At 69.8% G+C, this 111,167-nt stretch carries 107 protein-coding genes and 8 pseudogenes (2 of these 115 cut by a window edge); 71 read left to right on the forward strand and 44 right to left on the reverse strand.

All coding sequences use genetic code 11. The features are described from left to right. Both EHO50_RS28540 and EHO50_RS45285 read right to left on the reverse strand, forming a co-directional pair. Positions 1-194, reverse strand: the 5' portion of a protein-coding gene (locus tag EHO50_RS28540; RefSeq protein ID WP_128434095.1) for a hypothetical protein. 178 nt of this gene lie to the left of the window's left edge; only the first 194 of its 372 coding nucleotides appear in the window; the start codon lies at positions 192-194; its stop codon lies beyond the left edge, outside the window. Between the two features lie 336 nt (positions 195-530). Continuing rightward, a complete protein-coding gene (locus EHO50_RS45285) occupies positions 531-929 on the reverse strand; it encodes a hypothetical protein (protein WP_246101584.1) in 399 nt (132 codons plus the stop codon). 63 nt (positions 930-992) lie between these two features. Here EHO50_RS45285 and EHO50_RS45290 point away from each other — a divergent pair. Next, positions 993-1,058, forward strand: a pseudogene (locus EHO50_RS45290) (hypothetical protein); the annotation flags it as partial. 43 nt (positions 1,059-1,101) lie between these two features. Beyond that, positions 1,102-1,305, forward strand: coding sequence for a hypothetical protein (locus EHO50_RS45295; RefSeq protein WP_246101586.1), 204 nt, complete (start codon positions 1,102-1,104; stop codon positions 1,303-1,305). 848 nt (positions 1,306-2,153) lie between these two features. On the opposite strand, the gene EHO50_RS28550 is transcribed toward EHO50_RS45295, so the two are convergent. Together EHO50_RS28550 and EHO50_RS28555 are read right to left on the reverse strand one after the other, a co-directional pair. Then, positions 2,154-2,843 carry a haloacid dehalogenase type II gene (locus EHO50_RS28550; protein WP_128434096.1) on the reverse strand — a complete coding sequence of 230 codons (690 nt, stop codon included), beginning with the start codon at positions 2,841-2,843 and terminating at the stop codon, positions 2,154-2,156. A 48-nt stretch (positions 2,844-2,891) separates the two neighbouring features. Further along, positions 2,892-4,349, reverse strand: coding sequence for an NB-ARC domain-containing protein (locus tag EHO50_RS28555; protein ID WP_164904969.1), 1,458 nt, complete (start codon positions 4,347-4,349; stop codon positions 2,892-2,894). 294 nt (positions 4,350-4,643) lie between these two features. Here EHO50_RS28555 and EHO50_RS28560 point away from each other — a divergent pair, with 294 nt between their 5' ends. The 5 genes from EHO50_RS28560 to mctP all read left to right on the forward strand — a co-directional run bounded on the left by EHO50_RS28560 (position 4,644) and on the right by mctP (position 11,872). After that, positions 4,644-5,054: an OsmC family protein gene (locus EHO50_RS28560; RefSeq protein ID WP_128434098.1), complete on the forward strand. Its 411-nt coding sequence runs from the start codon at positions 4,644-4,646 to the stop codon at positions 5,052-5,054. A 29-nt stretch (positions 5,055-5,083) separates the two neighbouring features. Next, positions 5,084-7,132: an FAD/NAD(P)-binding protein gene (locus EHO50_RS28565; protein ID WP_128434099.1), complete on the forward strand. Its 2,049-nt coding sequence runs from the start codon at positions 5,084-5,086 to the stop codon at positions 7,130-7,132. Then, the gene (locus EHO50_RS28570) at positions 7,132-8,784 is read left to right on the forward strand and encodes a histidine phosphatase family protein (RefSeq protein ID WP_128434100.1); all 1,653 of its coding nucleotides are present in this window, start codon (positions 7,132-7,134) and stop codon (positions 8,782-8,784) included. The genes EHO50_RS28565 and EHO50_RS28570 overlap by 1 nt, the downstream gene beginning before the upstream one ends. A gap of 17 nt (positions 8,785-8,801) precedes the next feature. After that, complete coding sequence (locus tag EHO50_RS28575; protein ID WP_164904970.1) at positions 8,802-10,160, forward strand: cation:proton antiporter; 1,359 nt, start codon at positions 8,802-8,804, stop codon at positions 10,158-10,160. Between the two features lie 89 nt (positions 10,161-10,249). Next, complete coding sequence (mctP, locus tag EHO50_RS28580; RefSeq protein WP_128434102.1) at positions 10,250-11,872, forward strand: monocarboxylate uptake permease MctP; 1,623 nt, start codon at positions 10,250-10,252, stop codon at positions 11,870-11,872. Between the two features lie 19 nt (positions 11,873-11,891). Here mctP and EHO50_RS28585 read toward each other — a convergent pair whose 3' ends face one another. Continuing rightward, the gene (locus EHO50_RS28585) at positions 11,892-12,491 is read right to left on the reverse strand and encodes a TetR/AcrR family transcriptional regulator (RefSeq protein ID WP_128434103.1); all 600 of its coding nucleotides are present in this window, start codon (positions 12,489-12,491) and stop codon (positions 11,892-11,894) included. A gap of 166 nt (positions 12,492-12,657) precedes the next feature. On the opposite strand from EHO50_RS28585, the gene EHO50_RS44185 reads away from it, so the two are divergent. Both EHO50_RS44185 and EHO50_RS28590 read left to right on the forward strand, forming a co-directional pair. Beyond that, positions 12,658-12,804 (forward strand): hypothetical protein, encoded by a 147-nt coding sequence (locus EHO50_RS44185; RefSeq protein ID WP_164904971.1) that lies wholly within the window; start codon positions 12,658-12,660, stop codon positions 12,802-12,804. A gap of 144 nt (positions 12,805-12,948) precedes the next feature. Continuing rightward, a complete protein-coding gene (locus EHO50_RS28590; protein ID WP_128434104.1) occupies positions 12,949-13,590 on the forward strand; it encodes a peroxiredoxin-like family protein in 642 nt (213 codons plus the stop codon). Positions 13,591-13,619: 29 nt separating this feature from the next. On the opposite strand, the gene EHO50_RS28595 is transcribed toward EHO50_RS28590, so the two are convergent. After that, positions 13,620-14,216, reverse strand: coding sequence for a DM13 domain-containing protein (locus EHO50_RS28595; RefSeq protein ID WP_128434105.1), 597 nt, complete (start codon positions 14,214-14,216; stop codon positions 13,620-13,622). A gap of 572 nt (positions 14,217-14,788) precedes the next feature. Between EHO50_RS28595 and EHO50_RS28600 the strand changes: the two genes are divergently transcribed. Both EHO50_RS28600 and EHO50_RS28605 read left to right on the forward strand, forming a co-directional pair. Then, positions 14,789-15,193 carry a hypothetical protein gene (locus EHO50_RS28600; protein ID WP_128434106.1) on the forward strand — a complete coding sequence of 135 codons (405 nt, stop codon included), beginning with the start codon at positions 14,789-14,791 and terminating at the stop codon, positions 15,191-15,193. Positions 15,194-15,195: 2 nt separating this feature from the next. Further along, positions 15,196-15,717: pseudogene (locus EHO50_RS28605) on the forward strand (integrase core domain-containing protein); the annotation flags it as partial. A gap of 202 nt (positions 15,718-15,919) precedes the next feature. Here EHO50_RS28605 and EHO50_RS28610 read toward each other — a convergent pair. Then, complete coding sequence (locus EHO50_RS28610; RefSeq protein ID WP_128434107.1) at positions 15,920-17,002, reverse strand: DUF4236 domain-containing protein; 1,083 nt, start codon at positions 17,000-17,002, stop codon at positions 15,920-15,922. Between the two features lie 22 nt (positions 17,003-17,024). Then, the gene (locus tag EHO50_RS28615; protein ID WP_246101522.1) at positions 17,025-17,912 is read right to left on the reverse strand and encodes a thermonuclease family protein; all 888 of its coding nucleotides are present in this window, start codon (positions 17,910-17,912) and stop codon (positions 17,025-17,027) included. A gap of 906 nt (positions 17,913-18,818) precedes the next feature. Between EHO50_RS28615 and EHO50_RS28620 the strand changes: the two genes are divergently transcribed. After that, entirely contained in the window at positions 18,819-19,028 is a 210-nt protein-coding gene (locus EHO50_RS28620; RefSeq protein WP_128434108.1) for a hypothetical protein, read from the forward strand. Between the two features lie 493 nt (positions 19,029-19,521). Beyond that, positions 19,522-19,683 (forward strand): hypothetical protein, encoded by a 162-nt coding sequence (locus EHO50_RS28625; protein ID WP_425472276.1) that lies wholly within the window; start codon positions 19,522-19,524, stop codon positions 19,681-19,683. A gap of 117 nt (positions 19,684-19,800) precedes the next feature. Here the strand turns inward: EHO50_RS28625 and EHO50_RS46250 are convergent, their stop codons facing one another. Both EHO50_RS46250 and EHO50_RS28630 read right to left on the reverse strand, forming a co-directional pair. Then, positions 19,801-20,148 (reverse strand): Rv1352/Rv1906c domain-containing protein, encoded by a 348-nt coding sequence (locus EHO50_RS46250; protein ID WP_484422070.1) that lies wholly within the window; start codon positions 20,146-20,148, stop codon positions 19,801-19,803. Further along, the gene (locus tag EHO50_RS28630) at positions 20,129-22,240 is read right to left on the reverse strand and encodes a SpoIIE family protein phosphatase (RefSeq protein ID WP_128434109.1); all 2,112 of its coding nucleotides are present in this window, start codon (positions 22,238-22,240) and stop codon (positions 20,129-20,131) included. Before EHO50_RS28630 ends, EHO50_RS46250 begins: the two co-directional genes overlap by 20 nt. Before the next feature lie 274 nt (positions 22,241-22,514). On the opposite strand from EHO50_RS28630, the pseudogene EHO50_RS28635 reads away from it, so the two are divergent. Further along, a pseudogene (locus EHO50_RS28635) lies at positions 22,515-22,952 on the forward strand (superoxide dismutase); the annotation flags it as partial. A gap of 205 nt (positions 22,953-23,157) precedes the next feature. Further along, positions 23,158-24,273 (forward strand): substrate-binding domain-containing protein, encoded by a 1,116-nt coding sequence (locus EHO50_RS28640; RefSeq protein WP_128434110.1) that lies wholly within the window; start codon positions 23,158-23,160, stop codon positions 24,271-24,273. Here EHO50_RS28640 and EHO50_RS28645 read toward each other — a convergent pair. Next, positions 24,230-24,706, reverse strand: coding sequence for a MarR family winged helix-turn-helix transcriptional regulator (locus EHO50_RS28645; RefSeq protein ID WP_128434111.1), 477 nt, complete (start codon positions 24,704-24,706; stop codon positions 24,230-24,232). The two genes, EHO50_RS28640 and EHO50_RS28645, sit on opposite strands and share 44 nt — an antisense overlap. 420 nt (positions 24,707-25,126) lie before the next feature. Here EHO50_RS28645 and urtA point away from each other — a divergent pair, with 420 nt between their 5' ends. From urtA to urtE, 5 genes are all read left to right on the forward strand, one after another. Beyond that, the gene (gene urtA / locus EHO50_RS28650; RefSeq protein WP_128434112.1) at positions 25,127-26,380 is read left to right on the forward strand and encodes an urea ABC transporter substrate-binding protein; all 1,254 of its coding nucleotides are present in this window, start codon (positions 25,127-25,129) and stop codon (positions 26,378-26,380) included. Between the two features lie 90 nt (positions 26,381-26,470). After that, the gene (gene urtB, locus EHO50_RS28655) at positions 26,471-27,358 is read left to right on the forward strand and encodes an urea ABC transporter permease subunit UrtB (RefSeq protein WP_128434113.1); all 888 of its coding nucleotides are present in this window, start codon (positions 26,471-26,473) and stop codon (positions 27,356-27,358) included. Next, entirely contained in the window at positions 27,355-28,473 is a 1,119-nt protein-coding gene (gene urtC / locus EHO50_RS28660; protein ID WP_128434114.1) for an urea ABC transporter permease subunit UrtC, read from the forward strand. Before urtB ends, urtC begins: the two co-directional genes overlap by 4 nt. Continuing rightward, the gene (gene urtD, locus EHO50_RS28665; RefSeq protein ID WP_128434115.1) at positions 28,470-29,261 is read left to right on the forward strand and encodes an urea ABC transporter ATP-binding protein UrtD; all 792 of its coding nucleotides are present in this window, start codon (positions 28,470-28,472) and stop codon (positions 29,259-29,261) included. The genes urtC and urtD overlap by 4 nt, the downstream gene beginning before the upstream one ends. A gap of 5 nt (positions 29,262-29,266) precedes the next feature. Further along, positions 29,267-29,959 (forward strand): urea ABC transporter ATP-binding subunit UrtE, encoded by a 693-nt coding sequence (gene urtE, locus EHO50_RS28670; RefSeq protein WP_128434116.1) that lies wholly within the window; start codon positions 29,267-29,269, stop codon positions 29,957-29,959. Positions 29,960-30,012: 53 nt separating this feature from the next. Here urtE and EHO50_RS28675 read toward each other — a convergent pair whose 3' ends face one another. Then, on the reverse strand, positions 30,013-30,690 hold the full coding sequence (locus EHO50_RS28675; RefSeq protein WP_128434117.1) for a metallophosphoesterase: 678 nt from the start codon (positions 30,688-30,690) through the stop codon (positions 30,013-30,015). 352 nt (positions 30,691-31,042) lie between these two features. On the opposite strand from EHO50_RS28675, the gene EHO50_RS45305 reads away from it, so the two are divergent. Beyond that, positions 31,043-31,171: an ATP-dependent DNA ligase gene (locus tag EHO50_RS45305; RefSeq protein WP_128434118.1), complete on the forward strand. Its 129-nt coding sequence runs from the start codon at positions 31,043-31,045 to the stop codon at positions 31,169-31,171. Between the two features lie 209 nt (positions 31,172-31,380). Here the strand turns inward: EHO50_RS45305 and EHO50_RS28685 are convergent, their stop codons facing one another. After that, the gene (locus EHO50_RS28685; protein ID WP_128434119.1) at positions 31,381-31,989 is read right to left on the reverse strand and encodes a hypothetical protein; all 609 of its coding nucleotides are present in this window, start codon (positions 31,987-31,989) and stop codon (positions 31,381-31,383) included. Then, positions 31,986-32,555, reverse strand: a complete 570-nt coding sequence (locus EHO50_RS28690; RefSeq protein ID WP_167517979.1) for a sigma-70 family RNA polymerase sigma factor — start codon at positions 32,553-32,555, stop codon at positions 31,986-31,988. The genes EHO50_RS28685 and EHO50_RS28690 overlap by 4 nt, the downstream gene beginning before the upstream one ends. 490 nt (positions 32,556-33,045) lie before the next feature. On the opposite strand from EHO50_RS28690, the gene EHO50_RS28695 reads away from it, so the two are divergent. From EHO50_RS28695 to EHO50_RS28710, 4 genes are all read left to right on the forward strand, one after another. Beyond that, the gene (locus EHO50_RS28695; RefSeq protein WP_128434121.1) at positions 33,046-33,615 is read left to right on the forward strand and encodes a TetR/AcrR family transcriptional regulator; all 570 of its coding nucleotides are present in this window, start codon (positions 33,046-33,048) and stop codon (positions 33,613-33,615) included. A 535-nt stretch (positions 33,616-34,150) separates the two neighbouring features. Then, positions 34,151-35,029: an alpha/beta fold hydrolase gene (locus EHO50_RS28700; RefSeq protein ID WP_128434122.1), complete on the forward strand. Its 879-nt coding sequence runs from the start codon at positions 34,151-34,153 to the stop codon at positions 35,027-35,029. A gap of 205 nt (positions 35,030-35,234) precedes the next feature. Continuing rightward, complete coding sequence (locus EHO50_RS28705) at positions 35,235-36,809, forward strand: CocE/NonD family hydrolase (protein WP_246101524.1); 1,575 nt, start codon at positions 35,235-35,237, stop codon at positions 36,807-36,809. A 506-nt stretch (positions 36,810-37,315) separates the two neighbouring features. Continuing rightward, complete coding sequence (locus EHO50_RS28710) at positions 37,316-37,648, forward strand: enoyl-CoA hydratase/isomerase family protein (protein WP_220096473.1); 333 nt, start codon at positions 37,316-37,318, stop codon at positions 37,646-37,648. Positions 37,649-37,827: 179 nt separating this feature from the next. Here EHO50_RS28710 and EHO50_RS45310 read toward each other — a convergent pair whose 3' ends face one another. Then, positions 37,828-38,085, reverse strand: a complete 258-nt coding sequence (locus EHO50_RS45310; RefSeq protein WP_246101526.1) for a hypothetical protein — start codon at positions 38,083-38,085, stop codon at positions 37,828-37,830. Between the two features lie 43 nt (positions 38,086-38,128). Here EHO50_RS45310 and EHO50_RS28720 point away from each other — a divergent pair. Continuing rightward, positions 38,129-38,521: pseudogene (locus EHO50_RS28720) on the forward strand (transposase); the annotation flags it as partial. A gap of 131 nt (positions 38,522-38,652) precedes the next feature. On the opposite strand, the gene EHO50_RS44695 reads toward EHO50_RS28720, so the two are convergent. Together EHO50_RS44695 and EHO50_RS28730 are read right to left on the reverse strand one after the other, a co-directional pair. After that, positions 38,653-38,817, reverse strand: a complete 165-nt coding sequence (locus EHO50_RS44695) for a hypothetical protein (protein WP_220096479.1) — start codon at positions 38,815-38,817, stop codon at positions 38,653-38,655. 35 nt (positions 38,818-38,852) lie between these two features. Next, entirely contained in the window at positions 38,853-39,245 is a 393-nt protein-coding gene (locus EHO50_RS28730; protein ID WP_128434123.1) for a nuclear transport factor 2 family protein, read from the reverse strand. Positions 39,246-39,376: 131 nt separating this feature from the next. Between EHO50_RS28730 and EHO50_RS28735 the strand changes: the two genes are divergently transcribed. Next, positions 39,377-39,952, forward strand: a complete 576-nt coding sequence (locus EHO50_RS28735; RefSeq protein ID WP_128434124.1) for a PadR family transcriptional regulator — start codon at positions 39,377-39,379, stop codon at positions 39,950-39,952. A gap of 84 nt (positions 39,953-40,036) precedes the next feature. Here the strand turns inward: EHO50_RS28735 and EHO50_RS28740 are convergent, their stop codons facing one another. The 4 genes and pseudogenes from EHO50_RS28740 to EHO50_RS28755 all read right to left on the reverse strand — a co-directional run bounded on the left by EHO50_RS28740 (position 40,037) and on the right by EHO50_RS28755 (position 43,775). Beyond that, positions 40,037-41,335, reverse strand: coding sequence for a DUF3533 domain-containing protein (locus EHO50_RS28740; protein WP_128434125.1), 1,299 nt, complete (start codon positions 41,333-41,335; stop codon positions 40,037-40,039). Between the two features lie 69 nt (positions 41,336-41,404). Further along, positions 41,405-42,211, reverse strand: a complete 807-nt coding sequence (locus tag EHO50_RS28745; RefSeq protein ID WP_128434126.1) for an SGNH/GDSL hydrolase family protein — start codon at positions 42,209-42,211, stop codon at positions 41,405-41,407. 377 nt (positions 42,212-42,588) lie between these two features. After that, a pseudogene (locus EHO50_RS28750) lies at positions 42,589-43,172 on the reverse strand (aldehyde dehydrogenase family protein); the annotation flags it as partial. A gap of 27 nt (positions 43,173-43,199) precedes the next feature. Next, positions 43,200-43,775 (reverse strand): TetR/AcrR family transcriptional regulator, encoded by a 576-nt coding sequence (locus tag EHO50_RS28755; RefSeq protein ID WP_128434127.1) that lies wholly within the window; start codon positions 43,773-43,775, stop codon positions 43,200-43,202. Between the two features lie 106 nt (positions 43,776-43,881). Between EHO50_RS28755 and EHO50_RS28760 the strand changes: the two genes are divergently transcribed. The 5 genes from EHO50_RS28760 to EHO50_RS28780 all read left to right on the forward strand — a co-directional run bounded on the left by EHO50_RS28760 (position 43,882) and on the right by EHO50_RS28780 (position 48,443). Further along, the gene (locus tag EHO50_RS28760) at positions 43,882-44,847 is read left to right on the forward strand and encodes an SDR family NAD(P)-dependent oxidoreductase (protein ID WP_128434128.1); all 966 of its coding nucleotides are present in this window, start codon (positions 43,882-43,884) and stop codon (positions 44,845-44,847) included. A gap of 42 nt (positions 44,848-44,889) precedes the next feature. Beyond that, positions 44,890-45,705, forward strand: coding sequence for an SDR family oxidoreductase (locus EHO50_RS28765; RefSeq protein WP_128434129.1), 816 nt, complete (start codon positions 44,890-44,892; stop codon positions 45,703-45,705). A 91-nt stretch (positions 45,706-45,796) separates the two neighbouring features. After that, the gene (locus EHO50_RS28770) at positions 45,797-46,516 is read left to right on the forward strand and encodes a YceI family protein (RefSeq protein WP_128434130.1); all 720 of its coding nucleotides are present in this window, start codon (positions 45,797-45,799) and stop codon (positions 46,514-46,516) included. Positions 46,517-46,579: 63 nt separating this feature from the next. Next, positions 46,580-47,527: a nuclear transport factor 2 family protein gene (locus EHO50_RS28775; RefSeq protein ID WP_128434131.1), complete on the forward strand. Its 948-nt coding sequence runs from the start codon at positions 46,580-46,582 to the stop codon at positions 47,525-47,527. Between the two features lie 202 nt (positions 47,528-47,729). Beyond that, positions 47,730-48,443 carry a hypothetical protein gene (locus EHO50_RS28780; RefSeq protein WP_128434132.1) on the forward strand — a complete coding sequence of 238 codons (714 nt, stop codon included), beginning with the start codon at positions 47,730-47,732 and terminating at the stop codon, positions 48,441-48,443. An 11-nt stretch (positions 48,444-48,454) separates the two neighbouring features. On the opposite strand, the pseudogene EHO50_RS28785 reads toward EHO50_RS28780, so the two are convergent. From EHO50_RS28785 to EHO50_RS28805, 6 genes and pseudogenes are all read right to left on the reverse strand, one after another. Beyond that, positions 48,455-48,763 (reverse strand): annotated as a pseudogene (locus EHO50_RS28785) (transposase); the annotation flags it as partial. Between the two features lie 329 nt (positions 48,764-49,092). Then, a complete protein-coding gene (locus EHO50_RS45315) occupies positions 49,093-49,536 on the reverse strand; it encodes a PucR family transcriptional regulator (RefSeq protein ID WP_342787003.1) in 444 nt (147 codons plus the stop codon). Next, positions 49,522-49,752 (reverse strand): annotated as a pseudogene (locus EHO50_RS45320) (PucR family transcriptional regulator); the annotation flags it as partial. The pseudogene EHO50_RS45320 and the gene EHO50_RS45315, both read right to left, overlap by 15 nt. Then, a complete protein-coding gene (locus EHO50_RS45325; RefSeq protein ID WP_425472278.1) occupies positions 49,644-50,237 on the reverse strand; it encodes a VanZ family protein in 594 nt (197 codons plus the stop codon). The pseudogene EHO50_RS45320 and the gene EHO50_RS45325, both read right to left, overlap by 109 nt. A 96-nt stretch (positions 50,238-50,333) precedes the next feature. Beyond that, on the reverse strand, positions 50,334-50,570 hold the full coding sequence (locus tag EHO50_RS28800; protein ID WP_128434134.1) for an XRE family transcriptional regulator: 237 nt from the start codon (positions 50,568-50,570) through the stop codon (positions 50,334-50,336). 427 nt (positions 50,571-50,997) lie between these two features. Next, positions 50,998-51,897, reverse strand: coding sequence for an RNA polymerase sigma factor SigF (locus EHO50_RS28805; RefSeq protein ID WP_128434135.1), 900 nt, complete (start codon positions 51,895-51,897; stop codon positions 50,998-51,000). Positions 51,898-52,454: 557 nt separating this feature from the next. Here EHO50_RS28805 and EHO50_RS28810 point away from each other — a divergent pair. Continuing rightward, positions 52,455-53,069, forward strand: coding sequence for a GAF and ANTAR domain-containing protein (locus EHO50_RS28810; RefSeq protein ID WP_164904972.1), 615 nt, complete (start codon positions 52,455-52,457; stop codon positions 53,067-53,069). A gap of 33 nt (positions 53,070-53,102) precedes the next feature. On the opposite strand, the gene EHO50_RS28815 is transcribed toward EHO50_RS28810, so the two are convergent. Beyond that, positions 53,103-53,483 carry an ATP-binding protein gene (locus EHO50_RS28815; RefSeq protein ID WP_128434137.1) on the reverse strand — a complete coding sequence of 127 codons (381 nt, stop codon included), beginning with the start codon at positions 53,481-53,483 and terminating at the stop codon, positions 53,103-53,105. A gap of 347 nt (positions 53,484-53,830) precedes the next feature. Here EHO50_RS28815 and EHO50_RS28820 point away from each other — a divergent pair, with 347 nt between their 5' ends. Both EHO50_RS28820 and EHO50_RS28825 read left to right on the forward strand, forming a co-directional pair. Then, positions 53,831-54,301 carry a hemerythrin domain-containing protein gene (locus EHO50_RS28820; RefSeq protein WP_246101527.1) on the forward strand — a complete coding sequence of 157 codons (471 nt, stop codon included), beginning with the start codon at positions 53,831-53,833 and terminating at the stop codon, positions 54,299-54,301. A 78-nt stretch (positions 54,302-54,379) separates the two neighbouring features. After that, entirely contained in the window at positions 54,380-54,772 is a 393-nt protein-coding gene (locus EHO50_RS28825) for a DUF2267 domain-containing protein (RefSeq protein WP_128434139.1), read from the forward strand. A 44-nt stretch (positions 54,773-54,816) separates the two neighbouring features. Here EHO50_RS28825 and EHO50_RS28830 read toward each other — a convergent pair whose 3' ends face one another. Further along, a complete protein-coding gene (locus tag EHO50_RS28830) occupies positions 54,817-55,293 on the reverse strand; it encodes an STAS domain-containing protein (protein ID WP_128434140.1) in 477 nt (158 codons plus the stop codon). Between the two features lie 418 nt (positions 55,294-55,711). Between EHO50_RS28830 and EHO50_RS28835 the strand changes: the two genes are divergently transcribed. Then, positions 55,712-56,092, forward strand: coding sequence for a DUF3662 domain-containing protein (locus EHO50_RS28835; protein ID WP_128434141.1), 381 nt, complete (start codon positions 55,712-55,714; stop codon positions 56,090-56,092). A 713-nt stretch (positions 56,093-56,805) separates the two neighbouring features. Here EHO50_RS28835 and EHO50_RS28840 read toward each other — a convergent pair. Continuing rightward, positions 56,806-57,642: a pentapeptide repeat-containing protein gene (locus tag EHO50_RS28840; RefSeq protein WP_128434142.1), complete on the reverse strand. Its 837-nt coding sequence runs from the start codon at positions 57,640-57,642 to the stop codon at positions 56,806-56,808. Between the two features lie 159 nt (positions 57,643-57,801). On the opposite strand from EHO50_RS28840, the gene EHO50_RS28845 reads away from it, so the two are divergent. Continuing rightward, on the forward strand, positions 57,802-58,278 hold the full coding sequence (locus EHO50_RS28845) for a hypothetical protein (RefSeq protein ID WP_128434143.1): 477 nt from the start codon (positions 57,802-57,804) through the stop codon (positions 58,276-58,278). 829 nt (positions 58,279-59,107) lie between these two features. On the opposite strand, the gene EHO50_RS28850 is transcribed toward EHO50_RS28845, so the two are convergent. Continuing rightward, a complete protein-coding gene (locus EHO50_RS28850) occupies positions 59,108-59,971 on the reverse strand; it encodes a YhjD/YihY/BrkB family envelope integrity protein (protein WP_128434144.1) in 864 nt (287 codons plus the stop codon). A 139-nt stretch (positions 59,972-60,110) separates the two neighbouring features. Between EHO50_RS28850 and EHO50_RS28855 the strand changes: the two genes are divergently transcribed. The 8 genes and pseudogenes from EHO50_RS28855 to EHO50_RS28890 all read left to right on the forward strand — a co-directional run bounded on the left by EHO50_RS28855 (position 60,111) and on the right by EHO50_RS28890 (position 65,398). Continuing rightward, positions 60,111-60,455 (forward strand): phosphatase PAP2 family protein, encoded by a 345-nt coding sequence (locus EHO50_RS28855; RefSeq protein ID WP_246101529.1) that lies wholly within the window; start codon positions 60,111-60,113, stop codon positions 60,453-60,455. A gap of 74 nt (positions 60,456-60,529) precedes the next feature. After that, entirely contained in the window at positions 60,530-60,949 is a 420-nt protein-coding gene (locus tag EHO50_RS28860; protein ID WP_128434146.1) for a phage holin family protein, read from the forward strand. After that, positions 60,946-61,416 carry a DUF3618 domain-containing protein gene (locus EHO50_RS28865; protein ID WP_128434147.1) on the forward strand — a complete coding sequence of 157 codons (471 nt, stop codon included), beginning with the start codon at positions 60,946-60,948 and terminating at the stop codon, positions 61,414-61,416. Before EHO50_RS28860 ends, EHO50_RS28865 begins: the two co-directional genes overlap by 4 nt. Further along, a complete protein-coding gene (locus tag EHO50_RS28870) occupies positions 61,413-61,679 on the forward strand; it encodes a DUF4235 domain-containing protein (protein ID WP_128434148.1) in 267 nt (88 codons plus the stop codon). The genes EHO50_RS28865 and EHO50_RS28870 overlap by 4 nt, the downstream gene beginning before the upstream one ends. Positions 61,680-62,204: 525 nt before the next feature. Further along, positions 62,205-62,504 (forward strand): annotated as a pseudogene (locus EHO50_RS28875) (transposase); the annotation flags it as partial. 32 nt (positions 62,505-62,536) lie between these two features. Next, positions 62,537-63,835 (forward strand): bifunctional 3-oxoadipate enol-lactonase/4-carboxymuconolactone decarboxylase PcaDC, encoded by a 1,299-nt coding sequence (gene pcaDC, locus EHO50_RS28880; RefSeq protein ID WP_128434149.1) that lies wholly within the window; start codon positions 62,537-62,539, stop codon positions 63,833-63,835. 91 nt (positions 63,836-63,926) lie between these two features. After that, positions 63,927-64,562 (forward strand): MBL fold metallo-hydrolase, encoded by a 636-nt coding sequence (locus tag EHO50_RS28885; RefSeq protein WP_128434150.1) that lies wholly within the window; start codon positions 63,927-63,929, stop codon positions 64,560-64,562. 56 nt (positions 64,563-64,618) lie between these two features. Next, positions 64,619-65,398, forward strand: coding sequence for an exodeoxyribonuclease III (locus EHO50_RS28890; protein WP_128434151.1), 780 nt, complete (start codon positions 64,619-64,621; stop codon positions 65,396-65,398). A 37-nt stretch (positions 65,399-65,435) separates the two neighbouring features. Here EHO50_RS28890 and EHO50_RS28895 read toward each other — a convergent pair whose 3' ends face one another. After that, positions 65,436-67,205 (reverse strand): SGNH/GDSL hydrolase family protein, encoded by a 1,770-nt coding sequence (locus tag EHO50_RS28895; RefSeq protein ID WP_128434152.1) that lies wholly within the window; start codon positions 67,203-67,205, stop codon positions 65,436-65,438. 243 nt (positions 67,206-67,448) lie between these two features. On the opposite strand from EHO50_RS28895, the gene EHO50_RS28900 reads away from it, so the two are divergent. Together EHO50_RS28900 and EHO50_RS28905 are read left to right on the forward strand one after the other, a co-directional pair. Beyond that, positions 67,449-67,856 (forward strand): DUF6278 family protein, encoded by a 408-nt coding sequence (locus EHO50_RS28900; RefSeq protein ID WP_128434153.1) that lies wholly within the window; start codon positions 67,449-67,451, stop codon positions 67,854-67,856. A 137-nt stretch (positions 67,857-67,993) separates the two neighbouring features. After that, positions 67,994-68,737 (forward strand): amino acid ABC transporter ATP-binding protein, encoded by a 744-nt coding sequence (locus tag EHO50_RS28905; protein WP_128434154.1) that lies wholly within the window; start codon positions 67,994-67,996, stop codon positions 68,735-68,737. A 225-nt stretch (positions 68,738-68,962) separates the two neighbouring features. Here the strand turns inward: EHO50_RS28905 and EHO50_RS28910 are convergent, their stop codons facing one another. Both EHO50_RS28910 and EHO50_RS28915 read right to left on the reverse strand, forming a co-directional pair. Further along, positions 68,963-70,531: a CocE/NonD family hydrolase gene (locus EHO50_RS28910; RefSeq protein ID WP_128434155.1), complete on the reverse strand. Its 1,569-nt coding sequence runs from the start codon at positions 70,529-70,531 to the stop codon at positions 68,963-68,965. Between the two features lie 116 nt (positions 70,532-70,647). Beyond that, the gene (locus EHO50_RS28915) at positions 70,648-71,406 is read right to left on the reverse strand and encodes a hypothetical protein (RefSeq protein ID WP_181449710.1); all 759 of its coding nucleotides are present in this window, start codon (positions 71,404-71,406) and stop codon (positions 70,648-70,650) included. A gap of 117 nt (positions 71,407-71,523) precedes the next feature. Between EHO50_RS28915 and ggt the strand changes: the two genes are divergently transcribed. After that, positions 71,524-73,323 carry a gamma-glutamyltransferase gene (gene ggt, locus EHO50_RS28920; RefSeq protein WP_181449711.1) on the forward strand — a complete coding sequence of 600 codons (1,800 nt, stop codon included), beginning with the start codon at positions 71,524-71,526 and terminating at the stop codon, positions 73,321-73,323. 21 nt (positions 73,324-73,344) lie between these two features. On the opposite strand, the gene EHO50_RS28925 is transcribed toward ggt, so the two are convergent. From EHO50_RS28925 to map, 7 genes are all read right to left on the reverse strand, one after another. Beyond that, positions 73,345-75,900, reverse strand: a complete 2,556-nt coding sequence (locus EHO50_RS28925; RefSeq protein ID WP_128434156.1) for an ATP-dependent Clp protease ATP-binding subunit — start codon at positions 75,898-75,900, stop codon at positions 73,345-73,347. Positions 75,901-76,134: 234 nt separating this feature from the next. Further along, positions 76,135-77,910, reverse strand: coding sequence for an ABC transporter ATP-binding protein (locus EHO50_RS28930; RefSeq protein ID WP_246101576.1), 1,776 nt, complete (start codon positions 77,908-77,910; stop codon positions 76,135-76,137). Between the two features lie 101 nt (positions 77,911-78,011). Then, entirely contained in the window at positions 78,012-78,437 is a 426-nt protein-coding gene (locus tag EHO50_RS28935; RefSeq protein ID WP_128434158.1) for a lasso peptide biosynthesis B2 protein, read from the reverse strand. Then, positions 78,434-78,688, reverse strand: coding sequence for a lasso peptide biosynthesis PqqD family chaperone (locus EHO50_RS28940; protein ID WP_128434159.1), 255 nt, complete (start codon positions 78,686-78,688; stop codon positions 78,434-78,436). The genes EHO50_RS28935 and EHO50_RS28940 overlap by 4 nt, the downstream gene beginning before the upstream one ends. 24 nt (positions 78,689-78,712) lie before the next feature. Next, positions 78,713-80,557, reverse strand: coding sequence for a lasso peptide isopeptide bond-forming cyclase (locus EHO50_RS28945; protein ID WP_128434160.1), 1,845 nt, complete (start codon positions 80,555-80,557; stop codon positions 78,713-78,715). Between the two features lie 25 nt (positions 80,558-80,582). After that, entirely contained in the window at positions 80,583-80,693 is a 111-nt protein-coding gene (locus EHO50_RS28955; RefSeq protein ID WP_128434161.1) for a keywimysin-related RiPP, read from the reverse strand. 340 nt (positions 80,694-81,033) lie between these two features. Next, the gene (gene map / locus EHO50_RS28960; RefSeq protein WP_128434162.1) at positions 81,034-81,810 is read right to left on the reverse strand and encodes a type I methionyl aminopeptidase; all 777 of its coding nucleotides are present in this window, start codon (positions 81,808-81,810) and stop codon (positions 81,034-81,036) included. 64 nt (positions 81,811-81,874) lie between these two features. On the opposite strand from map, the gene EHO50_RS28965 reads away from it, so the two are divergent. The 9 genes from EHO50_RS28965 (at position 81,875) to EHO50_RS29005 (ending at position 93,450) form a co-directional block, all read left to right on the forward strand. After that, complete coding sequence (locus EHO50_RS28965) at positions 81,875-82,135, forward strand: helix-turn-helix domain-containing protein (RefSeq protein ID WP_128434163.1); 261 nt, start codon at positions 81,875-81,877, stop codon at positions 82,133-82,135. A gap of 132 nt (positions 82,136-82,267) precedes the next feature. Next, a complete protein-coding gene (locus tag EHO50_RS28970) occupies positions 82,268-84,340 on the forward strand; it encodes a hypothetical protein (RefSeq protein WP_128434164.1) in 2,073 nt (690 codons plus the stop codon). Between the two features lie 180 nt (positions 84,341-84,520). Beyond that, positions 84,521-85,363: a nitrilase-related carbon-nitrogen hydrolase gene (locus EHO50_RS28975; RefSeq protein ID WP_128434165.1), complete on the forward strand. Its 843-nt coding sequence runs from the start codon at positions 84,521-84,523 to the stop codon at positions 85,361-85,363. Then, positions 85,360-86,643 (forward strand): aspartate aminotransferase family protein, encoded by a 1,284-nt coding sequence (locus EHO50_RS28980; protein WP_128434166.1) that lies wholly within the window; start codon positions 85,360-85,362, stop codon positions 86,641-86,643. The genes EHO50_RS28975 and EHO50_RS28980 overlap by 4 nt, the downstream gene beginning before the upstream one ends. A 22-nt stretch (positions 86,644-86,665) precedes the next feature. Continuing rightward, a complete protein-coding gene (locus EHO50_RS28985) occupies positions 86,666-88,249 on the forward strand; it encodes a PucR family transcriptional regulator (RefSeq protein WP_128434167.1) in 1,584 nt (527 codons plus the stop codon). 180 nt (positions 88,250-88,429) lie between these two features. Continuing rightward, on the forward strand, positions 88,430-89,272 hold the full coding sequence (locus EHO50_RS28990) for a nitrilase-related carbon-nitrogen hydrolase (protein ID WP_128434168.1): 843 nt from the start codon (positions 88,430-88,432) through the stop codon (positions 89,270-89,272). A 31-nt stretch (positions 89,273-89,303) separates the two neighbouring features. Further along, a complete protein-coding gene (gene hydA / locus EHO50_RS28995; protein ID WP_128434169.1) occupies positions 89,304-90,707 on the forward strand; it encodes a dihydropyrimidinase in 1,404 nt (467 codons plus the stop codon). A gap of 11 nt (positions 90,708-90,718) precedes the next feature. Next, a complete protein-coding gene (locus tag EHO50_RS29000; protein ID WP_062703033.1) occupies positions 90,719-91,741 on the forward strand; it encodes a TIGR03842 family LLM class F420-dependent oxidoreductase in 1,023 nt (340 codons plus the stop codon). Positions 91,742-91,902: 161 nt separating this feature from the next. After that, positions 91,903-93,450 carry an NCS1 family nucleobase:cation symporter-1 gene (locus EHO50_RS29005; RefSeq protein ID WP_128434170.1) on the forward strand — a complete coding sequence of 516 codons (1,548 nt, stop codon included), beginning with the start codon at positions 91,903-91,905 and terminating at the stop codon, positions 93,448-93,450. Between the two features lie 25 nt (positions 93,451-93,475). Here EHO50_RS29005 and EHO50_RS29010 read toward each other — a convergent pair whose 3' ends face one another. Further along, positions 93,476-94,141, reverse strand: a complete 666-nt coding sequence (locus EHO50_RS29010; RefSeq protein ID WP_128434171.1) for a hypothetical protein — start codon at positions 94,139-94,141, stop codon at positions 93,476-93,478. A gap of 199 nt (positions 94,142-94,340) precedes the next feature. Continuing rightward, positions 94,341-95,339: a carboxymuconolactone decarboxylase family protein gene (locus tag EHO50_RS29015; RefSeq protein ID WP_128434172.1), complete on the reverse strand. Its 999-nt coding sequence runs from the start codon at positions 95,337-95,339 to the stop codon at positions 94,341-94,343. Positions 95,340-95,506: 167 nt separating this feature from the next. Between EHO50_RS29015 and EHO50_RS29020 the strand changes: the two genes are divergently transcribed. The 5 genes from EHO50_RS29020 (at position 95,507) to EHO50_RS29040 (ending at position 100,963) form a co-directional block, all read left to right on the forward strand. After that, positions 95,507-96,610 carry a sensor histidine kinase gene (locus EHO50_RS29020; protein ID WP_128434173.1) on the forward strand — a complete coding sequence of 368 codons (1,104 nt, stop codon included), beginning with the start codon at positions 95,507-95,509 and terminating at the stop codon, positions 96,608-96,610. 53 nt (positions 96,611-96,663) lie between these two features. Beyond that, positions 96,664-97,353: a response regulator gene (locus EHO50_RS29025; protein WP_128434174.1), complete on the forward strand. Its 690-nt coding sequence runs from the start codon at positions 96,664-96,666 to the stop codon at positions 97,351-97,353. A 91-nt stretch (positions 97,354-97,444) separates the two neighbouring features. Beyond that, positions 97,445-97,999, forward strand: a complete 555-nt coding sequence (locus EHO50_RS29030) for a Uma2 family endonuclease (RefSeq protein ID WP_128434175.1) — start codon at positions 97,445-97,447, stop codon at positions 97,997-97,999. A gap of 165 nt (positions 98,000-98,164) precedes the next feature. Beyond that, positions 98,165-99,991, forward strand: a complete 1,827-nt coding sequence (locus EHO50_RS29035) for a gamma-glutamyltransferase family protein (protein WP_128434176.1) — start codon at positions 98,165-98,167, stop codon at positions 99,989-99,991. 126 nt (positions 99,992-100,117) lie between these two features. Further along, the gene (locus EHO50_RS29040) at positions 100,118-100,963 is read left to right on the forward strand and encodes an inositol monophosphatase family protein (RefSeq protein WP_128434177.1); all 846 of its coding nucleotides are present in this window, start codon (positions 100,118-100,120) and stop codon (positions 100,961-100,963) included. On the opposite strand, the gene EHO50_RS29045 is transcribed toward EHO50_RS29040, so the two are convergent. Beyond that, complete coding sequence (locus EHO50_RS29045; protein WP_128434178.1) at positions 100,899-101,501, reverse strand: hypothetical protein; 603 nt, start codon at positions 101,499-101,501, stop codon at positions 100,899-100,901. The two genes, EHO50_RS29040 and EHO50_RS29045, sit on opposite strands and share 65 nt — an antisense overlap. A 96-nt stretch (positions 101,502-101,597) precedes the next feature. On the opposite strand from EHO50_RS29045, the gene EHO50_RS29050 reads away from it, so the two are divergent. The 9 genes from EHO50_RS29050 to EHO50_RS29090 all read left to right on the forward strand — a co-directional run. After that, positions 101,598-103,010, forward strand: coding sequence for a phytoene desaturase family protein (locus EHO50_RS29050; RefSeq protein WP_128434179.1), 1,413 nt, complete (start codon positions 101,598-101,600; stop codon positions 103,008-103,010). Positions 103,011-103,173: 163 nt separating this feature from the next. After that, entirely contained in the window at positions 103,174-104,430 is a 1,257-nt protein-coding gene (locus tag EHO50_RS29055; protein ID WP_128434180.1) for a UbiA family prenyltransferase, read from the forward strand. A 35-nt stretch (positions 104,431-104,465) separates the two neighbouring features. Beyond that, the gene (locus EHO50_RS29060) at positions 104,466-105,326 is read left to right on the forward strand and encodes a sugar phosphate isomerase/epimerase family protein (protein ID WP_128434181.1); all 861 of its coding nucleotides are present in this window, start codon (positions 104,466-104,468) and stop codon (positions 105,324-105,326) included. A 60-nt stretch (positions 105,327-105,386) separates the two neighbouring features. Next, a complete protein-coding gene (locus tag EHO50_RS29065; protein WP_181449712.1) occupies positions 105,387-106,064 on the forward strand; it encodes an EboA domain-containing protein in 678 nt (225 codons plus the stop codon). Between the two features lie 2 nt (positions 106,065-106,066). Further along, a complete protein-coding gene (locus tag EHO50_RS29070) occupies positions 106,067-106,921 on the forward strand; it encodes a TatD family hydrolase (RefSeq protein ID WP_128434182.1) in 855 nt (284 codons plus the stop codon). 7 nt (positions 106,922-106,928) lie between these two features. Further along, the gene (gene eboE, locus EHO50_RS29075; protein ID WP_128434183.1) at positions 106,929-108,086 is read left to right on the forward strand and encodes a metabolite traffic protein EboE; all 1,158 of its coding nucleotides are present in this window, start codon (positions 106,929-106,931) and stop codon (positions 108,084-108,086) included. Next, positions 108,083-109,549 carry an alkaline phosphatase family protein gene (locus EHO50_RS29080; protein ID WP_128434184.1) on the forward strand — a complete coding sequence of 489 codons (1,467 nt, stop codon included), beginning with the start codon at positions 108,083-108,085 and terminating at the stop codon, positions 109,547-109,549. Before eboE ends, EHO50_RS29080 begins: the two co-directional genes overlap by 4 nt. After that, positions 109,546-110,730 carry a cytochrome P450 gene (locus tag EHO50_RS29085; protein ID WP_128434185.1) on the forward strand — a complete coding sequence of 395 codons (1,185 nt, stop codon included), beginning with the start codon at positions 109,546-109,548 and terminating at the stop codon, positions 110,728-110,730. The genes EHO50_RS29080 and EHO50_RS29085 overlap by 4 nt, the downstream gene beginning before the upstream one ends. A 41-nt stretch (positions 110,731-110,771) precedes the next feature. Next, on the forward strand, positions 110,772-111,167 hold the 5' portion of the coding sequence (locus tag EHO50_RS29090; protein ID WP_128434186.1) for an O-acetyl-ADP-ribose deacetylase. It continues 114 nt past the right edge of the window; only the first 396 of its 510 coding nucleotides appear in the window; the start codon lies at positions 110,772-110,774; its stop codon lies off the right edge, out of view.

Here is a 111,167-nt window from a genome sequence, read left to right on the forward strand (position 1 = left end):
CCAGAGTTCGTGACCTTGATGTTGAGGTCTGAGCAGCGGCTCGTAGCCGTGATCCAGGCGCGATTATCGGGCGGAAAGTTCCGCTCGTGGTCCAACTTGGTAAAGGGTGTTGCCCCGTCGTAGCAGGTCACTGCCTGCGCCTCGCCGCTGCTGACGATTCCGCCGGCCACCAGTGCTGCGGTAGCGGTCAGCACAGCCAGTCCTCGTGACTTCCTCATCCCAATCCCCCTTTGTGCATGCATCAGCACCACCCACCATGACGAGAGGTGCCCCGATAGGGAACCTGCAACGTTTCAGGGTTACCGGCCAGTTCTTCGAGCGGGGCAGGGCCATCGCGTCCTCTCCGCGTGAGTGAACTGCACTGTCAACAACGGGAGTTAGGTGGTGGCCCGTCCCAGGATCAGAGAGTGGCGCTCACCAGCTGAAGCGCGCCCCGGGCAGATACCCGCGCACTCCCACTCGTAGATCGCTTACACCACGACAAGGGACACGATCGGATGGACCGGGCAGATCGCCGTCAGCGCGGCAAATCAGATCCGCTCGATGCCCAGAACGCGGCGCGAGCCGTATTGAGCGGCCGGGCCCGCGCCAGGGGCAAAGCGGGTGACGGGCCGGTGCAGATCGCGGGAATGTACAAACTCACGAAGGCGTCGGCCGTCAAAGCCCGCACCCAGGCCATCAACCAGCTCAAGTCCGTCCTCATTACTGCTGACCCCGCCTTGCGGGAAGAACTGGCCGGACTGGGCGATGCCGAACTCTTCCGCACCTGTGCGCGGTTCACCGACGCGAGCAGTCAGGAAGAGGGCGGTGAAGCGGGGGTGCTGCAGGCCACTCGGGTCACGCTGGGTCTGCTGGCTCACCGGATCGGACAGCTCTCCGAGCAGATCCGGGATGTGGACGCTCGTCTGGCCCGGCTCCTGGAATGTCATGCCCCGCAGCTGCTGGACGTGGTGGGGGTCGGTCCGGACACGGCCGTCACTTTGCTGATCACGGTGGGGGACAATCCGGAACGCCTGGACAGTGAGGCGTCCTTCGCTGCGCTGTGCGGGGTCAGTCCTGTCGAGCGTTCCTCGGGACGCCGGCAGTTCCGTCGTCTCAACCGTGGTGGCGACCCGTCAGGCCAACGCCGCGCTTCACCGCATCGTATTCACTCGTCTGCGGGTCGACCCGCGCACTCAGGGCTACTACGAGCGCCGGATCAAGGAGGGCAAGACGCGGCGCGAAATCGTCCGTTGCCTCAAAGGCTATGCGGCCCGGGAGGTCTTCCACCTGGTCAAACAGCTGCAGCCAGGACCCCGCTCGTAGGGGCTGTCGTGACAGATGAGAGGCTCAGGCGGGTGAGTGAGACACCGTCGAACACCCTGCAATACCGCTTTGACGGGCCAGAAGAGGCTCCCGTCCTGATCTTGGGTCCCTCCTTGGGTACCACATGGCACATGTCGTAGAAACCGTCCACGGGCGTCCAGTTGATCCATAACGGGGGCGTAAGTCCAGGTCAGAACCCTGCGACGCGTGAGCGTCCATGGGGCTCGTGACAGGGAAGTGACAGAAGGCGCGCTGCGGGACCCCCGCGAGCTAGCCCGGCCGAGGGTCCGGTCGCGTACAGCGGTCTGCTACGCATTCCTTGCGACCGTGGCACCGGGTGTGGCCGTAGAACCGCGATGACCTGCTCCCTGAGCAGGGTGCGAAGGCCCTCGTGGATGGCCTGGTTCTTCTGCTCGGCCTGCAGGGACCATCGATGGTGCGGAGAGTCGGCCGTTTCCCCAACGGCGAGGGTCGATGCTGGAGGGGTACTTCCGAGGCCGAGGTTTAGCCGTCCGCATCGGCGGTGTACGGCGCCAGCCTGGTCACGACGTGAGGCCGAAGAACGGTCAAGAGGGGCAACCAGCCGCATTGAGCGGGAAAGACACCCGAGGGTAGGGCGAATTCTCGGCACACATGGACTCCTGTCCAGGCCACGAATTAGCCGCAGGGGGAGGCATGTTGAGCAGTGCGTCACGCCTGCGCGCGCTCTATCCCTCACTTAGGACGATCACACGCTGGTTCAGGGCGCGCGGGTTTTCCTCAAGGGCTGTTTCTTCTCGGAGCCGGTGGTCGCGCAGCCCTGGAACTCAGATCACGGGCCGTGAGTCCCGCGAGGGCACATGAGTACGTCATGGACGTGCGGCGGCCAGGGTGTCTGCAAGCTCCTGTAGGTCCTCCGCTGCGTGATTGGGTGGAGTCATCGCCCGCGGGTACACCGATGCTCCGCGCCGCAGCCACGTACCGTCCAGTCCCGCTCGCTGGGCTCCGTCGATGTCCCAGGGGTGCGCGGCGACCATCAGTGCCTGGTCGGGCCGTACGCCGACCCGCTCGACGGCGTAGTGGTAGGCGGCCGGCGCGGGTTTCCAGCAGCGTGGGCCGCTCACGTCCGACAGAGCCTCGAAGCGGTGCAGCACTCCGGCCTTGTCCAGTAGCCTCTCGGTCATAGCGACGCTGCCGTTGGTCATCGCCGTCAGGCGATACCCCGCCTCGCTCAACTTCACTACGCCGTCCGGCACATCGGGGTGTACATCCAGGTGGGCGAAGCCATCGAGAATGTGCCGGGCTGCCGCTTCTCCATCTCCGGCCCAGCCCGTCAGCCTGGAGAGCATCGCCTGAAGTCCGTCGTGGGCAATGGACGTGAAGTCCGCGTACCCGCCGGCTGCCGTCAGCGCGAATCCGTCGCGCAGTACCCCGGCGAACCAGGTCGCCAGCAGATGCCCCGGGGCACCGATGTCCTCGAAGCGGGCGCGCAGCGGCGTGAGGTCGCTGAGCGTCTCGTTGACGTCGAAGACGAGGACCTGGGGCCGGTCGGCTGGCATGCTCTCCTCCTCTTGGTGTCCGAACGCCCGATGCCGGATGGGAGCCCATCAGGCTGCGAGTACCCGCCCTGCGCGCAAGTGCTGCGGCAGCCTGGTTCCTCCGTCGGCTTCGGAGTGCTGCCGGGGCATGGGCAGACGGAATCCGCGGAGCGTCCGGGTCTCCAGTTGTATGGCGGCATCGCGGCTGCGGCCATGTTCCAGCAGGCGGCCCAGGGCTTGTCGTATGCGGGTAGCCGGTTCGTCGATGCAGATACGTTCCTCCGCGTAGGCGTGGACGAGGGGGTGGAGCCGGAAGCGGCCGGGCGCGGTGCGCTCTATCAGGTGTGCTGCCGCCAGGGCGGCGAGGTGATGCTCGGCCGCAGAGGGCGGTTCGCCCAGGAGCGCGGCGGCCGTGGCGGCGTCGGTCTCCTGCAGCGGCTGGACGGCCAGCAGGCGCAGTAGCCGTCGCGCGCCCGTCGGCAAGCTCGCGTCGGAACCGGCCAGTGCGGTCCGTACGCCGTCCTCCAGGGCCAGGGTGATCAGGGGCTCGCGGTAGTAGTCGCCGAGCACCCAGGCAGGGTGGTCCCGCATGTGGCGGCCGATGACCGACAGTGCCAGCGGGAGGTGGCCCAGCAGGCCCGCGATCTCGTGGACGGCCGTGATGTCCGGGATGATGCGGTCGGCTCCCGCTGTCGCCCGCAGCAATTCGACAGAGTCGTCCGGGTCGAGCGGCCGCACCGGCAGACGGGCGGGGTCACCGAGGCCGGAAAGGGCGCGCCGGCTGGTGATCACAGTGCGGCATCCTCGGGTGCCGGGCAGCAGGCGACGTAGCTGTTCCGCGTCCGCCGCGTCGTCCAGGACGACCAGCGCGCCGGTTCCCGCCAGCAGTTGCCGGTAGAGGGCGGCGCGTGCGTCGAGGTCGTACGGGATGCGGTCGCCGGTGGCGCCGAGCAGGCGAAGGAAGGTCTCGAGTACGGCTGCCGGGTCGGCGGGCGGGCCCTGCGGGGCGGAGCCGCGGAGGTTTGCGAACAGGACGGGCACGCCGGTGCGTTCCTCGGCGAGCAGCCGGTGAGCGATGTGCAGGGCCAGTGACGTCTTGCCCACCCCCGGCATGCCCTCCAGCACCAGTGTCGTGACGTCCTGGTCGCGGGCGAGTAAGAACTCCGCCTGGGCCACCAGGTCAGTCCTGCCGACGAACACGGAGAGCCCTGCGGGCAGCCGGTCGTAGGCGCTGACCCGTGCGGCGGCCTCGGCCTCGCCGAGCACGGCCCGAAGCGACTGCCGCCACACGGAGAGGATGGCTTCGTCGGCGCCGACGAGGGCCTGCACCACGGCCAGTAGCAGGTCGGCGTTGGGGCGGCGGCGGCCGACCTGGAAGCAGTTGCCCACGGTCGAGCGGGCCGGCCACTCGCCGCGCGGGCGTCCAACCCGCTGCCAGTCCCGGTGGATGCGCCGTGTGATCTCGGTGATCGACGGGTTGCCCGCCCACGCTTTCAGCAGTCTCAGTTCCGCGATGAATTCGTTCATTGTGCGGGCTTTTCCCGGATCCAGCACCTGCGGCACGAACATCCTCCCCCATGGGACACCTGGGCCACGATCAACTTGGAACGGTCGTTTCAAGTTAGCCGTCATGGGGCTGTACCTGTCAACTGGTTTCCATCTGTTGAGCTTCGGCCACGGAGCGCATCCAGGATCATCCACGATCCGTCCGGAAGCCCGTATTCCGTCCTGATGCTGAGGCCGGTTCCCGCTCACCGGCACCCCGGGAAGTCCCGCCAAGCCCCGCGTGCCCCGTTCCAGGACAGGAGTCCGTGCATCGCCATGCCCGAAATCGCCGTGTCCCTACGCCCGGTCGGCGGCAGCGTCGTCGTGGGCCAGGCCAGAGACCACACGGTCACCATCGACCGGCCCACGGAGAAGGAGGGGACCGACGCCGGCCCCATGGGCGGTGAGCTGCTGCTTCTGGCTCTCGGCGGTTGCTACGTAAGCACCTTCCTCGCGGCCCTGAAGGCCGAGGACTCGGAGGCCGACACCTCTGAGATCAGCTTCCAGGTCGACGGAACCCTCGTGAGCGCGCCGACCCGCTTCTCCGAGATCACCGTGCAGGTGTCGGCGCCGACCGTCCTCCAGGACCTGATCTCCAAACCCCTGCTCAAGGCCGAGCGGGGCTGCATCGTCCACAACTCGATCCGTGACGCCGTGACAGTCCGCTTCACCCACGAGTGGCGCTGACTCTTCCCCCCACTGAAGGAGACAAGACCGTGGAAACGCAGCACAGCACGATGCGGGACAGCCACAGCCAGGACCGCGGCATGACGGACATGGTGATGCACGCGAGCAGCATGCAGCAGGGCTCCATGGGCGGTGCGGCTCCCGTCACCCGGCGCGTCACGATCGTCGGCGCCGGGTTCTCCGGCACGCTCACCGCCATCCGGCTGCTCCACTTCGCCGATACAGCCCTGGAGATATGCCTGATAGAGCGGGAGGAGGGCTACCGCTACGGCGGTATCGCCTTCGGCTGGGCGTCCACCAACTGGGAGCACATGCTCAACATCCAGGCCGGCCGCATCACCCTGCGCCGCGAGCGCCCGGAGGACTTCCTGGAGTGGGCCAACGAGGAGGCGGACCGCTCTGAGTGGCCGCAGAAGTGGCAGTACCACAACTTCGGCGTGGCCTGCGTCGTACCGCGGCGGATCTTCCGGCAGTATCTGGCCGAGCGGCTGCGCGGCGCGGTCGCCGACGCCCACGCCGAGGTGACGCTGCGGGAGCTGACCGGTGAGGTCATCGACGTACGCGGCGAGGGCGGCGGCTATGTCGTCAAGTACGCCGACGCCGGGGAACAGGGCAGTGTGCACGAGCTGCCGTCGGACCAGGTGATCCTCGCGACCGGTCACCTCTCGCCGGTCCAGGCGCCCTTCTACCACCGCATCAAGGACTCCGACCGTTTCATCGCCGACCCCTACGCCCCCGGAGCTCAGGAGCGGTTCCAGGAGGTCGGCCCCGAGGAGACCGTCCTCGTCACGGGCTCCGCGCTGTCGGCCTTCGACACGGTGATCTCCCTCGTGAACGCCGGCCACCGGGGGCAGATCCAGATCTGCTCGCGGGGCGGCCACATGCACGGCACCTACCCCGTCGACCACGAGCACGACATCTGGCAGTCCCGCCGACCGCCGTTCCTCGACGCGGAGGAGCTCACTCCCGAGTCGGTGGTCGAGGGGATCAAGGCGGAGTACGCGCACTTGCGGGACGAGCAGGGCGTGGAGCCGGGCAGCGCGCTCGACGCCGTCTTCCCCGAGCGCGTCATGAAGGCGTGGGAGCCGTACGTCATCGAGCTGATCTCCCGCATGGAAGCCCGCGACGTGCGCATGCTGCTCGACCGGTACAAGAGCCTGATCGTCACCAACCGCACCAGCACCGTGCGGGAGATCGGCGGAGTCGTACGCAGCCGGATGCGCGGATTCAACGGCGCGCCGAAGACCGTCGACGTCCTGTCCGCCGGCATCCAGGACATGCGCCTTGTCGAGGACGGCACGAAGATCCGGGTGGTCTTCGCCGACCAGCCGGACATCGTCGTCGACCGCGTCGTCAACTGCCTGGGCAACAAGACCGACTACGAGCACACCGACCACCCTCTGTGGAACGGCCTGGTCAACGGCCACGGATACGCACGACCGCAGACCAAGACCCACCGGGGCATCGAGGTCGGCCCGCACGGACAACTCATCGCCGCAGACGGCGAGGCGGCACCGGGCCTGTTCAGTGTCGGCCCGATGCGCCAGGGCGACGAGACCACCCGCCGGGGCCGGCTCGGCGCGTTCGTGTTCAGCATCGGCACCCTGCGCAATCAGTGCTTCGACACGGCGATGGAGGTGCTGCGCCGCCTGAAGTCCGCGAGCGACGAGGAGCAGATGGACATCCCCGACGGCATCCACCACTGCCTGATCCGCAGCAGCGACTGGATCGCCGCCGACCTCACCGCCGAGGAGCCGCAGGCCACCCGCCTGGGGGAGCGCCTGCAGAGCTACGCCCGCGAGAGCGCCTACCCCAACGCCGTCAACTACCTGCAGGCCCAGGACCGCACCGAGCGCCGCAAGTACCGCGGCATCCTGGATGACGACCTGGCGGACTTCGGCGCCGCCCTGGCCCGCGAGTTCGACCTCACCACGCAGCAGGCCCGGCGGACCGTTTCCCTGCTGGCGACGCTCGTGGAGAAGCACGCGGTCCACAACCTGTGCGACATCACCAAGCTGGCGGGCTGGGACTCCCAGTACGGCGACCAGGTCGAGCACGCCCCGAAGAAGGCCATGTGATGGCAGGCCACGACGAGCAGGAGCTGCTCAGCCGCCTGTTCATGGTCCGGCACGGCGAATCGACCTGCAATTCCGTCCACCGCATCGCCGGTCAGCGCGACGCCCCCCTGACCTTCCTCGGCCGGATCCAGGCCGAGAAGGTCGCCAAGGGCCACCGCGACCAGCACTTCGACCGCGTCTACGTCTCCCCGCTGACCCGCGCCTACGAGACCGCCGACACCGTCTTCGGCATCGATCACCCTGGCACGGACACCCCCGAGGTCGTGGTCGACGAGCGCCTGATGGAACGCGACTTCGGCAGCTACACGCTGGAGAGCAAGTCCATCCTCCAGCGCCGCCACGGCATCGCCGAGTACGAGCGGGCGATGAACGCCGACAGCCCGACCATGCACGGTGGCGAGACCTTCCAGCAGTTCAACGACCGCGTCTACGCCTTCTACGAGGAGGAGCTGTTGCCCGCTCTGCGGCGCGGCGAGGTGGTCTGCGTGGTCTCCCACAAGTACGTCGTCGAGCTGATCTGTCGGTTCATCCTGGCCCGTCCGGCCGACGAGTCGTACGACCTGCGCCTGCCCAACTCCCAGATGCTGCAGGGCGATCGGATCCACAGCTATGTGAAGAACGAGAACAAGACCATGAACATGGTCTACGACTGGATGGTCGTCAACCATCCCGTGGTCTTCTGCGGGGGACTGGCGGCGGGTCTCCTCGCCAATGTCGCGGGGCTGCGGCTCTCGACCTCGCCGTACGTGCTGCTCCTGCTCCTGGTGCTGGCCAGCGTCATCACCATGTGCCGCATCGAACTGGAGAACGCGCGAGCGTTCGTGACCGACCGCGGCACCCTTCGGTCCGTTGCCCTCCGCTACCTCGCCCTGCCGATCGCCTTCGCGGCACTGGTGCACTGGTGGGACGTGGGCAGTTCGAGTACGGCGGCGATCGCTGCGGTGTTCCTCGCGACCCCCAGTTCCGTGGTGGCGATGACGGTCAGCCGCTGCCTCGGCGGCATGATCATGCCGACGTTCGCGCAGGTCCTGCTCTCCTCACTGGCGGCGACGCTGTCGTTCTCGGCCGTCCTCGCCCTGACCCTGCACGAGGACGTAGCACCGGCCGTCGCCATCAGCGCCGCCACCTCGACCGGTGTTGTCACGGCGGCCTACGTCCTGGTCAAACGCCTGCGGGAGCGCTCTCCCATCCGTACGGCCAAGTACGGCGAACGCAACGGATACGTGGCCGTGCTGCTGCTCACCGCGTTCATCGTGCTCGTCTGCCTCAAGCTCGACCTGGACGGCTTCTCCACGTACGCGCCGACTGCCGTAGGCATCGCTGTCGGCCTGCGACTGATCGCCGCCCTGCTCAAGCGGCGCCGCCACGTCCAGACGCTCGACGACTACACCGCGATGACCTACCCGAACGTGTTCGTGGTGGTCATCATCGCCGCGCTCACCGGCAACGGGCCGCTGGAGCAGGTGGCGATCTGGACGCTGCTGCCGATGTTCGTCCTGTCGTTCTTCGACAGCTGGTACGCCCGCTTCCTCGTCGTCGCCCCCGACGACGCGCGCTGGCCGGCCGTCCTCGGACTTCCCGCGCACCGTCCCGTGCACGGCCGTCCGGCCACCGAGGACCCGCGCGAGCCCTCCGTTCCCGCCCGTTCCTGATGACCAGGGGAGTCGATGTGCATCCCACGCACCCCACGGCCTATCTGGCCGCTACCACCGACAAGAATCTCGAACTCGTCCTGCACGTCCTGCCCGCGATCGTGGTCATCCTGGTCGCCTCGGCCCTCTGCGGACGCCTCGCCCTCCTGGTGAAGCAGCCGCGGGTGCTGGGAGAGATGGTCGCCGGCGTGCTGCTCGGCCCCACCCTGTTCGGCGCCCTGTTCCCCGAGGCGCAGAAGGCGATCTTCACCGCCGATGTGAAGCCGATCCTCTACGTCCTGAGCACCATCGGCCTGACCGTCTTCATGTTCCTGGTCGGCGCCGGCCTCGACCATGGTGGCGGCACCGGCGGGAAGGACACCAAGAACGCCGCCGTCCTGGCCATATCCGGCATCATCCCCTCCCTGCTGCTCGGCGCCGGCGCCGGCTACCTCCTCTACGACCGGCTCTCCCGCCCCGACGTGACGTCCTTCGAGTTCGCCCTCTTCATGGGCGGCGCCCTGTCGATCACTGCCTTCCCGATGCTGGCCCGCATCCTCTATGAGCGCCGGCTGGAGAACACCCCGCTCGGCCGGATGACCCTCCTGGGCGCCTCCATCGACGACGCGGCGGCCTGGTGCTTCCTCGCCGTGCTGTCGGCCATGCACTCCGGGGGCGGACCCATGCAGGTCCTGCGCATGATCGGCTTCACCGCCCTGTTCGCACTGGTCATGCTGACCGTCGTGGCCCGGATGCTGCGCCCGATGGGCGCCAAGGTCGAACGCACCGGCCACTTCGGTTTCGACCAGATGTACATCGTCCTGGGCATCGTCCTGTTGTCGGGACTGTTCACTGACTACATCGGCATCTACTCCGTCTTCGGCGGCTTCATCGCCGGACTCGCCATGCCGCGCAACCCCGCCTTCCGCGCGGCCCTGCACAACCGCATGATGGACGTCGTCTGCGTCCTCCTTCTGCCGATCTTCTTCGCCTTCTCCGGCCTCAACACCGAGCTCGGCGGCGTCACCGGATGGGCCATGATCGGCCCGTTCCTGCTGATCCTGGCGGCGGGCTTCGTCGGCAAGTACGCGGGCTGCGCCCTCGCCATGCGCGGTGTCGGATTCTCCTGGCGCGAGTCCTGGGCGGTCGGCGGCCTGATGAACGCCCGCGGCCTGATGATCCTCATCTTTATCAACATCGGCCTCGCCCAGGGAATGATCAGCAAGGACGTCTTCTCCATGCTGGTACTGGTCGCGGTCATCACCACCGCCGGCGCCGTACCCCTGTACCGCTGGGCACTGCCCGAGCGGCTCGAACAGCGGATGTCCCCACCGGCACCACAGCCCGAGGCGGCCTCCGGACCAACCCCGGCCGAGGCAGAGCCCGTACACGCCTGACCCACCGGCCGGCCGGACGCGTAGGCGCCCGGCCGGCCCTCACGTCATCACCCGCTTGAAATCCTTCGTTTCCCCGCACGGGAGCAGCCATGCCCAACAGCGTGAACGGCGTCGCACTCGCCGTCTTCATCTTCTTCTTCCTGGCCGTCACGGTCATGGGCTTCCTCGCCTCGCGCTGGCGCAAGGCCGACAACGAGCACAGCCTCGACGAATGGGGCCTGGGCGGCCGGTCGTTCGGCACCTGGATCACCTGGTTCCTGCTCGGCGGCGACGTCTACACGGCCTATACGTTCGTGGCGGTCCCGGCGGCGATCTACGCGGCGGGCGCGGCCGGCTTCTTCGCGGTCCCGTACACGATCCTCGTCTACCCGCTGATCTTCACGTTCCTCCCCAGGCTGTGGTCGGTGTGCCACCGCCACGGGTACGTCACCACAGCGGACTTCGTCCGCGGCCGGTTCGGCTCGAAGGGCCTGTCGCTCGCCGTGGCCTTCACGGGCATCCTGGCGACCATGCCGTACATCGCGCTCCAACTCGTCGGCATCCAGGCAGTGTTGGACGTGATGGGCGTCGGTGGCGGCGAGAACACGAACTGGTTCGTCAAGGACCTGCCGCTGCTGCTCGCGTTCGGCGTGCTGGCGGCGTACACCTACTCCTCGGGGCTGCGCGCTCCCGCCATGATCGCCTTCGTGAAGGACACGCTGATCTATGTCGTCATCGTCGTCGCGATTATCTACATCCCGATCAAGCTGGGCGGGTTCGACGAGATCTTCGCCGCGGCGGACAAGAAGTACACGGACGCCGGTGTGGGCGGACTGCTCCCGGCTGCGGAGGGCCAATGGACTTACGCCACACTGGCGTTGGGCTCCGCCATGGCCATGTTCATGTACCCGCACTCGATCACGGCGACGCTGTCGTCCCGCAGCCGTGAGGTGATCCGGCGCAGTACGACGGTGATGCCCCTCTACACCCTGATGCTCGGCCTGCTGGCGTTGCTGGGCTTCATGGCGATCGCTGCCGGAATCAAGGTCACCAACGGTCAGCTGGCGATCCCACAGCTGTTCGAGACGATGTTCCCGGACTGGTTCGCGGGCGTGGCCTTCGCGGCGATCGGCATCGGCGCGCTGGTCCCCGCGGCCATCATGTCCATCGCGGCGGCCAATCTCTTCACCCGCAACATCTACAAGGACTTCATCAGGCCGGACGCCACGCCTGCCCAGGAGACGAAGGTCTCCAAGCTGGTCTCGCTGCTGGTGAAGGTCGGTGCGCTGGTCTTCGTCCTGACGATGGACAAGACGGTGGCGATCAACTTCCAGCTGCTGGGCGGCATCTGGATCCTGCAGACCTTCCCGGCCCTGGTCGGCGGCCTGTTCACCCGCTGGTTCCACCGCTGGGCCCTGCTGGCCGGCTGGGGGGTCGGCATGATCTACGGCACTGTCGCCGCGTACGGCGTCGCCTCGCCGACGCAGAAGCACTTCGGCGGCTCGGCGAAGGAGATCCCGGGCATCGGTGAGATCGGCTACATCGGCCTCACGGCATTCCTCCTGAATGTGGTTGTGACGGTCGTCCTCACCTTCGTCCTGAAGGCAGCCAAGGCCCCCGAGGGCATCGACGTCACGTCCCCCGGGGACTACACGGCGGATGCGGCAGAAGCGGAAGCGAAGGCGGCGCCCACCCTCCGTCCGGGCACTTCACCTGCCCCCAACCCCAGTTGAGAGCCAGCCCCGCGCACGTCTATGCCGCCGCCCGGACGCCGATCGAGTCCAGGGCGGCGGTCACCGTCTTGTCCAGCGTCGCGGCATCCCCACCGGCACGGGAGCGCAGGTTGACGCCATAGGCGAGCAGCGCCAGCAGATCCGCGGAAGCTCCGGGGTCGGCGCCGGGGGCGAGCTGCCCCTCGCGGTCAGCGGTGACGAGGGCGGCATACAGTGCCTCGCGCAGCCCTCGGTGGTGCTGGTCCAGGACAGCCCGTACCTCAGGATCGCTGTTCTCAGCCCCGGCGTGCGCGTTGGAGACCATGCAGCCCCAGCGGGCGTACTCACCCGAGCAACGCGCCTCGATCAGGCCGCCGAAGAACTCGGAGATCGCGGGCAGGCCCCGCTGGTCCTCGGCCAGGCGCCGGAACATCGGCTGGGACCGCTGCTCCATGTAACGGCGCAGCGCGGCGAGGTAGAGCTCCTGCTTGCCGCCGAACGTGGCGTACAGGCTGGAACGGTTGAGCCCGGTCGCGGTCACCACGTCCTGGATCCCGGTCGAGGCCACGCCCTGCCGCCAGAACAGCCGCACCACGGTCTCCAAGGTGGCATCCGGATCGAAGTGCTTGATGTCCGGCATGTTTCACCCCGCCATCTTGAAATAGGGATTCCAAGATACTCCCCGTTCAGCACGCCGCAAAGGTGCTGACAGATACAGAGCGGGGCAGGTCGCCCCCCAGCGCGAAGGCGTCCAGCTTCGTCCACGATCCGCCCGGTGGGTGCCCGCGCGCCGCGACCATGCCCCCATGAATCGCATACCAGCCCTCTGGACGGCCGCGTACGGGTCGCAATCACCCCGCCTCCGCCGCCTCGTCGCCCGCCGTGTGGTCCACCTCGGCGCTTTCATCCGGGCTCTCGCCCTGGCCGACCATCGCCCCTTCACCAGCCTCTGACACATCGACACCTCCGCACGGCTGGCGCGGGACTACGCATACCCTTATCTTGGAACGACCGTTTCAAGATTTGTTCGCGGGTACCGCTCGGACGCTTCGTCGTGGCCGGTCCCGCTCCAGTCGCCAACCGGAGGAACGAGCACCATGACCACCCTCAACACTGAACTTCGCACCTTCTACGAAGCACGTCAGCAGCAGATCCCCGCCGAGATCCGGGAAATCATGCGGCGGGCCGGCCAGGAACTCGCCGACTCCGGTCAGTCCGACCGAGCCTTGACCGTGGGCGACAAGGCCCCACGCTTCAGCCTCCCCTCCGCGACCGGGCAGACCTTGACGCTGGACGCCCTGCTCGCCGACGGCCCGGTCGTCCTGACCTTCTACCGCGGCGCCTGGTGCCCGTACTGCAACATCGCCCTGCGCTCCCTCCAGCAGCACCACGAGGCCATCACCGCTCGCGGCGCCCGCCTGGTGGCCGTCTCCCCGCAGATCCCCGACGAGTCCCTCACCCTGACCGAGAAGCACGACCTCGCCTTCGACGTCCTCAGCGACATCGGCTCCGACACCGCCAAACAGTACGGCCTCGCCTTCGACCTCCCCGACGACCTCGCCGCCGTCTACGACAAGCTCGGCTTCGACCTCCAGCGCGTCAACGACGGCCACCCGCGCACCCTGCCGCTGCCCGCCACGTACGTCATCGACCGCGACGGCGTGATCCGCTGGGCCTTCGTCAACACCGACTACACCACCCGTGCCGAACCGGCCGACATCGTCGACGCGCTGGCCTGAAGCAGGCAGCCTGACCAGCATCAGTGCTGTCAGGCACGGGCGAGTTCGGCAGCGCCGAAGGAGACGTTGAACCGGTCGCACCAGATGCTGACACTGCTGAACCGGGCCGGATCGACGTCTTTGGGCACGACGTAGTTCTGGCTGCCCTTGTTGCCCTTCAGCTTGCCGAGGCTGACGTACTCGCCGTCGTCGAAGACCCCCCAGCCGGCCCGGCCATCCTTCACCGGCGCGTCCGTCAGCCACACGCGCAGATCCGGCCCATTGCTGGTGTCGAGGTCCTCCAACCGCACGACATGGGAGCCGTCGGCCAGCCGCACGAGCCTGACCGTGCCCGCCGTCGCATGCGCATGACTGATGAGGTCACCGCTCGCCAGCGTCACGGGTCCGGTCGGGGCCGACGCGGAGGGCTCACCGGGAGGCGCCTGAGCAGGTTCCTTCGAAGCGTTCACGGTTTCGGGCAGTGCCTCCTGGACCGTCTCGTCCTGCCACAGCTTCCAGGGCTGGAACCAGTACAGCCCGAAGCCGACCCCCGCAACGGCCAGCACCAGCACCCCGATCCCCCACGGCTTGACCAGCACGGTCCGCACCCGCCCATCCTGTCCCTCCTCCTGAGAGCCATCCGTCATCGCCCGATTGAACGGAACGAACGGCGCTCCCGACGCCGGCAGCTGATTACGGAACACTTACGTCGTGGTCCTACCTTCACGCAGCCGGCTTCGCCGACCAGGCCATCAGCCGCATGCTTGCGGCACGCTGGGGCCGGGAGGGACGAATCCGAGTGCCCCAGAGCATGGGCCTGACCAAGGCCAATGGCCGCGACAGCATCCGGCAGATGCGCTCTTCCAGGAGCGTTCCGAGACCCCGAGGCCAGCAGGAGGCCGACCAGGATCAGGACCGCAGTGATCCAGGGTGTTTCAGGCGCCTGGGGCGCCCTGGGCGCGTGTGCTGTGACCGGCGACGCCAGGCGTGCGGATCAGGGGGAGGCGAGGGGCACATGGCGCCCTCCCAGGGCGGAAAGATTCTGCCTTCTCAGTACAGCACCGCCCCCGATCGACCGCCCGATGGTGGCCGCCCCGTGCTCCGTCCCGGGCACACGCCGATCCGTGCCCGTTCGGCCTAACAGCAGGCGCGGGGCCTGGGGCACCTCCATAGGGTCGCGGTGACGATCGTGCAGGCCACCGGTCGAAAGGAATGACCCATGCGGATACGCACCGCGTTCACCGCCGCAGTGGCGGTTGCCCTCGCCACCGGCCCCTTGGCCGGCCTGGCACATGCCCAACCCGATCTGGACTGCCGCGACTTCGCCTTCCAGGAAGACGCCCAGGCAGAGCTGAACCGAGACCGCAGCGACCCCCACCGGCTGGACGAGGACCAGGGGCCGGACGACGGCATCGCCTGCGAGGTCCTGCCCCGCAGAAGCACCACCAGCACGACAGCAGCCACCCCTCTCCCCAGCCGCGGCGTCCAGGGCGGCATCGGCGGCAGCACCGGCCCCGCCGACTACGAATGGGCTCTGGGCGCAGCCCTGGCCTGCACCTCCCTCGCTGCGGGAGCTGCCTACGCTGCTCGGCGGCGCCGAGGCGCCCGCCCGCGAAGGCACTGACCGGCCACTGCTCGGACGACGGCGGCCACAAGACCCTGGGCCGCCAAGCCGGCCGGGCCACCCGCGGTGGGATGGGCTTCGACTACATTCACTCCGCCGTCGACGACCACTCCCGCTTGGCTACAGCGAGATCCACCGCTACGAGGAAGTCGCCACCTGCGCCGACTTCCTCACCCGCTCAGCCGTGTTCTTCCAGGCTCACGGCATCACCCGCATCGAACGCGTGCTGACCGACAACGCCTGGGCCTACCGCAAGGCCCTGGCCTGGAAGCAAGCCCTCGCCGAGATCGGCGCCACCGGCTAACTGACCCGCATCTACCGGCCCCAGACCAATGGCAAGGTCGAACGCTTCTACCGCACCCTGCTCGACGAATAGGGCCTACCTGCAGCCCTAACCAGCAGCACTGAACGCTCCGCCGCCCTGGCAGACTTCCTCCACGCCTACAACCACCATCGCTGCCACACCGCACTCGGCGGCCAGCCACCCCAGCCGCGTGAACAACGCTCCGGGTCAATACATCTAGCGCACTGGTTCCCTGTGTACCGTCGGCACGGCTGCCGCAGACGAGGCAGCGCGCACTGAACGGCACCTGCCCGTGCCCGTGGTCGTCGCCCACGGCATCCTCGCCGCCATCATGCTGGTCCTGGTGCTCCTGACCGCCCTCGAGCTGACAATGAGGCGTTGTCGCACAGGCGCGGTTCGCAGCGCCCGAGTGCACGGAACGTCTACAAGCCGGCGCGTAGTTGTGCGATGACCGCAGCGAGCTCCGGTTCAGCGGCGAGATCAAGCGGGAGCACGTCGCCGCCTTGTCCTCGCCGATAAAGCATCGCACCGGGCGCGAGGAGCAGTTCGGCGACAGGATCCACCTGGTTCCAGTTGAGGGTGGCCAGCCGCTCTCGAGTGAACCGTCCGGCGTAGATCGCGGCGAGGTAGTCCTCCGGTTTGTGGGTGTCGGGGTCCTGCCGGACGACCAGGATTGTCACTTCCTTGACGCTGGGCGCCGCTGCCAGAGTCTCCTTGACGGTTGCCAGGACGGTGGAGGCCAGCGCGCGTACATACAGGCTGTTCCGCTCTGCTTTCGTGCGTTTGTGCAGGGTCGGCTTACCGGATGGGGTGGTCGCCTGCTTGCGCTCCGGCACCATCGCCGGTGGCGGGAAGGCGACGACCACCGTTGCCGCGGTACCGGTGCTGTCGATGGGTGCCGCTGGGGAGACGTTGTCCTCAAAGGCGGCTTCCAGGGCCGCGATGACGGTGACCGGGTCGCCGCTGGTCAGTCGGGCCCATTCCGCTTCGGCGGCCGCTTGGGCCGCTGTGCGCTCGTCGGCTCGGCGTGCCGTCTCCTCTCGGAGTGCTGTGGGGAACCGCTTGTCGGCCTGCTTGCGCGCAGTGGATCGGTTTCGCATCTTCCACCGCGGAATCTGTTCGAGCGCCTGTCTGCGCAGCATGCTGCGCAGGTCTTTCGGATCGACCGGCGTTGGTTCCGGCAGCACTGGAGCAGCAGCGGGTGTGAATTCCTCCCGGTGCGCGGAGACGAGTGCCTGCTCGACCCGCCCCACCGCTTCGTATCGGGCGGCCTTCTCCGCGGCCCGTGCCTGGCGCTCCAGTGCGGTCAGAGATGTGCGGGGTGCGCGGCTACGTGACCGGCCCCCGAGGCTGGTGCCGTAGGTGATGGGTCCAGCGCCGGTGGAAAAGCCTGCCCTGCCTGCGCCGACGTGCAGACGAGCCGCCCGCGGCCCCATGCTGGTGCAGATTCCACGGGAGGAGGCGCTCACACGGAGTCCAGGCGCGATCTTGATGGAAAGGCCCATGGTTCACCTTTCCGGCGTCCAATTAGTTGCTCTCGCAGCCGATGCCGTCACCGTCGCGGTCGAGACGGTGGGGGTCGCCGGGTCCGACCGGGACAGGTCCGTCCAGGTCGGAGCAGTCCAGGTCGGGCGGCGGCGCTGGAAGATAGGCGTCCTCCGGAGCGGTCGGCTCCGGAGTGGCGGGGGGCGCCGGAGTCTCTGCCTCCTTGCCGCAGGCGGACCACAGCCCTGCCCCAGTGTCCTTGGCGTCGCTGCCGGCCTGGGAGATCGTCTGCCAGTACTTGTCATTGGGCCGGTAGAGAACCGCCTCGGCATGCCCTGTGCTCACCAGGGAGTGGTTCACAAACTCCTCTTGGTCGTTCCACACGTACAGCAGATAGCGGTCGTACTGGTCTTTGAGGTCCTTGTCGCGTTCGATGCGCACGCTGGAGCCCACGGGCAGTAGTACCGCGATACGGGCGGACGATTCATCGCTGTAGCAGGTGCCCACCTCCGGGGCGTCGATTTCCAGGAGGCGGACTGTCGCGGTCTGGCCCTTGGGGAGGATTCCGCCGTCGCCGCGGACTTCGATGGTGTCACCGTCGACGATGCGCTCGACCACATGGCCCGCGACGCTCCGACTCTTGGTGGCTGGAGGAGTCTCGCTCGGGGGCGCGATCTCGCTCTCCTCCCCTTCCGCCCCTCCCCCCTGAGGGGCTGGTTCGTTCGGCGGAGACGTCTCTTCGGGGACCTCGCTGGCTGGCGGCGGTTTGGCGCCTCCGCCGTCTCCGCCGGAGGACCCGAGTGCTGCGGCAATGATGATGAGAATGAGCGTCGCGGCGATCCCCAGCAGGATCTTGGTGAGGCGGCGCATCTTCTTCGGGGCAGATGAGTCCGGTTCGCCCCGCTGAGGCGCCTGTGGGTCCTGCGGCATGACAGTGTCCTAATGAAAAAGCATAAGTATCACTAACCGTAGACTCGGGAAAATTCACATACAAGGGGATAGGTAAAGGCATTTCTTGCAAGGGACCCCGGCGCCTGTCGGGAGACGTGAACCAAGAAGTTTCGGAATTACGCGACCACGCCACTGAGCCTCGCCCCCCGCATCACGGTGCAGGCCAGGCAGGCTAGAGGGGGCGCCGGTGAGGGCCGCGCGGGCCAGCCACACGTGATTGGGAAGTGGGGTGCCCGCCGTGTTCTATTACGCGCTCAAGCACGTCCTCCTGGTGCCGCTGCTGCGGCCCCGTGCCCGCGGTGGTGCTCCCATTCGGGGCGAGGTCGTCCTGGGCGTGGACACGCACGGCGAGGTTCCTGTTGCGGCCGTGGTCTCCCCGCTGGGGAAGGCCCTGGGAACCGATTCTTTCCTCGTACGCCGCCCCAGCCGGGGATACGTTCTGCAATCGATCTACGACGGTCAGTGGCCGAGGTGGCGTGGTATTCCGGCTTCAGCGAATCTGCACATCGAATGCGTAATCGCGTCACAGTGCGCCAGGGACCCGCATGAGCGCCTGCCGCATGATGCCCTGTTGGTGCGGAGTATCCCGTTCGAAAACGTAGTCGCGGCACCGGCTCGGTCCCGGTGCCGCGTGGCATGTAGAGAAGCTGCCCGCAAGTCGTGTGCGGGTCTGCACGAATGAGTAGCCTGTTCGTTCAACTTCCTGGATGCGTGCTCCGGTTGATTGGTCGCCCGGTGTGCCCCGTGCTTTGATCCTCTGCACCGCGGGAGCCGCGCGAAGGTCTCCGGAAACGGGTGTCGCGTGCACCTGCGGCCGAGGCCCGCTATCTGTCCCCAGCGGGGCCGCCCCCCTTGTGGATCATCCATACGAAGGGAAGTTTCATCATGAACTCCGCTCCCCAGGTTCAGACCGTTGAGATCTCCGACGCCGCGCTCGACAGCGTCTCCGGCGGCCTGAACCCGCACGCCAGCCTCGTCGCCGGCCCCACGGCGGTCAGCAGCGCTGATGTGCTGGCGCAGCTCGACGCGGTCAAGAACGAGGTGCTGGGCGCCGCCGGCCAGCACAACCACGTCGGCGTCAGCGCCTCCCTCTGACCTGCAGTCCGACCGCGAGTCGGTGATGCCCTGCCAACCTGACGGCTGGGTGTTGGCGGATGTAGGCGGTACGGAAGGTGAAGCTCCTGGCGGCATCGGGCTGTTGACCAAGATCACGCCGCTGCCAGGAGCTTCGGTTGCTCGTTCCCCCATCGTCGAGCGATGGGTCCAGCCGCCCCGCGGTACGTGACCGGGCGATTCAGTGCCCGACTGCATGAGAACGCGACACGGAGTGGCACTGGCCGGCCGTCAAGTCCCCAGTGGCAGGGCAAGATCGGACGAGAGACCATGCGAGCGAAGACGCGCTCGATGAACCGTGACGTTCCGTTGGGGGAGTGGCGTCTGAGGGTTGGGACACTTCTGTGAGGTCTGCGCTGCAGGCCGTGGGGGCGTCGGGGGGACAGCCCGTCTGCCCTACGGTGCGGGTTCGTCAAGGCCCGCTACGCGCTCGCGACGAACGAGGACTGCTTGGGCATACGGTGGAACCCGTCGCATGCAGGCGTATGACGGGGAATTGGGCGCGGCCGTCGCTCGGGCCCTGGAAGGTGACGAGGCTGCCTTCGCGGTCGCGTACCGGATCGTGCATCCCGGACTGCTCGGCTGTCTGCGCGGACAGCGGTCACGTGTGACACATCAGATGCGTGGTGCGCTGTAGGGAGCGACCCGATCACGAGGGTTGAGGGGCCCGCCCTCTGTGGAGGGGGCAGCGGGTTCCAACGTGCAGGGGCAGGCTGGTTCGCCCCCGTGACCGGTCTGCCCCTGCACGCCAGACTTACGTCGGCCGACGTGTACGGAGCGCGTGGTGGTCGGGTGCCCAGCGGGCACAGGTACCGGAACTCCTAGTGGATCTACCAGGCAATCCGGAGTGGTGTACGGGCTGTGCCATGCGCTGCGCATCGACCTCTCCGGAGACGTCCTTGCTGCGCGCCCAGTAGCAGTTCTCGAACGCCGCTTCGGCCGGCTCTGCCGTCTTGTACGTGCCTGGCTCCATGTCCTCGCCGACGTCGAGCACGCCGTCGCCAGGAATTCTCAGGTTGGGCCTTCGGCTTCGGTCTCCCGAGGCTGGGAGTCGCAGTCTCAGTGCTGTCTCGGTGCCTTTTTCAGTGGTGGTCTTCGCGATGCGGCGTGCTGCGCAGGGCGCGGGCGATCAGCAGGGCGACATCGTCGTGGTTGTCGGGGTTCCGTAGGCCGTGAAGGAGTCGGTCGCAGATTTCTTCCAGCGGGGAGTCGGGTGCGTCGAGGAGGCGGAGGAGGGCATCGAGGCGTTCGTCGATGGGCTGGTGGCGGGTCTCGACCAGTCCGTCGGTGTACAGGACCAACCGGTCGCCGGCAGCGAAGCGCACGGTGGTGGTTTCGAAGGGGATACCGCCGACGCCGAGGGGAGTGCCGGTAGGCAGCTCGAGCAATTGGGGGTGCCTGCCGTGGCGGATGAGGACGGGGGGCAGGTGGCCTGCGTTGGCGATGTGGCACTCGCCGCGGTGGGGATCGTAGGCGGCGTAGATGCAGGTGGCGATGTACTGCTCCAGCCCGGAGGTGATCGCGTCGAGGTGCTCCAGGACCTGGGCGGGGTCGAGGTCCAGGCGGGCGAAGGCAGTGGTGGCCGTGCGCAGGCGGCCCATGGTGGCGGCGGCGTCGATGCCGCTGCCCATGACGTCGCCCACGACAAGCGCGGTCTTGTCACTGCCGAGTGCGAGGACGTCGTACCAGTCGCCGCCGATCTCGTAGGCGGCCTGTGCGGGCAGGTAGCGGGTGGCGACCTGCAGGCCGGGCAGGCGGGGCGGGTGCTCGGGGAGAAGGCTGCGCTGCAGGGTCTCGGCGGCGTTGCGCACGCTCTGATGCGTGCGGGCGTTGTCGATGCACACCGCGGCGCGGAAGGCCAGTTCGGTCGCGATGGCGAGGTCGTCCTCGTCGAAAGGCCGCGGATCGCGGGCGCGGCTCAGCCCCAGGAAGCCGAGGACGGTGCCGCGTGCGATGAGCGGAACCGCCATGTAGGAGTGCACTCCGGCGCGGGCCAGCAGCGTAGCGGCGTGCTCGTCGCGGGCGATGCGCGTCAGGTCGTTGCCGTCGGCGTGGCGGATCAGGACGGGCCGCCCGGTGCGCACACACCGGGTGGCGAAGCGGTCGGCGTCGTAGGCGGTGATGTGGCCGGGCGGATCGGCGGCGTGAACGGCGTCGGTGGGGTAGGCGGCCTTCACCGCGAGAGCACGGAAGAGCGTCGGGCTGTCTCTGGTGGCGGGGCGGTGCTGGTCGAGGACGGAGTCGAGTACGTCGACGGCGACCAGGTCGGCGAAGTCGGGAACGGTGACGTCGGCCAGTTCCCGGGCGGTCTGGTCGATCTCCAGGGTGGTGCCGATGCGGGCGGAGCCGTCGGCGATCAGGGCCAGGCGGCGCCGCGTCTCGGTGGCCTCCAGGGCCGCCTGGTACCGCTCGGTGACCTTCACCACGATGTCGGCCACCCCGAGAACGCGGCCCTGGGGGTCCTCCAGCCGGTACAACGAAATCGACCAGGCGTGCTGGTGTCCCGGGTCCGCTGGGGTGCGGCCGACGATGGTGGACTGGTCGACCAGGGGTATCCCGGTCGTGAGGACCTGCCGCATCGCGGCCTCGGGCACCTCGAACTTCGTGGCCTTCATGATCTCGCGGTAGCGGCGGCCGAGGTGCTCCCTCGCGGGAATGCCGTGCATCCGCTCCAGAGCGGGGTTGACGGCCACGTACCGCAGATCGGTGTCGAGGAAGGCGATCCCGATCGGGGACTGGGCAATCAGCCGGCTGGACAGGGCGACATCCCGCTCCAGCTCGCGCAGCGTGGAGGAGTCGGTGCCCAGCCCCAGGGCGAAGAAGTCGCCGCTGTCGTTCAGCAGCCGCATGTTGCGCAGCTCCACCAGCCGTGTGGTGCCGTCCTTGCACCGGATGGGGAACGTGCCGGCCCACCTCTGGCCGGTCGCCATGACGTCGGCGAACGTCTTGATCACCCAGTCCCAGTGCTCTTCGTGGACGAGCAGCTGTGCGCCGTACTGCCCGAGGGCCTCCTCAGCGGTGTAGCCGTACAGCTCCTCGGCCTGCGGGCTCCACAGGACCACCCGTCCCTCCGCGTCCAGCAGCACCGCCGCAACGCCGAGTAGATCCATCAACCCGCTCGGCTGCGACGGCTCGTCCTCCGGCCGGCGGTCGTCCGCCCGGCCGAGGTCCGCGGGGGGCCGTTCATCGCTCATCGCCAGCACTCCTCTCGCCGGCCGGCGACGCGTGGACCATCCGCCGGCCAGGCTGGAGCGGGACCTGTCTTCGTCAGTAGGCGCTTCGGCTTCCATGGTCCCCCCGGACCACCAGACAACACACCCCCGTCCCCCACCGCGCCGCCCGGACAGGTCGAGTTCCGGGCGTACAACACTTGCCCAGCACCTTGGGAGTCGGCTTCATCAATGCCCTGCCGTCCGCCGCCAGCGCCTGCCCCACTGGCAGCCGACAGGACCTTGCGTTGCCCGTAGGGCCGGCCACATCCTGCACAGCATTTACTGGCAGAACATGACCGGCCCGAAGAACGGCGGCGGCGAGCCCCTGGCCGCCGACGGCGTGGGCGACCTCGCCGACGCGATCACCGAGTCGTTCGGCTCCTTCGCCGGCTTCAAGGCCCAGCTCACCAAGGCCGCCGCCACCACCCAGGGCTCCGGCTGGGGCGTCCTGGCCTACGAGCCGCTGAGCGGGCGGCTGGTCGTCGAGCAGGTCTACGACCACCAGGGCAACGTCGGCCAGGGCCCCACCCCGATCCTCGTCTTCGACGCCTGGGAGCACGCCTTCTACCTGCAGTACAAGAACCAGAAGGTCGACTTCATCGACGCCATGTGGGCCGTCGTCAACTGGCAGGACGTGGCCAAGCGCTACGCCGCCGCGAGAGAGCGCGGCGACAGCCTGCTGCTCGCGCCGTGATGGCGTAACACCCCACAGATGTCCCGCTCGTGATCGTCTTCTCACCCCCCTCACGGCAGGCAACCCAGGGAAGGGCTCCCGCGAGGACCGTGCTCGCGGGAGCCCTTCCGCTGTGGCGGCCGACCCGCGGCTCTGTAACTCTACGAATCGGTCTCGATCCGGGCCGCGGCTTGGGCTGCGGGGGTGGTGCGGCAATCATGGGGCCATGTACCGTCCCGTCCGTTTCCACACCCCCGAGTGGTTCACGGCCGACGATTCGACGCTGAACGTCGCGCTCGTGTACCCGATGCAGGGGCCTGCCGGGGTGTTCGGTCCCACCTGCGAGGCGTGTGCGCGGCTGGCCGCCGAGGAGATCAACAAGGCGGGCGGTGTCCTGGGCAAGGAGCTGCGGCTGCTCGAGGTCGACGGCGGTGCCGAGCCACAGCAGGTGGCGGAGGACGTCGAGGCCCTGGTGGCGACGGGCACGGTGCAGGGTGTCACGGGCTGGCACATTTCCTCGGTACGGCAGGCGGTGGCTCCGCGGATCGCGCACCGGGTGCCGTACGTCTACACGGCCCTGTACGAGGGCGGCGAGCGCACCGACGGCGTCTACATGACCAGCGAGACCCCCGCATGGCAGCTGCTGCCCGCGATGCGGCTGCTCGCCGAGTCACGCGGGGTGCGCCGCTGGTTCGTCGTTGGCAACAACTACGTCTGGCCCCGGCACACCGCCCGGGCCGCCCGCCGCTACGCACGCGACTCGCGCGGCCGGGTCTGCGGCGAGGCGTACCTGCCCCTCGGCACCGACGATTTTCACGACGTGCTGCGCCGGATCGAGCACGCCGACGCCGACGCCGTACTGATGCTGCTGGTCGGCAGTGACGCGATCCGCTTCAACCGGGCCTTCGCCGCCTCCGGGCTGGATCAGCGGTGCCTCAGGCTGAGCACGCTGATGGACGAGAACATGCTGGTGGGCAGCGGCCCGGAGGCCACCGCCGACCTCTACAGCACCGCCGGGTTCTTCGCCTCACTGGCCGACCAGAACACCATGGACTTCCACGGCCAGTACGCCGACCGCTTCGGGGTGACCGCCCCGACCCCGGGCAGTCTCGGCGAGTCCTGCTACGAGGGCGTCCTGCTGCTCGCCGCGCTCATCGAACGGGCACGCACCCTGGACGTGTCCGCCATCGGGGCCACCGCCGGCACTGTCTCCTACGAGGGCCCGCGTGGCCTCCTGAGCCTGGACGGCCGGCATGTGCGCCAGCGCATCTACCTGGCGGAGGCGGACGGGCTCGACTTCAACGTCCTCGCCCAACTGCGCGCTCCCCACGACCTGGTGTGACCCGGCCGCTCTCCAGCGCTTCGGCCAGCCGGTCCAGCAGGGTGTCCAGCCGCTCCCCGGCCTCATCCGCGAGCAGGGGCTCCAGCTCCGCCCAGTCGGCCCGTACTCCACGGACCAGCTGCTGCCAGCGTTGCGTGCCCCGCGGTGTGAGGTAGGCCAGGACACGGCGCCGGTCGGCGGGATCGACGCGGCGGAAGACCAGATTCTGGTCGACGAGTTGGTCGATCAGCTTGGTGAGGCTCGGCGCCGGCAGGAAGGCGTGGTCGGCGAGGGCCGTCATGTTGTGTCCCTGGCCGTCGGAGAGCAGGTCGAGGACCCGCCATGCCTCCACCGAACAGTCGAACTCGTCCAGTACGGACTGCACTCGGCGCACGGAGAGACGTTCGGCCCGTGTAAGCAGATGGAGCAGGTCCTGGGGCCGCCGCCTTGCCATCGCACTCCTCCGCTCGAAGCCCTGGTCACCCGTGAGGGGTTGAGCGGAGCCTACCGTCGATCACCTCACCCCTGACAAGAGGAATGGGGAAAACAGATACTTTCCGCAGGAAGCGTTAATTGCTGTCGCCGAGATGCCGTCACCGAGATGCCGTCGCCTACGCATCGTCAGCGACAGCTCTTTCTCGTTGACTTCCTTTTTACTTCCACTAGAAACTGTTCCTCAATTACGCCGAAACGCAGCGGAAACAGTTCCGCCGCAGGCTGTGGACGCACTTCAGCGACCAGCCCGGACGGCACCCCGATACGGCTGGGGGATCCGCGCGCCAACGCCGCCGTTTCTGAAGCGTGCTCCGTCGATTCCCTCCCCAGAGTTTTTCCGCTCTCTTCGCACCGCCCCTTCGGGGCATGGAGGTTTTGTATGTCCGGGCTCAGCATCAGCAGACGTGGCCTGTTGGCCGGTATCTCGGCGGCCGGCGCGTCCGCGGCCCTCAGCGCCTGTGGCGCGAAGACCGGCAGCGACACGTCGTCGGACTCCGCCGCCAAGGCAGACACCTCCGGCAGCACGGTCAAAGTCGGTCTGCTCAACTCGCTGTCGGGCACCATGGCCATCAGCGAGGTCACCGTCCACAACGCGCTGCTGCTCGCCATCAAGGAGATCAACGCCGCCGGCGGTGTGCTGGGCAAGAAACTGAAGGCAGTCAGCCAGGACGGCGCCTCCGACTGGCCGACCTTCGCCGAGAAGGCCGAGGCCCTCATCAAGGACGACAAGGTCGCGGCCACCTTCGGCTGCTGGACCTCGGCGAGCCGCAAGGCCGTCAAGCCGGTCTTCGAGCGCTACAAGTCGCTCCTCTTCTACCCCGTGCAGTACGAGGGCCTGGAGCAGTCGCCCTACATCTTCTACATCGGCGCCACCACCAACCAGCAGATCGTTCCGGCCCTCGACTACCTCAAGAAGCAGGGCCTGACCAAGCTCTACCTGGTCGGCAGCGACTACGTCTTCCCGCGCACCGCCAACAAGGAGATCCAGGCGTACGCGAAGGCCAAGGGCATGACGGTGGTCGGCGAGGACTACGCCCCGCTGGGCTCCACGGAGTTCGGCACCATCGTCAACAAGGTCAAGGACTCCGGCGCGGACGCCGTGTTCAACACCCTCAACGGCGACAGCAACGTGGCCTTCTTCAAGGAGTACAAGTCCTCCGGACTCACCGCGAAGAGCATGCCGGTGCTCTCGGTCTCCATCGCCGAGGAGGAGGTGAAGAGCATCGGTACCCAGTACCTGGAGGACCAGCTCACCGCCTGGAACTACTACCAGACCACGCCCGGCGCGGCCAACACCAAGTTCGTGGCGGCCTACCAGGCCGAGTACGGCAAGGACAAGCCGACCTCCGACCCGATGGAGGCTGCCTACATCTCCGTCTACCTGTGGAAGGAGATGGTCGAGAAGGCGGGCTCGTTCGACGTGGCGAAGGTGAAGGCCGCCTCGGACGGCATCACCCTCGACGCCCCCGAGGGCAAGGTCACCGTCGACGGTGCCACCCAGCACGTCTACAAGACCGCCCGCATCGGCACGGTCGGTGCGGACGGACTGATCACCGAGGTCTGGAACTCGGGCAAGCCGATCAAGCCGGACCCGTACCTCAAGGGCTACGACTGGGCCTCCGGCCTGTCCTGACCTCCGGCCCCCCTCGTGGCGCGACCCGGCCCCCTCACAGGCCGGGTCCGCCCCGCGCCCGCACTCCCGTCCCCGACCCGGAGCCGCTCCATGACGGTCATCCTCAACCAGTCCTTCACCGGCATCAGTATCGGTGCCGTCCTCCTGCTCATCGCGCTCGGCCTGACCCTGACCTTCGGTCAGATGGGCGTGATCAACATGGCGCACGGCGAGTTCATCATGGCCGGCGCCTACACCACGTACGTGCTGCAGAAGTCCATCAGCAGCGCCGGCGTCTCGCTGCTCGTCGCCCTGCCCGTGGCCTTCCTCGTCGCCGGCGCCATGGGCGTGCTCCTGGAGTGGCTGCTCATCCGGCGCCTGTACACCCGGCCGCTGGACACCCTGCTGGTCACCTGGGGCGTCTCGCTGATGCTCCAGCAGCTCGCCCGTGACATCTTCGGCGCCCCCAATGTGCAGACCCACGCCCCGGATCTGCTCACCGGCAACATCTCGCTGGGCGGCGGCATCACCTTGGCCAACAGCCGGCTGTTCATCCTGGGCCTCGCCCTGCTGAGCGTCCTCGCCCTCACCCTCATCCTGAAGCTCACCCCGCTCGGGCGGCGCATCCGGGCGGTCGTGCAGAACCGCGACCTCGCCGAGGTCTCCGGCATCGCCACCGAACGCGTGGACCGCACGACGTTCTTCATCGGCTCGGGCCTCGCGGGCGTGGCCGGCGTCGCGCTCACGCTCGTCGGCCCGATCGGCCCGACGATGGGCACCAACTACATCGTCGACGCCTTCCTGGTCGTCGTCGTGGGCGGCATCGGCCAGCTCAAGGGCAGCGTCATCACCGCCTTCGCGCTCGGCGTCCTGCAGTCCGTGCTGGAGTACTCCACGACCGTGAGCGTCGCCAAGGTCATCGTGCTCGTGGCGATCGTCGCCTTCCTGCAGTGGCGACCCCAGGGCCTGTACACACTGCGCACCCGGAGCCTGGCATGACGACGACCACGACCACTTCCCCGGCGCCCCCCGTGGCCCTGCTGGAACGCTTTCGCGTCCCCGCGGGCTTCGCCCTCGGCGCTGTCCTCCTCCTCGGCGTCGCCCCGCTCGCCCTCTCCGACTTCCGCCTCTCACTGCTCGCGAAGTACCTGTGCTACGCGATCGTGGCCGTCGGCGTCAGCCTCGCCTGGGGCCGCGGCGGGCTCATGGTGCTCGGCCAGGGAGTCTTCTTCGGCCTCGGCGGCTACGCCATGGCCATGCACCTCAAGCTCGCCGACGCGGCCGCCACCGGCCAGACGCTGCCCGACTTCATGCAGCTGTACGGAACCGGCGACACCCTGCCCTGGTGGTGGGAGCCGTTCGCCAACCCGGCCTTCGCGCTCGCCATGACCGTACTGCTGCCCATGGCGGTCGCCGCGCTGCTCGGCTTCTTCGTCTTTCAGCGCCGGGTCAAGGGCGCGTACTTCGCGATCCTCAGCCAGGCGCTGGCCGCCGCTCTCGCCATCTGGCTCGTCGGCCAGCAGGCCACCACCGGCGGCACCAACGGCCTCACCGACATCCAGGGCTTCTTCGGCTACTCGCTGGACGACCCGGTCAACCAGCGGATGGTGTATTTCATCATCGCCGCCGTCCTGCTGCTGCTGATGGCCGCCGCCCGCCAGCTGTTCGTCAGCCGCTACGGCGAACTCCTCATCGCCGTAAGGGACTCCGAGGAGCGCGTCCGTTTCCTCGGCTACAACCCCGCCAACGTCAAGCTCGTCGCGTACGTCATCGCCGCGGGCATGGCGGGACTGGCGGGCGCCCTGTTCGTCCCGGCGGTCGGGATCATCTCCCCGGCCCTGATCGGGATCGTGCCGTCAATCGGCTTCGTCATCGGCGCTGCGGTCGGCGGACGGGCTTCGCTCGTGGGCGCGGTGCTCGGTGCGATCGCTGTGGCCTGGGCGCAGAGCACCCTCTCCGACGCCTTCCCCGCCGCGTGGACCTACCTCCAGGGCTTGCTGTTCGTCGTAGCGGTCGGGTTCCTGCCCGGCGGCCTCGCCTCCCTGGGCATCGTCCTGCGCAAGCGCCGTGCCGGTACTGGTACCGGTACTCGTACGACTGGAGAGACAGCATGAGCGGCGAGGGACTGACGGTCCGCGACCTGCGGGTGACCTTCGACGGGTTCAAGGCCGTCGACGGCGTGGACCTCGACATCCGCCCCGGCGACCTGCGCTTCCTCATCGGCCCCAACGGCGCCGGCAAGACCACGCTCGTCGACGCGGTCACCGGACTGGTGAAGTCCGCCGGGTCGGTCCGCTTCGGCGGCGAGGAACTCATCGGCAAGCCCGTGCACCGGATCGCCCGCATGGGCATCGGCCGTACGTTCCAGACGGCCACGGTCTTCGAGGAACTGACGGTCCTGCAGAACCTCGACATCGCGGCCGGTGCCGGACGGGGTGTGTGGACGATGCTGCGGCGCCGCAAGGGCATACCGGAGGCGGTGACGAAGGCGCTGGAGACCACCGGTCTGACGGAGCTGCACGACCGCCCGGCGGGTGTGCTCGCGCACGGACAGAAGCAGTGGCTGGAGATCGGCATGCTGCTCGTCCAGGACGTGAAGCTGCTGCTGCTCGACGAGCCCGTCGCTGGCATGAGCCACGACGAACGCGAGGCCACCGGTGCACTGCTGCAACGGGTCAGCGAGGACCACACGGTCGTCGTCATCGAGCACGACATGGACTTCATGCGCTCCTTCGCCCGCAGCGTCAGCGTCCTGCACGCGGGCAAGGTCCTCAGCGAGGGCTCGGTCGCCGAGGTCCAGGCCGACCCCCGGGTCCAGGAGGTCTACCTCGGGCGCGCCTCCGAACCCGAGCCCGCGCCAGAACCGGCCGCCGCTTCCGTACCCGTCGCCGAGGAGGCGTGACACCCATGCTGGAGATCAACACCGTTCGGGCGGGCTACGACCGCACCACCGTGCTGCACGGAGTGACCGTCTCCGTCCCGAAGGACGGTGTCGCGGCCGTCCTCGGCCACAACGGCGCCGGCAAGAGCACTCTCCTGCGTGCGGCCATGGGCCTGATCAAGCCGACCGGCGGGACGATCCTGCTGGACGGCGAGGACATCACCCGCCTCGCCCCGCACCAGCGGGTCGCCCGGGGCATGGCCTACGTCCCGCAGGGCCAGCAGTCCTTTCCGCACCTCACCACCGCCGAGAACCTCCAACTCGTCGCGGACGGCCGCGCGGACGGCAAGGAGGCGATCGCCGAGGCGCTGGACCTCTTCCCCGTCCTGCGCGAGCTGTCAGCGCGCCGGGCCGGTCTGCTCTCCGGCGGGCAGCGCCAGCAACTCGCCATCGCCCGCGCCCTGGTCACCCGCCCGCGGCTGCTCCTGCTCGACGAGCCGACCGAGGGCATCCAGCCGTCCGTCGTCGCCGAGATCGAGGAGACGATCCTGGCCCTCGCCCGGCGCGGCGGACTGTCCGTCCTCCTCGTGGAACAGCACGTCGGCTTCGCCATGCGGGCCGCCCAGCACTACTACGTCCTGGAGGCGGGCCGCGTGACCTCCTCCGGCGAGGGCGGAACGGGCGCCGAGCAGACCGTGCGGGCGGCGCTCAGCGTCTGAGGAGGCGCTCAGCATCCACGGGTGACGGGCGGCGCTCAGCGCGTAGGGTGCCGTCAGAGGACGACGCGGGTGTGGGAGACGAGCCGTTCGCCGTCGAAGACGTGCAGGGTGAAGGCGGGCGGCCGCTCGAAGTCCAGCGCGTCGTCCTCGGACCACTTCTCGGGAAGCACCAGCTCACTGGGCATCATCAGCGTCGAGACGACACCCGGCGCGACCACCAGCGGCAGCCCCGCGAAGACCGCCGAAGCGGCCGTGTGCGCATGCCCCACCAGCACGGCCCTCACCTGGTCGTGGCGGCGCAGAACCCGCTCCAGCCGCTCCGGGTGGTTCAACCTGATCGCGTCGACCGACGGCAGGCCCAGCGCGATCGGCGGGTGATGCATGCCGACGAACACCGGCCCTTCGGCGCGGGCGAGTTCCGACTCCAGCCAGCCGATCGTCTCGTCGTCCAGATGGCCGTCGTGGCGGCCGGGGATGCTGGAATCGCACAGCAGGATCGTGAGCCCGTCGATACGCAGCGTCTGATTGACCGGCCCGGCCTCATCCCTCCCCACGTGGTCGAGGAGCACCTTGCGGAACTCCGGCCGGGAGTCGTGGTTGCCGGCGCAGACGAGGGCGGGCGCGTCGTACCGCATCGCCTCCCGGGCGATCTCGTACTCCTCCACCAGGCCGTGATCGGCGATGTCCCCGGTGACGACGACGGCGTCGACGGGGCTGCCTCTCTGGAGCACAGGGTTCCCGCGCGGCGAGTCTCGGTCCCGCCTCCCTCACGGCGCGTCGCCGCAGGTCAGATCGCCTTCGCCGGGAGCTGGCCGACCTCGCTCGCCGCGAAATCCCGACCGGGCGGCGAGCGAGGCGATCGTCGGCGCAGTCCCCGGCTCTCTGGCCGTTCCCCGCACGCTGCTGCTCGGCAGGTACGAGACCGAAGGCCGCTTTCAGTACGTCGGCCGCACCACCACCCTCGCCCAGGCTGCAGGTGCTGCGGTCGCCGGCCTGCTCGCTGCGGGGCGGCGCGGTCATCCGTGGACAGGCTGGCCGTTCTCCGCCGGGTGGGGCAGCCGGGAGACGCTGAACGTCACGCTGGTGGAACCCGAACTGGTGGGGGAAGTCGGCGTCGACGTCGCCCGCGACGCCTCCGGCCGGTGGCGCCACCCCGCACGCCGGCACCGCGCCCGCCCCGACCTCTCTCCGACCGACATCGCCCCCCTGTAGCGCGCCGCTTCTCATCAGGCCGTCAGTGAAGGCGGGGGCCGAGGGCGAGCGCCGGCTGCTACTGGGGGGAGGCGTCCGGTGACGTCCCCGCCCAGGTCGTCGGGCAGGGCGATGCGAGCGGTGACGCGTTTACCGACTGGCTCCCGCTGAACCTCGCAACGAGGCAACGGCAGACCTTGCGAGACGGAACAGGCGCCGACCCGGTGCGCTCACCGCCCGTACGCTCGGTCGTAGAGGCTCCGCAGCTTCGGGGTGGCCTCGGCATCGCCGTAGCACACCGGGACCTTGCCGTCCTTGGCGTAGACGAGGTAGGTCTGGCCGACAGCGAACTCCTGGCCGAATGACTCCAGTTGTCCTTCGTGGGTGTTGTCGAGCCGGACGGTGGAGGCGTCTTCACCGCGGTACCAGTGGTCCACTCGGAGAGTGATCTGGTCGCCGTCGATGGAGGTCGCGGTGCCCTCGAAGGCGGTCGTGTACTGGCGCAGGGTGGTCACGTCGAGCTCGGCGCACCCTGTGGCCGGGCCGCCGCCTGTGTCCTGCTGGACGGTCAGGACCAGCGGGGCTGCCGCGGCCGGAGGAGTGTCGCGGGTTGCCGTGACTCCCCAGGTGATGCCGGCTCCCACCGTGAGCACGGCGGCTGCTGCCGCGGCCAGCAGCAGGGGGCGGCGGGGGCGGTCCGATGTGCGGGGGGAGGTGCGGACTGTGGTGTCGGCGGTCATGGTGGCCTCCAGGAGACGGTTGATGTCGGGCTGGGGAGCATCAGAGGTCCGCGCCGGGTCGATGGCCCTCATCCGGGCCAGCAGTTCTTCGTCGTTCACCGGTTGCTCCTTCCTTCACCCATCTCATGTCCGGCCTTGTCGTCATTCTTTCGGTCAAGCAGAGCGGCGAGTTTCTTCTTTGCCCTGTGCAGGCGGATGCTGACGGCGTTGGCGGTCAGTCCGGTCACTTCCGCTATCTCGCGCGGGGTCAGCCCCTCCCATGCCCAGAGCAGCACCACCTCACGGTCCAGGGCGCTCAGTGTGCCGAGTCCGGCGTGCAGTTCGGGGTGGTCGGCTTCCCCGGGCATTGGCGGCGGTGCGGTACGGGTCAGCCGCTCCACCAGCCGGAGCCGGCGCCCGTCCGCCCGGCGGGCGTTGGACAGGCAGCCGCGTGCGACGCCGTAACACCAGGGCAGCACGCTGTCGGGGTCGGTCACGGGGCCCTTCCCGAGCCCGGGCACGTCCTCGAGGCGGCGCCAGAGCACGAGCATCGTCTCCGCGAGGATGTCGTCTACCGCGTCGGCGTCCGCCCGGCGCAGCAGATATCGGTGCAGCGGCTCTGCCACCGCGCGCGCCAGCGCATCGAAGCGGGCTTCTCGGGCCCGGGCACGTTCCTGTTCCAGCATGGATTCCACACCCCCACCTGTCCGGCCGGGGCCTGTTCCTTTCATCGCCACGGGCACGGGCACTGTACTTGCCCGGCCCAAGGGAGGTTTGTCGCGCCGGCCGAGGCGACGGCTGCTTCCCGACTGTCCCGGCCTGCGAGGTCCGGCACGGGTAGGTCGCCGCGACCCTTCGCGCGCGTCCTCCCTGGGTTCGAAGCCGCTGCGGCACAGATCCTCTACAACGGCGCCCAGTGGCGCGGGCCTGGCCAGGGGCTGGGTGAGGATGACCGTCAGCCTCATCGCGGCCGCACTCTCCGGCTTCGGGGGTGACGGGCGGCCGCCAGGGGCTGCACCGCGTCCCCGCCCGGACGAAGCCGAGAAGACCGCCGTCCCGGCGTAGCGGAACCGTACTCACATGCCCGCTCGGCCCGTGGGCGGCGCGAGACCGCCCCGGTAAGGGGCTGTAAACCGATCGGTTTTCATTTTATCCACATCGAGTTAACCTCGCGGTATGACCACCGAAGTGAAGCCAAGTACCAGAGAGCGGTTGCTGGAGGCGGCGGCCACGCTCACCTACCGAGACGGTGTCGGCATCGGCGTCGAGGCGCTGTGCAAGGCGGCGGGGGTGTCGAAGCGTTCCCTGTACCAGCTGTTCGAGAGCAAGGACGAACTACTGGCGGCGAGCCTGGGGGAGCGCGCCTCTGCCTTCGCGGCCGGGCTCCTGCCGGTGGCGGACGACGGCCGTTCACCCCGCGAGCGGATCCTGCACGTCTTCGACCAGCTGGAGGGGCGGGCGGGTGCGCCCGACTTCCAAGGCTGTCGGTACCTGGCTGCTCAGATCGAGCTCAAAGACCAGAGCCACCCAGCAAGCCAGGTGGCCCACCGGGTCAAAGAGAATCTGACCGCCTTCTTCCGTGCCGAGGCCGAACGGGGCGGGGCAAGCCATCCCGACCTGCTGGCCCGGCAGCTCAGCCTGGTCTTCGACGGCGCCAGTGCCCGTGCGGGGATCGGAGCCGACAATCTGACAGGGCTCGTCACGCCCACCGTGACCACCCTGCTCGATGCGGCAGGCATGCACTGACGCATCCCCTTTCGGGCAGGCGCCGTGACCGTGCCCTCCCCAGGCCGATGGCTCCTGCCCCTGATTCCCCGCAATCGAGGGGAGCCCGGTGGCCGTAAGGGTGTTGACGGGCGTGCCGCGCGCCAGGAAGGCCGTCGTCTCGTCGACATCAGCGCCCAACAGCAGGTACGCGGCTTCCTGGGGCCTCATCCAGTCGGCCCGGACCGCTTGGCCGCATCACCCTTGGTCTCGGCGGCCGGCCACGGCGGCGTAGCCCTGCACCTGCAGCTGGAGCGTTCAGGCGCGCCGCAGTGGCCCTTGAGTGCGGAATCGGCGACCGCTGTGCGGATGACACTCTCGCGTCTCTCCTGTGTGCTGACCCTATTGCTGCGGATGGCAACCTCAGCCTTGCGCTCGGAAACCGATCGGTTTACGATGATGGAAACCGGTCGGTTTCTCAGTGAATCCGAGGGCTGGTCCGTGGTCACGCCCCCTTCGGGCTGGCCGTATCCGAATCACCTGTCCGCAGCAGTTCACGCAAAGGGAAGCCAGCGAGATGCCCAGCCCAGAGCCACGTCCCACGATTCACATTCCGGGGACCACCAGCCACACCATCGCCCCGCGCACAGGACGCCACAGCCGTGAGGGAAGCCTGCGGTACCTCAAGGCGGGCACCGGTGCTCCCGTGGTCCTGCTGCACACCGTGCGCACCCAGGCCGAGCACTTCCGCCACCTCATCCCGCTGATCTCGGATCAGTACACCGTGTACGCCCTCGACCTGCCGGGGATGGGCTACTCCGAGATCGTGCCCGGTGCGTCGTACGACGAGCCGGCCATGCGCGCGGGCGTCAAGCGGCTCCTTACCGAACTCGACCTCCACGACGTGACGTTGGTGGGGGAGTCCATGGGGGCGGTGCTCGCCCTGACCACCGCGGCCGATCTCCCGGAGCGGGTACGCCGCGTCGTCGCGGTGAACACGTACGACTTCCCCGGTGGGATCGCCCGGTCCAGTCTTCTCGCCCGTGTGGTGGTCGGCGGTGTCCTCACTCCGGGGGTGGGCCCGGTGGTCGCCGGCGTGGAGCCCAAGCCCGTCGTCCGCAGGATCCTGCAGGGCGGGCTGGTCGACAGGACCGCGCTGCGGGAGGACTACCTCGACGAACTCCTCCAGGTGGGTCGCCGCCCCGGCTACCCGAGCGTCGCCCGGGCCGTGTACCAGAGCCTGCCCAGCCTCATCGCCGCCCGCTCGCGCTACCCCGAGGTCAAGGCACCCGTCCACCTCGTCTACGGGGAGAAGGACTGGTCGCGGCCATCGGACCGGCAAGCCGACAAGGAGCTGCTGCCGGCCGCCGATTTCACGCAGGTGCCGGGAGCAGGCCACTTCATCGCCTTGGAACGGCCCGACCTGCTGGCCGACCTGCTGAACGCGGTGGCGTGACGGCCCCGAGAGCGGCGTAGTCACCCCCGTTCGGGTGTAGTGCGGGACGGGGACCAGGTTCGACCATGTGCCTGACAGCGTCGTGGCATGCAAAGGGGCAGCGCGTGGCAGAGATTCAGATCGAGTTCGATGTTCCGGCCGAGATGCGTGACGGCACCGTGCTGCGCGCCGATGTCTACCGCCCCGGGGCACGGGGCCGTGGCCGGTGCTGCTGAGTCGGCTGCCGTACGGCAAGCAGATGGCCCTGGCGATCGCCGTCCTCGATCCCCTGGCGGCGGCTCGGCGTGGCTTCATGGTGATCCTCCAGGACACCCGCGGCCGGTTCGCCTCCGAGGGGGAGTGGGAGCCGTTGACTTATGAGGAGAGCGACGGGTACGACACCGTGCGGTGGGCCGCCGCCCTGCCCGGTGCGAACGGCTCGGTCGGCATGCTGGGCGCCAGCTACTTCGGCAACATCCAGTGGATGGCGGCGCTGTCGAAGCCGCCAGAGCTGAAGGCGATCGCCCCGATGGTCACGTGGTCCGACCCGGACGACGGACTGTGGACACGCGGCGGCGCGATCGAACTCGGTACGACCGTGACCTGGTCGCTTCTGCACGGCGCCGACACCCTGATGCGCCGTCACCGCACCGACCCCGCCGCGCTCGTGGCCGGCGTCGGCGGGCTCGTGCGGGACGTCGACGGCCTCGCGAGCGGCGGCTACGCGGAGCTGCCCGCCGGACGGTTCCCCGCGTTCGCCCGGCACGACCTGCCCGAGCTGGGCTACGAGCGTTCCCGACGGGAGCCCGACTGGGCGCGTTCCTCCCGTGTCGCGGGCCGGCACGACGAGGTCGACCTGCCCACCTTCCAGGTCGGCGGCTGGTACGACATCTTCACCCAGGGCACGCTCGACAACTTCACCGCCATGCGCCGCGCCGGCCGGCCCGCCACGCTGATCATGGGTCCGTGGAGTCACGCCAACCAGCAGCACGTCATCGGCGACGTCAACTTCGGGTTCGGCGCGAACTCCGCCTTCATGGGCATGCGCGGACCCCTGCACGGCCTCCAGCTCGACTGGTTCCAGCGTACGATCGGCGACGGTGAGGCGCTGGAGCCGGACACGGGCAGGGTGTTGCTGTTCGTCATGGGCATCGACCAGTGGCGCGAGGAGACGGAATGGCCCCTGTCGCGGGCCGTGGACACGGACTTCCACCTGCGCGCCGACGGACGCCTGACGCAGGAGCCGCCCGCTGTCGCCGAGCAGGCCGAGGAGTTCACCTACGACCCCATGGACCCGGTGCCCACCACCGGCGGCGCGTTGCTGATGACCGACGAATTCCGTCCCGGGCCTCTCGACCAGAGGGACGTGGAGGCGCGCGAGGACGTCCTGGTCTTCACCACCGAACCCCTCGCCGAGGACGTCGAGGTGACCGGCCGCGTCAAGGCCGTGCTATTCGCCGCCACGGACGGACCTTCGACCGACTGGGTGGCACGCCTGTGCGACGTAGACGAGAACGGTGTCTCCCGCAATGTGGCCGACGGCATCGTGCGGGTGCGCGCGGCGACCCCGGGCGAGGCGGCCGAACACGTCGTGGACCTGTGGTCGACCAGCATCGTCTTCCGGACGGGGCACCGGATACGGGTCCAGATAACCTCCAGTAACTTCCCGCGCTGGGACCGCAACCTCAACACCGGCGAACCCGAGGAGAACGCGACCACGGCCCGAGTGGCCCGGCAGCAGGTCTTCCACGATCCCGCCCGGCCGTCCCGCATCGTCCTGCCCGTGGTGCCTCCAGCCTGACCGGGAGCGATGGGAGAGCCCGCCGATCCGTTGCTCCGGTGTGCAAGGGCGCGCCGGCCTAGCCATGTCGGCTCGGTCGAAGGGCGGCAGGCATCCTCCGGCGGAGGCGATGACCTCCCACGGACGCCTGCCCCTCGGCAAACGCCGCGGTGAAGGTTCCTCGGTCAGCAGACCGACCAGGTTCCGCTCGACCGGCCTGCGATGACGCGGCCGGATCCGGAGGCGGCGGCCATCCGGTCGAGTACGGCACCGAGGGCCTGGGCCAAGAGGGCACGAGTGACCCGCCTGCTCGATCTGATGCCAGAGTTGGCCACCGAACTACTCCAGCTGCTGGTCAAGGCCCGCTACGCCGCCCCCGATCCACTTCATCGACACCCTGCCCAAGACCCCCAGCGGCAAGACCCAGCGCTACCTGCTGCGCAACCGTCGGCGCACCGAACTCGCCGTCCCGGAGCCACGTTGACCGGCATGGAACCTCTGCTCGTCGAGCAACGCGGCACCGTCCGGTGGCTGCTGCTCAACCGCCCCGAGCGGCGCAACGCCCTCGACATCACCACCAGTTCCTGGAGCTGCACGAGCGGGGCTACAACCCGGTCGACTTCCTGGCCGACGTGTCGGCCCGCTTCAGCCGCATCGCGGCCTGCCCGAAACCATGGGTCGCGGTGGTGCATGGTCACGCTGTCGCTGGGGGCCTCGAACTGGCGCTGGCCTGCGATGTCGTCGTCGCCGTCGACACCACCCTCATCGGCGACGGTCACCTCAACCGGCGGCTGGTACCGGCCGGCGGATCAAGCGTCCGGCTTCCCGGTGCGGTCGGACGCGGACTTCGGAGGCGATGATCCTGTGGCCGATGACCATGGTCATGACCCGCCGTCTCGGCCGTCGCCGCAGACGAACCGGCCCGGCACCGGCTCGTGTGCCCATCCCCGCGCGACGAGCCGCTTGAGTTTGCACCGCACGCCCTCGGTCTTCGCCGGAACCACCTCCACCCCCAACAAGGCGGTGATCCCACGGCAGTTCAGTGGCTGGCCGCCAGCAGCACGGCGTTCGGCCAGCAGGTCCATGACCTGCTGATACTCCGGCTCCAGTTCCTCGGCCGACAGCCCCTCCCAGCCTGCGTTCCGCCCCGGTCGTCCCACACCTCGCCGACCCGCCTGCGGGCGATCAGCCACTCATCCCACTCCGACCGCGCCGCCTCCGGCTCGGCCTGCAACTCCTCCACCCGCTTCCGGGCCGCACATTCCCGCTCTTCCAGCCGCCCCAGCACCGACGCCATCACGCACCTCCAGCCGGGCTGCTGTCCTCGACGTCCGTGTGCGGTGCGGCGCTTGGTGTGTCCCACGCGCGGCTGCCGGCAGCCCTTCCTCGAGTAGATGCCCGGAGTGTTTGAGCGTCACCAGCGACGCACGGCCCGTCTGACCAGGTAAGTCAAGGCTGTGGTGAAGGAGTTGGCCAGCCGGGCGGGATCTCGTTTGCTGGCGATACTCCCGTTGCCCACCGGGCGGACGTCCCGCGTGATCGGCGTCGAGAACTTCGCTCTGCGCCGGCGGCACCGCTATGCCACCGTGGTGATCGACGCCGAGACCTATGAGCGGATCGACGTGCTGCCCGACCGCACCGCCGACAGGCTGGAAGCTTGGCTGCGCGAGCTTCCGGGCGTCGAGGTCGTGTGCCGTGACGGCTCCGTCACGTCCCCGGAGAGCGCGAAGAAACGCTCGACGCGGGCGCGGTTGCTGGGGAAGGCGTCCTCCAGGGCGTCCACGGCGTCGGCCCAGTCGGCGGGCAGGGTCACATCGTGCCGGCCAGGTACCACGGCGCGATACAGGTCGTGCTCCTGGACGAACTACAGCGAGTCAGCGACGCCCACCTTCTCGAACAGCCCGCGCAGCGTGTACGGCTGGACTTCCAGGCCGACTCCGGACAGCTGGTGCAGCGCCGTCTCGAACTCGAAGCGGCCTCGTCGAAAGGAGGTGGCGCAGCCGCCGGGGACGTTGTGGCGCTCCGCCAAAAGGGTGCGCAGTCCGTCGAAGTCCGTCGTCGTGGTTACTGTTCGGCGGCCTCTCGGGTGATCTGCTCGAACTGGGCGCCCATGGCCTCGCCGAGCGCCTGGGCGGCGGAGAGCGGGCGCACCATCACCGTGAACTCGTCGATCTTCCCGTCGTCGTCGAAGTGCAGGAAGTCGCATCCCTGGAGCTGCTTGCCGGCGACAGTGGCGGTGAAGACGAAGGCGTGATCGCGGCCGTCGGAATTGGCGATCTCACGGATGTAGGTGAAGTCCTCGAAGACCCGGAGCACGCCGCGCAGGATCGCCGCGGTGATCGCCTTGCCCGGGTACGGCTTGAAGGTGACGGGGCTGGTGAAGACGACGTCGTCGGCCAGCAGAGCGGCCACGGCGTCCAGGTCGCCGCTCTCGACGGCCTTGCGAAAGGGATGCATGAGCCCACCTAATGATCAACAATTTGAATAGGTGTGATGACAATAGAGGGCAGGACGCACCTTAGTCTACGAGGGGAGAGCTCACTATCAGTCACTTCTTTGACTAATCACAACACTGCTAGCGTGTTCCCATGGCTTTGCGGAACGCGGTGATGGCCGCGCTGTTGGAGGGCGAGGCATCCGGGTACGACCTCGCGAAGGCGTTCGACGCGACGGTCGCCAACTTCTGGATGTCGACGCCTCAGCAGCTCTACCGGGAGCTGGATCGCATGGAGGCCGAAGGACTCGTCACGGCCCGCGTCGTCGAGCAGAAGCGCCGCCCCAACAAGCGACTGTTCTCCTTGACGGAGGCCGGGCGGAAGGCCGTCCACGCCTACACCGCCGAGCCCTTGGTCAAACCGGCGGTGATCCGGGACGAGTTGCTTGTCAAGGTGCAGTGCCTGGACGCGGGCGACATGGAAGCGGTCCGGACCGCCATCACCGAGCGCATGGAGTGGGCCACCGCCAAGCTGGCCCGCTACGAGCGGCTCCGGCAGCGCCTGCTCGACGGGCGCTCCGAGGAGGCGTACTTCGCCGAGGCCGAGCGCATCGGCCCGTATCTCACCCTGCTGCGCGGGATGTCGTTCGAGCGGGAGAACCTCCAGTGGGGGGACATGGCGCTGCGCAGGCTCGAACAGCGCACAGCGGCACTGCGGGCCGACGGCTGACCGCGACGATCCCACCTGCACGATCGGTCAAGAATGAGGGGGTGGGGCGGTCGTGCCCGACTCCACCCCTCACCGGTCGTCGGACTATGCCCGGGCGAGGAGCGGCTGCGGTTCCTCGTCGGCGGGAATGCGATGGAGTCCCTTGCGGTCGTAGAACCGGGTCACGCCGAAGCCGAAGAGGCCGGCGACCGCGAGTCCCACGCCCAGCATCACCCAGCCCCGGGTCAGACCCGCGTCGGCCTGGGCGTCGTAGTAGAGGATCGAGCGGACGGCGCCCGTGATCTGGCGCAGGGGCTCGAACTCGCCGAGGACGCGGTAGAAGCCGGGGAGGGCCTGGAGAGGGACCGTGGCGCCGGACGTCGGTACCGCCATGGCGATGTAGAAGATCGTGATGAACAGCATCCCCGGCGTGCCGAACACAGCGAGCAGTCCGAGCCCGCCGATGCCGACAACCGCGATCGTGCACACGGAGAAGAGCCACAGCAGGGGCAGGTGAGAGGCGTCCATGCCCATGATGCCCACCGCACCGGCCAGGGCCAGGCTGCCCATGAGCAGGGACAGACCGATCATGAGCGTGCTACTGATGGCCAGGGTCTGGACGCGAGTCGCGCGCAGCAGCGGGTTGTGGACCCGCAGCGGGCCCATGTCGCTGTGGGTGTAGCCGAGGGCGTGGTCCACCTGGCCGCTGATGACGTTGGCGGCGAGCATGCCGCAGACGACGAGGACGAGGGAGAAGTAGAAGGCACTCAGACCGAGGCCGCTGTGCGAGTCGAGCGGATGCCCGTCCTCGATCTGCACCACGGCCGGGTCGGCCAGCAGCAGGCGCGCGGCAGTGGGCAGCTGGGCCCGCGCGGCCTCGGCCTGAGCGGTCAGCTCTTCACCCACCTGCGCGGAGGCCGACTGCGCGGCCGTCGTCGTGGCCTGCCGCGCCATGCTCGACCCCACGCTGCCGGCGGACTGGTTGGTCAGCACGGTGAGTGTCGGGCGGACGGGGCTGCCGGCCACCCCGGGGCCGGTGAGGGCGGCGACAGTGGCGGTGAAGTCGCGGGGCACGACGAGCGCGCCGAACAGCTTGCCCTTGCCCAGTTCCTCCTTCATCTCCTCCTCGTCCATCAGCTTCCAGTCGATCCTGTCTCCGCCCTGGGGCGACTTCTTGATCGACTGGGTGATCTGTGCACCGAGGTCGGTCTGCTTGCCACCGACCTTCGACCCCTCATCGGCGCTGACAAGGCCGACGGGCAGCTTGTGCAGGTGACCGGCAGGGTCGATGTTGGCGCCGACGTAGAACACCGTGAACAGCAGTGCCACGAAGCCCACGATGACGCCGTTGACGGTCCACAGACGCTTCGCGCGCAGGACGCGGAAGGGGTGGGCGTTACTCATTTCCAGCTCCGGTACGAGGAAGAGGGAAGTGCGGCAGGAGGAGCCGCCGGCGTCGTCGCGGGCAGAGCCTCATCCGGCTGAGGAGGTGTCCCCGGTGGACGCGGCCACCGGAAGCAGGGCCGGCCGCTTGGCCTGGCGGCCGTCGCCGGAGGAGCGGCCACGCAGGCGGCGGCCGATCCAGGGGCCGAGGAAGGTGCCGGCCCAGCGCAGTTCGGCACCGACAGCCCTCCAGGCAGAGCGGTCTGTCCCTGTGACCGGAAGGGGACGGGTCCATGCGTCGTCGCTGCCCGGCAGACCGAGCGCCTGGGCCACGGCAGCCGCGATGCGCGTGTGTCCCAGCGGGCCGGCGTGCAGCCGGTCAGCACTCCACAACCGCGGATCGGTCGCCGCCGCGTGCGCGGCCGTCTCCGCCACCACCACGCCGTGGCGGTCGGCGGCCTCCCGGATGCGCGCGTTGAGTGCGAGAACACGGTGACCGATCGGGCGGGCCAGCGGCGTGATACGCCCGACGTCGGGAAACATCAGGGTCGCGACGGTGGCGCCCTGCGCGGTGAGGGCGGCGAACATCGCCTCTACGTGGCCGGCCACCTCGTCGAGGTCGCAGCCCGGGCGCAACACGTCGTTGACCCCAGCCACCACGGTGGCGAGGTCGGGCCGCATCGCGAGAGCCGGAGCCAGCTGCTCGGCGCGTACCTGACCGGCCTTACGGCCGCGCACCGCGAGGTTGGCGTAGAGCAGGCCGGGGCTGTGGCGGGCGACCTGCTCGGCGAGCCGGTCCGCCCAGCCTCGAAGACCACGGACGTCGTCGCCGTCCCCGAGCCCCTCGGTGTGACTGTCGCCCAGGGCGACATAGCGCAGATACCCACTGCTCGACACGGGGCCGACCGCCTCTCGTCAACGCTGCTGATGGAAGTGGCACACGGCCATCGCTAAACAACTAGGCACCTAGTCGCATTGTTGAATATGACGATAGCTGCGGGCTCACCTTCCTGCAAAGTGACGCCGCTCAGGCGGGAGCTGAGGTCGTCGAGGGCGGTCCACCGCCACGGTCTGCGCCGGCCCCTGAGCGCCCGGGTCTTCAACGGCATGCGCAACGAGGACGCGGTCGGCTTCACCACCGCCCGCCGTTTCGCGCCGAACCGCCCGTACCGGGTCACCTTCAACGGTGGCGTCCACGGCCCGGGCGACAACGCCTACTGCCAGGCCGCCATGTCCCCGGCTCACCTCCGGCTCTTAAGAGCCGGGGACGGAGTTCACCCGGCCGATCCGGCCGGGCGGGCCCCGTCGGGGGGGCAGCCGAGGGAAATAGCGACCGACATGGTCCTTGTGTTCGCCTGCAGCGCCTCCGGCCCGGATTCGCGTCCGTAGCCGGACTGCTTGACGCCCCCGAAGGGCACGGCGGGATCGAGCATGGCCCAGTCGTTGACCCAGACGATGCCGGCGTCCAGTCGCGCGGCGACGCGGTGGGCGCGCGCCAGGTCGGACGTCTGCAGACCGGCGGCGAGTCCGTACGGCGTGCCGTTCGCCAGCGCGATCGCCTCTTCCTCGGTGTCGAGGGGCTGAACCGTCAGCACCGGGCCGAAGATCTCCTCCTGGACGGTGCGGGCGTCGTTGTCCAAGCCGGCGATGACGGTGGGCTTGTAGTAGTAACCGCCGTTGAGTTCCATGCGCTCACCGCCGACGACGATGCGGCCGCCGTCCTCGATGGCCGCTTTCACGAAGCGCTCGACGTTTGCCACGTGCCGCTCGCCGGCCATCGGCCCGACGACGGTGGCCGGGGCGAAGGGGTCGCCGACGGGGACGCCGGAACCGCGTCGGCGAGGATGCCCAGTGTGGTGTCCGCCCGGTCGACGCGGTGTCCAGTTCAGCCGGCGCGGTGGCGGAGTCCGTCGAGGAGCAGATCGAGCATGCGGCCCGCGCGGTCGCGCAGCCCCTTGTCGGTGGTGATCAGCAGGATGCCGCCGAGGCTGAAGCCGACGTCGAGAGGGTCGACGTCGGAGCGCAGGACGCCCGCCTCGGCCCCGGCCTTCAGCAGCGTGCTGATGGCCGTGCTGATCCGGTCCAGGCTCTCGGCGAACGGGTCCGAGTCACCGGAGGCGATGACGGCCTTCAACGCGTCCGCCATGCCCTGCTTGGTGGCCAGATAGTCGATGAACCGGTCCATCCACATCCGCATCGCCTGGTCGGGCGGGTACTGAGCCAGCAGTTCCTCGGCGCTGTCGCAGACCCGCGCGACCTCGTTGCGGTATGCGGCCTCAAGCAGGGCCTCCCGGGTGGGGAAGTGCCGGTACAGCGTGCCGATGCCCACACCGGCCTCTTTGGCGATGGCCTCGAGGGACGCGTCCGTGCCCCGCTCGGAGAAGGCGCGTACGGCCACGTCGAGCAGGCGCTGCCGATTGCGGCGCGCGTCGGCACGCAGTCCGCGTGTGTTGCCGGTCACAGCATTCCTTCCTCCTGGACAATCGGAGGCGCCTCCGTTTAAAGTTCAAGCAAAGCGGAGGAGCCTCCGATTTTTTGATCGTAGCAAACCGGGAGCACGTGCCGACATGACCACGAGCACACGCATCACCACCCCCTTCCACGCCGGATCCACGGCCGCCGATGTCATCGCGGGCACGGATCTCACCGGCCGCCGCGCCGTCGTCACCGGAGCAGCCTCCGGCATCGGCGTGGAGACCGCCCGGGCGCTCGCCGGGGCCGGCGCGCAGGTCGTCCTCGCCGTGCGGGACACGGCCGCCGGCCGCCGCACCGCGGAGGACATCAAGAGCACCACCGGCTCCGAGGGTGTGACGGTCGCCTCCCTGGATCTGACCGATCCGGCGTCCGTCGAGGCGTTCGTGACCGCATGGCACGGGCCGCTGCACATCCTCGTCAACAACGCGGGCGTGATGGCGACTCCGGAGACCCGGACGACACAGGGCTGGGAGCTGCAGTTCGCCACCAACCACCTGGGGCACTTCGCCCTCGCCACCGGGCTGCACGGCGCTCTCGCGGCGGCCGGCGGTGCGCGCGTGGTGTCGGTGAGCTCCAGCGGACACCTCTTCTCACCCGTCGTCTTCGACGACCTCCACTTCACCGAGCGGCCCTACGACCCGTGGCTCGCCTACGGGCAGTCCAAGACGGCCAACGTGCTGTTCGCGGTCGAGGCCGGCCGACGCTGGTCCGACGACGGGATCGCGGTCAACGCGCTGATGCCCGGCGGGATCCGGACCAACCTGTCGCGTCATGTCGGGGACACCGAGATGGCGCAGTTCGGGGCCCACCTCCAGGCCCTGATCGGCGAGGGAACGCAGCCGCCCGAGCTGTCCCTCAAGACGGTGGAGCAGGGGGCCGCGACCTCGGTGCTGCTGGCCGCGTCACCCGTGGTCGACGGCGTCACCGGCCGGTACTTCGAGGACTGCGACGAGGCCGAACCGCACCGGCCCGGCACCAACACCGGGGTCGCCGCGCACGCCGTGGACCCGGAGGCGGCCGCACTCCTGTGGCAGGTCTCCGAGTTGCTCCTGGCCTGACCTCCCATTCCATCAACTCCCTTTCCCCACTGGAAGGTTCTCGTGTCCAAGACCTGGTTCGTCACCGGCTCGTCCCGCGGCTTCGGCCGCTCGTTCGTCGAAGCCGCGCTGGATCGCGGAGACAAGGTCGCCGCGACCGCACGGAACACGGAGTCCCTGACGGACCTCGCGATCGCCTACGGCGAGCAGTTGCTCGCACTGCCCCTTGACGTCACCGACAAGACCGCCGCGTTCGACGCGGTCCACAAGGCCCACGCGCACTTCGGCCGACTGGATGTCGTCGTCAACAACGCCGGCTACGGCCACTTCGGCATGGTCGAGGAGCTGACCGAGGCGGAGGCGCGCGACCAGATGGAAACGAACTTCTTCGGCGTGCTCTGGGTCACCCAGGCCGCGCTGCCGCTGCTGCGCACCCAGGGCGGCGGCCACATCGTCCAGGTCTCCTCCGTCGGCGGCGTGCTCTCCTTCCCGAGCCTCGGCGTCTATGCCGCCTCCAAGTGGGCGGTGGAGGGGCTGTCCGAGGCCCTGGCCGCTGAGGTCGCCGGGCAGAACATCAAGGTCACCCTGGTCGAGCCCGGCCCCTATCCCACCGACTGGCCTGGTGCCTCCGCGGTCAACTCCGAGCCCGACCCGCTCTACGACGGAGTCCGCCAGGCCCTGGCCGAGGGCCTGGACCTGTCCGACATGGGCGATCCGAAGGCCGTCGGTCCCGCCCTGCTGACGATCGTGGATACCGAGAACCCGCCGCTGCGGGTGTTCTTCGGCAGGCCGCCGATCCAGCTGGCCAACGACCACTACGCGCGCAAGCTGGCCACCTGGGCCGAGTGGGAGCACGTCTCCCTCGCAGCCCACGGCTGACCCCATGGCATTCATGGCCCAGGGCACTTTCCAGCCAAGTACTTGAACTTTCAAGATCTACTACTCGACCATCTGCCTCTCGGAGGAACCAATGGCACGCACCACACTCAGACACTGGAAGCGCCGGCTGATCGTCGGCGTTGCCGCCGCCGCCCTCGTGGGCGTCGGAGGCCCGTACGTCTACATCAACTACATCCAGGACGACCCACCAGCCGCGCTGTCACTCGACAGTCCACCGGCCACGCCGGAGAGCACCTCCGGCTCCGGCTCCGGCCGGCAGGCGGGGGAGGGCGTCGAGGGTGGGTGGCGGGTGGGCAGCGGCTCGCAGGCCGGCTACCGCGTCGACGAGGTGCTCTTCGGCCAGAACGTCACGGCCGTTGGCCGTACCGAAGAGGTCACCGGAGAGCTGGAGATCGAGGGCACCCGGGCTGTCGGCGGGAGCTTCACCGTCGACCTGGCCTCGGTGGAGAGCGACTCCGACCAACGCGACAGCCAGTTCCGCGGCCGGATCATGAACACCGAGCGGTACCCGAACGCCGTCTTCAAGCTCACCGACCCCGTGGACTTCGGCTCGGTGCCGGACGTGAACGAACAGGTCACCGGCGAGGCCACGGGGGATCTGACCATCCATGGCGAGACCAATTCCGTCACGTTCGACCTCACCGCCCAGCGCACCGCCGACGGCTTCCGCGTGAACGGCTCGATCCCCGTCACCTTCGCCGACTACGGCATCGACGCACCGAACTTCGGCGGGATCACCGTCGAGGACGAGGGGACCGTCGAGTTCCTCCTCGCCTTCAGCCCCGCGTGATTCCGCCGCCCGCAGCCACCACGTAACGCATCGCTCATCACACCCGTATTGGAGAACACCGTCATGAGCAAGACCCACTTGTCCAGGAGGACCGTCGCCGCTCTGCTGGCCACGGCGACCATCGGATCCATGGCCGGATTCGTGCCCGCCGCCACGGCGTCCGCTCCCGACTCCTCCCTGACCGTCGCGGACTCCCGGCAGGCGAACCCCCACGCCGAGGAGCGCAACAAGCGCGTCGCCGTCCACGTGCTCAGGCAGCTCTTCGAGGAAGGCAACCTCAGCGTCGCCGACCAGTACATCCGTGCGGACTACATCCAGCACAACCCGATGGCCCCCGACGGCCGGGAGGCCATCAAGAACTTCATCCGCGACTGGACCGCGCAGTTCCCGGACCACGTGTACAACGTCAAGCGGGTCCTCGCCCAGGGCGACCTGGTCATGGTCCACTCCAACCCGGTCTACGAGCCGGGCACCCGCGGTTCGTCCGTGGTCGACATCTTCCGCTTCGACAAGAAGGGCATGATCGCCGAGCACTGGGACGTGGTCCAGGACGTACCGGCGACCACCGTCAACGGCAACGACATGTTCGGCACGGTCAGCCGGCCGCGCACCAATCAGCCCGGCCCTCGCTGGATGACCCCCTTGAGCCAGAAGGTGGCCACCGCCTACTTCGACACACTCCTCGTCGACAAGAACCCCGACGCGGTCAGGTACCTGACGCCGGAGTACTACCAGCACAACCCCACCATCCCCAACGGCTCGGCCGGCCTGCGCGAGCAGTTCACCAACTTCTTCCAGCAGTTCCCGAACCTGATCGTGGAACGCAAGCGCGTCATCACCGAAGGCGACCTCGTGGCGATCCACGCCCACTACCGCCTCAACCCCGAGGACCGCGGCCAGGCCGTCGTGGACATCTTCCGCGTCGGCAAGCACGGCAAGATCCTCGAGCACTGGGACTCCGTCCAGGACGTGCCGTCGACCCCGCCCCTCAACGACAACACCATGTTCTGAGCCCGTTCCGCCACGAGGGCTTGCCATAAGGCGCTGTTTCTGTTGGTGGCCGGACCTTCAGCCGTTAGTCATTTGAGCCGAACAGGGGTGGTCCAAGCTGAGCGGCGAAACAGATCGCATTTTCCCTCGCCCATCCTCCACTTGGGGCAATGGTGGGCGCGGATGCCTTCGTATGTGGACCCGCCTCCAGCAGCATGAACAGGTGAAGCAGACGGGTGGTGGGTACGAACCAGCTGAAACGTTCGACGAGATCCAGGCCAGCGTCGGGAAGCGCCTGGACGACGTAGCCAAAATCCTCGCCGGTGCCCTGGTCACGGTGGCCGGAATCATGACCGCGCTCGGGCTGACGAGCGATCTCGTCTTCGTGGCACTCAACAACGAGTCCTGGCCCATCTATGTGGCCTCACTCTGCGCCATCCTGGCGATCGTCTGCAGCATCGTGGCACTGCTCATCCACCCGACCAAGAGGGGCAACCTGTGGGAGACCGTCGTACTGGTGGTCGGAGTGATTCTCTACATGGTCGCCCTGAGCGTGGCGGTCGTCGGCGCGGCCAAGGCAGCCGGCGGGAACGGCCGACCGACGATTAGCAACGTCGAACTCGATGGACCGAGGTCGAGCCTCAGGCTTAAATTCGACGTACGGGCAGACGGCGTTGATTCATGGGCGAGTGTCGGCGTCTATGTCGTCGCCGTGGATGCTGACGGGGAATCTCTCAATACCCGAGACCAAGAGCCCTACTCCAGCAGCCTGAGGCCCGACGACAAGGGCAGGATCGAACAGCACGTAAGCATCCCGATCTCCGCAGCACGAGACGCCTGGGGCCTCGAAATCAACGCGATCAACGCCAGCGGTACCGACGAATGTGAGGCCCCGGCGGTGCATGGATCCGCGTGTACGACAATCCAGCTTCCTTGATCACGTTCTTCCTAGACGTCGGCCAATCGGCGGTATCCGATGAGGGCCGCAGCTATGGCGACGAAGGCGAGGAAGTGTTCGGCCTTGCGTTCGTAGCGGCGGTGCAGGCGCCAGCATCCGGCTAACCAGGATACTGTCCGTTCGACGACCCAGCGGTGGCGGCCCAGACGCTGCGAAGACTCGATGCCCCTGCGGGCGATGCGGTGCCGGATCCCTCGTTTGCGGAGCCATCGCCGCAGGTGGTCGTAGTCGTAGCCTTTGTCCGCGTGGAGCTTGGCCGGGCGTCGGCGTCGCGGCCCGCAGCGGGAGCGAACGGGCGGGCCGCTCCCACGTGTCCGGGCTCAGCGACTGCTGGGGCTGGAGCTGCTGGTCGTAAGACGTCGCCACGAAGAAGGCCCAGGTCAGTGACCTGGGCCTTCTTGCTGCATGTGGTGATCACTTGTGAGGCAAGCTCCAGGTGAACAAGGCGGTCGTCGAACGGCCCGCGCGGGGATGTGCTGTGTGCGCTCGGGGTGTTCAAGGTGGCGACCACCGACCGGATGCAGCGGCGGGCTTCGCCGCACCTGACCTTGCGGCACACTCTGAGATCGCATCTGCGGGGCAGGGCGCGGCGGTTCCTCGACGGAACATCCGCAGGCGAGGCATAGGGTCAGCCGGTGCGCAAGACGTCCAGCGCCATCAGGGCCACGTGCAACGCGGTGCGCTGTTCGCCGGATTCGAGGTCGCAGTCGAGCAGGCGCTCGATGGTGCGCAGGCGTTGGTAGAACGTCTCGCGCGACAGACCGCCGCGGCGGGCGGCGCTGGTTTTGTTGCCGGCGACGTCGAGGTAGTGGCGGAGGGTCGTCAGCAGGTCGGTGCCGTGTCGGGCGTCGTGATCGAGGAGGCGGCCGAGTCCTCGTTCGGCGTATTCCTGGATCCGGGTGTCCTCGCGGAGCGCGTACAGCAGGCGGCGCAGGTCGACATCGCGGAGTTCGTGGAAGGAGCGGCCCGGGGGGAGAGGCTGGTCGGGCGGGGTGGCCTCGGCCACGCGGCTCGCCTGATGAAAGGAACGGGGGGTGTCAGTGAGGAGGTCGACCTCCGAGCCGACGCTCACGACGGTCCGCGGGGACAGGTCGCGCGCCACGTGGCTCAGCCGTTCGACCGCGGGTTGCCAGGGGTGTGAGGGGCTCAGAGCGAGCAGTACTCCCAGGCGGCCGGGGGTCAGTTCGCCGATGAGCGCCGGGATTCCCGTGGCGTGCAGGACTTGGGAGAGGCGGGCCTCGGCTTGCGTTGTGGTGTCCTTTGCGGGGAGGTCCACCACGACCGTGAGGAAGCGGCTGTTCTCGGTGGGCAGGCCCAGTGCGGCCAGCCGGGCGCAGGCGTCCGCTGCGGAGCGGTGGCGCTGCTCGACGAGGTCGCGCAGAGCGTTGCGGTGCGCGGTGCTTTGCGCGGCGCGAGGACCGGCAGCAGGAGCCCGAACGGAACGCCCAGCAACAGGTTGCCGCCGATCTGCTTCACGGCGTCCCGCAACGCGGGCTGGTCCAGGTAAACCTGGAGCGAGCGCCCCGGGTGCAGGTTGGTGTGGGCCAACGCCACCGAGGCAGGGGAGGGCTGCAGGGTCAACCGGGCCAGCACGACGGCGAGTACCACCATGAACGCGAAGGCGAACAGCATCGCCAGCACCCGGACGGGAAAGGGCAGGGGGGGCCGCCCATGCCGGGCAGGCCGCGATCCGCGCTTGGACTTACCGGATACCTTGGGCTTGTTGGTGCCCAGGCGTAGAGCGGCGTGCGGACTTGCGACTGTACGGGCCATGCTGTCCTCCAGTCGTCAACTTTCCTGCACAGCAAGGCAGTTCACACGTGATCGGTTCGAGATTGCCGCCGCCTGCTCGGGACGGGGCCGGGATCGTCAGCCCACCGCTGGTGCAGCGGGATGAGCGGCTTCCTGGATATCGCGTAGGGGCAGTGCAAGAGCCTCGGCGAGTTCCGCCAGCTCCTTCTCGGTGGGCCGCACGGGACCGCGGGCGCCGTCCTCGGCGAAGACGCGGATCCGCGGCGTACGAATGCCTGTACGGTCGGCGAGCGCTTGCGCGTTGAGGCGCCTGCGTCGCATGGTCTGTTGCAGCAGCTGTGAAAGTTCGTCCATTCCGTTCGCCTGCCCTGGGCCAGCTGGTTCAGCCATCGCCATACGGGTGGCTCTGAGGATCGGCCAGCTGGTCGGTGATCCGCGCGGGCGGACTGTCCGGATCAGCATGGGCGGCGGCTCGGCAAGTCGGGTGGCAGCAGGGCAAGGATGGGCGCGCGCTCTCCTGTACTGGGCTGAGAGCGCCTGGCCGCCCTCCACCTGCGAGCCGCGGCACCGCCGGCCCCCCCCGTCAGCCCCGGACGACACGGGGTAGATCCCTGGTCCGCTGCCACGGCTCACCGCAGCTCCCGAATGCCATGGACTAGGCCAGGCAGAGGAGGTGGGGGCTCACGGCCGAGGCGTGGCCCCCACCTCTGCCCCGTAGCCGACCGCTCGGTAGCCGAGCGCCGCTTTCGACGTGGCCGTGGGAGCAGATGAGCCCGGCGGCCTATCCTCGGCCGGCGAGTTTGGTTCGGAGACGGGCGAGGGTGCGGCTCAGGATGCGGGAAACGTGCATCTGCGAGATCCCGAGTTCCTTGCCGATGGCACTCTGCGTCATGTCGGCGGCGTACCGGAGGGCGAGGATCTTGCGCTCGCGGGCCGGCAGAGCGGCGATGAGGGGCTTGAGTGCGTGCAGGTCCTCGACCTTCGCCAGGTCCGGGTCCGTGTAGCCGACGTGGTCGGCGAGGGTGTCCTCGGAGCTCTCGGCGTCGCTCGGAAAGTCGAGAGACGCTGTTGTGTAGCCGTTGGCGGCGACCAGTCCTTCGACGACATCGTCTTCGTCCAGGTTCAGGTGCCGGGCGAGTTCGGGCACGGTGGGTGCGCGGCCGTGGGTCTGCTCGAGGTGCGTCACAGCCTTGGTGAGGTCCAAGCGCAGTTCCTGCAGGCGGCGCGGGACGTGCACGGCCCAGCTAGTGTCACGGAAGTGCCGCTTGATCTCGCCGATGATGGTGGGCATGGCGAAGGTGGGGAACTCGACGCCGCGGTGCAGGTCGAACCGGTTGATCGCTTTGATCAGCCCGATGGTGCCAACCTGAATTACATCGTCGTACGACTCGCCGCGCACCCCCATGCGGCCGGCGGCAAAGCGCACCAGGGCGAGATTGAGCTCCACCAGGGAGTTGCGCACGTAGGAGTACTCCGGTGTGCCCTCTTCCAGCGAGTCGAGCCGCGCGAACAGCGTCTTGGACAGCGCTCGCGCGTCAGCTGCGTCGACGTGGGCCGGGTCGGGCAGGGGCGGCAGGTCCTCCAGGCCCGGCACGACCGCATGCGCGGCGCCCGGGCCGGTGGTATGTCGCTCCGCATACGAAATCGTGCGGACTGGATTGCTGGTGGTCACAGTCGCCATCGTCGCTCCCGAAACGAGAAAGGGCGCCCCGTGGGCGGAGCGCGTCGTGGCTTGGCTGATACCCGCTAATGATCGTGATATTCCTGTGACTTGACTCTCCGTGATGAATTCTCAGGTAACACCGACCCTGCGCTACTGCATCCGGGAGCCCCAGCCGGCAGTACCTGCTGGGATGTGTGCCGATTGGGCAGATGGCGGAAAGGGTGTCCATCCGCAAACTCGGGGTAACAGAACCTGTGCCCCTGGCGGACGGGCCGGCGCGTTGCCAGTTCTGGACTGGGGCCGACGGCGGCCCACGACTGCGGCGTGGTTTCACGGCAGCCACAGCTCGGGGCTTCCCGCCGGTGCACGACCGTACGCCCATGGGCCGGTGCGGCGTTTGACCTGTGGACACGAGGGTGGCACAGGACTGCTGCGGGTTTATTCCGGCCGCAGCCGATGAACGGAGGCGAACGGTGACGACCGCCGAGCGTGAGCCAGCACAGGACCCGCCAAGGGCGGTGTATCAAGTCGCAGCCGCCGTGGCCACAGCGGCACCGCGTGATATGCCCGCCCGGTTGTGCGAGACATTCCAACAGGCGCTGGGCGCCGACGGCGTAACCGTGTCACTCCTGCCGCACACGGAGCGGTGGCAGTTGCTCCACGCCACGACCCCGTTCGCGTTGCACGGCGAGGAGGGCCAGTTCACCCTGGGCGACGGGCCCACGGTCACCGCTTCCGCCGACGGGCGCACCGTCCTGGTCCCCGACGTGCAGGGAGACGTCTGGCAGCTGACGGCGCCACTGGCCGAGCGGCTGCCCGGCGTGCGCACCGTACTGGCATTGCCTCTGGGCAGGCGCAACCTCCAATTGGGTGTGATCACCCTCTACTTCGCCCGCCCGCACGCACTCGCGCACGAACAGGTCGAGTACGCCCAGCACGCTGCCCAGCTCGCGGTCGCGCCGTTCCTCCGCGCCCAGGAAGCCGTCCTGGCAGAAGACGATGGCAGCGGGCCGACGCCCGTCGAGCCGTGGACCACCGTCTACCAGGCGGTCGGCATGCTCGCCGCTCGCCTGGGCTGCCCCGTCCACGATGCACTGGACCTGTTGCGCGCACGCAGCGTCACCCAGTCACAGTCGTTGCCAGAGGTGGCCGCGGACCTGCTCAACGGCCGCGAAGGGCCCGGACGATGATGTGGATCCCGACGGCAGAGTGCCTGCCTGGCTTCAGATGGCCAGGACCGCACGCACTCTCTTGCCGCCGCCGCTGACCGGAGCGATATCGAAGCGCTGTGCCAGACAGCGCACCATGGCCAGGCCCCGCCCGCCCTCGCTCTCGGCCATCACCGAACGCATGCGGGGCTGTCCCGGATTGTCGTCGTAGACCTCGACGGTCACCTGTTGGTCGGACACCTGCAGGCGCAGGCGGCAGGCGCTGTGGCCATGCCGGGTGGCGTTCGTGACCAGCTCGGACACGATGAGCGTTGCGTCGTCGATGTGGCCGGCATCGACCCGCGTCATCCGGTGGCGGGAACGAGCGAGAAAGTCCGAGGTCAACTTCCGTGCCCTTCCCGCCGATGCGGCCTCGTCCGGCAGCAGGTACTCCACTCGTACGGAACGCCGATGGGTACGCCGATGCGTACGCATGGCGGATCACTTCCCCTCCTGGGTCACCCGGCATCTCCGCGGTCTGGCCGCTCGCCGGAGCCGCGGCATCTCTTGCGCGGCCAATCCCCCGACTCCTGATGCCCCGTACTGGTGATCGCCAACCGCGGCAGGCCGGCGGGCCGACACGACGGCAACCGCACGCCGCCGCCCTAGGGCTGGCCTGAGCTGGTGATATGACGCAAACGGGGTAGCAAGAGCATTGCTCGCCGACGGATCGGGTAACGGGAGGCGAACCCCACTGCAGGGAGGAGGCGCATCTCATGACACCGCCCCAGGACGTCGTCGAGGTGATCCTCAACGACCACCGGATGATGGAAGACCTGCTCCGACTGACCCGGATTATCGAGGCCGACCGCCAGGCCGCGCTGAACGACTTCGCACACCTGATGATCGCGCACGGCGAGGCCGAGGAAACTTCGGTGCGTCCCGTGCTCATGCCCTTCGAGGACACTGACACTGTCGAACGCATCGAGGCAGCACGCCGGGAGGCCCTCAAGGTCCTCCTCGCCGTCCTGGAGGTACGCGAGATCGGCTCCGCCCAATGGGACTGGCGGCTGAAGCAGCTGGCCTTGGTCACCGCCCGCCACATCGACGAGGAAGAACGCACCCTCGTCAACCGGGCATGCGAAAGCCTGAGCCGGCAGAGTCGGGCGGAACTCGGAACCGACTTCGCCAGGACACGCGCCGACCTGCTTGGGGCGCGCTGCGGCAGCGTCGTCAATGTTCATCGCATGGTTCACGGCGACGCGCCCGCGTGAGGTTCGGGTTCACAACGCGCCCCCCAGCGACAGAACGAGTACCGCCGCCTAGAGAACAGACACACGACAGGGGCCGCCATGGACACGAACCTGGACACCTTCCTCGCTCAGGTCGCGGAACGCGCAGGCTACGACGGGCCGCCACAGGCGGCCAGGGCCGTCCAGAACGTGCTGGAGGTCCTCGGCGCTCACCTGGTAGGGGACGACCGCACCGATCTGGCCCGACTGCTGCCCAAGCAGTGCAGACCGCTGCTGACCGCGACCGAGCCGGCCAATGAGCCACTGACACCCGAGTCATTCGTCGAAGCCGTAACCGACCGCGGCGGCGATGACCTCGCTGAGGCCAAACGCTCCGTCGACGCCGTGCTCTCCACGCTCACCAAAGTGGCCGATGACGCGCTACTGCGGCGCATCCTCACCCAACTGCCCCCGGGACACGCGGGCCTGTTCGGGTGCACGGACCCGGGCTGAAGGCGCTGGCATCTGCGTGGCTGGAGCCCTGCCACCCCGTCACGCTAGACATCCTCGTCGGCCTGTGTCCCTTGCCCCGGTGAAGGCAAAGGCGACGGCTGTGGCGGGTCGTCAGGTCCCCCATCACTGTGCGGCTGCGGAGGCCAGGCGGGGCGATGGGCTGCGGGTAGGTCCTTCAGTGCCTGGCCAACGGTTGGCCGGACGGGCAATAGCTCAGTGCTGCCCGTTTGCGTCAGCAGCTCCGTCAGGTGACGCCCAGCTCCGGACAGAAGGATCTTGCCGTTCCTGCGTTCCAGCAGCCAGCGGATGGCGAGCAGGCAGTTGAGCCCCCGCGAATCACAGAAGACGAGGGCCGTCACGTCCAGCACCAGGTAGCGATGCCCGGCGTCGACGCTGGCGCCTAGCGTGCGCAGAAAGAACTCCTCGCAGGTCTGGTCGAGTTCGCCACTGACCCGCAGGACCGCGCTGTCGTCGCTGCTGGCAAGCTCGGTGACGGTCAGGCGGTGGGTCTGCGTGGACATCGCACCTCCATCCGGCCAGCGTTCTGAGGACCGTCACGATCGGCCCTCTGCCGTCCACAGGGCGTCGTTCGCCCGGCGCAGTTCCCGCACCTCGCGCAGCAGTTGGGCGAGCTCTTCCTTCTCCTCGGAGGTGAGCAGGTCGTCTCGCTCACCGACGTCAGCCTCGGCCTGCCGGATCCAGTTGTCCGGGCCTCATGATGCACTCCGAGATCCTCGGCGGCGCGGTACATGCGCACCGCGCGCTCACCAAACTCCAGCGGGTACTTCCTCGGGACAGGCATCGTCTGGGCTCCTCACATGAGACCCACCTGACCTGCTGTCACCTCTCCCACATAGCCGGGGGGGACCTCAGGGCATCATCTGACTCGATACCCGTATGGGTGCGTCTGCCCCGCATTCCGGAGGGCAACGGAGCAGGATGAGATTACTTGTCGACCTGGAACGCACCATGGAGCGATGGTCCAACACCTTGTGGGAGTCGCTGGTCCCTCGCGCGAGGAAGCAGGCCGAGGTGGTGGGGGTACTCCGCCGCGAGTGCGACGACCGCGCCCTGATCCTGGACCGTCGGCGCACCCTCGTACCCAACGCCTTCGTCATCGAACTCCCGCCGGAATCACACCGACAACTGACCGACGACAGTGCCCAGGTAGCAGGACACCTCGCGGCTCAGGTCCGCCGCCACGCAGCAGAGCAGGGATACACCTTTGCCGGCCCCGTGGGTGTTCGCCTGGCACCGGCCGATGACACACGTGTCGGCCGCTTCCGCATCCGAAGCCGCATCTCCCCTCTTCGCAGGTGACAAGGCGTCCGGCGACCTGGATGCTGTAGGCCGCTTCCGGTCGTCCACGCGTCGGTGCGGATGCGGATCTGCGTGCCGTCCCACGTGACACCGCCGCTGGTGTAGATGCACGAGAGCGACGTTGATCCACGGTGCCCTCCGGGCGGTGTTCGCCGTGAACCCTGTCCGGCGGTTCGACTTCGCCCCGTGGGATGGTCTCCACGGTGCTGCCCGGGGGCGCCAGGACGGTGCGAGGTCGTGAGATGCCTGGCCGACTCCGCCGCTCAGGACCACGTGTGGCCCGGCGCGGCGAAACAGAGGCCGGTGTCACCCCGCCGATCAGTACGACGCAGTCCAGCAGCCCGGCCAGGCATGCCTGCCCATGCCAACGAGTCGCCCTGTGGGGGACACCGCCAAGCCACCCCCTGCCCTTGCGAGGCGTACTCCTGAGGAGGAACCCGTAATGACCATCGACAACACTCAGGCCGCGCCCACCGATGGTGCGCAGTGCGCCTTCACCAATCGCCAGACCCCTCCACGCATCGCAGTAGGGCCGTTCCCGGCCATCCTCCCGGTCGGTCACCGCGTCCTTGACCTGATCCAAACGACAGGCCCTAGCTGGCTTTCGGGTGCGGATCGCGCGAACCACCCTTGCCGGGTCCAGACAGGGTCCCGCTCCCCTTGCTCGTGCGCTTGCAGATATGGAGGCTTGCGGGGATTGCGACTGGAGACGCCTACTGTTGTTTCGAACAGTTGTCCCCATCGGCGGCCACAGCTCGCATTCTCGCTTCCAGCTCCGGAATACCCGCAAATTCGTGAGGGAGCACCGTCGTGAAATCAATTCGGGCAGAGAGGAGCTGCTCCAGCGTGACGGTAGGGAAACCGGCATAGGGATTTTGAGGATCCGTGAATACGGCGCCGCTCAAATCGGCACACGTCAGAGTAGCATCACGCAGGTCTGCCCCCGCCAGTTCCGCCTTATATAGACTCGCGTAGGAAAGATCTGCCTCCTGCAGGTACGCGCCGGGGAGCTCCGCGTAGCTCAAGTCCGCCTTCTTCAGGTGGGCGTCAACAAGTATTGTTTCATGCATGTGGGCCTGGTCCAGGCTCGCACCCATGAGCTTGGCGCCTGCCAGGGAAGCCCGCTCCAGCTCAGCGAGAGTCAGGACCGCGCCGGTCAAGTTCGCGCCACTCATATCCGATACATCCAAGTCCGCCCCGTAGAGATCTGCGTCGGCGAGATGGGAGTTGGACAGGTCTATGCGGCCGTCGCCATCTCGGGTCTCATCCCGGTTCCGAAGCACTTGCAGCGCTGCACCCACGTCAGCTTCAGGTTTCGGCGGAAGCTCCTTACCCAGCTTCGCCGGGTCGGTTTGGACTCTGACGTATCCCGAGAGCACTTCGATCACCGCCGGTTGATCCTTGGCCGAGTCCTTCATGATGCGCTGCAGAGCGTAGATGCCACCGAGACGGATATCGGCGGTATCGCCTGCGAGGTTGCCGACGGCATTGTTATAACGGTCGGTAATTTGTCCTTCCTGGGTGATGGACTGCTCGTTGCTGACTTGCACGCCCGACGTCGCCCAATTCGGTATCGCCTCGTAGCCTTGTTAGTTGCTCGCCCGGACGCCTTTACGCCGGAGAAGGAGGCTGGGGGCCGATAGGGTGCGGGCGGCGATTTCTGAGAGGCGCGTAAGGTGATTCCCTCGACGACTCGGCGGGAGTACGCCATGGAGATCACCGTCCAGTGGATACGGACGTCCTGGACGAAGGAGTCTCGGGGAGGGGAGGGTGCCTCGCGCAGGAACGCGGCCCCGATCGGCTTTGCTCTCCCGCCTGCCGAGACCACCACCTCCGCACACGTGATTCGCATGCATGAGCGTGACGGCTTCGAGCCCTACGACGCCCAGGAAGACAGCGGCAAAGTCGATGTCCAGCTCCGGGAAGCCGACGGACGACTGCGGGTCTTCCCCCGAGTCCAGCCCTTGTTTGCCCTGCCGCCCCGGCCACGACGGCCCCCGGCAGTGCGGCTCGCCCCCGGCCAGTGGGTGCGCTGGCAGCTCAACTACCGCTTCAGCAGTGCCCTGGGGATCCGGGACTGGTCGTACTGGCTGGACACGTTCAACATCGCCTACGGTCCGGTGAACGCCGATGTGTTCCTGTCCACGCCCACCGTGTTCATTGACGAGCAAGGACCGCTCCGATAACCCCGTCCTGAAAGTCGACTGCGGTCCCAGATGACGATGCGTCACCGAGACCGAACCCCGTTGATCGTCCTCACGGAAATTTGTGCATGGTCCCAGTAGCGACGTCAGGTGTCGATGAGTTTGGGAGGCACTCTTGTTCCACGGGCGGGCGGTGTTGAGGAGTTTGGGCGACATCGGGTCTCTTGCCAGGCAGCAGCGATGTCGAAGATCGAGCTGTACGCGGTGATCCGGCGTGACCATCGCGACACCGAGGTGCGCAGCATGACGTGCATCACAATCATGTTCGGTCAGAGCACCCCCGTTCTCCAGCTTCGTCGGCACGATCGCCGGGATCGTCGCAGGCCATTGCGCGAGGGAAGCAGCCAAAGAGGCAGGCGCCAGCAAATTGACAGTCGACATAGCCGGCGGTCTGGCATCCGCTACTGCCACAGCGGCAGCAGGCTGGACCGTCAACACGCTGATGGCCGACTTCGGTGTCGGCTACGGCGCCACCGCCGCTCAGGCAGCGACCACCAGCATCATCCACTCCTCCCTGTGCAACCCCAACAGTGCGTTCGGGTTCTTCGCCCGACCGACCTGGCGCGCGGCCCAAAAGTGGACTCACGGACCCGCTCATGTGTGCGGATGTAGTCGACCGCCTCACCTTCAACGGCACCACCTCGCCCTGGAACAGACCGCCGACGGCGATGAGGAGGCCGCCTTCCTGCTGCTGGCCGGTACTGCTGCTGACCCATGCGGCCAAGGGGACCAAGACAGGGGACTCGGATTGAGGTCCAACGCGTTCGCGCACTTGAAGTAGCGGGACATACTCACCAAGCTCCGCTTGGTGTCACCGTTCGCCTGGCACGGTGAGCCGGCGCCGTTCCAGACGCTCGTGGAAGAGCCGGCCGACCAGAGCTCCTCCGTACACCACGAAGCCCACGCCGACCAGCCAGGACTGCAGAACCAGGACGGTCCCGAACGGACCGTACGTCACCGTGTTCGACGCGATCAGCGGCGAGAAGACGTGCTGGGAGAAGACCCGCAGCTCGAGGAGCCCCAGCGCCGTCGCCGCGGCCCCCGGCACGAGCGCCCGCCAGCGGATGCGGCCGCAGAGCAGCAGCCGCTGCGACCACCAGAAGAAGACGAACGCGCCGACCACATCGACCCCGGCGACCAGCACCGTCTTCAGAGCGGATGCCTCCTCGGGGGTGGGCGCGGCGAAGAACAGCAGCAGGGAGCCGGTCAGTACGGCCAGCCAGACGACATGGCGCCACATCGTGTGCCAGCGCGCCGTCGGCAGGTCCCACACCCGCTCGTACCCGGTCTGTACGGCCGCGCCGAAGGTCACGCCGAACGCGGCCAGCGCGGCGAGTCCGAGCGCCGTGGTGCGTTGCAGGGCCTGCCCCGGCCGGCCGAACATCCGCTCGACCTCCTCCTGTGACACCTCCGACACACCGAGGCCCTGGACCAGCCACCTGGCGAAGCCCTGACCTCTCGCGAGGTCGGCGGCCGCGACGACGACCAACAACGGCAGCAGCGTGAGGAAGCTCAGCGCCGCGAAGCCCATGGCACGGTGCATCAGCTCCATCTCGCGCCCCCGGTTCCAGACGACCCCGATCCACGAGCTGAGCACCCACCGATGGAGCCGAGCGAACCAATGGCCGTGGTGCGCGGCGTGGTCGTCTTCCGGCGCACCGAATCTGAAGGGCATGTGCCGTCGACTACCCGTCCGCCGGGCGTGACCCGACGCGCTTGCCCCCGAACGGGTGTCCCCCCGCCGATCGGCCGCAGCGATGGTCGCGTTCGGTGGGTGGCGCGGTCGTGCGGCCGCCGCTGCGGGGGTTGCGGCCATGGCGACGGCCCAGGGGCTGTCAAACGCGGTCGTCAAGCCGCTGTACCGGCGCCGCCGCCCACCACAGGAATGGGTCCCGCCGGAGGAACTTCAGGAGCGCCCGGACAGCTCCTCCTTCCCCTCTGGGCACACCGCCGCTGCCTTCGCTTTCGCGGGTGCTGTCGCGCCGGTGTGGCCGGCCGCCGGTGCCGCCTGTGGGGTGTCGGCGGTGCTGGTGGCCGCGGAGCGGGTGCACAGCGGTGCCCACTTCCCCTCCGACGTGGCCGCCGGCGGCGTGATCGGGCTGGCCGCAGCCGCCCTGATACGGGGCGCACCGCATCTGCTGCGGCGATGTGCGTTCTGACCGCGGGTGAGGCGCTGATGCGGGGTACCCGGACAGCCGACCGGAGCAAGTTGACGAAGGGCAGGTGAGCAGCCATGACAGCAGACAGCTCCCACCGCACCGATGCCGGAGCGCAGGCACCGGTGGGCGACCTGGTCCAGCGCGCCTCGCAGCAGTTGTCGCAGCTGGTCCGCGACGAGATGCGCCTGGCGCAGGCGGAGATGACCGAGAAGGGCAAGCGGTTCGGCAAGGGCGGTGGCCTGTTCGGCGGCGCCGGCCTGGTGGGCGTGCTCACCCTGCAGGCACTGGTGGCCACCGTGATCGCCGCGCTGTCGCTCGCCATGGACGTGTGGGTGGCGGCTCTGATCGTCACCGGCGTCCTGGCCGCCATCACCGCACTGATGGCTGCGCTTGGCAAGCAGCAGATCAGCAAGGCATCCCCACCGACACCCGAGCAGACCATGGACAGCGTCAAGGCCGATGTGGGCGAGATCAAGGAGAGGGCACAGCGATGACGCACGACAAGCCGCAGACAGGCGATGAGGCCACACCTTCTCCAGAGGAACTGCGGGAACAGGTCGAGGCGACCCGTGAGGAACTCGGCGAGACCGTGGAGGCACTCGCGGCGAAGACCGACGTCAAGACCCGCGCCCAGGAGAAGACAGCGGCCGTCAAGCAGCAGGTCAGCGAGAAGACCACCCAGGCCAAAGCCCAACTTAAGGACAAGGCGACGCACGCCGCTCACGCCGTGCAGGACAGGGCTCCGGAACCGGTGCGTGCCAAGGCCGCCGCGGCTACCGAGCAGGTCCGGGACAAGGCCGTGCACGTCGCAGAGCTGGCCCGGGACAAGGCACCGGAACCGGTCCGTGAGAAGGCCGGCCAGGGCATGCAGGCGGCGCGGGCCAACCGCACGCCGCTGCTCGCCGCCGTCGGCGCGCTCATCGCGCTGCTGTTCATCCGCCGTGCCAGGAGGCATCGATGAAAGCCTCGAAGATCGCGTACAAGCCGGTCGGCCTGGCCATGGGAGCCGTCAGTGGGGTCCTGGCCGGCGCGGTGTTCAAGCAGGTCTGGAAGCAGCTCGGGCACGAGGAGGACGCCCCCGACGCCACCGACGAGCACCGCACCTGGCGCGAAGTGGTCTCGGCAGCCGTCCTGCAGGGCGCGATCTTCGCCGGCGTCAAAGCCGCCGTCGACCGCGGCGGCGCCACCGCCACCCGCCGCCTGACCGGCACCTGGCCTGGATGACCCTGACGTCGGCGTCCGCCCCCCGACCCGGGCGGACGTCGACGGTGATTGCTGGCACGACGCCCTCCGCAAGCACTAAGCGGTGAGGCTCTCCTGCGCGCCATTTCGAGGGAGCTGCCGCGCCCGACCCTGTGAACCACCCACAAACACGTCAAGGCCCCCGAGCACTCAGGCTCGGGGCCCTGCGCGTACGAGAACCGCTTACCGTCGGGGCGTGCAAACACCCTCCGACGACGCTGCCGCGGCCGTCCCGGCGCCAGTCCGTGTCCGATCGTTGTGGCGTCCTCACGATTCTGACCGCCCGACGCGGCCCGGTGCCGACAACGCGACACGTCATCGGATCGGAAGGGGAATGGACATGCCCAATTCGGCTGTGTCCAATGCGTCGACTACTCCAAAGACTCGCCGTCCCCGCTCCGCGGGTGAGGTGGTTTTGGGAGTGGACACGCACCGGGATGCGCATGCGGCTGCGGTGCTCTCCGTGATGGGGGACGGCGCTTGCCACCGGCGAGTTCCCGGGCACCGCCGGAACGCCTGGACAGTGAGGCGTCCTTCGCCGCCCTGTGCGGGGTCAGTCCCGTCGAGCGCTCCTCGGGACGCCGGCAGTACCGTCGCCTCAACCGTGGTGGCGACCGGCAGGCAAATGCCGCGCTCCATCGCATCGTGTTCACCCGGCTGCGGGTCGACCCGCGCACTCAGGACTACTACGAGCGCCGGATCAAGGAGGGCAAGACCCGGCGCGAAATCGTCCGCTGCCTCAAACGCTACGCGGCCCGGGAGGTCTTCCACCTGGTAAAACAGCTGCAGCCAGCACCCCGCTCATAGGGGCTGTCGTGACAGATGAGAGGGTCGGGCGGGTGAGTGAGACACCGATGAACACCCTGCAATACCGCTTTGACGGGCCAGAAGACGCCCCGGTCCTGATCCTCGGTCCCTCACTGGGTACCACATGGCACATGTGGGACCGGCAGGTCCCCGAGCTGACGCAGCAATGGCGCGTCTTCCGGTTCGACCTGCCGGGACACGGCGGTGCGCCCGCGTACCCGGCGGGCTCCGTCGCCGACCTCGCGGAACGGCTGCTCGCCACCCTCGACGGCCTCGGCGTGCACCGCTTCGGCTACGCCGGCTGCGCGCTCGGCGGCGCCCTCGGCATCGAACTCGCCCTGCGCCACCCGGAGCGCATCGCCTCGCTCGCCCTGATCGCCGCCTCGCCCCGCTTCGGCACGGCCGACGAGTTCCGGCAGCGAGGTGTGATCGTGCGTACGAACGGCCTCGACCCCATCGCCCGCACCTCGCCCGACCGCTGGTTCACCACCGGCTTCGCCGCCGCCCAGCCCGCGATCACCGAGTGGGCCGTGCAGATGGTGCGCACCACCGACCCCGGCTGCTACATCGCCGCCTGCGAGGCACTCGCCTCCTTCGACGTACGGTCGCAGCTCTCCGGCGTCGCCGTGCCCACCCTCGTCCTCGTCGGCTCGGACGATCAGGTCACCGGCCCCGCCGAGGCCCGCACTCTGGTCGCCGGCATACCGGACGCGCGCCTGGCCGTCGTCCCCGGCGCCTCCCACCTGGTGCCGGTCGAGCAGCCCGCCGCCGTCACCGATCTGCTGGTCCGGCACTTCTCCACCGCCTGGCAGCCCGCCTACGACTCCACCACCGGCCAGATGGCCATCGTCGCCGCCCCCGCCAAGCCGGTCCTGGCCGCCGCGCCCCCGCAGCCCGCGCCGATCGCCGAGATCGCGCCGGCCGTCGTACCGCCGCAGACGATGGGACGGCCGGACCCGTACGACGCCGGGATCAAGGTCCGCCGCGAGGTCCTCGGCGATGCGCACGTCGACCGGGCGCTGGCGCAGGCGGACGAGTTCTCGGGGGACTTCCAGGAGTTCATCACCCGGTACGCGTGGGGCGAGATCTGGGACAGACCCGGCCTGGACCGCCGCTCCCGCAGCTGTGTCACCCTCACCGCCCTGGTCGCGGGCGGCCACCTGGACGAACTCGCCTTCCACACCCGCGCAGCCCTGCGCAACGGCCTCACCCCGAACGAGATCAAGGAAGTGCTGCTCCAGGCGGCCGTCTACTGCGGCGTACCGGCGGCGAACAGCGCGTTCAAGGTGGCGCAGCAGGTGATAAGGGAGGAGACCACTCCCACGGAGTGATCGTCAGTTCCCACGGAGTGATCGTCAGCCAGGCACCGGAAGCACCACTTTGAGCCGCCCTTCGACCGGGCTGCGGGGGCAGGATGGTGCCATGAAGCTCACGAAGAAGTCGCACGCCTGCGTCCGCCTCGAGAAGGGCGGGCGCACGCTCGTTCTCGACCCCGGAGGATTCAGCGAGGAGGACGCCGCGGCCGGCGCGGATGCGATCCTCGTCACGCACGAGCACCCCGACCACTTCGACGAGGCGCACCTGCGCGCGGCCATGGACGCCAACCCCGCCGCCGAGATCTGGACGCTGGCGTCCGTGGCGGAGCAGATCTCGGCGGCGTTCCCGGGCCGCGTGCACACCGTCGGCCACGGCGACACCTTCACCGCCGCCGGCTTCGACGTCCAGGTCCACGGCGAACTGCACGCCGTCATCCACCCGGACATCCCGCGCATCACGAACGTCGGCTACCTCATCGACGGCGGGAAGGTGTTCCATCCCGGCGACGCCCTCACGGTTCCCGACCACCCGGTCGAGACGCTGATGCTCCCGGTCATGGCGCCCTGGAGCAAGATCTCCGAGGTCATCGACTACGTCCGCGAGGTCAAGCCGCAGCGCGCCTACGACATCCACGACGCCCTGCTCACCGACCTGGCCCGTCCGATCTACGACCGTCAGATCGGCGGCCTGGGCGGCTCGGAGCACCTGCGTCTGACGCCGGGGGACTCGGCGGAGGTGTGAGCGGCCCCACCCCGGGCGGGGCGGGGTTGTCAGTCCCGCCCGGTAGGTTGTCAGGCATGCGCATTGCGACCTGGAACGTGAACTCGATCACCGCCCGCCTGCCGAGGCTGCTGGCCTGGCTGGAGAGCAGCGGCACCGACGTGCTGTGCCTCCAGGAGGCCAAGGTCGCCGAGGAGCAGTTCCCGTTCGACCCGCTGCGCGACCTCGGCTACGAGGCGGCGGTCAACGCCACCGGCCGGTGGAACGGCGTGGCGGTGCTCTCCCGCGTAGGCCTCAAGGAGGTCGTCAAGGGCGTCCCCGGCGACCCCGGCTACGACGGTGTCGAGGAGCCCCGCGCCATCTCCGCGACCTGCGGCCCGGTCCGCGTCTGGTCGGTGTACGTGCCGAACGGCCGTGAGGTGGACCACCCTCACTACGCCTACAAGCTGCAGTGGTTCGAGGCCCTCAAGGCGGCCGTCGCCGGTGACGCGGGCGGCAGCCGCCCGTTTGCGGTGATGGGCGACTACAACGTGGCGCCGACGGACGACGACGTCTACGACGTGGCCGCATTCGAGGGCCTCACCCACGTCACCCCCGCCGAGCGCGCCGCCCTCGCCTCCCTGCGCGAGGCCGGCCTGTCCGACGTCGTCCCCCGCCCCCTCAAGTACGACCACCCGTACACCTACTGGGACTACCGCCAGCTCTGCTTCCCCAAGAACCGCGGCATGCGCATCGACCTGGTGTACGGCAACGAGCCGTTCGCCAAGGCGGTCACCGACTCCTACGTGGACCGCGAGGAGCGCAAGGGCAAGGGCGCGTCGGACCACGCGCCGGTCGTGGTGGACCTGGACGTGTAGGGCGCCGGTCGAGCGATACGGCCAACCGCGACTCCGGTCACGGCACCAACCCCCGCAGATCCACCGACTCGGCCAGCGCAGCGAGCCCCGCGTCCCCGGGATGCAGATGGTCCCCGCTGTCGTACGCGGGCAGCATCCGGGACGGCCGTGCCGGGTCCCGTACCACGGCGTCGAAGTCGAGCACACCGTCGAACCCGGCGACGCCGGAGCGGATCCACTCGTTCACCTTGACCCGCTCCGCGTCGGCCGCCGCAGTGCACCGGACCTCCCCCTCGCACGGCAGGATCGTCGCCGCCAGCATCCGCAGCCCCCGCGCGTGCCCCCGGTCCGCGATCGCGCGCAGCCCGGCGATCACCTGTTCCGCGGTCGTGCCCCACCGCACATCGTTGACGCCCTCGAACACCACCACCGTACGTGCCGACGTCTGGGCGAGGACATCCCGGTCGAACCGGTACAAGGCGCTCACGCCGGCCGTGTCCGTGGACACCCCGTCACCGGGATAGCGGTCGCTGACCACACGGTTGCCGGAAATCCCCTGGTTGAGCACCCCATAGCGCGGGACCACATGCTGTTTCAGCAGTCGTGTGGCCAGCACATTGGGCCATCGCCGGTTGGCGTCCATCGTGGACTTGTCACCGTCGGTGATCGAGTCCCCCAGCAGCACCACGGACCCCGGCCCGCCGCCCACGTCGACACCCGTCAGCAGCGGCCAGCTGGTCAGGACCGTGCCGTACGGTGCCGCGGAGCCGTCCGCCGTATGGTCGCCCGGCCCGCTCACATACGACCGCTGCTGCGCGAGCCGGTGCACGGGAGCGGCCGGCACGGTGCGGGGCAGATGGAAGCTGACCAGCAGATTGGTGTCCGCGGGCACCTGGAAGCTGAGCGGATCGCTGTACGCCTGCGCGCCCGCCGGGATCTCTACGCCCGCCGCGCCCCGGAAGGACACCGGAACGGGCGTCCCCCGCGCCGCCGCGCCCGCCTCCTGCACCGCCACCGTGGCGCTCCCGATCCGCACCGGCGCCGCCGCGAAGGTGTTGTCGAACCGCAGCCGCACCCGCGGCCCGCCCGCCGAGGTGTGCACCACCAGCCGCAACGTCCGGTCGGTCCACGGCCCCACGGTGGGATAGCCGCCCGTCGCGGTGGCCCAGCTCCCCGTCCAGCCCGGGGTCGCGGCCCGTACCGCCAGCGCGAACACATGCAGCCCGAGCGCGAGCGGCAGCCGTACCGAGGCGACCTCGCGCCCCGCGACCAGCGGCACGGTCATGACGTACAGCCGCGGCCGCTCGGCGACTTGGCCGCCGGGCGTGTTGATGTGCGGCAGGGCCACGGCCTTGGTGGCGAGCGGGCCGGTGCGCCAGTCGGGGGCGGTCAGGCTGTAGCCGGACCGGGTGCCGTCGGCGTACACCACCGTGCCCGTTCCGCTGACCTCCGTCCCGGCCGTGCCGGCCACCAGGAAGGCGAGCGCATTGCCGCGGCCGTGCACCCGCACGTCCTGCCCGTAGGCCCGGACGTTGTCCGGCTCGCCCGGCTGCCGGTTCGGCCAGATCAGCCGGGCGCCCTGCACGGTGAGCGCGCGGCCGGGTGTCCAGCCCGCGGCCGAGAGGTCCTGTGCCGACAGGGAGGCGCCCGACCCGTCGAAGTCCGCCTGGGCGGGCCGGGCGTCGTCGCTGACCGCCTTGTTGTCGAAGAGCCGCGCCAGCGGGAGCGGCTCGGCTCTTCGCTCGGTGGCCGCCTGCGCGGAGACACTCGGCACCAGGGCCGCGAAGAGAGCGAGGACGACCGCGGAACTCCACACACGTCGGCGCAACTCCGACTCCTCCCGTTCACGACCGCTCAGGACTGCGTATGACTGCACATGACAAGTTCGGGCACGGACTTCACGCGAGACGTACAGGCGAGATGTTCTGACGCGACGCAGGACGCACCGAGAAGTTAGAGAGGCACCCGTGACTCGTCAACGAGCCATGCCCGAACTCGGCGTGAACTCGACCGGAATCGGTGGCCCGCGCGCCTGTGGTGCGTTCGGCAGTGCGAATGACACGCTGGGGGTATGAAGATCCCTTTTCTGGGCAACCGGCCCGAGAAGCGCGGGGCCCCCGACTCCGAGGGCATCGCCGAGCTCCTTGCCGAGTGCGAGCTCCTGCGCTCCCACGCGTCCCGGGCAGGGGTTCAACTCGATGACACCGCGGCCTCGTTGGAGGCGGTCGACCAGTTGGTGCCGCGCTGGCGGGACGACGAGGAGGTGCTGCCCTGGCTCGGCAACGACGCCGGTCTGTATCTCGGCACCGTCATCGTGCGTACCGTGCCCGGAGCCGCTTGGAAGATCAGGCCGGACGGTCAGCCGGTCGTCCGGCTCGCGTCCGGCCGTGAGTTCGATGTCGTGGCCTCGGGGCAGGAGTGGGCCGCGAGCGGGGTGCCCGAGCTGTCGCAGCTGTACGCGGAAGTGGCGGAAGCGTGAGGCCCCGGCCTGTAGTTCGACATAAGTTCGGCGTAAATACGGCTTATGCCCGAAAAGTGCGTGTCGGGTATTAAGTCACCTTTCGTCTGGATAGTTTGCGATCACCGCTACACAGCTGACATGGACTGGGGCTGGGCATGGCTGTCGATCCGTTGATCGAGCTGCGTGACGTCAACAAGCACTTCGGGGACCTGCATGTGCTGCAGGACATCAACCTCACCGTCGGCAGGGGGGAGGTGGTCGTCGTCATCGGCCCGTCGGGTTCGGGCAAGTCGACGCTGTGCCGGGCCATCAACCGGCTGGAGACCATCGAGTCCGGCACGATCATGCTGGACGGTCAGCCGCTGCCCGAGGAGGGCAAGGCCCTCGCGCGGCTGCGCGCCGAGGTCGGCATGGTCTTCCAGTCCTTCAACCTCTTCGCCCACAAGACGGTCCTGCAGAACGTCTCGCTGGGCCAGGTCAAGGTCCGCGGGCGCAAGAAGGAAGACGCCGAGAAGCGCTCCCGGGAACTTCTCGAACGCGTCGGCGTGGCCGACCAGGCGGACAAGTACCCGGCGCAGCTCTCGGGCGGCCAGCAGCAGCGCGTCGCCATCGCCCGGGCCCTCGCCATGGGGCCGAAGATGATGCTGTTCGACGAGCCCACCTCCGCGCTCGACCCCGAGATGATCAGCGAGGTGCTCGATGTCATGCACCAACTCGCCCGCGACGGCATGACGATGATGGTCGTCACCCACGAGATGGGCTTCGCCCGCTCGGCCGCCAACCGCGTCGTGTTCATGGCCGACGGCCGCATCGTCGAGGACCGCAGCCCCGACGAGTTCTTCACCAACCCCAGCAGCGAGCGCGCCCGGGACTTCCTCTCGAAGATCCTCCATCACTGAGCGGGGAGTACGACCCATGCCGAGACGAAGGGCGTTTTTCCACACCGGAATCCTCGCCGTGTCCGACGTCGACTACGATGTTTCGTCCGTCCCCAAGGCCGTGGCGGTGGCCCCGGCCGCGACCAGGGACGCTGCTGCCGGGTGGGGATCCCCCCACGGCCCCTAGACCAGGGGCAGCAGGGGGCAGCAGTCACAGAGCCATACCCGCCCGGCGCCGGCCGGAGATCACTGCTCGCGCAGTGGAATCGACACGTACGACGGGTCGTTCGCCGGTGAGGAGAAGGTCAGCCGCGCGCCGGTCGGGTTGTGCTCGATGTAGAGCGGGTCGACCGTGTCGACGACCAGGGCGAGACGGTGCCCTGCCGGAACGTCGTAGGCCGTGGAGTACAGCTCCAGGTCGACGGCGAACGGCTTTCCGGGCGTACGTCCGTGGAAGGTGTACGGCGCGTTGCTGACCAGCTTGCCGAGGCCGAGCGGGCCCACGTCGTAGAGGTAGGCGACGAGGGTGCCGCTCTCCTTGGTCGGTGTGAGGGTGGTGTGCAACTTCGCCGTACCGCGCACGTGTTGGGGGGTGGCGTACTTCTCGGACTGCCAGACGCCCGCCCAGCGCCGGGGGATCAGCGGGATCGAGGCCACCGGCGGCAGTTGGGCCACCTGGTCGAGGATGCTGGACAGGAAGACGACCCCGCCGTCCGCGCCCGAGTTGACGTTCGTGTGGATGGTGGTCGTGCCGCCGAGGGCGATCTTCTTGTTCGTCGCGCCGACCGACTTCCAGTCCGGATAGCCCTCGTAGCCGCCCGCGGAACGGGACTTGAGCTGGACCGGCAGCTCGCGGTTGATGCCGTTGTCCTCGCCCTTGAGGTGGTGGTCGAACCAGCGCTCGGTGTCCGTCCACACGTCGTTGGGCAGGCCGAACAGGCCGGTCAGCTCGGCGGTGGCGTGGTCGCCGGGACGGAACTCCAGTCGCTTGGGGCCGGTCAGCTTCTCGTAGAAGTCCGCGTACTGGTTGGGCGGGAAGATCGTGTCGCCCCAGGCGTTGGCCATCATGACCGCGGCGCCGTTGTTGTTCAGTTGATCCACGTATGTAGCGACCGAACGTTTCTTCCCCCAATTGATCATGTCCTGTTCCTTGGACAGGTTGGAGGCGTAGAAGTCGTTGAAGATCTGCCGGACTTCGGCGCTCTGGCGGCCGGTTACCAGGCTCGCGCCGTCCAATAGTGCGGCCGCCTGGACGTGCTGGGTGCGGCCGGAGTAGATCGAGCCGATGAGGTCGGCCCAGCCGCTGAGGGCGGCGACCGCCTTGACCCGTTTGTCGTGCGCGGCGGTCAGCAGGCTGATGCCGGCGCCGTACGAGACGCCCGCCATGCCGATGTGCCCCGCGTCGGCCGGGGTGTTGGCGAGAGCCCAGTCGATGACCCTGGACGCGTCGGCTATGTCGGGTGGGCCCGCCACTTCTATCTCGCCGCCCGACTGCCAGAAGCCGCGCACGTTGTAACTCACCACGACATAGCCCGAGTTCGCGAGCTTCTGTGCCTGCGCGAAGTACTCGACCTGGGGCAGGCCCCAGCTCGTGGGCAGGACGAGCAGCGGGAAGCGGCGGCTGCCGTCGGCGCCGGCCGGCGTGATGACGTTCGCCTTGAGCGTGGTGCCGCCGTCGCCGCTGATGTCGACGAAGCGGACGCTGTTCGTGGCCGCCCCGGCGGCCGGGGCGAGCCCGAGGGCGCTACCGGCGATCAGAGTCGCGGAAACGGCGCCCACGGCGGTCGTACGCAGGGCCTTGCGATGGTGTCCCACGGGTCACTCCTCACTCGTGTCAGTGCAAAGTGACCGAACGGTAACCGGGGCCCCTTACCGCAAGTAACCCGTCGGTAAGTTACGTGCCAGTAACGATTACCGGAATGTGATGAACCTCAGGAGGTGCGGTGGGTATTGCGCGGAGCCGCTGGTGTCGGCAGCGGCGCCTGCGCCGCCCGTGTCACGTCCGCGACCAGCTCGACGACGTCCGGACCGTACGCCTGCGAGTTGACCACCTTTAGCAACAGGACAAAGGAGCCGGTGCCGTGCTTGCGGGTGAGCCGCTCGTGGTTGCGGGCGAGGTAGCGGGTGGCGGCCTGGTTGGTGATCGCGGTCTGGCCGCAGAAGAGGAAGACGGGGCGGGTGCCGTGGCTCTGCCCGACGGTGAGCCGGGCGAGGAGCGCGTACTCCTCCTTGCCGACCTCCACCCGGTAGCGCTCGGAACCGACCTGCAGGGCGCCCCGGTCCGGGCCGGGTTCGGCGTCGACGTTCACCCGCACCCCGGGCAGCAGGGATGCCAGGTGCGCCATCATGCGGCGGTTCGATGCCGGGCCGCCGACGCAGAACTCGGTGCGCTCACCGAAGCCCTGGCGCGCCGCGTCGTGCGGGACGATCTGGGCGTGGGCGTTGCAGTCCTTGATGAGGGCGGCGAGTTCCAGGAGTGCGAACACGTCGTAGCGCATCACCGTCAGCTCGGGCCCACCGGCGCCGCGGTTGACCACCAGCAAGGACTCGGCGTTCTCGGGCAGCCCGAAGAAGGCCTGCTTGCGGCGGAGCTTGCGCTTCCACAGGTAGGTACGGGCGAGCCAGCCCAGCCCGGCGCTGATGCCCGCCGCGACCACGCCCAGCACGATGTTGCGCACGTCGTCATTCATGGGCGCGCATGGTAGCGGGCGAACGCAAACCGTTGTTCGAGACAGGTGTCCACGCGCTCCTGACGAGGGCATGGCGATCGATTAGGCTGCGCCAACAGCCCTTGTATGGAGGTGCGGATGCGTCGCCCTGTCGCGCGGAAACTGTCGGTCCTGGCCGTCTCGGCCGCCGTGGTGTCGGTGGGGGCGGCGGCGCCGCCCGCCGCGCAGAGCGGCCCCGCCGCGAAGGTGCCCGTGGCCGTCGGCTACGGCGGTGCGGTCTCGAGCGTCGACGCGGACGCCTCCGCGGCCGGCATCGAGGTCCTGAGGAAGGGCGGCAACGCCGTGGACGCCGCCGTGGCCACGGCCGCCGCGCTCGGCGTGACCGAGCCCTACTCCGCCGGCATCGGCGGAGGCGGCTACTTCGTCTACTACGACGCCAAGTCCCGTACGGTGCAGACCATCGACGGCCGCGAGACCGCGCCGCTGACCGCCGACTCCGACCTGTTCGTGGAGAACGGCACGGCGATCCCGTTCGCCGAGGCCGTCAGCAGCGGCCTGAGCGTCGGCACCCCGGGCACGCCCGCCACCTGGCAGAAGGCGCTGGACAAGTGGGGCAGCAAGGGGCTCGGCACGCTGCTCGGACCCGCCGAGCGGCTCGCGCGGGACGGCTTCACCGTCGACGACACCTTCCGCGCGCAGACCGCCGCCAACGAGACCCGGTTCCGCTACTTCCCGGACACCGCGAAGCTGTTCCTCCCGAACGGGCAGCTCCCGGTCGTCGGCGCCACCTTCAAGAACCCCGATCTCGCCCGCACCTACGCGGAGTTGGCGAAGAGGGGTGTAGGCGCGCTCTACCGGGGCGACATCGCCGAGGACATCGTCGACACGGTCAACCACCCGCCCGTGGACCCGGGTTCCGGCTGGAAGGCCCGCCCCGGCGACCTGACCGCCAAGGACCTGGCCGGCTACCGCACCAAGTCCCAGGCGCCCACCAGGACCTCGTACCGCGGTCTCGGCGTCTACTCCATGGCGCCCTCCTCCTCCGGCGGTACGACGGTCGGCGAGGCCCTCAACATCCTGGAGAACACCGACCTCTCCAAGGCGAGCGAGGTCCAGTACCTGCACCGCTACATCGAGGCCAGCCGTATCGCCTTCGCCGATCGCGGACGCTGGGTCGGCGACCCCGCCTTCGAGGACGTACCGACGAAGGAGCTGCTGTCGCAGAAGTACGCCGACTCGCGGGAGTGCCTGATCAAGGACGACGCGGTGCTGACGAGCCCGGTCGCGCCGGGTGACCCGCGCAACCCGGCCGCCTGCGACGCGAGTGGCACTCCGGCGCCGACCACCTACGAGGGTGACAGCACCACCCACCTCACGGTGGCCGACAAGTGGGGCAACGTCGTCTCGTACACGCTGACCATCGAGCAGACCGGCGGCAGCGGCATCACGGTCCCGGGGCGTGGCTTCATCCTCAACAACGAGCTGACGGACTTCTCCTTCACGCCGGCCAGTGCGGCCGTCCACGACCCGAACCTGCCGGGCCCGGGCAAGCGGCCGCGCTCCTCGATGTCCCCGACGATCGTGCTCGACCGGCACAACAAGCCGGTCGTGGCGCTCGGTTCGCCCGGTGGCGCCACCATCATCACCACCGTGCTGCAGACGCTGACCGGCTTCCTCGACCGCGGGCTGCCGCTCGTCGACGCGATCGCCGCACCGCGCGCCAGCCAGCGCAACCAGACCACCACCGAGCTCGAACCGGGCCTGTGGAGCAGCCCGTTGAAGGGCCGGCTGGAAGCGATCGGGCACGGATTCCGGCAGAACGCCGAGATCGGCGCGGCGACCGGTGTGCAGCGGCTGCCGGACGGCAAGTGGCTGGCCGCCGCCGAGACGGTACGGCGGGGCGGCGGCTCGGCGATGGTGGTGCGGCCGGCGCCGTAGCGCCTCACCGCACGCGGCGCGTCACAACTCGGGGGCGGGCGGCAGCTCTTCCGTACGGAAGGCGAGCCGCCCGTCCTGCACATCCACCGTCACCCGGCCGCCCTCTCCGATCCGGCCGTCCAGGAGCAGCCGGGAGAGCTGGTTGTCGACCTCCTTCTGGATGGTGCGGCGCAGCGGGCGGGCGCCGTATTCGGGCTGGTAGCCGCGCTCGGAGAGCCAGTCGACCGCCGTGCCGGTGAAGTCGACCGAGACGCCCTGGGCCCGGAGCAGGCGGCGCGTCTGGTCCAGCAGCAGGTTGGTGATCCGCTCCAACTGGTCGTGGGTCAGCTGGCGGAAGACGACGATCTCGTCGATGCGGTTGAGGAACTCGGGCCGGAAGTGCTCGCGCAGCGGCCGCAGGATCCGCTCGCGCCGCGCCTCCTCGTCGGCCTCCTCACCGCCCGCCCCGAACCCGATCCCGGTGCCGCCCCGGCTGATCGCCTCGGAGCCGAGGTTGCTGGTCATCACGATGACCGTGTTGGTGAAGTCGACGGTCCGGCCCTGGGAGTCGGTCAGCCGCCCGTCGTCCAGGACCTGCAGCAGGATGTTGAAGACGTCCGGGTGGGCCTTCTCGACCTCGTCGAGCAGAAGCAGCGAGTACGGGTGCCGGCGCACCACCTCGGTGAGCTGGCCGGCCTCCTCGTGGCCGACGTATCCGGGCGGGGCGCCGATCAGACGGCTGACGGTGTGCCGCTCCTGGTACTCGCTCATGTCGAGGCGGACCATGCGCTCCTCGCTGCCGAACAGGGCCTCGGAGAGCGCCCGGGCCAGTTCGGTCTTGCCGACGCCGGTCGGACCGAGGAAGAGGAAGCTGCCGATCGGCCGGTCGGGGCTCGCGAGTCCGGCCCGCGAGCGCAGTACCGCGTCGGAGACGACGCGCACCGCCTCGTCCTGGCCGACGACCCGCTCGTGCAGATGCTCCTCCAGGCCGAGCAGCTTGTCCTTCTCCTCCTCGGTGAGGCTGCTCACCGGGATGCCGGTCTGCCGGGACACGACCTCCGCGATCGCCTCGGCGGTGACCTCCAGGTGCTGGCCTTCGTCGACCTCCTCGTCGCCGGCCGCGTCCGCCATGCGCTGCTTCAACTCGACGATGCGGTCGCGCAGTTGGGTCGCCTGCTCGTAACTCTCGTCGGCGACGGCCTGGTCCTTGTCCCGGTACAGCTGCTCGACCTCGCGCTCCATGGCCCGTACGTCCGTGCCCTTGGTCCGCGCGTGCAGCCGCACTCGGGCGCCGGCCTGGTCGATCAGGTCGATCGCCTTGTCCGGCAGGCGGCGGTCGGTGAGATAGCGGTCCGACAGTTCGACGGCGGCGACGAGCGCCTCGTCGGTGTAGCGGACCTGGTGGTGGGCCTCGTAGCGGTCGCGCAGGCCGCGCAGGATCTCGATGGCGTCGGCGGTGGTCGGCTCGGGGACGAGGATCGGCTGGAAGCGGCGGGAGAGTGCCGCGTCCTTCTCGATCCTGCGGTACTCCTCCAGGGTGGTTGCCCCCACGATGTGCAGCTCGCCGCGCGCGAGGGCCGGTTTGAGGATGTTCCCGGCGTCCATGGAGCCGCCCTCGCCGCCGCCTCCGGCGCCCACGACCGTGTGCAACTCGTCGATGAAGACGATCAGTTGGTCGGAGTGCGAGCGGATCTCGCCCACGATGTTGTTGAGCCGCTCCTCGAAGTCACCCCGGTAGCGGGTACCGGCCACCACGCCCGTCAGATCGAGCGCGATCACCCGGCGGCCGCTGAGCACGTCGGGCACGTCGCTGTCCGCGATCCGCTGGGCCAGGCCCTCCACGATCGCGGTCTTGCCGACGCCCGCGTCACCGATCAGCACCGGGTTGTTCTTGCCGCGCCGGGAGAGCACCTCGATGGTCTGCTCGATCTCCTCGTCCCGGCCGATCACCGGGTCGATACGGCCGCGGCGGGCGAGGTCGGTGAGATCGCGGCCGTACTTGTCGAGGGTGGGCGTACCGGTGTCGACGCGCGGCCGCTGATCGATACGGGGCCGGGAATCGGGGGCGTCCGAGGCCTCGGACGGCCCGCCGGAGGGGGCGAACCGGGCCGCGTTGAGGATGTGCCCCGCCGCGGAGTCGGGGTTCGCGGCGAGTGCGCTGAGCACGTGCTCCGGGCCGATGTAACCGGCGCCGCGCGCCCGGGCCAGGTCGTGCGCGTCCAGCAGGGCGCGCTTGGCGGCCGGGGTGAGGGAGAGCGACGTCGGGGGAGGGGCCTCGCCCGGCGGGTGCTGGACCGGGCCCGAGCGCTCGTCGATCTCCGTCGCCAGTGAGTCCGGGTCCGCGCCGGCCCGGCTGAGCAGACTCCGTGTCGGCTCGGCGGACAGCGCGGCACGCAGCAGGTGCTGGGTGTCCAGATCGCGGCTGCCGTGCTCGGCGGCGTACTGGGCGGCGCCCCGCACCAGCTCCCGGGCCGGCTGACTGAGCAGGCGGCCGATGTCGATCTGTCGGGGGCCGGGGCGCGGTCCGCCGAAGAAGCGGGCGAGGAATTCTCCGAAGGGGTCGTAGTCTTCCGGACCACCATTGAAGCCGCTGGTCATGGCGTTCCCATCCGGCGTCCCTGCGCGGGCAGGGTCGCCCTCGCTGATCGACGTGCCGGGGCCGGGTAACCGGGTTCGGGCACGCTCATGCCACGATGGCACGTTCTGGCCCAGGGGGCATGTGCAGGAACACCCGGGCGGGGCATGTGCAGGAACCCCCCCCGGGCTTCGGCCGCTTCGCACCGCTTGCGGTGGTCGGGTGCGCGTGGCAGGGCGCGCTCCGGCGCGACCTCCTCAGCCGTTCGCCCGACGGCCGTCGGGGTCCGCTGACGGACCGCCGGGGCGCAGCATCTGGCTCGTGGCCAGGTCGCGGTAGAGGGGGTCGCGGGTCAGCAGGTCCTCGTGGCGTCCGCAGGCGGCGCTGCGGCCCTCGTGGAGCACGACGATGTGGTCGGCGTGCTGCACGGTGGACAGGCGGTGGGCGATGACCAGCAGAGCGCATTCCTGGGCGATCTCTTTCATCACCGTGGTCAGCGCCGCCTCGTTGATCGCGTCCAGGTGGGAGGTGGGCTCGTCCAGCAGGAGCAGCGCGGGGCGGGCGAGCAGGGCCCGGGCCAGGGCGACGCGTTGGCGTTCGCCGCCCGAGAGGGTGCCGCCGCGTTCGCCGATGACGGCGTCCAGACCGCCGGGCAGCCGGTCGACGAGCTCCTCCAGCCGGGCCAGCTCGAGGACCCGCCGGACCTCCGACTCCGGGGCGTCGGGCACGGCGTAGGTGATGTTCTCCCGCAGGGTGCCGTGTACGACGTGGGTGTTCTGGTCCACCACGGCGATGCGCCGGCGGCAGGCGTCGCGGCCGAGCTCGGCGGCGGGCCGCCCGTCGAACAGCACGGTTCCCGCGTCCGGTTCGTAGAACCCCGCCACCAGCGCGAAGACGGTGCTCTTGCCGGCTCCCGAGGGCCCCACCAGGGCCACGTGCCGGTGGTGGGGGACGGCGAAGGACACACCGGACAGCACCGGTCGCCCCGGGGCGTAGCCGAACCGGACGTCGTGCAGCGCGAGCGCGGGCCGGTCGGCGGGGACGGACGGGACGGGCCGGGGACGGGGGCGGGCCTGCTCGACCGCCGGCCCCGTGTGTTCCACGGGGAGGCGCAGCGCCTGGTCGACGCGCCGGTAGGCGCCCATGCCGCGCTGGATCAGCCCCACCGCGTGGAACACGGAGGACAGCGGCAGGACGAGGTACGAGGCGTACAGCAGGAAGGCGACGAGGTCCCCGAGGGAGCCGGCGTGACCGCTGATCCGCAGGCCACCGACGACGAGCACGATGAGGAAGGAGCCCTGGACGGCGAGTTCGACGGCGGGGCTCATGACGGAGGCGAGCTTCGCGGTGCGGACCCCCGCGTCGTAGGCCTCCTCGACCCGGCGCCCGATGCGGGCGGCCTCGCGGTCCTCGGCGCGGTGCACGCGGACCATGGGCAGCGCGCCCAGGGCCCGTTCCAGGTCCGCGGCGACGGCACCGACCGAGTCCTGCATACGCTCGGACGCCTTCCGCAGGCCCTGGAGCAGCGAGGTGACCACGGCCGCGGCGACGGCCACGGTGAGCGCGACCAGAAGCAGCAACAGCGGGTCGAGCCACGCCATCAGGATCACCGCTCCGGCGGCGACGAGGGTCCCGGTCACCAGGTCGACCAGGGCCTGCGAGACGACCTCGCGCAGCAGGGTGGTGTCGGCGGTGACCCGGGAGATGAGGTCGCCGTTGCGGTGGCGGTCGTACTCCCGCATCTCCAGCCGGAGCAGGCGCCCCACCAGGCCGACCCGGAGCTGGCGTACGACGCCCTCGCCCATCCGCTCCAGCAGGAAGCGTCCCGCCGAGCCGATCGCCGCTTCGACGAGGAACAGTGCGCCGAGCAGGGCCAGCAGCGGCCAGACGACCTGGCCGCGGGCGCTGGCGTCCACGGCATGCCGGGCCACCAGCGGCTGGGCCAGCCCCAGCGCGGAGCCGGCCAGCGTCAGTGCGGTGGCCACGGCGACGGCGGTCCGGTGCCCGGCGGTGAGGCCGTACAGCGTGGCCACGGCCGCGCGGGTCGACCGGTCCTCGTAGGCGGGCTCGTGGGGCCTGTGGCCCGCGACCGTGCTGCCCGCCGCCGGCCCGGCGTCCGCAGCCGCCCCGCCGCTCACAGGTCTGCCGGCTCGACGGCCACCAGCCGGGCGAAATAACCGTCGGGTACGCCCTCGCCCACGGGGCGGCCCTCCGCTTCGATCCAGGCGTGCGCGGTGAAGGGCGGGACGACGCGGACTCCGGTGCACCAGGTCGGCCACGTCCCCCTCAGCCGGCACAGCAGCGCGGCCCCCAGGGAGCGCGGCAGGCACCCCTTCGGGCCGGCGCAGCGCAGGCTGGCGGCGCACATGGCGTCGCGCGCGTCCTGGGCCTGCGTGGTGGTGGCGGGCGCGGCACCGCGCCGCACCACGCCCAGCACGGTGCGGATACGGCGGGGTGGCAGGAGGGCGAGGGCGACGGCGGGGAGCAGGACGAGGAGGGCGGCCAGGCGGTGGCCGAGGGGCACACCGGTGGGGCGTTCCAGCGCGCTGGGTGTCGTCATGAGGCCAGTCCCGCCTCGCGTAGTTGACCGACGAGCGCCTCGACGTCCCGCTGGGCCTGTGCCCGGTCGATGTCGAAATCGCGGATCAGGGCGGCCGTCGCGTCCGCCTCCTCGCCGCCGTCGAGCAGGGTACGGACCACGAGGGTGGCGGTCGGGTTCAACTCCCAGTAGGTACCGGCTCGTTCGTCCAGCAGTACGGTGCCGTAGTCGGTCTCGGCGGTGGAGATGTGTGCGTCGAACCGCAAGGGCATGCGCTCGCCTTTCTGACGGGGTTCTCAGGGAGTGCGGGCACGGCTGTGGGACAGCCCCCGCAGCCATACCTCGGCGGCGATGGTGGAGTAGAGGATGGCGTCGGAGAGGCCCGGTGAGGTGGGGCGCTGGGCGAGGCGGCGCAGCTCGGCGCCGTCCACCAGGCCCAGCGCCTCCAGCCGTGAGCCCTCCCACATGGTCAGCAGGTCGCCGCGGTGCCGGCGCAGTCCGTTGGCGGCGTCCATGGCGGCCGTCGCCTTGTTGGCCCGCCGCAGGCAGTCATCGGGCACGATTCCGCGCATCGCGGCGCTCAGGACGGGCTTGTACTGCCAGGGAGTGACGCGCTCGCTCGGGCGGACGGCGAGAAACGCCTCGATGACGCGGTCGTCGAAGAAGGGGGAGGCCATCGGCAGGCCCGCGCGCGCCGCCATCCGGTCCCATTGCCGGATGACGCGGGTGCACGAGCGGATCTGCTCCAGGTCGGTGTGCAGTCCACGGTCCGGATGCAGCGGCGAGGCCGTGGCCGCCGCGTCGAGCAGTGCCCGGCGGGCCATCCGCTCAGCCTCGGGGGTCACCCAGTCGAACAGGCGCGGGGCCATGCCCCAGCCGAGACTCGTCGCGACGGACGAGGGCAACGGGCCACGCAGCCGGCCGGCTCCGTCGGCGAGCCACTTCCCGTACGGCCGGGAGTCGGCGAGGGCGAGGGCCGTGCCGCCCAGTGGCCACTGCCACAGTGCCCGGTACCCACGCAACTGGCGCAGGGCGAACAGCGGACGGGTGCGCAGCAGCCGGTGGTAGTACGCGTCGGAGCACCATGCCACGTGGTCGCCGCCGATTCCGGTCAGGTGCACCCGGCTGCCGCGTGCGGCGAGGCCCGGCAGGTGGTGCAGGACCCGGGAGCGGTCCATGACGCCGATGGTGGGCTCGTCCAGGAGGTCGTCGATGCCGAGCAGATCCTCGTAGACCAGCGGCGAGGCGTCGGCGTCCCACACCACGTGCTCGACGTCCGGGAGGTGCCCCATGGCCCGCTGAGCCCAGTGCAGGTCGGTGTCCGCCGGATCGCGGCCCGGCCAGGTGCTGGCCACCACGTGGGCGGGGGAACGGTCGGCCAGGAAGCAGATGGAGGTCGAGTCCAGGCCGCCGGACAGATCGCAGCTCACCACTCCGCCCTGCCGGGTCCGCGCGCCCACGGCCTCCTCCAGCGCGGTCCGGATCAGGGGCGCCGCCTCGGCGAGTGGCCGCACCGGCTCCGGCGGCGTCCACCACCGGGTGTGCCGTACGGTGCGCCCGTCCGCGGCGACGATCACGGCGTCCTGCGGGGGCACAGCGGTGACCGGGCGCCACAGGGAAGTCTCGAACAGGGGGTAGGGGGCGGGCCACAGCAGCCGGACGGCCAGCTCCTGCGGATCGGGGTCGAGGCCGAGCGCGGCGGCGAGCGTGTCGGCGCGGGTGGCGGCCACCCGGACGCCGTCGATCTCCGCGTGGAAGACCAGCCGCAGGCCAGAGGCGGTGCCCTGGACACGGATCTGTCCGTCGAGGGCGGCGACGAGGTGGAAGCTGCCGGGGAGGGTGCGGGCCGGCGCGTCGAGTTCCGTCAGATCCCTCAGCCGTGCGGCCGTACGCCGCAGTTGCGCCGCCTCGACGGGGCAGCAGCCGATGACGGCGAGGGTGGCACTCCCGGCGCTCGCGGTGACGATCTCGTCGTCGTGCCAGTGGCCGACCAGCCAGGGCCGGCCCGACGCGTGTGCGAGGGTCCGGCTACCGGGGCGGGCGAAGGAGCGGGCCACGGCGGCCGCGTCCGCACGGTCCGGAAAGACCGCGAAGTGCGCGTCGCCGGGGCCCGTCCCCGCACTTTCGTGCAGTTCAGTCATGACGTCGGGTCAGTGCCGTCGCCCGTCAGTTCTTGCTGAAGATCAGCCGGTCGTTGCCGGAGCTCTGAAGGAGCCCCGTCTCCTTGCGGAACGTCCCGAGCCTGACGAGCGTCGGCGCTTCGTATGCCTTCTTCATGACTTCTCCTCACTGCGGGTGGTGTCCCAGTCCCCGGGCGGGGACCGGACGCAACACCAGCTAGCTGCGGAAGGTGAGGGTGAGGCAAGGTGCAGCACGAAAGTATGACGGTATGAAAAGGCAGATGACTCCGGCCTGGAAGGGGCGCACGTGCCCGGCGTGAGACGTCGCGCCCGTCGACGGCTTTGCGTGTGCATATGCGAAGAAACGTTCCCAGGTGTGGCTCTCCGCGGCGGCGCGCGCCATGTACGAAAACCGGGCAGGGGGGCCGCCGGGGCGCACTGCGCGGCCGTCGGTGCGCACCATGTCCGGCGGGCGCAGGGCCCGGCGGGAGGTGCGGTCAGAGGGCTTCCCGCGCGGTGAGGATGCGCGGTCCCGCGTCGGTGATCGCCACCGTGTGCTCCACGTGCGCCGCCCGGGAGCCGTCGTTCGTGCGCAGGGTCCAGCCGTCCGGGGCCGCGTGGTAGCCGTCCTTGCCGCTCGCGATGAGCATCGGCTCGATGGCGAGGACCATGCCGTGGCGCAGCGGCATGCCCCGGCCGGGGCGGCCCTCGTTCGGTACCCCGGGATCCTCGTGCATCTTGCGGCCGATGCCGTGCCCGCCGAAGCCGTCCGGGATGCCGTACCCGGCGGCCCGGCACACCGAGCCGATCGCGTGCGCGATGTCGCCGATGTGGTTGCCGACCACGGCCGCATCGATGCCCGCCGCCAGCGCCCGTTCCGCCGTCTCGATCAGGCGTACGTCGGCGGGGCGCGCCCCGCCGACCGTGAAGCTGATCGCCGAGTCGCCCGCCCAGCCGCCCAGTTCGGCGCCGCAGTCGATGGAGACGAGGTCGCCGTCGCACAAGCGGTAACCGGTCGGGATGCCGTGCACGATCGCGTCGTTCACCGACGCGCAGATGACGGCGGGGAACGGAACGGGGGCGAAGGAGGGCCGGTAGCCGAGGAAGGGGGAGGTCGCGCCCGCCGCACGCAGCACCTCACGCGCCACCTCGTCCAGCTCCAGCAGGGAAACCCCCACGTCAGCAGCCTTGCGTACGGCCGTCAGGGCCTGGCCGACAACCTGCCCGGCCGCGTACATCTCATCGATCGACGTATCCGTCTTCAACTCCACCATGCCAATTACTATACCGGTATTTGAATGGGGATCGGCGAGTGGAGGCGGTATTAGAATGGGCGCCATGGTGCGCACCCCTCTCACCCCCGAAGAGCGTGAACGCGGCGAGCGGCTCGGCCGGCTGCTGCGCGAGGCCCGCGGCGGCCGCAGCATGGCGGAGATCGCGGCGAACGCCGGTGTCTCCGCCGAGACGCTGCGCAAGATCGAGACCGGCCGGGCGCCGACCCCCGCCTTCTTCACGGTGGCCGCGCTGGCGCACGCCCTCGGTCTGTCGATGGACGAACTGGCGGGGCGCTGCACACCGGTTGTCGAGGCTGCAGCCTGAGGGGCGCGCACGTCACGTTCCGGCAGCTGCGGCGTACTCTGCGTCCATTCAGAAAACTCCCCGTAGCGCATTCGTAACATGGCTGGTGTTGCCTAACGGATCGGAGCACTCCGGTCTGGCGGGAGTTGGGCGATGTCAGTGGATCAACTCCCGGCCCGGGTACGGGAGTTCGTGAACTACCTGGACGGTCTTCTGGCGCGCCTGGATCAGGGCGGCGGCTGGTGCGGGGTGTTCTGGCAGCGCGACCCGGAGGGCATGCAGGCCTGTCTCGACGGACGGGAAGTGCCGCCCTGGGATGTGGTGGAGTCGCTCCTGCACGACCTCGGCGCCCAGTACGGTCCCGGCGGCGCGGGCCCCGAGACGGAACGCGCCCGCGCTCTGCACGCCGCCGCCCTCGCCGTGTACGACTCGCGGCCCGGCGGCCGTGACGCCCTCGGCGACCGGCTCGACGTCATGCTCCGCGAGCAGCGGTACGCCGCCGAGCGCCAGGCGGACCTCGGCCGCTCGCTCGCCGCCGCCACCAGCCAGGAGGCGGCCGACGCCATCCGCCTCGACCTCGCCTGGGCCCGCGACGACCACGAACGCGCCACCGCCCGGTGCGCCGAACTCCGGGCCCGAATGGCCGACCTGGACCGCCGGGCGGCGAGCGAACGGGGCCAGGCGATACGGCGGGACCGGGTGGGGGAGGGGTCCGTGTTCCGCGTCGACGAGGGTTTGAGGGGCGACAGGTCTGGGGGCGAGGGGCCCAGGGCCGACCGCTTCGAGAACGACGGGTTGAGGGGAGAGCGGGCCAGGGGTAGCCGGTTCGGGGGCGACCGGTTCGGAGCCGACGGGTCCGGGGAGAGCCGGTCCGGGGACGACACCGTTGGCGGCGACGCATTCGGCGGCGACGGATTCGGGGACTCCGGGGGCGGGGCGGATCGTAGGCAGTCGGGTGCGATCGGATCTCGCGGCGGCGGATTCCCCGGCATGCCGCATCAGCGCGACGCGCGGCCGACGCCCCGAACGGCGGGCTGGTCCGAAGGGCGGGGAGCAGCCCCGGCCGGGACGGCCGCAGACCGGCACGACGGGCGCCGAGCCGCCACCTCGGCCGCCGAAGCGGCGCAGTGGCGCGCGGCGCGGCAGCGGGGCTTCGACGCCGGGTCGGCGGGAGGCCACGACTCCGTCCACGCCGGGACGGAAGGCCATGACGCCGTCCATGGGCAGGGCGCAGACCCTTATGCCGGGCGCGGCACCGCCGGGCCGCCCGACTGGCCGGACCCGCAGGGCACGGGCGCCGGAGCCGACCGTCCCACCGGACATCCCCTGGACCGAACCGCCCCGGACGGCGCGACCGCGCCGTCCGACTGGCCGGAAGCCGAGCACACCCCCGCCGACACGGCATCCGCCGCCGCAACCTTCGACGCCGCCCCGGTGCCGGCCGCCCCCGACCCGACCCCCACCCCCAAGCAGCGCAAGCGCCGCCGAGGCAGCGCCCGCTTCGCCGGGATGGTCGAGGAGGAGGCCGCCCCCGTCGTCGTACCGCCGACCGCCGCGCCCACGCTCCCCACGCTCCCCACCCTCCCCGCGCAGCCCGCCCGCACGGGCCGTACCCCGCGCGGGGCGCGGTTCGCCGGGGCCGCCGCCGAGACGCCCGCGCACACGGCCCCGCAGCCGAAGCGCGAGCCGATGGACCCGGCGGATCGGCGGGAGGTCGTCGGGACCGTGGAGACGCTGGTGCGGCTGCGGGGTGAGGGGCGCACCGGTGAGGCGCATGTGCTGCTCGTGGAGGCCGCGTACTGGCCCGCCGTCCGCTTCCCCCTGCTCGCCGCCGAGATGCAGCGCGCCGGACTCGGCGCCGACTGGGCCACCCTGCTGTGGGAGGCCGCCTCGCTGCCCGCCGAGCGGCTCGTCGCCGCAGCCGACGCGCTGACGGTGGCGGGGCGTGCCGACGACGGGGAGCAGATCCTGCGCCAGGGCGTGGCGCGGCCCGCGCACGAGATCGGGCAGGCCGTGGTGGGGCTGGTCGGCGAGGGACGGCACCGAGAGGTCCGTGCGCTGCTCGACGCGTACGTCCGCGTCCGCACCCCGGAGGAGGCCGCCCGCAGCGCCGAGCCCGCCCCGAAGACTCTCGTACCGCTGCTGCTGGAGGCCGCCCGGGGTGTCTCGGACGAGCGCCACTGGGACCTTGTCCACGCCCTGCGGGTGGCGGGCTTCACGGCCTGACACCCCCCGGCGCACCCGTCCCACCGGCCCCGTCCGTCCCCCACTGGAGTGTGAAACGTGATCGACTCAGCGGGTTAACGACGATGGTCTTGGCAAGGCTGTTTCGGGGGCTTACTTTCAAGCCTCTACGGCCCCCTCTACGGGCGTAGAGGCTCTGACGTCCCGTCGAAGGAGCAGCTCATGGCCAACGTCGTACGTGCCGCTCTGGTTCAGGCCACCTGGACCGGCGACACCGAGTCCATGGTGGCGAAACACGAGGAGCACGCCCGCGAGGCCGCCCGGCAGGGTGCCAAGATCATCGGGTTTCAGGAAGTCTTCAACGCTCCCTACTTCTGTCAGGTCCAGGAACCGGAGCACTACCGGTGGGCCGAGCCGGTACCCGACGGGCCGACCGTGCGTCGTATGCAGGAGCTCGCCCGTGAGACGGGCATGGTGGTCGTCGTCCCCGTCTTCGAGGTCGAGCAGTCCGGTTTCTACTACAACACCGCGGCCGTGATCGACGCCGACGGCACCTTCCTCGGCAAGTACCGCAAGCACCACATCCCGCAGGTCAAGGGCTTCTGGGAGAAGTACTACTTCAAGCCCGGCAATGTCGGCTGGCCCGTCTTCGACACGGCGGTGGGCAAGGTGGGTGTCTACATCTGCTACGACCGCCACTTCCCGGAGGGCTGGCGGCAACTCGGGCTCAACGGAGCCCAGTTGGTCTACAACCCGTCGGCCACCCACCGCGGGCTCTCCTCCTACCTCTGGCGCCTCGAACAGCCCGCCGCGGCCGTCGCCAACGAGTACTTCGTCGCCGCGATCAACCGGGTCGGTGTCGAGGAGTACGGCGACAACGACTTCTACGGGACGTCGTACTTCGTGGACCCACGCGGTCAGTTCGTCGGGGAGACCGCGAGCGACAAGGAAGAGGAACTGATCGTCCGCGACCTCGACTTCGACCTGATCGAAGAAGTGCGGCAGCAGTGGGCCTTCTACCGCGACCGCCGCCCCGACGCCTACGAAGGGCTGGTGCAGCCGTGACCAAGGACCTGCTGGGACGCCACCGCGCCGTCATGCCGGACTGGCTCGCCCTGTATTACGAGGAGCCGCTGGAGATCACCCACGGCGAGGGCCGCCACGTGTGGGACTCCGCCGGCAACCGGTACCTCGACTTCTTCGGCGGCATCCTGACGACGATGACCGCGCACGCGCTGCCCGAGGTGACGAAGGCGGTGAGCGAACAGGCCGGGCGGATCATCCACTCCTCCACCCTGTACCTCAACCGGCCCATGGTCGAACTCGCCGAGCGCATCGCCCAGTTGAGCGGCATCCCGGACGCCCGTGTCTTCTTCACCACCTCCGGCACCGAGGCCAACGACACCGCCCTGCTGCTCGCGACGACCTACCGGCAGAGCAACACGATCCTCGCGATGCGCAACAGCTACCACGGCCGCTCGTTCAGCGCGGTCGGCATCACCGGCAACCGCGGCTGGTCGCCGACCTCGCTGTCGCCGCTGCAGACGCTGTACGTCCACGGCGGGGTGCGCACGCGTGGGCCGTACGCGCAGCTGAGCGACGACGACTTCATCGCGGCCTGCGTCGACGACCTGGTGGACGTCCTCGGCCACACCCGCCCGCCCGCGGCCCTGATCGCCGAGCCCATCCAGGGCGTCGGCGGCTTCACCTCGGGGCCGGACGGGCTGTACGCCGCCTTCCGCGAGGTGCTCGCCGAGCGCGGCATCCTCTGGATCGCCGACGAGGTGCAGACCGGCTGGGGCCGCACCGGCGACCACTTCTGGGGCTGGCAGGCGCACGCGCAGTCCGGTCCGCCGGACATCCTGACCTTCGCCAAGGGCATCGGCAACGGCATGTCCATCGGCGGTGTCGTAGCCCGCGCCGAGATCATGAACTGCCTTGACGCCAACAGCATCTCCACCTTCGGCGGCACCCAGATCACCATGGCGGCCGGCCTCGCCAACCTCAACTACCTGCTGGAACACGACCTCCAGGGCAACGCCCGACGCGTCGGCGGACTGCTCGTCGAGCGGCTTCGGGCCGTCGCGGCACAGGCGCCGCACGTACGGGAGGTACGCGGCCGGGGCCTGATGCTGGGCATCGAGATCACCAGGCCCGGCACGGACGAAGCCGACCCCGCCGCCGCGTCGGCCGTGCTGGAGGCGGCCCGCGACGGCGGCCTCCTCATCGGCAAGGGCGGTGGTCACAACACCACGTCCCTGCGCGTCGCCCCGCCCCTGTCCCTCACCGTCGCGGAGGCCGAAGAAGGCGCCGCGATCCTCGAGAGCGCTCTGAGGAGCATCTGAACCAGCTAGCAAGGGAAAGCCCATGACCACCACCTCCACGACCTGGGAGCGCCTCGAACCGGTCCTGTCCGTCCGGCAGGTCCTCACCCTGGAGCGGGTGCTGGCCGGGGAGCCCGAGGTGGTGGCCGGCGCCGGTCATCTCGACCGTCCGGTGCGCTGGGTGCATGTCGCCGAGGCGCCGGACGTCGGGGTGATGCTCAGTGGCGGCGAGATGGTGCTGACCACGGGGGTGCTGCTCGCCGGGGACGAGGAGAAGCAGGCCGAGTACATCCGCTCCCTGCACCGGGCGGAGGCCGCGGCCGTCGTGCTGGGCCTCGGCCGGGCGTTTCCCGCGCCGCCGGACGTGATGCGCCGGGCGGCCGAGCGATGCGGGCTGCCCATGGTCGTCCTGCACCGTCCCTTCCCGTTCGCCGAGCTGACCGAAGAGGTCCAGTCCCGGCTCGTACGGCGGAAGTTCGCCGCCGTCAGCCTCTCGGAGGCCGTACGGACCGCGCTCACCGGGCTCATCACCGCGGGCGCCCCGCTCCAGCGGCTCCTCGACGAGGTCGCCGCGCACAGCGCCTGCCCCGTCGTCGTCACCAACCTCGCCCACCGCGTCCTCGCCACGGCGGGGGAGCGCTCGGCCGTGGACGACGTGCTGCGCGACTGGGAGCGCATCGCCCGGCAGGCCGGCGGCAGCGAGGGCGACGGCTGGATCCGCGCCGAACTGGGCGGACGCGGCGAGCGCTGGGGCCAGATCATGCTGTGCGGGCACCGCGGCGACACCGCCACCGGACGGCTCCTCGCCGAACGCGCCGCCGAGGCCCTGGTCCTGCACCGCATGCTGGGCGGCAACTCCGCGCACACCTGGGAGGAGCAGTCCGCGCAGAGCCTGCTGACCGACCTCGTCAGCGGGGTCGTACCGGCGCGGCAGCTGCTGCCACGCGCGCGTGCCGCCGGGCTGCCGGTCAACCGGCGTGCCTTCGTGCCGCTGGTCGTGCGGGACGGCGAGGCGGCCCAACTGGAGCGCGTGCTGCGGATGCTGGGGCTGTCCGGGATCGTCGCCGAGCTCGCCGACGGGGCCACCGCCGTGCTGCTCAGCCTCGCCCGGGACCAGGACGCCGCCGTGCTCGCCGCGAACTTCGCCGCGCGGGTGCGCTCGGAGTCGGGGGCCGCCCGGACCGTCATCGCGGCCGCCGACGCGCGTACCGCCTGGGACGACGTACCCGCCGGGCTGCGCGAGGCCCAGCACGTCGCCGATGCCGTCGCCGACTCCTCGGCCGCCCTCGACCTCCCGGCGGTCGTACGCCTCAAGGACGTCCATCTGCGGGGCCTGATCCGGCTGTTGCGGGACGATCCGCAGGTGCAGTCGTTCGCGGAGCGCGAGCTGGACGGGCTGCTGTGCGGACGGGACGACGAGGTCGGCGCCCTGCTCGCCGTGCTGCGGACGTACCTCGCGACCGGCCGCAACAAGTCCCGCACCGCCCAGCTCCACCACGTCTCCCGGCCCGCGCTCTACCGGCGCCTGGAGGCGATACAGACACGGCTCGGCGTCGATCTCGACGACTTCGAGCAGGCCGCCTCGGTGCATATCGCGCTCCTCGCGCACGACGCGCAACTCGGCTGACAAGGCGCCGCGGAAACCGCGTAGAAACACAAGACGACCTGGGAAAACGGCGGTGAAACATGGTTCCTGCAGAGGGTGACACCGTGACACGCCGCACGCCCGCAGACGTGACACCGTGCAACTCAAAGCCCGCTTTCGGACTTCCTAGCCTTCTCGCACACCGAGCGACCGGAGGTCCCGATGAGCAGAGTGATTCGCGCCGCCCTCTTCCAGACCGCGTGGACGGGCGACAAGGAGTCGATGATCCAGGTACACGAGCAGGCGGCCCGCGACGCGGCCGCGCAGGGTGCTCAGGTCCTGTGCTTCCAGGAACTGTTCTACGGGCCGTACTTCTGCCAGGTCCAGGACAAGGCGTTCTACGAGTACGCCGAGCAGATCCCCGAGGGCCCGATCGTCAAGCGCTTCCAGGCGCTGGCCAAGGAGCTGGGCATCGTCCTGATCCTGCCGATGTACGAGGAGGAGCAGCCCGGCGTCCTCTACAACACGGCCGCGGTGATCGACGCGGACGGCTCGTACCTCGGCAAGTACCGCAAACACCACATTCCCCAAGTGCCGGGATTCTGGGAGAAGTTCTACTTCCGCCCCGGCAACGTCGGCTGGCCGGTGTTCGACACCGCCGTCGGGAAGATCGGCGTGTACATCTGCTACGACCGCCACTTCCCGGAGGGCTGGCGGGCGCTGGGGCTCGCGGGTGCGGAGATCGTGTTCAACCCGTCGGCCACCTCGCGCGGTCTGTCGGCCTACCTCTGGCAGCTGGAGCAGCCGGCGGCCGCGGTGGCCAACGAGTACTTCGTCGGTGCGATCAACCGGGTCGGCGTCGAGGAGCTGGGCGACAACGACTTCTACGGGACGACGTACTTCGTCGACCCGGAGGCCCAGTTCGTGGGCGAGGTGGCCAGCGACAAGGAGACCGAACTGGTCGTCCGCGACCTGGACATGGCCAAGCTGCGCGAGGTCCGCGACCGCTGGCAGTTCTACCGCGACCGCCGTCCCGACGCGTACTCCCCGCTGACCGCACCCTGACCGAACCGTTCACTCTGGCAGGAGAGGGACCATGAGCAGCCGTACCGTCATCCGCGGTGGTCTCGTCATCACCGCGTCCGACGAGATCCACGCCGACGTGCTGATCGAGGACGGCCGCATCGCCGCCCTCGCCGCCAGCGGCACCCCGGCCGCCGAGGCCTGGACCGCCGAGCGGGTCGTCGACGCCACGGGGAAGTACGTCATCCCCGGTGGCGTCGACGTCCACACCCACATGGAGTTGCCGTTCGGTGGCACGCACGCCTCCGACACCTTCGAGACCGGCACCCGCGCCGCCGCCTGGGGCGGCACCACCACGATCGTCGACTTCGCGGTGCAGAGCGTCGGCCACTCGCTGCGCGAGGGCCTCGACGCCTGGCACGCCAAGGCCCAGGGCAACTGCGCCATCGACTACGGCTTCCACATGATCGTCTCCGATGTGAACCAGGAGACGCTCAAGGAGATGGACCTGCTGGTCGAGGAGGGCGTGACCAGTTTCAAGCAGTTCATGGCCTACCCGGGCGTCTTCTACTCCGACGACGGCCAGATCCTGCGCGCCATGCAGCGCGGGGCCGAGAACGGCGCCCTGATCATGATGCACGCCGAGAACGGCATCGCGATCGACGTGCTGGTGGAGCAGGCGCTGGCCCGCGGGGAGACCGACCCGCGCTACCACGGGGAGGTGCGCAAGGCGTTGCTGGAGGCCGAGGCGACTCACCGCGCCATCAAGCTCGCGCAGGTCGCGGGCGCCCCGTTGTACGTCGTGCACGTCTCGGCGATGGAGGCAGTCGCCGAGCTGGCGCGGGCGCGCGACGAGGGCCTGAACGTCTTCGGCGAGACCTGCCCCCAGTACCTGTTCCTGTCGACCGACAACCTCGCCGAGCCCGACTTCGAGGGCTCGAAGTACGTGTGCAGCACGCCGCTCAGGCCGAAGGAGCACCAGGCCCACCTGTGGAAGGGGCTGCGCACCAACGACCTGCAGGTCGTCTCCACCGACCACTGCCCGTTCTGCTTCGTGGGCCAGAAGGAGCTGGGGCGAGGGGACTTCTCCAAGATCCCCAACGGCCTTCCCGGCGTCGAGAACCGTATGGACCTGCTCCATCAGGCCGTAGTGGAAGGCCGCATCTCACGCCGCCGCTGGATCGAGATCGCCTGCGCGACCCCGGCCCGCATGTTCGGCATGTACCCGAAGAAGGGCACCATCGCGCCGGGTGCCGACGCCGATGTCGTGATCTACGACCCGCAGGCCGAACAGGTCATGTCCGCCGTGACGCACCACATGAACGTCGACTACTCGGCGTACGAGGGCAAGCGGACCACCGGCCGGGTCGAGACGGTTCTCTCGCGCGGCGAACTCGTCATCACCGAGCGGGAGTACACCGGACACGCCGGGCACGGCGTCTACACCCCCCGCTCCACCTGTCAGTACCTCAACTAGGAGCGGAGCACATGGACTTCGGACTCGTCCTGCAGACCGACCCGCCGGCCTCGCGGGTCGTCAGCCTGATGAAGCGCGCCGAGCGCAGCGGCTTCACCTACGGCTGGACCTTCGACTCCGCCGTGCTGTGGCAGGAGCCGTTCGTGATCTACAGCCAGATCCTGGCGAACACGCAGAAGCTCAAGGTCGGCACGATGGTGACCAACCCGGGCACCCGCACCTGGGAGGTCACCGCCTCCACCTTCGCCACCCTCAACGACATGTTCGGCAACCGCACGGTCTGCGGCATCGGCCGCGGTGACTCGGCCATGCGCGTCGCCGGGCGCAAGCCCAACACCCTCGCCCGCATCAGCGACGCCATGAAGGTCATCCGGGCGCTGGGCCGCGGCGACGAGGCCGACCTCGGGGGCGGCACGGTCGTCAGGTTCCCGTGGATCAAGGAGGGCGCCGAACTCCCCGTATGGATGGCGGCGTACGGGCCCAAGGCCCTGAAGATGACCGGCGAGGAGGCCGACGGATTCATCCTCCAGCTCGCCGACCTCTACCTGACGGAGTACATGGTCAAGGCCGTGAAGGACGCGGCGGTCGCCGCCGGGCGCAACCCCGACGACGTCAAGATCTGCGTCGCCGCTCCCGCGTACGTCACCGAGGACGACTCGCCCGAGAAGCTCGCCCACGCGCGCGAGCAGTGCCGCTGGTTCGGCGGGATGGTCGGCAACCACGTCGCCGACCTGGTCGCCAAGTACGGGGAGCACTCCGCCGCCGTACCCGACGAACTCACCGACTACATCAAGGCCCGCGAGGGGTACGACTACTCCCACCACGGGCGCGCCGACAACCCCGACACCCAGTTCGTGCCCGACGAGATCGTCGACCGGTTCTGCCTCATCGGACCGGTCGAGAAGCACATCGAGAAGCTGAACGCGCTGCGTGAGCTGGGCGTCGACCAGTTCGCCGTCTACGACATGCACGACGCGCAGGAGGCCGTCATCGACGCGTACGGCTCGAAGGTCATCCCCGCGGTCAACTCCTGACCGCAGCCGACGAGTTCGGACGCAACCAGTACCCCGCAACCAATACCCCACCGCTCCACCAGACCCCCCACCTTGTTCCCCCCTCCCTGCCGTCCCGGGGAGGGGCCCAAGGCCCCCGCACGGCCTATCCGTCCCGTCCCGCATTGTCGATTGGCCTGCCCATGACCGAAACAGTCCCCCCGGGGTCGCCGATATCGCAGTCCGCCGCTTCCGGCGGCCGGATCGAGCTCGCCCCCGAGGCATTCCCCGCCGACAGTCCCTTCGCCAACGAGGATCTGCGTCCCGTCCCGGTCGCCGAGCGCAAGTGGACGACGTACAACTTCGCGGCCCTGTGGATCTCCATGGCCCACTGCATCCCCAGCTGGACCCTGGCCTCCGGCCTGGTCGCGCTCGGCATGGACTGGAAGCAGGCCGTCTTCACCATCGCCCTGGCCAACGTCATCGTGCTGCTGCCGATGCTGGCCACCGGGCACGCCGGACCCAAGTACGGCATACCGTTCCCCGTGCTGGCGCGGGCATCCTTCGGGCTGCGCGGCGCCAACATCCCGGCGCTGATCCGGGCGGCCGTGGCCTGTGGCTGGTTCGGCATCCAGACTTGGATCGGCGGCAGCGGCATCTTCGCCCTGGGCTCCAAGCTGACCGGCGGCCACTGGGAGAACGCGGGCAAGATCGCGGGCAACCCCTGGCCGCTGTGGCTCTGCTTCATCCTCTTCTGGGCCGTGCAGATCGCGATCATCTACCGCGGCATGGACTTCCTGCGGCACTTCGAGAACTGGGCCGCGCCCTTCGTGATCGTCGGCGCCCTCGTGCTGCTGATCTGGATCGCGGTCAAGGCGGACGGCTTCGGCGCGCTGCTCGACCAGCCCTCGAAGCTGGGCTGGGGTCCTGACTTCTGGCCGGTCTTCTTCCCGTCCCTGATGGGGATGATCGGTTTTTGGGCTACTTTGTCCCTCAATATCCCTGACTTCACGCGCTTCGGCGCCAGTCAGAAGGCGCAGACCTGGGGCCAGGCCCTCGGCCTGCCCACCACGATGACCCTCTTCGCGGTCCTCGCCGTGCTGGTCACCTCGGGCTCCGAGGTGGTCTACGGCGAGGCGATCTGGGACCCGGTCACCCTCGCCGCCAAGACGGACAGCGTCTTCGGTCTGCTCTTCGCCCTGATCGTCGTCCTGGTCGCCACGATCTCCGTGAACATCGCGGCGAACGTCGTCTCCCCGGCGTACGACCTGGCGAACCTGGCGCCGAAGCTCATCAACTTCCGTACGGGCGCGCTGATCACCGGTGTCATCGGCGTGCTGATCTTCCCGTGGAAGCTGATCTCCACCCCTGAGTTCTACATCTTCACCTGGCTCGGCGTGGTCGGCGGTCTGCTCGGGACGGTCGCGGGCATCCTGATCGCCGACTACTGGATCGTCCGCCGCACGGTCCTGCACCTGGCGGACCTGTACACGCCCGGCGGGCGCTACTGGTACTCGTCCGGCTGGAACTGGCGGGCGATCGTCGCCTTCGTGGTCGGTGGCGTCCTCGCGGTCGGCGGCTCGTACTCGGGTGTCGGCGCCGACGGGGCGAAGACCGGACCGTTCCCGGTCGACGGGCTGATCCCGTTCCTCAAGCCGCTCGCCGACTACGGCTGGGCGGTGGGCCTGGGCGCCGCGCTGGTGCTGTACGTGGTGCTGATGGGCGGCCGCAAGGAACGCGCCGAGGCCTGAACCCGGAAGGGGAGGGGGAGGACGGTCAGCCCTTCTGGCCGTCCTCCAAGGCCGCCACCGCCTCCTTCGCCGCCTTGATGGCGCCCTTGTTGATCTCGTCCGTGCTGGGCGCCTTCTTCGACTCGAAGTCGCTGCCGCTGTAGGTGACGGAGATCAGCGCGTTGGACGCGCGGACCATCACCACGCCCTCACGGGTCTGCTGCTTGTCCTCGGTGGTGAGGTTCACGACGGAGTACCCCGAGTCGCCGACGCCGGGGACGGCGCCGCCGCCACTCTTGTCCGCGACGCGCTCCTTGTAGGACTTCTCCGCCGCCTCGTCCGACGCGGTGATCTCGAAGGAGACGTCCAGCCAGCGGTAGTCGTAGCCCTTGAGCGCGTTCCACGAGCAGGTGCGGCGCAGCTTGGAGTCCGTCGACGGGATCTCCTTGCCGGCCGACTTGGCGCCCGGAACAAGCGATTTCACCGTTTTCGCGCTCAGGCTGTCGCACGGCGCGGGAGCGGCGGAGTACGTCTTCGACACCGCCGCCGTAGCGGGGGCCGAGGGTGAATCGTCGCCGCTCTTCTGCGTCGCCGCCGGGTCGTCGGCGGCCTGCGTCGCGGGTCCGGACGACAGTGCCCAGCCCGCCGCGGCGAGCACGACGACGGGCGACAGACGCGCGGTGAGGGCGAGCGGCAAGGGAAGAGAACGCACGGCGCACTTTTCGTGGGGGACGGTGCGGAGAGAGTCCGCACTGCGGACGGGACGCCAGTGTCACATGACTCCCTGTGAGGCGGAAGTGCCAACTCGCTCCGTGCTGACGCCGTTACGGGAGGGCCGCAATTACGCGGCGCCCTGGGAGAGTTACGTCGCTTTACGTTACTTTGCATCTCTTTACTTCGCCTTACGTCGTCTATCGAACGATTTGGGCGGAAAGTGAACTCTCGATGCGGTCCACGGCCACGAAGGCGCCGTACGCCACGAGATGCACCAGGCAGTGGTCGGTGTGCTCCGGCCGCCGCCAGGCCGCCACGTCCTCGTCCGTGATGCGGTACGGCGCGAGGGCGGCCAGCAGTGCCAGACGCGCCGCCGGACGATCCCGGCGGTCCGGGAAGCCGTCCAGGGTGAGCGGCGGATGTGTGCCGTCCCAGTCCTGGAGGGTCTGCTCCACGAGGTGATGGTCGTCGGCGTCGAGCAGACCCGCGCCCCGCATGGCCGCCCTGAGCAGCGCCGCGTACGCGATACCGACGGGTGTGCCGCCCGCCCAGGCGGGGGCTTCGCCGGGGTCGACGTCGTCGAGCAGTGCGAGGGCGGTACCCGGCCGGGCGGGGCGGCGCACGGTCCGGGCGAGCGTGCGGCCCGCGAGGCTGCGTACCGCTCGGAAGCGCTGGGCGCCCGCCGGGAGCAGGTTCTCGGTCAGCAGGGCCGACGCGATCCGGTTGATGAAGTGGAAGGTGAGCGCGGTGCCGAGATGGGCGGGGGCGTGCTCACTCGGGAAGGGATACGGCTCCAGGGCGGCGCCGGGCACGCGCGTGTGCTGCCCCCAGGCGAGCAGGCGCGCGTGCTCCTCGTTCTGCGGCCGCTCCCCGCGGGCCAGCCGCTCCGCGAGCGCGTGGTCGCCGGTGGCGTGCAGCAGGACGGTGTGCGCGTCCACGCAGAACGGGCACTTGTTGGCGAGGGACACCCCGAGGGCCACCAGTTCCTTGCCGGTCCGGCTGCCCGCCCCCGCGATGAGCGACTCGCGCATCAATGCCCAGGTGGGGGCGAGGAGTTCGGGTGCGGAGGACAGGACCACGAAGGTGACGGGCTCGGGGATGCCGAAGTCCAGGGCGATCTGGGCGTACACCTCGGCGACGGTGCCGGTGGCCGACTTGGGAGGCAGGGGTTCGGTGTATCGGAAGGGTGTGGTCATGGGCAGCAGCGTGCGCTGTCGGGGTGGGCCGGGTCGTCGTACCGCCGAAGGCAGTCGGTGCTGCGACGGCCGGGCGGGTCGGTGCCGGGCACTACTGCGTGGGGAGTAGTCGGGGAGCCGTCCACAGGGGTGACGTCGCTGTCGGTGGGGCGGTCTAGTGTGCGGGCATGAGCGGGCTTCGGATCACACGCGAACGGCTCGTCGACCTGGCCGTCTCGGTCGTGGTCGGCGTGATCGTCGTGCTCGCCGCCGTGGCGGACGGGCGTGCGGGACCCGTCGACTGCGCGCTGATCGCGGCCGGTTCGCTGGCCCTGGCCGCGCACCGCACGGCTCCGCGCGTCGTGCTCGCGGTCACCACCGCCGGCCTGCTCGCCGCAGTCGTCCACGCCGGGCCCGCGAGCAGCCTGGCCGTCCCCGTCGTGGGCGCGGTGCACACGGCGTCGCGGACCGGACACCGGGGGACGGCCGCGGCGGCCGCCGCCGTCTTCCTCGGCGGATACGTGGCCGCGGGTTCGGCGAGCTCGGACGTCACGCGGGAGGCGCTGCTGCTGGCCGGCTGGTTCCTGTGCGCGGTGGTGACGGGCCTGGCCGACCGCAACTGGCAGGCGTATCTGCGCCAGACCGAACAGCGTGCCCTGGAGGCCGAACGCACCCGGGAGGAGGCGGCGTTGCGCAGAGCGGGCGAGGAACGTCTGCGGATAGCACGGGAGTTGCACGACTCCCTCACCCACAGCATCTCGATCGTCAAGCTCCAGGCCGGCGTCGCCGTGCACCTGGCCCGCAAGCGAGGCGAGGAGGTGCCGCCCGCGCTGCTCGCCATCCAGGAGGCGAGCGGGGAGGCGATGCGCGAGCTGCGCGCCACGCTGGAGGTGCTGCGCACGGACGAGCCCACCGGCACACCCGCGCTGCTCGTGGAGCGGGCGCGGGCGGCGGGCCTCGCGGTCGAGCTGACGGTGACGGGGGAGGAGCGGCCGTTGGCGGCGACTGTCGACCGGGCGATGTACCGCATCGTCCAGGAAGCCTTGACGAACGCGGCGCGGCACGCGGGCCCGGCGAAGGTGTCAGTTCAACTCGACTACGGGGAGGGCGAGTTGACGATAGGGGTCGAGGACGACGGCACCGCCGACCCGTCCAGCCCTCCCACCCCCGGCACAGGTCTGACCGGCATGCGCGAACGCGTCACGGCCCTCGGCGGCACATTGGACGCCGCTCCGCGCGAGGAGGGCGGGTTCGCGGTGCGGGCACGGCTGCCGCTGGAGGAGGCGGGATGAGGACGGGGTGACGGGGGAGGCGAGATGAGGACGGGGTGACGGGGGGAGGCAGGATGACGGACGACGTGATCAGAGTGGCGCTCGTCGACGACCAGGCGCTGATGCGCGCGGGCTTCAGGGCCCTGCTGGACGCCGAGGACGGCATCGAGGTGGTCGGTGAGGCGGCGGACGGCGAGCGGGGCCTGGAGCTGATCCGCGCGCAGGTCCCCGACATCGCGCTGATCGACGTACAGATGCCGGTGATGACGGGCATAGAGGCGACGCGCAGGATCGCCGCGGACCCGGCCCTGGCATCGGTCCGCGTGGTCATCCTGACGAACTACGGCCACGACGAGTACGTCTTCGAGGCCCTGAGGGCCGGCGCCAGCGGCTTCCTCCTGAAGGACACCGAACCGGCCGACCTGCTCCAGGCGATCGAGGTGGTGGCACGCGGCGAGGCGCTGCTGTCCCCGTCGGTCACCCGCACCCTGATCGGAGAGTTCGTCTCCCGCCCACCCGACCGGGCCACCGCCCCCGGCCTGGAGTGCCTGACGCGCCGCGAACGCGAGGTGACGGCGCTGGCGGCGCGGGGGCTGACGAACGAGGAGATCGCCGAGCACATGGTGATCAGCCCGTTCACGGCGAAGACTCACATCAGCAGGGCGATGACGAAGCTGGGGGCGCGGGATCGGGCGCAGTTGGTGGTGTTCGCCTATGAGTCGGGGCTGGTGGTGGCGCGGGGAGCGGATCACCGGTTGGAGTGACTGGTGCGCCAGATCGCCCAGGGGCCGTGACGGATTGCCGTAGACCGGGGACGGTGGTCATGCTGCAGGCACGATGTCCGATGGAGAATCGATGAGCCCTCAACCGCACACCTATGCCGTGGCTGACGCCGAAACAGCACTCAAGTATGCGATCCAGCACATCAAGGGTGACCGGGTGCAGATCGTCGAGGGGTTCATCGAACAGGTTGTGCCGTCTTGGGATCATGAGGGTGTCGCGGACGAGATCCGTGAGCAGCTGGGACCAACGCTGCGCAGACTGGAGTGCCGCGCGGGCTCCGGCGATCTGGACTTGCCGGGGACGGCCAACTGGTACGTGCCGGATTTGGCAGTTGTCCCGAAGGAACTCACCAAGGGCACGGGCGCCCTGGTGCCCGACCAGACGCTGCTGATCGTCGAGGTCACCTCGGAAAGCAACGGAGATACGGACCGGATCGTCAAACGGAAGCGCTACGCCGAGTACGGTGCACCGCTCTACCTCCTCGTCGATCGCCAGGAGCGGTCCTGCACGCTCTACTCCGCTCCCGGTCGGCTCGGATACACGAAGGTGGAGGGCCCGCTGCCGTTCGGAACGCCTGTGTCCCTGCCCGACCCGTTCGGCCTGGAGCTCGACACAACGGAGTTCTGACATCCGTCGGTCTGTTCACCGACGGGGGCCCACCATCGAGTGCGAGCGGGCGTCTGCTCACCGCGGGGAGTCGGCGGTCGTAGCCACGTTGGCTCACCGCTCCCGGCCGGCCACGGCGGCTGCGTACGATCATCGGACCGCCGCCGTGCCGTGAGGAGTCCGCCCGTGTTCACCACCCGACCCACCCTCCAAGGCACCTTCGGCATGGTGTCCTCCACCCACTGGCTCGCCTCCCAGTCGGCGATGGCCGTGCTGGAGGGCGGCGGCAACGCGTACGACGCGGCCGTGGCGGGGGCGTTCGTGCTGCATGTCGTCGAGCCGCATCTCAACGGGCCCGCCGGCGAGGTGCCGATCCTGCTCGCACCCGCGGGCGGTGAGGTGCGGGTGCTGTGCGGGCAGGGCGTCGCGCCGGCCGGGGCGACGGTCGCGCACTACCGGGGACTCGGGCTGGAGCTCGTGCCGGGGACCGGGCCGCTCGCCGCCGCCGTGCCCGGGGCGTTCGACGCCTGGATGCTGCTGCTGCGGGACTACGGGACCAGGACGCTCGCCGAGGTGCTCGAGTACGCCATCGGGTACGCCGAACACGGGCACGCGCCCGTGGAGCGCGTCGGGGAGACCGTCGAAACCGTACGGGAGCTGTTCGAGACGGAGTGGACCTCGTCGGCCGAGGTGTATCTGCCGGGCGGGAAGGCACCCCGGCCCGGGGAGCTGCTGCGCAATCCCGCCCTCGCCGCCACCTGGAAGCGGCTGCTCGACGAGGTCGCCGGGGCCGGGGACCGGGTCGCGCAGATCGAGGCCGCACGGGAGGTGTGGCGCACCGGATTCATCGCCGAGGCCCTCGTACGGCAGGCCCAGCGGCCCACCCTGGACACCAGCGGCGAGCGGCACTCCGGCACGCTCACGGCCGCCGACCTCGCCGGCTGGTCCGCGACCTACGAGACGCCGGCGACGTACGACTTCAACGGCTGGACCGTGTGCAAGGCCGGCCCCTGGAGCCAGGGCCCGGTCCTCCTCCAGCAGCTCGCGCTGCTCCCGCCCGAGCTGCCGCGGTACGGGTCCGCCGAGTACGTCCATCTGCTGATCGAGGGCTGCAAGCTGGCCATGGCCGACCGGGAGGCCTGGTACGGCGACGCGGCCGAGGTACCGCTCGCCGAGCTGCTGTCGGAGCGGTACAACGCGGGCCGGCGGGAGCTGGTCGGCGACAAGGCCTCCCATGAGCTGCGGCCCGGGAGCCCGGGCGGACTCGCACCGCGGCTGTGCGCGCACGCGCGCGTGGTGGCCTCCGACGAGCCCGGCTTCGACGTCCTGGGCGCCGGTGAGCCGACCGTCGCCAAGCGCCCGACGTCCCCGGTGCCCGGCGAGCCCGACGTCGCCGCCGACGGGGGCACCCGTGGCGACACCTGCCACCTCGACGTCGTCGACCGCTGGGGCAACATGATCGCGGCCACTCCCAGCGGCGGCTGGCTGCAGTCCAACCCCGTCGTGCCCGAACTGGGCTTCCCGCTCGGCACCCGGCTGCAGATGACCTGGCTGGAGGAGGGTTTGCCGAACTCGCTCGCCCCGGGGCGGCGGCCGCGTACGACGCTCACGCCCTCGATCGCCCTGCGCGACGGCGTGCCCGTCATGGCCTTCGGCACGCCCGGCGGGGATCAGCAGGACCAGTGGCAGCTGCACTTCTTCCTCGCCGTCGTCCTGCGGGAGCGGGTCCGCGGCGGCCTCGACCTCCAGGGCGCGATCGATGCCCCGAACTGGCACAACGACAGCTTCCCGGGCTCCTTCTACCCGCGCGGGATGCGGCCGGGGAGCGTCACCGTGGAGTCACGGATGGACGCCGAGGTGGTGGAGGAGCTGCGGCGGCGTGGTCATGACGTGACCGTCGGTGACGCCTGGTCGGAGGGACGGCTGTGCGCGGTCGCGAGGGATCCGGAGACCGGCGTTCTGTCGGCGGCGGCGAATCCGCGGGGGATGCAGGGGTACGCGGTCGGACGCTGAGAGCTGGTCGCCGCCCCTGGAGTGGGCCTCTGACCTGCCCGTACCCGCCCCACGTGTTCACGCCGATGCCATCCGGCGGCCACCGGACGGGCGGGGATTGTCAGTGGGGCGTGTTCTTATTGACACGTGATCGAAAACAACGAAACCATCGACGAGTTTCTCGCACAGCACTCCGCCGACGTGGAAGAAGCGGTCCGCAAGGCGGCCGCGGCCGAGATCATGCCGCGCTTCCGGCAGCTCGCCTCGCACGAGGTCGACCAGAAGAGCGGACCGCACGACCTGGTGACCGACGCCGACCGGCTCGCCGAGCAGTACCTCACCGAGAAGCTCGGCGCGCTCCTGCCCGGCTCGGTCGTGGTCGGCGAGGAGGCGGTGCACGCCAACCCGGCGTCGTACGAAGCGCTCCAGGGCGACGCCCCGGTCTGGATCGTCGACCCCGTCGACGGCACCCGCCAGTTCGTGCACGGGGACTCCGGCTTCTGCACGCTGGTCGCGCTCGCACAGCGCGGCGTCCTGCTCGCCTCCTGGACCTACGCCCCTGCCCGCGACCAGCTGGCCATGGCGATACGGGGCCAGGGCGCCTTCCTCGACGGAGAGCGGCTGTACTCCGGCGCGCCGGAACCCGGCCGCGACCTGGAAATCGCCACGTCCCACCCCGACTACACGACCGACGAGCAGAAGCAGGCCCTGCTCGGCCTGTGGACCGAGGGTGTGCGGCCCCGCGCCTGCGGTTCCGCCGGACTGGAGTATCTCGCCGTCGCCCGGGGCGAGTTGGATGCGACCGTGTTCAGCTGGGAGGCCGCATGGGATCACGCGGCCGGCCTGCTCCTGGTAGAGGAGGCGGGCGGTGCCCACCTGACCCGCGCGGGCGAGCCCTTCCGCATCACCGGCGGCAATGTCCTGCCGTTCACGACGGCCCGTGACGCGGCCACGGCTCGCCGGGTGCGGGAACTGCTGTCGGGCGCAGCCTGATCTGGGGGCGGCCCCCGCCGACGCGGAGGTCGACCACCTCGAACTCGGCGGGGGTACCCTCCGCGGGCCACTCGCACTCCGCCCGCAGCAGCACCAAGGCGTCCACGAAGCCGGCGGCGGGCAGACCGACGTCGACGAACACTCCCGTGAGACCGGGTCCCCAGGGCGAGACGGTGAACGTCCCGGTCAGGCGTGTCCCGACCGGCAGGGGACCGGTGTCGTGGCGGACGTCGCACTGGCGGAAGGACCGGGCCCGGCCCCACGCCACATCGAACTCCCGCGGGTCGACCGACCGGGCACCCGGCGGCTCCACGACCGGTTCCCGCACCGGCACCCCGTACACGGTCTCGTACAGCCGCACGCCCCACTCCCCGCACGCCTGCCGTGTCCGCGCCACCTCGACCGGTTCGGCGGCCACCACGGGCACGGAATCCGGCCCCCGGAAGGTGATCTGCCGCAACACCTGACCGGCTTCCCCCAGCTCGAACCAGCGCCACAGATCGTCCTCGGGCACAGGGAATCGGAAGCGGCGCGTCACCCGGCGGACTTTACCCGCGCCCCTGCGCTGTCAGTGGCCCGGCATATCCTGATCCTTCAAGGCCGTCGGCTGACGAAGGGGTCCGAGGTGCCGTCGATGCTCGATGCGGTCGTGGTGGGTGCGGGGCCGAACGGACTGACCGCTGCAGTGGAGCTGGCCCGGCGCGGCTTCTCCGTGGCCGTGTTCGAGGCGCGTGACACCGTCGGCGGGGGTGCCCGCACGGAAGAGCTGACCCTGCCCGGCTTCCGGCACGACCCGTGCTCCGCCGCGCACCCCCTGGGCATCAACTCGCCCGTCTTCCGGACCATGCCGCTCGACCGCTACGGCCTTCAGTGGCTGCACGCCGAGCTGCCCATGGCGCACCCCTTCACCGACGGCACCGCCGCCGTGCTGTCCCGTTCCGTCGCCGAGACCGCCGCCTCCTTCGGCCCGCGCGACGCGGGGACGTACCGCAGGCTGGTCGAGCCGTTCCTGACCAAGTGGGACACCCTGGCCCGCGACTTCATGTCCCTGCCCCTCACCGCCCTGCCACGCGACCCGGTCACCCTCGCCCGGTTCGGCCTCGTCGGGCTGCCGCCGTCCACCTGGCTGATGCGCCGCTTCCGCGACGAGCGGGCCAAGGCCCTGTTCTCCGGCCTCGTCGCCCACGTCATGGCGCCGCTGGGTGGCTTCGCCACCGGAGCCATCGGCCTGGTCTTCGCCCTCGCCGCCCACGCCCGAGGCTGGCCCGTGGCCCGCGGCGGCTCCCAGTCCATCTCCGACGCCCTCACCGCGTATCTCAAGGATCTCGGCGGCGCCGTCCACACCGACTACGAGATCAAGCGGCTCGACGACCTGCCGCCCGCGCGCGCGTACGTCTTCGACACCTCGCCGACCGCGCTGGCCCGCATCGCCGGGCTCGGCCGGTACTACGAGGGCTACCGCTACGGCGCCGCCGCCTTCAAGATCGACTACGCACTGGACGGCCCGGTGCCGTGGACCGCGCCGGAGGCCCGGCGGGCCGGCACCGTGCAGATCGGCGGGGACAGCGCGGAGATCGGCGCCGCGCTGCGCGCCGCGTCCCGGGAGGGCCGGGCGCCCGACAAGCCGTTCATGATCACGGTGCAGCCCAGCGTCGTCGACCCCACCCGGGCTCCCGACGGCAAGCACGCCTTCTGGGCGTACGGGCATGTGCCGAACGGCTGGACCGGAGACCTCACGGACGCCATCGAGCGCCAACTGGAGCGCTTCGCCCCGGGGTTCCGCGACCGCGTCCTCGCCCGCGCCACGGCCGGCCCGGCCGAACTCGCCGCCCGCAACGCCAACTACGTCGGCGGAGACATCGCCTCCGGCGCGGCATCCGGACTCCAACTCCTGCTGCGCCCCAAGCTGTCGCTCTTCCCCTACACCACCCCGCACCCGGCGGTCTTCATCTGCTCGTCGGCCACCCCGCCCGGACCGGGCGTGCACGGCATGTCGGGGCACAACGCGGCCAAGGCGGTGTGGCGGCGGCTGCGCCAGGAGCCGTGAGCGCCGGGAGCCGTGAGTACCGGGAGCCGTGAGGCTGCTCAAACGGTCCACGTTTACCGGTAGTTCGGGCCTCACGGTAAGAGAAATCTGTGTCTTCTTTGTCACTCCTCTTAACCGGGGGGTAGGCACCTGAATGGTCAACAGCCGCGAGTAAGGTGCGGCCATGAAAGATCGGAAAGCGGTTGTCCGCTTCGGATCCCGGTCTGCCGTGCGCCTCACCGACCTCGCCCTGCTCGTCAGAGCGCCGGCCGCGTTGAGTGTCCCCGGTGACGTGATGGCGGGAGCGGCCGCTGCTGGACGTCCGCTGGGCGCCCGTACCCTCGGAGTGATCGGTTCCTCCGTGTGCCTCTACTGGGCCGGCATGGCCCTCAACGACTACGCCGACGCGACGGTTGACTCCGTCGAGAGGCCGGAACGGCCTGTGCCCTCGGGGCGTGTTCCGCGCCGTGTGGCGCTTGCCGTGGCTGGGTCGCTGACCGTGGCGGGGATCGGTCTCGCCGCGGTCGCGGGGGGTCGGCGCAGTGTGGGCACCGCGCTTCCGTTGGCTGGGCTGGTCTGGGCGTACGACCTGAAGCTCAAGTCCACGCCGGTGGGTTCAGTCGCCATGGCGGGGGCCCGGGTTCTGGACGTGCTGGCCGGAGCGGTTGTGCCTGGGGTCGGTGCGGAGTCGGTCGGGGGTGCGCTGCGGCGTGCCGCGGTGCCTGCCGGGTTGGTCGGGGTGCATACCGGTACGTTGATGGCGCTCAGTCGGTATGAGATCGGCGGGGCGCCGGCGCGGGTTCCGGCTGCGACTCTTGCGGTGTCTGCGGCGACGGCGGTCGCGACGGCCGTTCCTGTCGCCCGAGCCGCCGCAGGAAGTGCCGCGAACGGTCGTCTGGCGTCTGCTGCGCCGTCGTGGCTGGTCGCGCAGTTCCCCGCGCCCCTTAGGGGCGTTGGCGGCACCGCTCCTTCGAAGAAGCTCGCCACCGCCATCACCGCGACCGCCCCGGTGAAGCTCGCCACCGCCATCACCGCGACCGCCCCGGTGAAGCTCGGCACCGCCCTCACCGCGACCGCCCCGGTGAAGCTCGGCACCGCCCTCACCGCGACCGCCCCGGTGAAGCTCGGCACCGGCCTCACCGCGACCGGCCCGGCGAAGTTCCGCACCGCCCTCACCGCCACCTCCCCGGTGAAGATCCGCACCGCTGTCACCGTCGTCGGTGCTCTCGCCTACCTCGGTACCTATGGGGCCGCTCAAGTCCGTGCCGTGCGGGAGCCGTCGGGGGAGAACGTGCGGCGGGCCGTAGGGGCCGGGATTCTTGGGCTGATGCCGCTGCAGGCGGCGTTGACGGCGCGTGGCGGGGCTGCGGGTGTTGCCGCGGCGCTCGGCGTCGTTCATCCCCTCGCGCGACGGCTGGCCCGGCGCATATCGCCCACCTGAGACCCACCACACCCTCCGTGTGAGGAACCGGCACCATGAGACCTCCCCCCACCGATCTCAAGTTCGGCTACGGCACCAACGGCTTCACCCAGCACCGGCTGACCGACGTCCTGGTCGTCCTCGCCGATCTCGGCTACGACGGTGTCGCCCTCACCCTCGACCACGGCCACCTCGACCCGTACGCCGACGACCTGCCCCGGCGCGTGACCGCCCTCGCCCGGCAACTGGCGCGGCACGGGCTGGACGTGACGGTGGAGACCGGCGCGCCGTACTTCCTCGACCCCTGGGGCAAGCACCTGCCCACGCTGATGTCGGACGGCTCCGAGCTCAGGGTCGACCTGCTGTGCCGCGCCCTGCGCATCGCGGCCGACCTCGGCTCGCCCACCGTTCATTTGTGCAGCGGCCCGGCGCCGGACGGGCTGCCGGAGCGGGACGTGTGGAAGCGGCTCGCGGCCGGGGTGGAGACCGTCCTGGAGACGGCGGAGAAGTACGGGGTGGCGCTGGCGTTCGAGCCGGAGCCGTACATGTTCGTCGACACGGTGGAGCGCTGCCTGCACCTCGCCCAACTGGTCGACGGGCACGAGCTGTTCGGAATCACCCTGGACATCGGCCATGCGCACTGCGTGGAGAAACGTTCCCTGCTCGACTGCGTGCGCCAGGCGGCGCCGCTCCTGCGCAACGTGCAGATCGAGGACATGCGGCGCGGCATACACCAGCACCTCGAATTCGGCGCCGGCGAGATCGACTTCCCGCCCGTACTGGCTGCCTTGCGTGACCTCGGGCACCGCGGTCTGGTCTCCGTCGAGATCCAGGGCGGCTCGCTCGACGCGCCCGACGTCGCCCGCCGCTCGATCGAGTTCCTGCGCGCGGCCGTACCGACCGCAGCGCGTCAGTAGACACCGCCCAGCCCTTCTTTCTGGCTCAACTCCTCCCACCTCTTCGGAAGTTGTTCCCCCATGGCTGTTACGACCGCCTCCCTCTCCACTCCGCCGGACCCCCAACCCGGCCTGATCGCCGCACTGGACGACACGGCCCGTACCTGGCTGGAGGGCAGTGTCGCCGAGGTCGCCGCCGAACCCGCCGCCGTGCGGCGTCTGTTCCCCGCTGTCCGAAGGCGCTGCGGACACGGGCGCCTCGACTCCTACTGGACCGTCGACGAAGCCGCCCGGGCCGTCCTGCTCACTGCACTGCCCCTGCGCGGCCAGGCCCTCGCCGACGAGGTCACCCGCCTCCACCGCCACGGCGACCCTGCGGAACAACGCGCCGTCCTGCGCGCCCTGCCGCTGCTCGACCTGGGCGACCTCGCCCTGGCCCTGGTACGGGAGACGCTGCGCGGCAACGACACCACCCTGATCGAGGCCGCCCTCGGCCCGTACGCCGCCGCGCACCTCCCGGACGCCGAGTACCGCCAGGCCGTACTGAAGTGCGTCTTCTACGAGATCCCGCTGGACCGCGTCACCGGCCTCGGCACCCGAGCAGACCGCGAACTGGCCCGTATGCTCGCCGACTTCGCCCATGAGCGGATCGTCGCGGGACGGGACGTACCCGAAGACATCCTGCCCGTCGTCCGCGCCTTCCCGGACGTCGTCGGCGGCCGAGCAGAACTTCAGCACGCACTCAAGGAAGAGGGCTGACCGTGCGCATCTTCGACCCCCACATCCATATGACCTCCCGGACGACCGACGACTACGAGGCGATGTACGCCGCCGGGGTGCGTGCCGTCGTCGAGCCCGCCTTCTGGCTGGGCCAGCCCCGCACCTCGCCCGAGAGCTTCTACGACTACTTCGACGGGCTGCTGGGCTGGGAGCCGTACCGCGCCGCCCAGTTCGGCATCCAGCACTTCTGCACGATCGCGCTCAACCCGAAGGAGGCCAACGACCCCCGCTGCCTCCCGGTCCTCGACGAACTGGACCGCTATCTCGCCAAGGACCGGGTCGTCGCCGTCGGTGAGATCGGCTACGACTCGATGACCCCGGAGGAGGACGAGGCGCTCGCCCGTCAGCTCCAGCTCGCCATCGAGCACGAACTGCCCGCCCTCGTACACACCCCGCACCGCGACAAGGCGGCCGGTACCCGCCGCACCCTGGACGTCGTCCGGGAGTCGGGCATCGCCCCCGAACTGGTCGTCCTCGACCACCTCAACGAGCTCACCGTCGGCATGGTCCTCGACAGCGGCTGCTGGGCCGGGTTCTCGATCTACCCGAAGACCAAGATGAGCGAGGACCGGATGGTCGAAATCCTCAAGGAGCACGGGACCGGGCGGGTGCTGGTCAACTCGGCCGCGGACTGGGGTCGTTCCGATCCGCTGAAGACCCGGAAGACCGCCGATGCCATGCTCGCCGCCGGGTTCGACGACGACGCCGTCGACGAGGTGCTGTGGCGCAACCCGGTCGCCTTCTACGGCCAGAGCGGGCGGCTGGAGCTGGAGGAGCCCAAGCCCGACGAGGAGGCCACCTTCCGCGGCAACTCGATACGTCGCGGGGGAGCGTGAGCATCCCATGCGCTTTCTGCACCCGGACGGCACCACCGTCCACCTCGGATACTGCAGCAACGTCCACCAGGCGGAGGACCTCCAGGGCGTGATCGCCCAGCTCGCCGCCTACGCCGAGCCTGTGCGCGAACGGCTCGGGACCGACCGGCTCGGCATCGGGCTGTGGCTGGCGCACCCTGTCGTCACCGAACTCGCCGACGACGAGGGCGCGTTGACGCGTCTGAAGGCCGAACTGCGGGTGCGCGGCCTGGAGACCGTCACCCTCAACGCCTTCCCCTACGCCGGATTCCACCGTGAGGTCGTCAAGAAGGACGTGTACGAGCCCGACTGGGCCGACGAGGCCCGGCTGAAGTACACCCTGGACTGCGCCCGTGTCCTCGCAGCCCTCCTCCCGGACGACGTCGACCACGGGAGCGTCTCCACGCTGCCGCTCGCGTGGCGCACCCCGTGGACGCCCGCCTGCGCCGAGGAGGCCCGGCACGCCCTGGAGCGGCTGACCACCGGGCTCGCCGCGCTGGAGGCGTGGACGGGTCGCCGTATCCGCGTCGGCTTCGAACCGGAACCCGGGTGCGTCGTCGAGACCACCACGCAGGCGGTACGGGAACTGGGCGGACTGGACCCCGACCGGCTCGGCATCTGCCTCGACGCCTGCCATCTCGCCGTCCAGTTCGAGCAGCCGGGCGAGGCGCTGCGCCGGCTCGCGGAAGCCGGGATGCCCGTGGTCAAGCTCCAGGCGTCCTGCGCCGTGGAGGCCGCGAACCCGGCCGACCCCGCCGCCCGCGCGGCCCTGCACCGGCTCGCCGAACCCCGGTTCCTGCACCAGACCCGGACGACGAGCGACGGTGACGTCCTCGGCGTGGACGACCTCCCGGACGCCCTCGACGGCGAGCTTCCCGCCGACGGCGGCCCCTGGCGCGTCCACTTCCACGCCCCGCTGCACACCGAGCCCGAACCCCCGCTGCGTACCACCGCCGGCCAGCTCGACCAGGTCCTCGCCGGACTGCTGGGCGGGGCCGCGGCCCACTGCGACCACATCGAGGTCGAGACCTACACCTGGTCCGTCCTCCCCGAACCGCCCACCGACCTGCCCGGCGGTATCGCCGCCGAACTCGCCTGGGCCCGCGACCGGTTGACCGGCCTCGGCCTCAAGGAGGACCCGTCATGACGACCGACGAAGTGACCGACGAAGTGACCGACCCAGTGACCGACCCGGTGAACCGCGTCGTCGTCCTCGACATAGTCGGCCTCACCCCGAACCTCCTGAAGCACATGCCGGCCGTCGCCGCCCTCGGCGAACGCGGCTTCCAGGCCCGCCTCGACACCGTGCTCCCCGCCGTCACCTGCACCGTCCAGTCCACCCTCCTCACCGGCGAACCCCCGTCCACGCACGGCGCGGTGGCGAACGGCTGGTACTTCCGCGACCTCGGCGAAGTCATGCTGTGGCGCCAGCACAACGCGCTCGTCGGCGGCGAAAAGATCTGGGAGACGGCCCGGAAGACCAACCCCGACTACAAGGTCGCCAACATCTGCTGGTGGTACGCGATGGGTGCCGACGTCGATTGGACGGTCACCCCGCGCCCCGTCTACTACTCCGACGGCCGCAAAGAACCCGACTGCTACACCTGGCCGCCGTCCCTGCACGACGAACTCATCGACCGGCTGGGCCCGTTCCCCCTCTTCACCTACTGGGGCCCGAACGCGGGCATGCCCTCCACCCAGTGGATCCTGGCCGCCTCCCGGCAGATCTTCGACGAACACCGTCCCGACCTCACACTCGTCTACATCCCGCAGATGGACTACGAGCCCCAGCGCTCCGGCCCGGACTCGCCGGAAACCATCCGCGCAGCCCGCCAACTCGACGACGCCCTGCGCCCGTTGATCGACCACTTCCTGAGCGAGGGCGCCACCGTCGTCGCGCTCAGCGAGTACGGCATCACACCCGTCTCCCGCCCGGTCGACATCAACCGCGCCCTGCGTCGGGCAGGGCTGCTGGAGGTCTACACGCAGGACGGCATGGAGTACCTCGACCCGTGGACGTCACGCGCCTTCGCGGTCGCCGACCACCAGGTCGCCCACGTGTACGTCCGCGACCCGGCCGACGTCGACACGGTCGCCAAGCTCGTCGCCGAACTCGACGGCGTGGAGCAGGTGCTGGACGCCGACGGCAAGGCCGCCCACGGCCTGGACCACGAGCGCTCCGGCGAACTCGTCGCACTCGCCGACCCGGACGCCTGGTTCACGTACTACTACTGGCTGGACGACGAGCGCGCCCCCGACTTCGCCCGCCAGGTCGAGATCCACCGCAAGCCCGGCTACGACCCCGCCGAGCTCCTCTACGACGAGACCGTCCCCGCGGTGAAGCTGCGCGCCGTCGGCCAGGTCGCCCGCAAGAAGCTCGGCTTCCGTTACCGCCTCAAGACCGTCCCCCTCGACCCCTCCGGCGTCCGCGGCAGCCACGGCCGCCTGCCCGCCGACCCCGACCACGGCCCCGTACTGCTGTGTTCGCAGCCCTCGCCGGAGTCGGCACCGGCGAAGGAGGCGTACGCGGCCACGGAGGTCAAGTCCCTGCTGCTGGACCTCGCGGGCCTGCACGAGACGCCCGACGCAATGGAAGGCACGAAGAAGTGACGACCCACCCGCCGCTGCCCACGATCCGCCCCCTGCTCGACCCGGCCCCCGAATACGCCAAGTGGCAGTCCGAGGAGCCGATCCGCCGGGTGACGATCTGGGGCGACAACAGCCCCTGGCTGATCACCGGTCACGAGGACGCCCGCACGGTCCTGGCCGACCCCCGCTTCAGCGCGGACGCCAACCACCCGGACTTCCCCCACACCCGCCCCGGAGCGCCGCCCCAAGCCCCCGGCCTCTTCCACCAGATGGACCCGCCGGACCACACCCGGCTGCGCCGCATGCTGATCCCCGACTTCACCTTCCGGCGCGTCGAGCAGATGGAGGGCGCCGTCCAGCGGATCTGCGACGACCTGCTGGACGCGATGACGGACGGCGACGCGACACAGGCGGACCTGGTCGCCTCGTACGCACTGCCCCTGCCCACCCTCGCCATCTGCGAACTGCTCGGCGTCCCCTACGAGGACCACGGCTTCTTCCGCGCGAAGTCCAACGCCCTCACCAGCGTCGCCGGCGACCCGGCCGAGGCGATGTCGGCCCGCATAGCGCTCTACGGCTATCTGCGCGCCCTGATCGAGCGCCGTACGCACGACCCCGCCGACGACCTCGTCTCCCGCCTGGCCACGGAGCGCGTCGCGACCGGCGAGGCCACGCTCGACGAGGCCACCGGCATGGTCTCCCTGCTCCTCCTGGCGGGCCACGAGACGACGGCGAACATGTTCCCGCTGGCCGTGATCGCCCTGCTGCGGAACCCGGCCCAACTGGAGGCCCTGCGGGCCGACGACTCCCTGTGGCCGGGGGCGGTGGAGGAACTCCTGCGCCATCTGACCGTCATCCACTCCGGCATACGGCGGATCGCCACGGAGGACGTCGACCTGTCCGGAGTCCGCATCCGCGCGGGAGACGGCGTGGTGGTGGCGTTGCAGGCCGCCAACCGCGACCCGTCCGTGTACGCCGACCCCGACACCCTCGACGTCCGCCGCGACGCCGGCGGCCACCTCGCCTTCGGGCACGGACTGCACCAGTGCCTCGGACAGTCACTCGCCCGCACCGAACTCCGCCTGGGCCTGTCCACCCTGTTCCGCAGGCTCCCGTCCCTGCGGATGACGGCCCCGCCGGAGTCGCTGGCCCTCTCCACGAGCACGGTCCACGGGGTGCGCTCGCTACCTGTCGGCTGGTAAAGAACCGGCCACCGGTGGTCAGGGCTGCTATAGAGGCAGTCATGACCACCATCAGGCTCGTTCAGGGCGACATCACGCGAGAGAGCGTCGACGCGATCGTCAACGCCGCGAACTCCTCCCTCCTCGGTGGGGGAGGAGTCGACGGCGCGATCCACCGCCGCGGCGGCCCCGCGATCCTCGACGAGTGCCGCAAGCTGCGCGCTTCCCAGTACGGCAAGGGCCTGCCCACGGGGCAGGCGGTCGCGACGACGGCGGGGGATCTGGACGCGCGGTATGTGATCCACACGGTGGGCCCGGTCTGGTCGTCCACCGAGGACCGCTCGCAGCTGCTGGCCTCCTGCTACCGGGAGTCGCTGCGGGTGGCCGACGAACTGGGCGCCAGGACGGTCGCGTTCCCGGCGATCTCCACCGGCGTCTACGGCTGGCCGATCGACGAC

The sequence above is a fragment of the Streptomyces cyaneus genome (assembly GCF_004028635.1).
GTDB lineage: Bacteria > Actinomycetota > Actinomycetes > Streptomycetales > Streptomycetaceae > Streptomyces > Streptomyces cyaneus.

What these genes read in the sequence shown, in the direction of transcription:
- EHO50_RS28740 (WP_128434125.1), bottom strand. Translation starts at nt 41,335, where the DNA reads ATGAGTAACGCCCACCCCTTCCGCGTCCTGCGCGCGAAGCGTCTGTGG.
- EHO50_RS29020 (WP_128434173.1), top strand. Translation starts at nt 95,507, where the DNA reads ATGAGCGGGCTTCGGATCACACGCGAACGGCTCGTCGACCTGGCCGTC.
- EHO50_RS29080 (WP_128434184.1), top strand. Translation starts at nt 108,083, where the DNA reads ATGACGACCGACGAAGTGACCGACGAAGTGACCGACCCAGTGACCGAC.
- EHO50_RS28630 (WP_128434109.1), bottom strand. Translation starts at nt 22,240, where the DNA reads ATGAGCGATGAACGGCCCCCCGCGGACCTCGGCCGGGCGGACGACCGC.
- EHO50_RS28925 (WP_128434156.1), bottom strand. Translation starts at nt 75,900, where the DNA reads ATGACCAGCGGCTTCAATGGTGGTCCGGAAGACTACGACCCCTTCGGA.
- EHO50_RS45310 (WP_246101526.1), bottom strand. Translation starts at nt 38,085, where the DNA reads ATGGCGTCGGTGCTGGGGCGGCTGGAAGAGCGGGAATGTGCGGCCCGG.
- EHO50_RS28860 (WP_128434146.1), top strand. Translation starts at nt 60,530, where the DNA reads ATGACAGCAGACAGCTCCCACCGCACCGATGCCGGAGCGCAGGCACCG.
- EHO50_RS28945 (WP_128434160.1), bottom strand. Translation starts at nt 80,557, where the DNA reads ATGACTGAACTGCACGAAAGTGCGGGGACGGGCCCCGGCGACGCGCAC.
- EHO50_RS28700 (WP_128434122.1), top strand. Translation starts at nt 34,151, where the DNA reads ATGCCCAGCCCAGAGCCACGTCCCACGATTCACATTCCGGGGACCACC.
- EHO50_RS28835 (WP_128434141.1), top strand. Translation starts at nt 55,712, where the DNA reads ATGAGATTACTTGTCGACCTGGAACGCACCATGGAGCGATGGTCCAAC.
- eboE (WP_128434183.1), top strand. Translation starts at nt 106,929, where the DNA reads ATGCGCTTTCTGCACCCGGACGGCACCACCGTCCACCTCGGATACTGC.
- EHO50_RS28940 (WP_128434159.1), bottom strand. Translation starts at nt 78,688, where the DNA reads ATGCCCTTGCGGTTCGACGCACACATCTCCACCGCCGAGACCGACTAC.
- EHO50_RS28620 (WP_128434108.1), top strand. Translation starts at nt 18,819, where the DNA reads ATGAACTCCGCTCCCCAGGTTCAGACCGTTGAGATCTCCGACGCCGCG.
- EHO50_RS29005 (WP_128434170.1), top strand. Translation starts at nt 91,903, where the DNA reads ATGACCGAAACAGTCCCCCCGGGGTCGCCGATATCGCAGTCCGCCGCT.
- urtE (WP_128434116.1), top strand. Translation starts at nt 29,267, where the DNA reads ATGCTGGAGATCAACACCGTTCGGGCGGGCTACGACCGCACCACCGTG.
- urtD (WP_128434115.1), top strand. Translation starts at nt 28,470, where the DNA reads ATGAGCGGCGAGGGACTGACGGTCCGCGACCTGCGGGTGACCTTCGAC.
- EHO50_RS28955 (WP_128434161.1), bottom strand. Translation starts at nt 80,693, where the DNA reads ATGAAGAAGGCATACGAAGCGCCGACGCTCGTCAGGCTCGGGACGTTC.
- EHO50_RS29065 (WP_181449712.1), top strand. Translation starts at nt 105,387, where the DNA reads ATGGCTGTTACGACCGCCTCCCTCTCCACTCCGCCGGACCCCCAACCC.
- EHO50_RS29050 (WP_128434179.1), top strand. Translation starts at nt 101,598, where the DNA reads ATGCTCGATGCGGTCGTGGTGGGTGCGGGGCCGAACGGACTGACCGCT.
- EHO50_RS28595 (WP_128434105.1), bottom strand. Translation starts at nt 14,216, where the DNA reads ATGACGGATGGCTCTCAGGAGGAGGGACAGGATGGGCGGGTGCGGACC.
- EHO50_RS45325 (WP_425472278.1), bottom strand. Translation starts at nt 50,237, where the DNA reads ATGGCCCGTACAGTCGCAAGTCCGCACGCCGCTCTACGCCTGGGCACC.
- map (WP_128434162.1), bottom strand. Translation starts at nt 81,810, where the DNA reads ATGGTGGAGTTGAAGACGGATACGTCGATCGATGAGATGTACGCGGCC.
- urtC (WP_128434114.1), top strand. Translation starts at nt 27,355, where the DNA reads ATGACGACGACCACGACCACTTCCCCGGCGCCCCCCGTGGCCCTGCTG.
- EHO50_RS28805 (WP_128434135.1), bottom strand. Translation starts at nt 51,897, where the DNA reads ATGGCGACTGTGACCACCAGCAATCCAGTCCGCACGATTTCGTATGCG.
- EHO50_RS28625 (WP_425472276.1), top strand. Translation starts at nt 19,522, where the DNA reads ATGCAGGCGTATGACGGGGAATTGGGCGCGGCCGTCGCTCGGGCCCTG.
- EHO50_RS28690 (WP_167517979.1), bottom strand. Translation starts at nt 32,555, where the DNA reads ATGCTGGAACAGGAACGTGCCCGGGCCCGAGAAGCCCGCTTCGATGCG.
- EHO50_RS28985 (WP_128434167.1), top strand. Translation starts at nt 86,666, where the DNA reads ATGACCACCACCTCCACGACCTGGGAGCGCCTCGAACCGGTCCTGTCC.
- ggt (WP_181449711.1), top strand. Translation starts at nt 71,524, where the DNA reads ATGCGTCGCCCTGTCGCGCGGAAACTGTCGGTCCTGGCCGTCTCGGCC.
- EHO50_RS28990 (WP_128434168.1), top strand. Translation starts at nt 88,430, where the DNA reads ATGAGCAGAGTGATTCGCGCCGCCCTCTTCCAGACCGCGTGGACGGGC.
- EHO50_RS28905 (WP_128434154.1), top strand. Translation starts at nt 67,994, where the DNA reads ATGGCTGTCGATCCGTTGATCGAGCTGCGTGACGTCAACAAGCACTTC.
- EHO50_RS28555 (WP_164904969.1), bottom strand. Translation starts at nt 4,349, where the DNA reads ATGAACGAATTCATCGCGGAACTGAGACTGCTGAAAGCGTGGGCGGGC.
- EHO50_RS29030 (WP_128434175.1), top strand. Translation starts at nt 97,445, where the DNA reads ATGAGCCCTCAACCGCACACCTATGCCGTGGCTGACGCCGAAACAGCA.
- EHO50_RS45285 (WP_246101584.1), bottom strand. Translation starts at nt 929, where the DNA reads ATGACATTCCAGGAGCCGGGCCAGACGAGCGTCCACATCCCGGATCTG.
- EHO50_RS28645 (WP_128434111.1), bottom strand. Translation starts at nt 24,706, where the DNA reads ATGGCAAGGCGGCGGCCCCAGGACCTGCTCCATCTGCTTACACGGGCC.
- urtA (WP_128434112.1), top strand. Translation starts at nt 25,127, where the DNA reads ATGTCCGGGCTCAGCATCAGCAGACGTGGCCTGTTGGCCGGTATCTCG.
- EHO50_RS28730 (WP_128434123.1), bottom strand. Translation starts at nt 39,245, where the DNA reads ATGCATCCCTTTCGCAAGGCCGTCGAGAGCGGCGACCTGGACGCCGTG.
- EHO50_RS28800 (WP_128434134.1), bottom strand. Translation starts at nt 50,570, where the DNA reads ATGGACGAACTTTCACAGCTGCTGCAACAGACCATGCGACGCAGGCGC.
- EHO50_RS28775 (WP_128434131.1), top strand. Translation starts at nt 46,580, where the DNA reads ATGAGCAAGACCCACTTGTCCAGGAGGACCGTCGCCGCTCTGCTGGCC.
- EHO50_RS29025 (WP_128434174.1), top strand. Translation starts at nt 96,664, where the DNA reads ATGACGGACGACGTGATCAGAGTGGCGCTCGTCGACGACCAGGCGCTG.
- mctP (WP_128434102.1), top strand. Translation starts at nt 10,250, where the DNA reads ATGCCCAACAGCGTGAACGGCGTCGCACTCGCCGTCTTCATCTTCTTC.
- EHO50_RS29015 (WP_128434172.1), bottom strand. Translation starts at nt 95,339, where the DNA reads ATGACCACACCCTTCCGATACACCGAACCCCTGCCTCCCAAGTCGGCC.
- EHO50_RS28560 (WP_128434098.1), top strand. Translation starts at nt 4,644, where the DNA reads ATGCCCGAAATCGCCGTGTCCCTACGCCCGGTCGGCGGCAGCGTCGTC.
- EHO50_RS28850 (WP_128434144.1), bottom strand. Translation starts at nt 59,971, where the DNA reads ATGCCCTTCAGATTCGGTGCGCCGGAAGACGACCACGCCGCGCACCAC.
- EHO50_RS28915 (WP_181449710.1), bottom strand. Translation starts at nt 71,406, where the DNA reads ATGAATGACGACGTGCGCAACATCGTGCTGGGCGTGGTCGCGGCGGGC.
- EHO50_RS29055 (WP_128434180.1), top strand. Translation starts at nt 103,174, where the DNA reads ATGAAAGATCGGAAAGCGGTTGTCCGCTTCGGATCCCGGTCTGCCGTG.
- EHO50_RS28610 (WP_128434107.1), bottom strand. Translation starts at nt 17,002, where the DNA reads ATGGGCCTTTCCATCAAGATCGCGCCTGGACTCCGTGTGAGCGCCTCC.
- EHO50_RS28570 (WP_128434100.1), top strand. Translation starts at nt 7,132, where the DNA reads ATGGCAGGCCACGACGAGCAGGAGCTGCTCAGCCGCCTGTTCATGGTC.
- EHO50_RS28550 (WP_128434096.1), bottom strand. Translation starts at nt 2,843, where the DNA reads ATGCCAGCCGACCGGCCCCAGGTCCTCGTCTTCGACGTCAACGAGACG.
- hydA (WP_128434169.1), top strand. Translation starts at nt 89,304, where the DNA reads ATGAGCAGCCGTACCGTCATCCGCGGTGGTCTCGTCATCACCGCGTCC.
- EHO50_RS28890 (WP_128434151.1), top strand. Translation starts at nt 64,619, where the DNA reads ATGCGCATTGCGACCTGGAACGTGAACTCGATCACCGCCCGCCTGCCG.
- EHO50_RS44185 (WP_164904971.1), top strand. Translation starts at nt 12,658, where the DNA reads ATGAATCGCATACCAGCCCTCTGGACGGCCGCGTACGGGTCGCAATCA.
- EHO50_RS28600 (WP_128434106.1), top strand. Translation starts at nt 14,789, where the DNA reads ATGCGGATACGCACCGCGTTCACCGCCGCAGTGGCGGTTGCCCTCGCC.
- EHO50_RS28965 (WP_128434163.1), top strand. Translation starts at nt 81,875, where the DNA reads ATGGTGCGCACCCCTCTCACCCCCGAAGAGCGTGAACGCGGCGAGCGG.
- EHO50_RS28865 (WP_128434147.1), top strand. Translation starts at nt 60,946, where the DNA reads ATGACGCACGACAAGCCGCAGACAGGCGATGAGGCCACACCTTCTCCA.
- EHO50_RS28735 (WP_128434124.1), top strand. Translation starts at nt 39,377, where the DNA reads ATGGCTTTGCGGAACGCGGTGATGGCCGCGCTGTTGGAGGGCGAGGCA.
- EHO50_RS28695 (WP_128434121.1), top strand. Translation starts at nt 33,046, where the DNA reads ATGACCACCGAAGTGAAGCCAAGTACCAGAGAGCGGTTGCTGGAGGCG.
- EHO50_RS28935 (WP_128434158.1), bottom strand. Translation starts at nt 78,437, where the DNA reads ATGACGACACCCAGCGCGCTGGAACGCCCCACCGGTGTGCCCCTCGGC.
- EHO50_RS28825 (WP_128434139.1), top strand. Translation starts at nt 54,380, where the DNA reads ATGGACACGAACCTGGACACCTTCCTCGCTCAGGTCGCGGAACGCGCA.
- EHO50_RS28640 (WP_128434110.1), top strand. Translation starts at nt 23,158, where the DNA reads ATGTACCGTCCCGTCCGTTTCCACACCCCCGAGTGGTTCACGGCCGAC.
- EHO50_RS28590 (WP_128434104.1), top strand. Translation starts at nt 12,949, where the DNA reads ATGACCACCCTCAACACTGAACTTCGCACCTTCTACGAAGCACGTCAG.
- EHO50_RS28585 (WP_128434103.1), bottom strand. Translation starts at nt 12,491, where the DNA reads ATGCCGGACATCAAGCACTTCGATCCGGATGCCACCTTGGAGACCGTG.
- EHO50_RS29060 (WP_128434181.1), top strand. Translation starts at nt 104,466, where the DNA reads ATGAGACCTCCCCCCACCGATCTCAAGTTCGGCTACGGCACCAACGGC.
- EHO50_RS28760 (WP_128434128.1), top strand. Translation starts at nt 43,882, where the DNA reads ATGACCACGAGCACACGCATCACCACCCCCTTCCACGCCGGATCCACG.
- EHO50_RS28870 (WP_128434148.1), top strand. Translation starts at nt 61,413, where the DNA reads ATGAAAGCCTCGAAGATCGCGTACAAGCCGGTCGGCCTGGCCATGGGA.
- EHO50_RS28830 (WP_128434140.1), bottom strand. Translation starts at nt 55,293, where the DNA reads ATGTCCACGCAGACCCACCGCCTGACCGTCACCGAGCTTGCCAGCAGC.
- urtB (WP_128434113.1), top strand. Translation starts at nt 26,471, where the DNA reads ATGACGGTCATCCTCAACCAGTCCTTCACCGGCATCAGTATCGGTGCC.
- EHO50_RS28615 (WP_246101522.1), bottom strand. Translation starts at nt 17,912, where the DNA reads ATGCCGCAGGACCCACAGGCGCCTCAGCGGGGCGAACCGGACTCATCT.
- EHO50_RS28970 (WP_128434164.1), top strand. Translation starts at nt 82,268, where the DNA reads ATGTCAGTGGATCAACTCCCGGCCCGGGTACGGGAGTTCGTGAACTAC.
- EHO50_RS28855 (WP_246101529.1), top strand. Translation starts at nt 60,111, where the DNA reads ATGGCGACGGCCCAGGGGCTGTCAAACGCGGTCGTCAAGCCGCTGTAC.
- EHO50_RS29000 (WP_062703033.1), top strand. Translation starts at nt 90,719, where the DNA reads ATGGACTTCGGACTCGTCCTGCAGACCGACCCGCCGGCCTCGCGGGTC.
- EHO50_RS28770 (WP_128434130.1), top strand. Translation starts at nt 45,797, where the DNA reads ATGGCACGCACCACACTCAGACACTGGAAGCGCCGGCTGATCGTCGGC.
- EHO50_RS28845 (WP_128434143.1), top strand. Translation starts at nt 57,802, where the DNA reads ATGGAGATCACCGTCCAGTGGATACGGACGTCCTGGACGAAGGAGTCT.
- EHO50_RS28885 (WP_128434150.1), top strand. Translation starts at nt 63,927, where the DNA reads ATGAAGCTCACGAAGAAGTCGCACGCCTGCGTCCGCCTCGAGAAGGGC.
- EHO50_RS28900 (WP_128434153.1), top strand. Translation starts at nt 67,449, where the DNA reads ATGAAGATCCCTTTTCTGGGCAACCGGCCCGAGAAGCGCGGGGCCCCC.
- EHO50_RS28975 (WP_128434165.1), top strand. Translation starts at nt 84,521, where the DNA reads ATGGCCAACGTCGTACGTGCCGCTCTGGTTCAGGCCACCTGGACCGGC.